110 protein-coding genes and 2 pseudogenes (2 of these 112 cut by a window edge) are annotated in these 115,343 nt (G+C 45.3%); 29 read left to right on the top strand and 83 right to left on the bottom strand.

All coding sequences use genetic code 11. The features are described from left to right. The 11 genes from pcaF to QMA41_RS19250 all read right to left on the bottom strand — a co-directional run. On the bottom strand, positions 1-1,146 hold the 5' portion of the coding sequence (pcaF, locus tag QMA41_RS19300; RefSeq protein ID WP_152472780.1) for a 3-oxoadipyl-CoA thiolase. Its footprint begins 57 nt before the window's first position; 1,146 of the gene's 1,203 nt are visible here — the first part of the coding sequence; its start codon is at positions 1,144-1,146; its stop codon lies beyond the left edge, outside the window. Further along, positions 1,139-1,699, bottom strand: coding sequence for a dienelactone hydrolase family protein (locus QMA41_RS19295; RefSeq protein WP_281630385.1), 561 nt, complete (start codon positions 1,697-1,699; stop codon positions 1,139-1,141). The genes pcaF and QMA41_RS19295 overlap by 8 nt, the downstream gene beginning before the upstream one ends. A 142-nt stretch (positions 1,700-1,841) precedes the next feature. Then, a complete protein-coding gene (locus QMA41_RS19290; RefSeq protein ID WP_052126644.1) occupies positions 1,842-2,705 on the bottom strand; it encodes a 3-keto-5-aminohexanoate cleavage protein in 864 nt (287 codons plus the stop codon). A gap of 387 nt (positions 2,706-3,092) precedes the next feature. Then, positions 3,093-3,665 (bottom strand): MepB family protein, encoded by a 573-nt coding sequence (locus tag QMA41_RS19285; protein ID WP_235676621.1) that lies wholly within the window; start codon positions 3,663-3,665, stop codon positions 3,093-3,095. 156 nt (positions 3,666-3,821) lie between these two features. Then, on the bottom strand, positions 3,822-4,757 hold the full coding sequence (locus tag QMA41_RS19280) for a bile acid:sodium symporter family protein (protein ID WP_235676620.1): 936 nt from the start codon (positions 4,755-4,757) through the stop codon (positions 3,822-3,824). A gap of 537 nt (positions 4,758-5,294) precedes the next feature. After that, positions 5,295-5,819 carry a winged helix-turn-helix domain-containing protein gene (locus QMA41_RS19275; RefSeq protein WP_235676619.1) on the bottom strand — a complete coding sequence of 175 codons (525 nt, stop codon included), beginning with the start codon at positions 5,817-5,819 and terminating at the stop codon, positions 5,295-5,297. 137 nt (positions 5,820-5,956) lie between these two features. After that, positions 5,957-6,964, bottom strand: a complete 1,008-nt coding sequence (locus QMA41_RS19270) for a porin (protein WP_235676618.1) — start codon at positions 6,962-6,964, stop codon at positions 5,957-5,959. Between the two features lie 87 nt (positions 6,965-7,051). Next, the gene (locus QMA41_RS19265) at positions 7,052-7,903 is read right to left on the bottom strand and encodes a helix-turn-helix domain-containing protein (protein WP_235676617.1); all 852 of its coding nucleotides are present in this window, start codon (positions 7,901-7,903) and stop codon (positions 7,052-7,054) included. Between the two features lie 213 nt (positions 7,904-8,116). Next, positions 8,117-8,779, bottom strand: a complete 663-nt coding sequence (locus QMA41_RS19260) for a glutathione S-transferase family protein (protein WP_235676616.1) — start codon at positions 8,777-8,779, stop codon at positions 8,117-8,119. 42 nt (positions 8,780-8,821) lie between these two features. Beyond that, positions 8,822-9,739, bottom strand: coding sequence for a DMT family transporter (locus QMA41_RS19255; RefSeq protein ID WP_235676615.1), 918 nt, complete (start codon positions 9,737-9,739; stop codon positions 8,822-8,824). A 253-nt stretch (positions 9,740-9,992) separates the two neighbouring features. Then, entirely contained in the window at positions 9,993-10,613 is a 621-nt protein-coding gene (locus tag QMA41_RS19250) for a TetR/AcrR family transcriptional regulator (protein WP_235676614.1), read from the bottom strand. 237 nt (positions 10,614-10,850) lie between these two features. Here QMA41_RS19250 and QMA41_RS19245 point away from each other — a divergent pair, with 237 nt between their 5' ends. The 3 genes from QMA41_RS19245 (at position 10,851) to QMA41_RS19235 (ending at position 17,194) form a co-directional block, all read left to right on the top strand. Then, positions 10,851-11,963, top strand: coding sequence for an efflux RND transporter periplasmic adaptor subunit (locus QMA41_RS19245; RefSeq protein ID WP_281630376.1), 1,113 nt, complete (start codon positions 10,851-10,853; stop codon positions 11,961-11,963). A 2-nt stretch (positions 11,964-11,965) separates the two neighbouring features. Then, positions 11,966-15,016, top strand: a complete 3,051-nt coding sequence (locus QMA41_RS19240; protein ID WP_235676612.1) for an efflux RND transporter permease subunit — start codon at positions 11,966-11,968, stop codon at positions 15,014-15,016. Positions 15,017-15,277: 261 nt separating this feature from the next. Then, positions 15,278-17,194, top strand: coding sequence for a TonB-dependent receptor (locus QMA41_RS19235; RefSeq protein WP_281630375.1), 1,917 nt, complete (start codon positions 15,278-15,280; stop codon positions 17,192-17,194). 52 nt (positions 17,195-17,246) lie between these two features. Here the strand turns inward: QMA41_RS19235 and QMA41_RS19230 are convergent, their stop codons facing one another. Both QMA41_RS19230 and QMA41_RS19225 read right to left on the bottom strand, forming a co-directional pair. Continuing rightward, on the bottom strand, positions 17,247-18,098 hold the full coding sequence (locus QMA41_RS19230; protein ID WP_281630374.1) for a TetR/AcrR family transcriptional regulator: 852 nt from the start codon (positions 18,096-18,098) through the stop codon (positions 17,247-17,249). Between the two features lie 3 nt (positions 18,099-18,101). Next, positions 18,102-19,430 carry an MATE family efflux transporter gene (locus QMA41_RS19225; protein ID WP_261345483.1) on the bottom strand — a complete coding sequence of 443 codons (1,329 nt, stop codon included), beginning with the start codon at positions 19,428-19,430 and terminating at the stop codon, positions 18,102-18,104. Between the two features lie 662 nt (positions 19,431-20,092). On the opposite strand from QMA41_RS19225, the gene QMA41_RS19220 reads away from it, so the two are divergent. The 3 genes from QMA41_RS19220 to QMA41_RS19210 all read left to right on the top strand — a co-directional run bounded on the left by QMA41_RS19220 (position 20,093) and on the right by QMA41_RS19210 (position 23,529). Next, positions 20,093-20,566, top strand: coding sequence for an SAM-dependent methyltransferase (locus QMA41_RS19220; protein WP_317987128.1), 474 nt, complete (start codon positions 20,093-20,095; stop codon positions 20,564-20,566). Positions 20,567-20,627: 61 nt separating this feature from the next. Next, complete coding sequence (locus QMA41_RS19215) at positions 20,628-21,266, top strand: class I SAM-dependent methyltransferase (RefSeq protein WP_235676608.1); 639 nt, start codon at positions 20,628-20,630, stop codon at positions 21,264-21,266. Positions 21,267-21,591: 325 nt separating this feature from the next. Continuing rightward, a complete protein-coding gene (locus tag QMA41_RS19210) occupies positions 21,592-23,529 on the top strand; it encodes a TonB-dependent receptor (RefSeq protein ID WP_281630373.1) in 1,938 nt (645 codons plus the stop codon). A gap of 603 nt (positions 23,530-24,132) precedes the next feature. Here QMA41_RS19210 and QMA41_RS19205 read toward each other — a convergent pair. The 3 genes from QMA41_RS19205 to QMA41_RS19195 form a co-directional block, all read right to left on the bottom strand. Next, a complete protein-coding gene (locus tag QMA41_RS19205; RefSeq protein ID WP_235676606.1) occupies positions 24,133-25,368 on the bottom strand; it encodes a type II toxin-antitoxin system HipA family toxin in 1,236 nt (411 codons plus the stop codon). Further along, a complete protein-coding gene (locus tag QMA41_RS19200) occupies positions 25,361-25,636 on the bottom strand; it encodes a helix-turn-helix transcriptional regulator (RefSeq protein WP_235676605.1) in 276 nt (91 codons plus the stop codon). The genes QMA41_RS19205 and QMA41_RS19200 overlap by 8 nt, the downstream gene beginning before the upstream one ends. Before the next feature lie 506 nt (positions 25,637-26,142). Next, a complete protein-coding gene (locus QMA41_RS19195; RefSeq protein WP_235676604.1) occupies positions 26,143-26,742 on the bottom strand; it encodes a TetR family transcriptional regulator C-terminal domain-containing protein in 600 nt (199 codons plus the stop codon). Between the two features lie 88 nt (positions 26,743-26,830). On the opposite strand from QMA41_RS19195, the gene QMA41_RS19190 reads away from it, so the two are divergent. Then, complete coding sequence (locus QMA41_RS19190) at positions 26,831-28,192, top strand: MATE family efflux transporter (protein WP_281630372.1); 1,362 nt, start codon at positions 26,831-26,833, stop codon at positions 28,190-28,192. Between the two features lie 214 nt (positions 28,193-28,406). After that, entirely contained in the window at positions 28,407-28,745 is a 339-nt protein-coding gene (locus tag QMA41_RS19185) for a DnaJ family domain-containing protein (RefSeq protein ID WP_281630371.1), read from the top strand. A 229-nt stretch (positions 28,746-28,974) separates the two neighbouring features. Here QMA41_RS19185 and QMA41_RS19180 read toward each other — a convergent pair whose 3' ends face one another. Beyond that, the gene (locus QMA41_RS19180; protein ID WP_235676601.1) at positions 28,975-29,886 is read right to left on the bottom strand and encodes a LysR family transcriptional regulator; all 912 of its coding nucleotides are present in this window, start codon (positions 29,884-29,886) and stop codon (positions 28,975-28,977) included. A 107-nt stretch (positions 29,887-29,993) separates the two neighbouring features. On the opposite strand from QMA41_RS19180, the gene QMA41_RS19175 reads away from it, so the two are divergent. Beyond that, positions 29,994-30,746: an SDR family oxidoreductase gene (locus QMA41_RS19175; RefSeq protein ID WP_019274892.1), complete on the top strand. Its 753-nt coding sequence runs from the start codon at positions 29,994-29,996 to the stop codon at positions 30,744-30,746. Positions 30,747-30,782: 36 nt separating this feature from the next. Here the strand turns inward: QMA41_RS19175 and QMA41_RS19170 are convergent, their stop codons facing one another. Further along, positions 30,783-31,682, bottom strand: coding sequence for a LysR family transcriptional regulator (locus QMA41_RS19170; RefSeq protein WP_235676643.1), 900 nt, complete (start codon positions 31,680-31,682; stop codon positions 30,783-30,785). Positions 31,683-31,776: 94 nt separating this feature from the next. On the opposite strand from QMA41_RS19170, the gene QMA41_RS19165 reads away from it, so the two are divergent. Then, positions 31,777-32,499 carry an NAD(P)-binding oxidoreductase gene (locus QMA41_RS19165; protein ID WP_235676600.1) on the top strand — a complete coding sequence of 241 codons (723 nt, stop codon included), beginning with the start codon at positions 31,777-31,779 and terminating at the stop codon, positions 32,497-32,499. A gap of 14 nt (positions 32,500-32,513) precedes the next feature. Here QMA41_RS19165 and QMA41_RS19160 read toward each other — a convergent pair whose 3' ends face one another. From QMA41_RS19160 to QMA41_RS19150, 3 genes are all read right to left on the bottom strand, one after another. Next, complete coding sequence (locus QMA41_RS19160; RefSeq protein ID WP_019274889.1) at positions 32,514-32,828, bottom strand: DUF6678 family protein; 315 nt, start codon at positions 32,826-32,828, stop codon at positions 32,514-32,516. Positions 32,829-32,966: 138 nt separating this feature from the next. Further along, positions 32,967-33,374 (bottom strand): GFA family protein, encoded by a 408-nt coding sequence (locus tag QMA41_RS19155; protein WP_235676599.1) that lies wholly within the window; start codon positions 33,372-33,374, stop codon positions 32,967-32,969. Positions 33,375-33,571: 197 nt separating this feature from the next. Next, the gene (locus QMA41_RS19150) at positions 33,572-34,900 is read right to left on the bottom strand and encodes an ATP-binding protein (RefSeq protein ID WP_235676598.1); all 1,329 of its coding nucleotides are present in this window, start codon (positions 34,898-34,900) and stop codon (positions 33,572-33,574) included. Between the two features lie 203 nt (positions 34,901-35,103). On the opposite strand from QMA41_RS19150, the gene QMA41_RS19145 reads away from it, so the two are divergent. Further along, positions 35,104-35,319 (top strand): hypothetical protein, encoded by a 216-nt coding sequence (locus QMA41_RS19145; protein ID WP_095664924.1) that lies wholly within the window; start codon positions 35,104-35,106, stop codon positions 35,317-35,319. Positions 35,320-35,506: 187 nt separating this feature from the next. Here QMA41_RS19145 and QMA41_RS19140 read toward each other — a convergent pair whose 3' ends face one another. From QMA41_RS19140 to QMA41_RS19060, 17 genes are all read right to left on the bottom strand, one after another. Beyond that, entirely contained in the window at positions 35,507-35,857 is a 351-nt protein-coding gene (locus QMA41_RS19140) for a cupin domain-containing protein (RefSeq protein WP_019274885.1), read from the bottom strand. Positions 35,858-36,062: 205 nt separating this feature from the next. Then, on the bottom strand, positions 36,063-36,293 hold the full coding sequence (locus tag QMA41_RS19135) for a hypothetical protein (protein WP_029236019.1): 231 nt from the start codon (positions 36,291-36,293) through the stop codon (positions 36,063-36,065). A gap of 111 nt (positions 36,294-36,404) precedes the next feature. Then, positions 36,405-36,953, bottom strand: a complete 549-nt coding sequence (cyaB, locus tag QMA41_RS19130) for a class IV adenylate cyclase (RefSeq protein ID WP_235676642.1) — start codon at positions 36,951-36,953, stop codon at positions 36,405-36,407. Positions 36,954-37,147: 194 nt separating this feature from the next. Then, the gene (locus tag QMA41_RS19125) at positions 37,148-37,360 is read right to left on the bottom strand and encodes a hypothetical protein (RefSeq protein ID WP_235676641.1); all 213 of its coding nucleotides are present in this window, start codon (positions 37,358-37,360) and stop codon (positions 37,148-37,150) included. 53 nt (positions 37,361-37,413) lie between these two features. Further along, on the bottom strand, positions 37,414-37,866 hold the full coding sequence (locus QMA41_RS19120; RefSeq protein WP_235676597.1) for a hypothetical protein: 453 nt from the start codon (positions 37,864-37,866) through the stop codon (positions 37,414-37,416). A gap of 144 nt (positions 37,867-38,010) precedes the next feature. Then, positions 38,011-38,262 (bottom strand): TIGR03643 family protein, encoded by a 252-nt coding sequence (locus QMA41_RS19115; protein WP_019274880.1) that lies wholly within the window; start codon positions 38,260-38,262, stop codon positions 38,011-38,013. Positions 38,263-38,397: 135 nt separating this feature from the next. Next, the gene (locus tag QMA41_RS19110) at positions 38,398-39,159 is read right to left on the bottom strand and encodes a PhzF family phenazine biosynthesis protein (RefSeq protein ID WP_261345485.1); all 762 of its coding nucleotides are present in this window, start codon (positions 39,157-39,159) and stop codon (positions 38,398-38,400) included. 27 nt (positions 39,160-39,186) lie between these two features. Beyond that, positions 39,187-39,531 carry a 5-carboxymethyl-2-hydroxymuconate Delta-isomerase gene (locus QMA41_RS19105; RefSeq protein WP_019274878.1) on the bottom strand — a complete coding sequence of 115 codons (345 nt, stop codon included), beginning with the start codon at positions 39,529-39,531 and terminating at the stop codon, positions 39,187-39,189. Between the two features lie 93 nt (positions 39,532-39,624). Next, complete coding sequence (locus tag QMA41_RS19100; RefSeq protein ID WP_039951518.1) at positions 39,625-39,984, bottom strand: nucleotide pyrophosphohydrolase; 360 nt, start codon at positions 39,982-39,984, stop codon at positions 39,625-39,627. Between the two features lie 148 nt (positions 39,985-40,132). Continuing rightward, positions 40,133-40,690, bottom strand: coding sequence for a nucleotidyltransferase family protein (locus tag QMA41_RS19095; protein WP_043011698.1), 558 nt, complete (start codon positions 40,688-40,690; stop codon positions 40,133-40,135). Further along, positions 40,683-41,210: a GNAT family N-acetyltransferase gene (locus tag QMA41_RS19090; protein ID WP_235676594.1), complete on the bottom strand. Its 528-nt coding sequence runs from the start codon at positions 41,208-41,210 to the stop codon at positions 40,683-40,685. Before QMA41_RS19090 ends, QMA41_RS19095 begins: the two co-directional genes overlap by 8 nt. 88 nt (positions 41,211-41,298) lie before the next feature. After that, positions 41,299-41,757: a YiiD C-terminal domain-containing protein gene (locus QMA41_RS19085; protein WP_043011700.1), complete on the bottom strand. Its 459-nt coding sequence runs from the start codon at positions 41,755-41,757 to the stop codon at positions 41,299-41,301. A gap of 109 nt (positions 41,758-41,866) precedes the next feature. Next, positions 41,867-43,141, bottom strand: coding sequence for an ATP-grasp domain-containing protein (locus QMA41_RS19080; protein WP_043011704.1), 1,275 nt, complete (start codon positions 43,139-43,141; stop codon positions 41,867-41,869). Positions 43,142-43,149: 8 nt separating this feature from the next. Continuing rightward, positions 43,150-44,592 (bottom strand): hypothetical protein, encoded by a 1,443-nt coding sequence (locus QMA41_RS19075; protein WP_235676593.1) that lies wholly within the window; start codon positions 44,590-44,592, stop codon positions 43,150-43,152. Between the two features lie 50 nt (positions 44,593-44,642). Continuing rightward, positions 44,643-45,536, bottom strand: a complete 894-nt coding sequence (locus QMA41_RS19070; RefSeq protein WP_065814267.1) for an iron-containing redox enzyme family protein — start codon at positions 45,534-45,536, stop codon at positions 44,643-44,645. Positions 45,537-45,557: 21 nt separating this feature from the next. Then, positions 45,558-46,823 carry an MFS transporter gene (locus QMA41_RS19065; protein ID WP_235676592.1) on the bottom strand — a complete coding sequence of 422 codons (1,266 nt, stop codon included), beginning with the start codon at positions 46,821-46,823 and terminating at the stop codon, positions 45,558-45,560. Between the two features lie 336 nt (positions 46,824-47,159). Next, complete coding sequence (locus tag QMA41_RS19060) at positions 47,160-48,500, bottom strand: PLP-dependent aminotransferase family protein (protein ID WP_235676591.1); 1,341 nt, start codon at positions 48,498-48,500, stop codon at positions 47,160-47,162. 170 nt (positions 48,501-48,670) lie between these two features. On the opposite strand from QMA41_RS19060, the gene QMA41_RS19055 reads away from it, so the two are divergent. Genes QMA41_RS19055 through QMA41_RS19045 form a run of 3 tightly spaced genes read left to right on the top strand, consistent with a single transcriptional unit; the run spans position 48,671 to position 51,371 of the window. Continuing rightward, positions 48,671-49,687, top strand: coding sequence for a TauD/TfdA family dioxygenase (locus tag QMA41_RS19055; RefSeq protein ID WP_171348619.1), 1,017 nt, complete (start codon positions 48,671-48,673; stop codon positions 49,685-49,687). Between the two features lie 10 nt (positions 49,688-49,697). Next, positions 49,698-50,573: an NAD(P)-dependent oxidoreductase gene (locus QMA41_RS19050; protein WP_095572738.1), complete on the top strand. Its 876-nt coding sequence runs from the start codon at positions 49,698-49,700 to the stop codon at positions 50,571-50,573. A gap of 15 nt (positions 50,574-50,588) precedes the next feature. Next, positions 50,589-51,371 (top strand): TSUP family transporter, encoded by a 783-nt coding sequence (locus QMA41_RS19045; RefSeq protein ID WP_040122433.1) that lies wholly within the window; start codon positions 50,589-50,591, stop codon positions 51,369-51,371. Between the two features lie 387 nt (positions 51,372-51,758). Here QMA41_RS19045 and QMA41_RS19040 read toward each other — a convergent pair whose 3' ends face one another. Beyond that, positions 51,759-52,445 (bottom strand): DJ-1/PfpI family protein, encoded by a 687-nt coding sequence (locus QMA41_RS19040; RefSeq protein ID WP_172854925.1) that lies wholly within the window; start codon positions 52,443-52,445, stop codon positions 51,759-51,761. 121 nt (positions 52,446-52,566) lie between these two features. Here QMA41_RS19040 and QMA41_RS19035 point away from each other — a divergent pair, with 121 nt between their 5' ends. Further along, positions 52,567-53,520, top strand: a complete 954-nt coding sequence (locus tag QMA41_RS19035; protein ID WP_165579942.1) for a LysR family transcriptional regulator — start codon at positions 52,567-52,569, stop codon at positions 53,518-53,520. Between the two features lie 147 nt (positions 53,521-53,667). On the opposite strand, the gene QMA41_RS19030 is transcribed toward QMA41_RS19035, so the two are convergent. After that, entirely contained in the window at positions 53,668-54,636 is a 969-nt protein-coding gene (locus QMA41_RS19030; protein ID WP_235676589.1) for a hypothetical protein, read from the bottom strand. Between the two features lie 451 nt (positions 54,637-55,087). Between QMA41_RS19030 and QMA41_RS19025 the strand changes: the two genes are divergently transcribed. After that, positions 55,088-57,835, top strand: coding sequence for a hypothetical protein (locus QMA41_RS19025; protein ID WP_235676587.1), 2,748 nt, complete (start codon positions 55,088-55,090; stop codon positions 57,833-57,835). A gap of 1,225 nt (positions 57,836-59,060) precedes the next feature. Here the strand turns inward: QMA41_RS19025 and QMA41_RS19010 are convergent. Continuing rightward, positions 59,061-60,497: a hypothetical protein gene (locus tag QMA41_RS19010; RefSeq protein WP_172854921.1), complete on the bottom strand. Its 1,437-nt coding sequence runs from the start codon at positions 60,495-60,497 to the stop codon at positions 59,061-59,063. 330 nt (positions 60,498-60,827) lie between these two features. Here QMA41_RS19010 and QMA41_RS19005 point away from each other — a divergent pair, with 330 nt between their 5' ends. Together QMA41_RS19005 and QMA41_RS19000 are read left to right on the top strand one after the other, a co-directional pair. Further along, on the top strand, positions 60,828-61,148 hold the full coding sequence (locus tag QMA41_RS19005) for a regulator (RefSeq protein ID WP_235676586.1): 321 nt from the start codon (positions 60,828-60,830) through the stop codon (positions 61,146-61,148). A gap of 49 nt (positions 61,149-61,197) precedes the next feature. Next, a complete protein-coding gene (locus QMA41_RS19000; RefSeq protein ID WP_235676585.1) occupies positions 61,198-62,214 on the top strand; it encodes a DUF4238 domain-containing protein in 1,017 nt (338 codons plus the stop codon). Between the two features lie 45 nt (positions 62,215-62,259). Here the strand turns inward: QMA41_RS19000 and QMA41_RS18995 are convergent, their stop codons facing one another. Then, a complete protein-coding gene (locus tag QMA41_RS18995) occupies positions 62,260-63,144 on the bottom strand; it encodes a hypothetical protein (RefSeq protein WP_235676584.1) in 885 nt (294 codons plus the stop codon). 543 nt (positions 63,145-63,687) lie between these two features. On the opposite strand from QMA41_RS18995, the gene QMA41_RS18990 reads away from it, so the two are divergent. Then, a complete protein-coding gene (locus QMA41_RS18990) occupies positions 63,688-64,167 on the top strand; it encodes a hypothetical protein (RefSeq protein WP_235676583.1) in 480 nt (159 codons plus the stop codon). Positions 64,168-64,182: 15 nt separating this feature from the next. Here QMA41_RS18990 and QMA41_RS18985 read toward each other — a convergent pair. Next, positions 64,183-64,445: pseudogene (locus tag QMA41_RS18985) on the bottom strand (GNAT family N-acetyltransferase); the annotation flags it as partial. Continuing rightward, a pseudogene (locus QMA41_RS25665) lies at positions 64,444-64,613 on the bottom strand (DUF1778 domain-containing protein); the annotation flags it as partial. The pseudogenes QMA41_RS25665 and QMA41_RS18985, both read right to left, overlap by 2 nt. Positions 64,614-65,050: 437 nt before the next feature. Here QMA41_RS25665 and QMA41_RS18975 point away from each other — a divergent pair. Next, positions 65,051-66,007, top strand: a complete 957-nt coding sequence (locus QMA41_RS18975) for an IS110 family transposase (RefSeq protein ID WP_235676582.1) — start codon at positions 65,051-65,053, stop codon at positions 66,005-66,007. Positions 66,008-66,029: 22 nt separating this feature from the next. Here the strand turns inward: QMA41_RS18975 and QMA41_RS18970 are convergent, their stop codons facing one another. From QMA41_RS18970 to QMA41_RS18840, 26 genes are all read right to left on the bottom strand, one after another. Next, positions 66,030-66,509 carry a hypothetical protein gene (locus tag QMA41_RS18970; RefSeq protein ID WP_235676581.1) on the bottom strand — a complete coding sequence of 160 codons (480 nt, stop codon included), beginning with the start codon at positions 66,507-66,509 and terminating at the stop codon, positions 66,030-66,032. A gap of 26 nt (positions 66,510-66,535) precedes the next feature. Continuing rightward, entirely contained in the window at positions 66,536-66,961 is a 426-nt protein-coding gene (locus tag QMA41_RS18965) for a hypothetical protein (RefSeq protein WP_235676580.1), read from the bottom strand. A gap of 141 nt (positions 66,962-67,102) precedes the next feature. Continuing rightward, positions 67,103-67,525 (bottom strand): GNAT family N-acetyltransferase, encoded by a 423-nt coding sequence (locus tag QMA41_RS18960; protein ID WP_235676579.1) that lies wholly within the window; start codon positions 67,523-67,525, stop codon positions 67,103-67,105. 130 nt (positions 67,526-67,655) lie between these two features. Further along, a complete protein-coding gene (locus tag QMA41_RS18955; protein WP_021457277.1) occupies positions 67,656-68,060 on the bottom strand; it encodes an NUDIX domain-containing protein in 405 nt (134 codons plus the stop codon). A gap of 161 nt (positions 68,061-68,221) precedes the next feature. After that, positions 68,222-68,647 carry a hypothetical protein gene (locus QMA41_RS18950; protein WP_019274862.1) on the bottom strand — a complete coding sequence of 142 codons (426 nt, stop codon included), beginning with the start codon at positions 68,645-68,647 and terminating at the stop codon, positions 68,222-68,224. Between the two features lie 51 nt (positions 68,648-68,698). Beyond that, a complete protein-coding gene (locus QMA41_RS18945) occupies positions 68,699-69,469 on the bottom strand; it encodes a GNAT family N-acetyltransferase (protein WP_235676578.1) in 771 nt (256 codons plus the stop codon). Positions 69,470-69,571: 102 nt separating this feature from the next. Then, positions 69,572-69,886, bottom strand: coding sequence for a hypothetical protein (locus QMA41_RS18940; RefSeq protein WP_281630370.1), 315 nt, complete (start codon positions 69,884-69,886; stop codon positions 69,572-69,574). A 116-nt stretch (positions 69,887-70,002) separates the two neighbouring features. Continuing rightward, entirely contained in the window at positions 70,003-70,524 is a 522-nt protein-coding gene (locus QMA41_RS18935; protein WP_235676576.1) for a hypothetical protein, read from the bottom strand. A gap of 101 nt (positions 70,525-70,625) precedes the next feature. Then, positions 70,626-71,012 (bottom strand): DUF6228 family protein, encoded by a 387-nt coding sequence (locus QMA41_RS18930; protein WP_235676575.1) that lies wholly within the window; start codon positions 71,010-71,012, stop codon positions 70,626-70,628. 18 nt (positions 71,013-71,030) lie between these two features. Then, on the bottom strand, positions 71,031-71,501 hold the full coding sequence (locus tag QMA41_RS18925) for a hypothetical protein (protein ID WP_043011740.1): 471 nt from the start codon (positions 71,499-71,501) through the stop codon (positions 71,031-71,033). A 746-nt stretch (positions 71,502-72,247) separates the two neighbouring features. Next, positions 72,248-72,565 (bottom strand): CPCC family cysteine-rich protein, encoded by a 318-nt coding sequence (locus QMA41_RS18920; protein WP_235676574.1) that lies wholly within the window; start codon positions 72,563-72,565, stop codon positions 72,248-72,250. 143 nt (positions 72,566-72,708) lie between these two features. Beyond that, on the bottom strand, positions 72,709-73,305 hold the full coding sequence (locus QMA41_RS18915) for a hypothetical protein (RefSeq protein ID WP_052126651.1): 597 nt from the start codon (positions 73,303-73,305) through the stop codon (positions 72,709-72,711). Positions 73,306-73,443: 138 nt separating this feature from the next. Further along, positions 73,444-73,869: a bifunctional diaminohydroxyphosphoribosylaminopyrimidine deaminase/5-amino-6-(5-phosphoribosylamino)uracil reductase RibD gene (locus tag QMA41_RS18910; RefSeq protein ID WP_235676573.1), complete on the bottom strand. Its 426-nt coding sequence runs from the start codon at positions 73,867-73,869 to the stop codon at positions 73,444-73,446. A gap of 126 nt (positions 73,870-73,995) precedes the next feature. After that, the gene (locus QMA41_RS18905) at positions 73,996-74,478 is read right to left on the bottom strand and encodes a YbaK/EbsC family protein (RefSeq protein ID WP_021457262.1); all 483 of its coding nucleotides are present in this window, start codon (positions 74,476-74,478) and stop codon (positions 73,996-73,998) included. Positions 74,479-74,648: 170 nt separating this feature from the next. Continuing rightward, entirely contained in the window at positions 74,649-75,170 is a 522-nt protein-coding gene (locus QMA41_RS18900; protein ID WP_235676572.1) for a GNAT family N-acetyltransferase, read from the bottom strand. Positions 75,171-75,318: 148 nt separating this feature from the next. Beyond that, positions 75,319-75,735: a GFA family protein gene (locus QMA41_RS18895; RefSeq protein WP_019274854.1), complete on the bottom strand. Its 417-nt coding sequence runs from the start codon at positions 75,733-75,735 to the stop codon at positions 75,319-75,321. A 157-nt stretch (positions 75,736-75,892) separates the two neighbouring features. Continuing rightward, positions 75,893-76,393 (bottom strand): hypothetical protein, encoded by a 501-nt coding sequence (locus QMA41_RS18885; protein ID WP_235676571.1) that lies wholly within the window; start codon positions 76,391-76,393, stop codon positions 75,893-75,895. A gap of 12 nt (positions 76,394-76,405) precedes the next feature. Beyond that, positions 76,406-76,903: a GNAT family N-acetyltransferase gene (locus tag QMA41_RS18880; protein ID WP_040122464.1), complete on the bottom strand. Its 498-nt coding sequence runs from the start codon at positions 76,901-76,903 to the stop codon at positions 76,406-76,408. A gap of 140 nt (positions 76,904-77,043) precedes the next feature. Further along, positions 77,044-77,370 carry a hypothetical protein gene (locus tag QMA41_RS18875; protein ID WP_045985554.1) on the bottom strand — a complete coding sequence of 109 codons (327 nt, stop codon included), beginning with the start codon at positions 77,368-77,370 and terminating at the stop codon, positions 77,044-77,046. Between the two features lie 87 nt (positions 77,371-77,457). Then, a complete protein-coding gene (locus QMA41_RS18870; RefSeq protein WP_281630369.1) occupies positions 77,458-77,976 on the bottom strand; it encodes a hypothetical protein in 519 nt (172 codons plus the stop codon). Between the two features lie 126 nt (positions 77,977-78,102). Next, entirely contained in the window at positions 78,103-78,723 is a 621-nt protein-coding gene (locus QMA41_RS18865; RefSeq protein ID WP_235676569.1) for a hypothetical protein, read from the bottom strand. A gap of 135 nt (positions 78,724-78,858) precedes the next feature. Next, complete coding sequence (locus tag QMA41_RS18860; protein WP_235676568.1) at positions 78,859-79,503, bottom strand: hypothetical protein; 645 nt, start codon at positions 79,501-79,503, stop codon at positions 78,859-78,861. A gap of 122 nt (positions 79,504-79,625) precedes the next feature. Further along, positions 79,626-80,096 carry a GNAT family N-acetyltransferase gene (locus tag QMA41_RS18855; RefSeq protein WP_235676567.1) on the bottom strand — a complete coding sequence of 157 codons (471 nt, stop codon included), beginning with the start codon at positions 80,094-80,096 and terminating at the stop codon, positions 79,626-79,628. A gap of 31 nt (positions 80,097-80,127) precedes the next feature. Then, entirely contained in the window at positions 80,128-80,478 is a 351-nt protein-coding gene (locus QMA41_RS18850) for a hypothetical protein (protein WP_235676566.1), read from the bottom strand. A gap of 137 nt (positions 80,479-80,615) precedes the next feature. After that, positions 80,616-81,638, bottom strand: coding sequence for a hypothetical protein (locus QMA41_RS18845; protein ID WP_235676565.1), 1,023 nt, complete (start codon positions 81,636-81,638; stop codon positions 80,616-80,618). A 171-nt stretch (positions 81,639-81,809) separates the two neighbouring features. Continuing rightward, positions 81,810-82,511 carry a toll/interleukin-1 receptor domain-containing protein gene (locus QMA41_RS18840; protein ID WP_281630368.1) on the bottom strand — a complete coding sequence of 234 codons (702 nt, stop codon included), beginning with the start codon at positions 82,509-82,511 and terminating at the stop codon, positions 81,810-81,812. 506 nt (positions 82,512-83,017) lie between these two features. Between QMA41_RS18840 and QMA41_RS18835 the strand changes: the two genes are divergently transcribed. The 4 genes from QMA41_RS18835 (at position 83,018) to QMA41_RS18820 (ending at position 87,223) form a co-directional block, all read left to right on the top strand. Beyond that, entirely contained in the window at positions 83,018-83,875 is an 858-nt protein-coding gene (locus tag QMA41_RS18835) for a hypothetical protein (protein WP_235676563.1), read from the top strand. A 267-nt stretch (positions 83,876-84,142) separates the two neighbouring features. Further along, entirely contained in the window at positions 84,143-85,090 is a 948-nt protein-coding gene (locus QMA41_RS18830; RefSeq protein WP_281630367.1) for a hypothetical protein, read from the top strand. Between the two features lie 932 nt (positions 85,091-86,022). Beyond that, on the top strand, positions 86,023-86,910 hold the full coding sequence (locus QMA41_RS18825) for an EamA family transporter (RefSeq protein WP_235676560.1): 888 nt from the start codon (positions 86,023-86,025) through the stop codon (positions 86,908-86,910). A 124-nt stretch (positions 86,911-87,034) separates the two neighbouring features. After that, the gene (locus tag QMA41_RS18820; RefSeq protein WP_281630366.1) at positions 87,035-87,223 is read left to right on the top strand and encodes a hypothetical protein; all 189 of its coding nucleotides are present in this window, start codon (positions 87,035-87,037) and stop codon (positions 87,221-87,223) included. A gap of 122 nt (positions 87,224-87,345) precedes the next feature. Here QMA41_RS18820 and QMA41_RS18815 read toward each other — a convergent pair whose 3' ends face one another. The 10 genes from QMA41_RS18815 to QMA41_RS18770 all read right to left on the bottom strand — a co-directional run bounded on the left by QMA41_RS18815 (position 87,346) and on the right by QMA41_RS18770 (position 101,636). After that, on the bottom strand, positions 87,346-89,325 hold the full coding sequence (locus tag QMA41_RS18815) for a starch-binding protein (RefSeq protein ID WP_235676558.1): 1,980 nt from the start codon (positions 89,323-89,325) through the stop codon (positions 87,346-87,348). 596 nt (positions 89,326-89,921) lie between these two features. Further along, a complete protein-coding gene (locus QMA41_RS18810; RefSeq protein WP_019276733.1) occupies positions 89,922-90,332 on the bottom strand; it encodes a DUF2000 family protein in 411 nt (136 codons plus the stop codon). 15 nt (positions 90,333-90,347) lie between these two features. Then, complete coding sequence (locus QMA41_RS18805) at positions 90,348-90,944, bottom strand: LysE family transporter (RefSeq protein ID WP_235676557.1); 597 nt, start codon at positions 90,942-90,944, stop codon at positions 90,348-90,350. A gap of 34 nt (positions 90,945-90,978) precedes the next feature. Continuing rightward, a complete protein-coding gene (locus QMA41_RS18800; RefSeq protein WP_152472696.1) occupies positions 90,979-91,803 on the bottom strand; it encodes an AraC family transcriptional regulator in 825 nt (274 codons plus the stop codon). 626 nt (positions 91,804-92,429) lie between these two features. Then, a complete protein-coding gene (locus QMA41_RS18795; RefSeq protein ID WP_235676556.1) occupies positions 92,430-95,861 on the bottom strand; it encodes a hypothetical protein in 3,432 nt (1,143 codons plus the stop codon). 122 nt (positions 95,862-95,983) lie between these two features. Then, positions 95,984-96,976 carry an ABC transporter ATP-binding protein gene (locus QMA41_RS18790; RefSeq protein WP_021456980.1) on the bottom strand — a complete coding sequence of 331 codons (993 nt, stop codon included), beginning with the start codon at positions 96,974-96,976 and terminating at the stop codon, positions 95,984-95,986. A gap of 12 nt (positions 96,977-96,988) precedes the next feature. After that, on the bottom strand, positions 96,989-97,942 hold the full coding sequence (locus QMA41_RS18785; RefSeq protein WP_152472693.1) for an ABC transporter ATP-binding protein: 954 nt from the start codon (positions 97,940-97,942) through the stop codon (positions 96,989-96,991). Next, complete coding sequence (locus QMA41_RS18780) at positions 97,939-98,928, bottom strand: ABC transporter permease (protein WP_021456978.1); 990 nt, start codon at positions 98,926-98,928, stop codon at positions 97,939-97,941. The genes QMA41_RS18785 and QMA41_RS18780 overlap by 4 nt, the downstream gene beginning before the upstream one ends. An 8-nt stretch (positions 98,929-98,936) precedes the next feature. Next, the gene (locus QMA41_RS18775; RefSeq protein ID WP_021456977.1) at positions 98,937-99,911 is read right to left on the bottom strand and encodes an ABC transporter permease; all 975 of its coding nucleotides are present in this window, start codon (positions 99,909-99,911) and stop codon (positions 98,937-98,939) included. A 90-nt stretch (positions 99,912-100,001) separates the two neighbouring features. Then, positions 100,002-101,636, bottom strand: coding sequence for an ABC transporter substrate-binding protein (locus QMA41_RS18770; RefSeq protein WP_235676555.1), 1,635 nt, complete (start codon positions 101,634-101,636; stop codon positions 100,002-100,004). 420 nt (positions 101,637-102,056) lie between these two features. On the opposite strand from QMA41_RS18770, the gene QMA41_RS18765 reads away from it, so the two are divergent. Next, the gene (locus QMA41_RS18765; protein ID WP_235676554.1) at positions 102,057-102,806 is read left to right on the top strand and encodes a transporter substrate-binding domain-containing protein; all 750 of its coding nucleotides are present in this window, start codon (positions 102,057-102,059) and stop codon (positions 102,804-102,806) included. 59 nt (positions 102,807-102,865) lie between these two features. On the opposite strand, the gene QMA41_RS18760 is transcribed toward QMA41_RS18765, so the two are convergent. Beyond that, positions 102,866-103,864 carry a LacI family DNA-binding transcriptional regulator gene (locus tag QMA41_RS18760; protein ID WP_021456974.1) on the bottom strand — a complete coding sequence of 333 codons (999 nt, stop codon included), beginning with the start codon at positions 103,862-103,864 and terminating at the stop codon, positions 102,866-102,868. A gap of 360 nt (positions 103,865-104,224) precedes the next feature. Between QMA41_RS18760 and QMA41_RS18755 the strand changes: the two genes are divergently transcribed. Then, complete coding sequence (locus QMA41_RS18755; protein WP_043011799.1) at positions 104,225-105,784, top strand: glycoside hydrolase family 16 protein; 1,560 nt, start codon at positions 104,225-104,227, stop codon at positions 105,782-105,784. A 320-nt stretch (positions 105,785-106,104) separates the two neighbouring features. Beyond that, a complete protein-coding gene (locus QMA41_RS18750; protein ID WP_235676553.1) occupies positions 106,105-107,418 on the top strand; it encodes a carbohydrate porin in 1,314 nt (437 codons plus the stop codon). Positions 107,419-107,623: 205 nt separating this feature from the next. Here the strand turns inward: QMA41_RS18750 and QMA41_RS18745 are convergent, their stop codons facing one another. Beyond that, positions 107,624-108,505, bottom strand: coding sequence for a helix-turn-helix domain-containing protein (locus tag QMA41_RS18745; RefSeq protein WP_235676552.1), 882 nt, complete (start codon positions 108,503-108,505; stop codon positions 107,624-107,626). A gap of 133 nt (positions 108,506-108,638) precedes the next feature. Between QMA41_RS18745 and QMA41_RS18740 the strand changes: the two genes are divergently transcribed. Both QMA41_RS18740 and QMA41_RS18735 read left to right on the top strand, forming a co-directional pair. Next, on the top strand, positions 108,639-111,218 hold the full coding sequence (locus tag QMA41_RS18740) for a glycoside hydrolase family 3 protein (protein ID WP_021456970.1): 2,580 nt from the start codon (positions 108,639-108,641) through the stop codon (positions 111,216-111,218). 971 nt (positions 111,219-112,189) lie between these two features. Then, positions 112,190-113,641, top strand: coding sequence for a phospholipase D-like domain-containing protein (locus QMA41_RS18735; RefSeq protein ID WP_235676551.1), 1,452 nt, complete (start codon positions 112,190-112,192; stop codon positions 113,639-113,641). A gap of 534 nt (positions 113,642-114,175) precedes the next feature. Here the strand turns inward: QMA41_RS18735 and QMA41_RS18730 are convergent. Beyond that, positions 114,176-115,343 carry the 3' portion of a solute:sodium symporter family transporter gene (locus QMA41_RS18730; protein WP_019276727.1) on the bottom strand. It continues 602 nt past the right edge of the window, so 1,168 of the gene's 1,770 nt are visible here — the last part of the coding sequence; its start codon lies off the right edge, out of view; it ends in the stop codon at positions 114,176-114,178.

Here is a 115,343-nt window from a genome sequence, read left to right as displayed (position 1 = left end):
CAAGGCATACCTTCCCTGTTGTAAGGTCAACTGATTCATCGCGGTTCCGATCACCCGGGCCCCACTCATGCCTAGAGGGTGCCCGAGCGCAATCGCGCCACCATTGGGATTAAGGCGCGGGTCGTCGGGGACAATGCCTAAGTGGTTGACCACGGAGAGCACTTGAGAGGCGAAGGCTTCATTGAGCTCAATCACGTCCATCTGATCCAGTGACAGTCGAGTCAGTTCCAGCACCTTTTTTATCGCGGGTGTGGGACCAAACCCCATGAGGCTGGGCTCAACGCCCGCGCAGGCTGTCGCGACGATACGCGCTTTCGGCACCAATTGGTGATCGCCCAATGCCGACTCTGATGCTAATAAGAGTGCCGCTGCCCCGTCGTTAATGCCCGATGCGTTGCCCGCTGTGACCGTACCTTGCGGCTGTACCACAGGCTTCAATTTGGCCAAGGTCTCGAGACTTGATAGCCTAGGATGTTCGTCAGTGTCGACCACCAATGGGTCCTGACGCCGACGCGCCACCTCGACTGGAACGATTTCATGGCGGAAAAAGCCGCGCTCTTGCGCCGCCACGTATTTGGTCTGGCTCCAGCGGGCAAACACATCCTGATCGTGTCGGCTGATACCAAATTTGACCGCTAGGTTTTCTGCCGTTTCAGGCATTGAACAGGCCCCGTATTGCGACTCCAGACTCGCGTTGATAAACCGCCAGCCCATAGTGGTGTCATAGAGTTCCGTATTGCGAGCAAACGGAGCGTCGGGTTTGCCCATCACGTAAGGCGCTCGTGACATCGACTCGACGCCTCCAGCAATGATCAGGTTGGCTTCGCCCGTTTTGATGGTACGAGCGGCAATGGACACGGCTTCCATGCCAGAGGCACACAGCCGGTTGACGGTGGAGCCCGGTACGTCAGTATCCAGTCCGGCGAGCAGCAAACTCATCCGTGCCACGTTGCGGTTGTCTTCGCCCGCTTGATTGGCACAGCCTAAAATGACATCGTCGACGCGACGCCAATCGACCGTGGTATGACGCTCTGTCAGAGCTTTTAACGGAATCGCCGCCAGATCATCCGCTCGGATCGAAGAGAGGGCACCAGCATATCGGCCAATGGGGGTTCTGACGAAGTCACACAGGTAGGCGTTAGACATGGGCGGCCTCCTCATGTGTAGGGGCGTAGCAAGCGGTGATCAAGGCTCTGGCCTGTTCGATTTCCGATTGACTCACGTGATGCGCGCGCTCGGCAGCAATCTCCAGATGGACGTGTGCCCCGAGTTGGTCAAAGTAGGCGGCCGTTTGCGTGATGCGCTTGGCCGGCACCCAGGTATCAGTGTGACTCCCTGATAGCCACAAAGGCATGCCTTCAAACACCGGCTTTTGAACGGGGGCCTCTGGGCACTGAGGACCGAACAGGCCGCCGGTGAACACAATGACACCGCCCAGTGGTTGCAATGCGCGTCGGACAAACTCCGCGGCCATACACCCACCTTGAGAAAAGCCCATGAGCCAGATCCGCTGGCGGTTGACTCCTTGTGAGAGGAGGGCTTGAAGGATCTGGTCGATGACTTTCAGCCCCTGATCCAACTGGGGTTGGTTGTCGTCCAGCTCGCGAGTGAATCCACGTGGATACCAGGTTGCTTCTGGGGCTCTTGGCAGGCAGTAGGTGGCCTCTGGGATAGCCAGTTTGTCAATCAAGCTCGCCATGTCGTCGGCGGTTTGTCGGCGACCATGTAAAAGGATCACCACAGGGTTGTCGTCACTCAGCGGTGCGCCTTCTATGCACATTGTATACGGGTGAATGTCAGTTTGAAGAGGTAACACAGTCGTTATTCCTTGTCTTGAGGGGTTATATTGTCGCCGCTGCGATAGGGTTGGTTTGGGGTTGGGAGCGGCTGAGGCCTAACAGGGCTCTGGCTTCGTTCACGGTGGCTACGTCTCTGCCCAGCTCATGAGACAGTCGGACGACACGATCGACTAACTGGGCATTGCTGGTGGCGAGCTCACCTTTTCGGTAATAGATGTTGTCCTCGAGTCCGGTGCGCACATGCCCCCCGAGTAAAATCGAGTAAGTGTTGAGCGGCAATTGCGCCTGACCGATGCCGATGGCTGACCACAAACTGTTGGTGGGCAGACTGTCCACCAGGTGCAGCAGATCTTTGCAGGTTGGGCGGACCCCACCGTGAATGCCCATCGCAAAGGCAAACACCAGCCTTTCACCAAGGTAGCCTTGTTGCTGGAGCGTGACGGCTTCGTGAATGACACCGGAATGGTAGATCTCAATCTCCGGCATGACCTGATTGGCTTTAAGTGCCTGCGCGAGTTTTTTGGCGAGCGCGGGGCTGTTGATGAAGGGCTTATCACCGTGATTGACCGAGCCACAGTTGAAAGAGGCGATTTCTGGACGGTACTCGAGGTGGTTCCAAGCCTCCTCTTCCGGGCTATTTTTTGGCAGGTTTAGGCCCGAAGTGCTGAGGTTAAGAAGGATGTCGGAACGTTCGCGGATTCGCTCTATGATCTCGCGCCACACAGCTTGGTCATAGGAGGGCCGACCAGCGTCATCCCGAGCGTGAATGTGGGCGACGCTTGCACCAGCTTGGCTGCACTGGATGACGGCGTCAGCAATCTCTTTCGGTGTGTGTGGTATTGCCGGTTGCTTACTTCTTGGGGTGATCCCGCCGTTGACGGCGGCGGTGATAATTAATTTGTCCATAGGTTTCAATTGTTTATATTATTCAATCACCTTCATAATAAATGTATAAAATTAAAGTAATGTCCCCAAAAAATGGTGACGCAGAAGGGTTTATTGAATGAAAGCGGCAAGGCACGGCGATTCGAAGCGCCTGAGGCAGGGGAAGCGCAAAATGTTACGAGGAGAATGAAGACAATCCGTGTATGAGCGACGAAGCGGGCACAAGCGAGCCTTTTACGTCCGTGTTAATTGGAAGGGCAACAAGGTCATCAATAACTCGAGGGCCAATGTCGAGGATATGATTGTTCTGGATGAGCCATTCATAGATGGCCTGAGGTATGGCAAGGGAGCGAGCGCGGTGATACCTAGGCGCTCACCAACAACCCTGAGTGAAAGGCACTTGGCACCCTAGTTTAAAGGCGCGCCAAAGAGATGGGCAAATTTTTCGACATCGGTGATCACATTGTTTTCCATCCAGACAAAGTACTCACATTGCCAACGCTGTGTTCGCTTGGCCGACTCAGAAAACACTTGAGACTTCTCCTCACCCCGACTCGAAGTCCAAGGAGGGAAGACTCGCACGGCCATTTTCCCTTTCGCTTTCTCTGACCTGACCACCCCTTTCTGTAGCAGCACCGATAAGGGAAAGATAAACATCCCTTGTTTGGAGGTTTGGTGATCATGGACCTCCACAAACAGGTAATCCAAATCCGGTTTCTCAAAAGGCCTCGTCTTTTTCGAGTCGGGACCCTCCCCATCAGAGCGCTTCCAGATGGTGAGAAAGTGCCCTGGCCTATCGGGCGTAACATGGCCCTTTCTATACAGGATTTGTTGACCATCAATGGAGAACGCGAGCGCGTCATACTGACTATTCTGAGGGTAAGGGTCTAACGCGATGGGGCGGGTTAAGGTGTAGCCATTCGCCAAGACGTTGTGACGCAAAAACCAATCCAACGCCTGGACATACGAATTCTGTGACAAAAGTATTTCCCCTTGAAACACGCCCGTGGCGCACATTCATGATCAAAGGCGTACAGGGCAAAGTGAATGGTAGAGCGCCCGCGAAAAGCGTGAGTTGGGGCGCTCAGTATGGTGACGTGACGGTCAACGTATTGACCTCATCTCCCTTTCCGTGTTCTAAGACACGGAGAGATCGCGCGAACGCTTGCGTTTATCTCGTGACCAATAATGCGCGAGTATCGAGCCTGACAAGTTGTGCCAGATAGAAAAAAGCGCCGCAGGCAGTGCCGAGATGGGAGAGAAAAATTTGAGCGCTAATGCCGTGGCCAATCCAGAATTTTGTAAACCAACCTCGATCGCAATCGTCTTACAGGTCACATAGTCAAACTTGAGCGCTCTGCAAACCCAGTAACCCAAAACAAGCCCCATGGCATTGTGCAAGATGACCGCCAGCGCGACCCCCAATCCGACGATGGCAATCTTATCATGGTTAAGGGCGACGATAATGGCGATGGCCATGACAATCGAGAGCATCGAGACAAGCGGCAACACGGGGGCTATTGTCATCACTGGACGACGAAAGAAGTGGTTGAGGGTGATCCCAAGGGTGATCGGGATAATGACGATTTTCACCAGATTGAGCACCATTGGTCCAACGGGGACGTCGACGTTCACGCCCAGAAGGGCATCGACTAAAAACGGGGTCATCATCACGCCTATCAAGGTGGAAAAAGCGGTCATGGTGATGGATAAGGCGACATTGCCCTTAGCCAGATAACAGATCACATTTGAGGCGGTGCCTCCCGCGACACTGCCAACCAACACCATACCAATGGTGAGTGCCATATCCATGTCAAAGGCGTGAGCGACAAACAGCGCACTCAGTGGCATGACGGAGAACTGAAGAATGAGCCCGACTGTCACCGCCTTCACACTGGATGTGACACGTTTAAAGTCATCGAGTGTGAGCGTTAAGCCCATGGACAACATGATGAGCATCAGCAAAGGGACGATTTGGGGTTTGAGGGGAGCAAATATCGCAGGTTGCAGATAAGCGACAACGGAACCCAATACCACCCACAGCGGAAAGGCATTGATTATAATTCTAAGCATAAGTGATTCAGTCTGTTCAACTTTCGGCTCTCAATAGTACATCGATTGTGTGTGATAACTAAGCAATAATTAGCATAGTGAAAACAGGCGATTAATAAATAAATGATAGGCTCAGCGTGTTGTATAGCGCTTAATCAACCATTCTCTGTTTCACTTACAACCTGACTGTGGCGGTCATACCCTCATGTTTATCCATAAAGTCAATGAAGCCAGATGTGTACAACATCCGATTTCTCTTATTCTTTGGCTCGTTCCGGAATGTGTCTTTAAGGGGAGACAAAAAACGATATCTTGTAGTCACGATAAATGGTCTCGCTACCACAGCGCGCCAAACCTTTTCTCGTACAATGTTTTGTTTTGGGGGACTGAAGTCGGTTTGGTTCGTTACTCTTAACTCTAAAACCCGGCTTGAAGCGCTGTTGGTTGTTAGCTCTTGGTCTCAACCTGCAGTAAAGTGTAGTAATACCAAGAGTGTTGATTGTAGGCAGTTATGCGAGAGCGGTATTGGGTTTAGCCAATTCCATAGGAATCGGTGTTTTACTTGATATTATTTATGAACCCAATTATATGGTCTTTGATAATAATAATGAAGACGATTAACATTATATAGTAGTCGTGTCTTAGTAACTTTTTGTTGAACATCTCTAATTGAGGGACTAAGGCCCCATTAAAAATACCTTCTTTATAGTCGATTTTTTTATTGTTAGATATTTTCTCTCGATTACCTTCATCTGTTTTTGTTACTTTTGATATAAAAATATAACCATGTTTGGGTATGGTTTTTATGAATTTCGGTGCGCTAGCATTGTCTTTTAAAATTCGCCTTAATGTAGACACTGATTGGGTCAGGCTTGAGTCTTCGACTAATGAATTTTTCTTTTTCCAGAGTGTGTGTATTAAGGTTTCTCGTTCCAAAACTTTACCTTTATTATTAATTAAAAATAACAAAAGTTGACACTCATTTGAACCAAGTCTCATTGTTCTATTATTTTTTAGATATTCTATACTATAGTCTTCCGGAGAAAATAAAATATCATCTTCTAATATGTATACAATTTTCATTATGTTAAATGGCAGTATTTAATTAGTTTTAAAGTAAAAACTAATGAAAGGTTAAGCTTTTATTAGTTAAAAAAAACGCTTATCGAATATAGATAAGCGTCAACACAATATGTGTTAGGGCAGTAGTCTACTTTTCCTTACAGATAATATCTCACACCGATTGACCATTTATCGTCATCTTCGGTTAAAGCGTTATCGTCACCTAGATCTAGTTGATAGGCGGCGTAGCCTCTTAGTTTAGGTGCAAGGTTGTATTCGGCCTGAAACGCACTGTGACTGTATTGAGTCTTGTTCGTTTTTTCATCTTCGACTTCTTCATAGTTGATACTCAGTGTTAGGCTGTTATCAAATCCATAAGCAAGAACGGCTTCATATTGTGAAGAGTCGGCTAAAGCACTACTTAAGCCACTTGGAGTATAGAAGTTTTCGTTGTCTCCGTAGACAAGCCCAACGTAGATGCCTTTACCAAAGTTACCGTAACTCAGTGAGTAGATGCTTGACTCAGCTTTCTGTTGATCGATATCCCCGCCGTTGTACGCATAGCCGAATGTCAGTTCATCAATCGAAGCACTCAGCGCTACTTGTCCACGAGCACTGTACTCAGCCGTTGATTCCTGATGCTTGCCCTGCCAGCCTGCTCCTAGGCCAATAGAGATTGATTCGTTAATCGAAAACTTGTTTCGGTAGCTCACCATTTTTTCTGCTCTACCAGTGCCCAAAGTGCCATGGTTACTGTAGATAAAATCGTTACCAAACATCAGAGGCATATCCGCTACCCCTGCTACGTCGTAGTACGGTGACCACTGTGTGCCGACAACAAGGCGCCCGTAAGTGTCATGTGTTGCACCAATGTAACCCAAACGAGTTTTGAATGACTCTTCGCCACCATCTAGGTAATTCAGAGCCCATTCCCCTTTTGCGTCAATGATAATGTCGTTACCAATATCTCTTTTACCTTCAATATTAATACGCGGAGAAACCTGATGAACTTCAACATCTTTATTCGAACCAGTTTCACCAACACCGACGGTTAGGTGCCCTCCAATAGAAAGAGTCTCGGCATCACTTTTGTAAATCTCAGCTGCAATGACATTATTACCACATGCTGCTATTGAAACAACGATAGCTATTTTTTTAAATTTCATATTAATTCCATTTTATTTATTAGTTCTAGATTGATAAGAACGAATAAATAATACATATAAGGTAATCACTCGTCACTGGACTATTTTCTAATTCAATTGGATTATTTGGAATTGTTGGCTGTTCCAGTTATCTCTAAACTTTTTTGGTGACTCGCCTGTATGCTTCTTATAAAATCGGCAGAAATAACCAAGGTCTTTAAACCCCATGTCGATCGAAATGGCTTTTACTGGGGCGTTGGTAAACGCAAGTTTTCGTTTGGTCTCCGTTATAATTTTCTCGTGAATTATTTGAGTAACAGTTTTATTTAAATGTTCCTTGGTGACTTGATTTAATCTTTTAGATCCGATGGATAGCTTTTCAGAGTAAAAATCTACGTCTTTATGCTCAGACATATGTTGTTCTATTAAGGAGTATAGTGAGACGATTCTATCGTCTTTTACACTGATTGGTAGTCGGCTTGGCATATATCTGTAAATGAACTTTAATGATCCGATAAATAAATCACTGATGATATCGTAATCAATGACATTTCTTGATAGTTCATCTCTAATAATTTCAAGTATATTACTAATGATGTTTAGCCCCGACGAGTCTATAGAGATATAAGGTTGATTCGAGTGGTGTTGAAAAAACAAACTATTCAAAATAGATTGACTTCTGTAGTCAACGTTGATGGCTTCTGACTTGAAGGATATAGCATACATTTTTGTCGGTTTTTTTGTAATACTGTGTATCTGACCGGGCTGAATAAAGTAGACTTTAAACTTACTTAATAAGTGGTCTTCGAAATCAATACAATGATATCCCTTACCGTCCAATACGACAAAAATTTTGTAGTACTCATTTCGATGGTGTCCGATAGTTTGTAATTCTGTATTAGACTCGATAATATCAACATCTAAAATCTTTCCATTTGAAAGTTTCTCTATCGTCAACATGACAATAACCTTGTGTTTTTATTTGTCCTACTTATTTTCATTTTTATTTTTAATGAAAATAATCAACGAAAATACTAGGACTATTGTCATTAGATGAGAATAGCCCTATGTTGCCTTTGCCTAGACGTAAAACTATGAAGTGTTTTTGTGATGAGAACAGCGTTTTATATTAAAGGTGTATATTGCTAGTGTCGCTGTTACAAATCGGTTGGTTTAATTGGCTTTGTCATTATTTAGTATAGAACTACTGAATTTAATTCTTTCTATCGAAATATCATTAAAATTCTCTGAAATGGATTTTTTTACCGATTCTCTATTCAATAGATTCTCCGACCACTTCATTAATCCAGGTGTTTGCTTTAATATCTTCGTGGAATAATGGTTATCTAAGAGTGCGATGCAGCGAAATACAGGAGCAAAGAACGTATCTACCAAGCAGAACTCGTCGCCATTGAAATAGTTTTTACCCTGAACCTCGGTCTCCAAATTTTTCAACAGATTGATCAGCTTATGTTTTTCCGCTTCGTACTGACTACGCGAATCAGCTATTTTTGTCTCATAGTATGCGTCCAGTATCTGATAACTGAATTTAATCCAAACTCGATTATTGGCTTTCCCATAAACGTCCTTAGGGTGCAAGCTGTTTGACGTAATTTCATCCAAGTATTCGTTGATCACGTATGATTCAGTCAGCACACTTTCATCAACAATCAAAGCAGGTGATTGGCCAGAAGGAACGCGATCAGTGAACCACTTTGGTTTGTTATCCAAGTCTAAGTAAGTGAGTTTAAACGGAATCTCTTTCTCCAATAATGTGATGATCGCTGGCTGAACAAAAGGACAAAATTCATAGCTCACAAGTTCTATAGCTTTCATTTCTTTTCTTCCTATTTCGTAGTGAAAAAATTCGTGGCCAGTTTAGCTAGAAGCTTTTTCTGACTTGAAGGCATCAATTGTGTAAAGAGCGATGGTAATGAAAATCAAGCAGCCACCGATCATGCTGTTTAACGCCGGTATTTCTCGGAAGAAGATGAACGCCCAAACTGGTGCGAGCACAGTCTCTAACATTAACGTCATCGTTACTTCTGGTGCAGATGCATAGCGCGTTGCGACTTTCGTTAACACGCGGCCTATTGGAGCTGAAAACATGCCCATGGCGGCCATAACAAACCATGTGTTGTTGGAATAGGTCGAAGGTTCGGCAAAGAACGACATAGTGATCGCAACAAACAAGCCACCCAAAGCCACACTGGCCATGCGATTTACATGTGGGTATTTACGCAAGAGCACAAACATTAACGACAAACAAATCACGGCGCCTGCTGCCATTAGATCTCCAGTCCAGTGCTCTGCGCCGGAACCACCGTGCCCAGAACCAATCGAGCCTGATACAACAATCAGAATACCGATGATCGTTGCACCTATGGCTAGCATTGTTTTTGGCGTTGTCTTCTCTTTCAGAAGGAACCAGCTAAAGACGGCGGCGATAGCCGGAGTACTGCTCAAAATCACAAATGTGTTGGCGACTGAGGTGTTCTTGACACTAAATACAAGGCCAGAAGCACTGCCGACCATCAGTAGGCCAGCGAAAAATAATGGCCACCCCCCTTCGATCATAATTCGAATCAAACCTTTCTTGTCGGTGACTTGAAGTAACACCGACATTGAAATCGCGGTAAACAGTCCGAATAAGAAAGCGGTGTCAAAACCACTAACGCCTGAGTAGCGGATGAATATTGGATCGAGACTCATTAACGCCGCTCCCACGACGGCAATTGCAATTCCTTGAGCACGCGAATAGGTATTTGACGGTTTCGTTAGTGTGGATGAAGACATATCTGCTCTCCTTTAAATTATAATACTGACCAGTATGATAATTGGTGCTCAAAATATGTCAATTAAAATCATACCAATTGGTATGATTATTTTTTATGTTGAAATTAAAAGGATTAAAAAACATGGTGTTAGTGTTATTTTATAGAAGAGACGCTTCTCAGGGATGGTTGTCAGTTGGGGTTATGAGCAAGAGTTCAAAGTGTGTTTGCCAGAAAGACTGGCGGAGCGCTGGGTATTTGAGAGCGGTGATCAACTATGTTATGGCACTTAGCAAAATGCTGTTTGCGATGATGGCGTGCCGGAATACTTGGTCGTCGGCAGGTTTTGGCATGCCCATAATCAAGTCTGATCTTAACGAGAGGAGCATAGCAAACCAGAGTTGTATTGCTTCTTCTGCCGTGGGTGATTCGGTTTGTCTCAACCCGAAGCGACGCTCTATAAACCGAAGGATGTGCTCTGTGATTTCTTTAGCCACAAGGTAATGGCAGCTTTGGTTAGACATATGAGCATATTCGCTGATCAAAAAACGGTAGGTAGCAAGGCTATCCTCCGAAATGGTGAACTGCACATACTTGTATGCGAATTGATCCAAGGCTTCCCGTGCGCTTCCTCCAAACAAGTGGTTCAATAGAGAGAAGTCAAATTGCATTTCCATCTCACAGATAACGCTCTGAAATAAATCTAACTTCGATGGAAAATATCTATATACGGTTTGTTTCGTCACTTTCGCCGCTTCGGCAATGTGATCCATGTTTGCATTAGAGTACCCCTCTGAGAGAAAAACTTGTCTCGCTCCGTCAATAATCATCTGTCGCTTTTTGTTTTTGTTTATTTGACCTTTCACTGCATTGCTCGTCATTTGTGATTTTTTCATACTATATAGTATGATTTATTGTTGACACAAACATTAAAATATAAAATCATACTAACCAGTATTGTGTTGTGGGTTTGATAGCATCACTTTGTGACCTGCCTTCGCCTTGTTGAAAACGTAAATGGCGCAGTAATTCATACCAAGCAAGACTGCGAATCGACGCATGCTTAACTTCTATCTGTTGAAACACTAATCAGCATAAAAATCACTTAGATCATTACTTAGAGGATGTTGACAATGACTCCTAATACCATCGTTAAGGTATTCCGACTCAGTTCTGTTGCTACTTTATCGCTTCTTACCATGGTTGGTTGTCAAGAGAGCGAACAGAGCGTCACAACTACCGATCGTATCCGGCCGGTTAAGCTGTATACCATTACTAATGATAATCAGCAGTTTTTGCGAACTTTTCCTGCAATTGTTGAGCCCCACCAAGAAGCGAATCTCTCTTTTAGACTAGCGGGAGAGCTTGTTAGATTGCCAGCCAGCGAAGGGGCATTTGTGGAGAAGGGAGACTCCCTCGCGGTACTGGATAATAGAGACGCTTTGAATGAACTCGAGGCTCGCGAGACGGAATACGACTTAGCGAAATCAGAGTTTTACCGAGTTGAGCGACTGCTGCAAAAAAAAATGGTATCTCCATCTGTTTTTGAAAATGCAGAAACGCGATTGAAAGCGGCTGAGGTAGCCGTACAACAAGCTAAAAACAACCTGATAGATACGACGTTAGTTGCTCCCTTTTCAGGGCGAATCGCGCAGACGTTAGTGGACAATTTTCAGTCTGTTGAAGCGCAACAACTCGTCGTCAAGTTACAAGATAACAGCAAATTAGACATTACCATTCAGTTGCCTGAGAGCTTGTTAGCTCAGCTCAAGGAGGAAGAGATTGATGAGAATTATCAACCGTATGTTTCTTTTTCTGAAAACAGCCATGTAGCGTATTCGGTGACCTATAAAAAGCATTCAACGCAAGTTACCCCCGGCACACAATCCTACGAAGTGACCTTCTCTTTGCCAGCACCGAAAGAATTTATCATTTATCCCGGGATGACTGGGACATTGACGTTAGACCTACATGCACTCAAAGGTAAAGAACGACGTGATGAGATATTCATTCTTCCAATCACCTCCGTGCAGAAAGAGCCGGCGAATGATGACTACCGTGTGTGGGTTTTCAACTCTGAAAGTCAAATGCTAAGTCCTCGTTTGGTCACCGTATCTGAAATCACTAACCATGGTGTTGTCGTGACTGGAGGCGTGCGAGAGGGAGAGCAGATCGTGAGTGCGGGTTTGAGTCGTGTGAAAGAAGGCGTGTTAGTGAAACCACTCCATCGAGAGCGAGGCTTGTAACAATGAACATTGCTGAATATTCCATTAAGAACCAAGTCGTGAGTTGGATCTTTGTGATTCTGTTACTCGTTGGAGGCGCGTTTTCCTTTAGTAGGCTGGGTCAATTAGAGTTTCCAGAATTCCCGATTCCCCAGGCTATGGTAAACACACAATATCCAGGTGCTTCACCCGAACAAGTTGAGGAAGAAGTAACGCTGCCGTTAGAGCGTGCCATACAAGAACTCGAATACATAAAAAACATCACCTCGGTCTCCAGTGCCGGCACTTCGCAGATCACGGTGGAGATCTCTGAGCAATTCACATCAGAACAATACCCTCAGATCTGGGATGAATTAAGGCGGAAAGTGGGCGATATTCAAAGCTCGATGCCCCCATCGGCCTTAACCTCCATTGTGAACGATGACTTTAGCGATGTGTATGGAATGCTGTACAGCATTAGTGGTTCGGATTACAGCTATCGAGAGCTTGAGGAGTACGCCAAAACGTTGCGTAGGGAACTCACTTTAGTGAAAGGCGTTAAAAAGGTGAGTATCGCTGGACAGGTTGAAGAGCAAATTATCGTCGAAATAGCGCTCGAAAAATTAGTCTCTTTAGGCGTTGACCCAGAATTAATCTATCAGCAGATAAACGACCAAAACACCGTGTCTAATGCAGGGCGTTTGTTGGTTGAAGGGCATTCCATTCGAATTCATCCTTCTGGAGAGTACCAAAACCTAGAAGATTTAAAACAATTAACAATCAATATTCCTGGACGCAGCGATGTAGTGCATTTAAGAGATATTGCCAATGTTTACAGGGATTATAACGATACACCACTGAACCTATATCATAGCAATGGAGATAAAGCATTATCATTAGGTATTTCCTTTTCTAAGGGAGTGAACGTTGTAGAGATAGGAGAAAGTGTCACTGCGCGTCTGGGGCAACTCGAGTCGGAACGCCCATTCGGCCTGATGCTGTCGCAAGTCTATAATCAGGCCGATATTGTTGACAAGGCTGTCAGCGACTTTCTCGTGAGTTTACTGCAAGCAATTGCCATCGTGATAGTGGTGCTACTTGCCGCAATGGGCGTCCGTTCAGGTCTTCTGATGGGAGCGATTCTTCTCCTTACCATTTCTGGGACCTTTATCGGTATGCATCTGTTCTCGATACAGTTACAGCTGATTTCGCTTGGTGCTCTAATCATCGCTTTAGGCATGTTGGTAGACAATGCGATTGTTGTTACTGAGGGCATACTTGTTGGGTTACAACGAGGGCTTTCAAAGCTTGAATCGATAAAATTGGTTGTACGGCAAAATACCTGGCCTTTGCTGGGAGCCACGGTAGTCGCCATTATCGCATTTGCGCCAATTGGTCTTTCTCCTGATACGACTGGTGAATTTCTAAATTCTCTTTTCAAAGTTCTGTTAATCTCACTCAGCGTAAGTTGGCTGCTGGCACTTACACTCACCCCATTTTTCTGTTTCCTGTTTTTCGATGAGCCAAAGCAGGCCATGGTAGGGGAACTCTCTGATCCATACAGAGGAGCACTATTTGGCTTGTATCGAAAAGTATTAAAGGTTGCTTTACGATTCCGCTGGTTATCATTGATGCTGACGATTTCAGCCATGGCAGCGGCTTTGTTTGGTTTCTCTCACATCAAGGAGTCTTTTTTTCCTCCTTCGAATACTCCGGTGTTTTTCGTAGACGTCTGGATGCAAGAAGGCACGGATATTCGAGAAAATCAAAGGCAAATGCATCAGTTGGAACAACAGCTCTTGAGTTTTGAAGAGATTGACAATGTCACGACCGTGATGGGAATGGGGGCCCAACGTTTTGTTCTGACGTACAGTCCTGAAAACGTCTATAGCAGCTATGGGCAACTGATCATTGAAGTGGACAGCTTAGATACCATACAGGATGTGCTGCCAAAAATTAAACAACGTTTTGAATCGACCTATCCAGAATTTGAATACAAGTTCAAACTACTGGAAAACGGCCCAAGCCCACTCGCTAGGATCGAGGCGAGGTTCTATGGCTCCGATCCGACGGTGCTTCGTCAACTCGGGCAACAGGCAATGGATGTCATGAAAAGTCACCCTGGGGCCGTGGATATTCGTAATAATTGGCGCCAGCCTGTCTATGTGATTCGCCCGAATATGGATGAAGCGGCTGCTCATCGGAGCGGTGTGTCCAAGGCGGCGCTAGACAACGCTTTGCTGGTCAACTTCACGGGTAAACAAGTCGGTATTTATCGAGAAGGCAGCTATACAACGCCTATCGTGACCCGAGCGCCAGAGGTGGAGCGTTTGGATGCAAACAGAATTCATGACGTACAAGTTTGGAGCCAAAGTCATCAAACGTTTGTACCGATCCAACAAGTGGTACAGGAGTTTGACGTTGAAATGGAAGACCCATTTATCATGCGCAGAAACTTAAAAAGGATGCTAAGTATTCTCGCAGATGTCGAGCCTTTTGGGGATGAGACTCCAGAGTCAATGCGTCAGAAAATGCGCGAAGAGATTGAGTCGATCCCTCTGCCTGATGGATATCACCTAGAGTGGGGTGGCGAGTTTGAAACGTCTACGGAAGCTCAGAGCAGTCTGTTTGGGTCTGTCCCATTTGGCTACTTGGCTATGTTTGTGATTACCGTTCTTTTGTTTGGAACATTACGCCAGCCAATTGCAATATGGGCCACTGTGCCATTGAGCCTCATCGGGATCGCTTCAGGGTTGTTGTTACTCAACGTGCCCTTTAGCTTCACAGCTTTGCTAGGAATGTTAAGTTTATCCGGTATGGTCATTAAGAACGGCATTGTCTTGGTAGAGCAGATCAACATTGAATCGTCTCGATCTTCAAAGATTCAAACGGCCATTGTGGATGCGTGTGTCAGCCGTGTACGTCCTGTGTGTATGGCGGCTATTACGACCATGTTAGGGATGTTGCCGTTGCTAGCAGATGCCTTCTTCCGCTCAATGGCTGTCACGATTATCTTCGGCCTAGGATTTGCGACGGTTCTGACTTTAGTGGTGTTACCCGTTATTTATTCGCTGCTCTATCGAATAAAGTATTAAAATAAAATGCAGTCCCAGCAAGGTCTATTTCTTGCTGGGTTATTATTTTGATATAAAGAAATTAAATCGATCATTCATCGGTTTAAATAATTAAAATTTATAGCTGCAAGAGATACATGTCGTGAAAAATTTGTGCATAAAATATAATGATATTTACTCTTGATGTGAAATTATTTCAATTGGACTAGCAGTTTTTGAAATTAAAAATGAAACTAGTAATGAGATAATGCCTATTTATAACAACGTTAAATAGGTTTAACTTTGCCAGATTCTATATTCAAGATTCCTTTTGGGACCATTTTATTATTAATGCACAATGTTGTTCATGCAGAATCTCATGACAATCATAGCGATATTGAAACAATGCAAGTCGTTGGGACGTACGATCTGTTTTCTGATGTTGATAACTTCAAAAACCGACAATCAGACGATATTGACGGTATTTTTTCTAATATGCCCGGTGTGTCGGTGAGTGGAAGCGCTAATGGAACCCAAAAAGTCTATTTGCGAGGCATTGAGGATATGAAAGCCAACATAACCCTGAATGGAGCGTCCCAGTCAGGACAAATTTTTCAAGCCCGCGGTCGTATCTTGGTCGAGCCAGAGCTGTTGAAGTCGGTTGACGTTGTTAGAGGTGCGGGGTCCGCTTTGGATGGATTCGGTGCCTTAGGCGGGGCAATTCGTCTTGAAACAAAAAACGCGGAAGACTTCCTACGTTCAAATCAGACCTATGGAGCCATGTTGTCAACACGCTACAACAGCAATAATGACGCGAAACGAATGAGTGCCACCGTGTATGGTCGATTGAACGACAACTGGAGCGCAATGTGGTCCATTGGTGGAGCCAAGAGTTCCAATTTGAAAGATGGCGCGGGGAATACGTACTCTGGGACTGCGAGTGAAAACGCATATAACTTGTTTAGTATGGTAGGTGAGTTATCAGACTCCTCGACGCTAGAAGTCTCTTATGAAACGATACGAGACAGCGGGGTAAGGCCGACTAGAGCAGTTCTCAGAGAACTGCCCTGGAACCCTCTAGGTTGGCAAGAAAGCGACAGGGATACCTTTACCATCGGGTACCATCTCTTGAATCCCACGAAGCGACTGGATCTTTCTGTTAATGCTTACCATAGCCACAGCTTTATGAACATTGCCGACGGTTCCATGAACCATGAGGGGTACGTCGATACCTATGGACTAGATCTCCGCAACCGCAATCATTTTGCCAACCATGATGTTGTCTACGGCTCCGAGTTTCGTTTTGACCAAGGTGTTTACGAAACGCACCAGGCAAAAGAGGACGGTAGTGTTGCCGGGCTTTACTATCAAGGTGATGTTTATGGAAACGAGGATCTGTTGGTAACCTACGGTGGACGATATGATTACTATCGCTTAAAGACCTACAGTGGAGAAACACTGACAGCGCAGGGGGCGAGCCCTAATATCGGTGTTGACTATTATCTAACAGATCATTGGAGTCTTAGGGCCAGCTATGCCCAAGCTTTCAGAGGGCCATCTTTGAAACAAGTTTTTGCGATTGTGAGCTCACCGAGTGAAGCGCTCAAAGAAGAGAGGGCGAGCAACAGAGAATTAAGCGTGGGTTATGAATATGAATCGTGGTCTTTGGAAGCAACGCTCTTTTCAACGCAAATTAAGGACGTCATCGGTTTTCTTGGGACCACGGGTCCACAGAATCGCGTGTATGAAAACCTAGGTTGTCTCACCACCGATGGTTTCAACGTGTCGATTCTCAAAGAGTTTGATAACGCACAGTGGAAGGCACACTACTCAAAAAGCAACCCTGAGTTAAACAATCGTCCTTTGGACGACAGCTATGTTGGGGTCGGCACCGACATTGGTGATAAGTTTGTGTTTGAGCTCACTCATCACTGGTGGGAGAAAAGTCTGCTGCTAGATTGGGAGTCAGTATTTGTTAGGACGTTGAATAATTCGGCTCTGTTTACTGGGAAAAAAGCAGGATATCAAGTCCATAGTGCGCATTTACTATGGTTCCCTAGTGGTCAGGATGATTTAGAGTTAGCATTTTCGATAGAGAACATTTTTGATCGATTTTATTACAATCATGCCAGTGTAAGGTATGATCCCAAAACTGGTGAAGAAATTGGGATACCCGCGTCGGGCCGAGATATTCGATTGTCCCTCCGTTGGTCCATATGAGAATGTAAGGGAGGTTGCAAACTTGCTTCCTCCCTGTGTCGACATTAACGTGTTAGATGGCTTGCTTTAGAGATAGCATGAGCAAGTCGTTTGCGGCAAGTACGTGCTGTTCGATTTGCTCCTTCGAGGGTTTGTCCATGCCAATCAAGAGCTCTGATCTGAACGATAAAAGCATACCGAACCAAAGTCTGAATAATGTGTCGCAATCTTCTACGCCAAAGCGCTCCAAGAAAAAGGCTTTGAGTACCGCTAGTAAATCTTCCTCTCCCGCTGATTGAAATATTTCGACTATCTCTGGAGCTTTAGCGCTTTCGGCAACTAACAATCTAAAGATCGAAAGATGTTTGTCTGATAGGTGGAAAGTAACGAATTCCATGGCGAAGTCATTCAAAGCTTGCTGGGTATCAGCCTTACTCAGATGCTGGATTAAACTCTTATCAAACTTTTTTCCCATTTCATAGAGTGATTGACGAAACAACTCGATTTTGGATGGGTAATAACGGTATACGGTCTGCTTGGTAACGTTAGCTTTTGAGGCGATTTTGTCCATGCTTGCAAGCACGTAACCTTCAGATAAAAATATACTTTGAGATGCCCTTAATATGTCTCTACGCTTCTGTTCTTTGTTTTGTTCACTCTTTCCCATGCTTCTTTTCTTCTGGCTTAAATCATGTTCTCGATTACTGGTTATATGATAAAGGATACAAGAAAGTAGACCAAGAGAAGCTTGCGAATACTGCAGCTTAGCTGCGCTACTTGGCCCAATTCGGGAGTGAGCGCCAGAAAGAGAAGTTGGGTCGAGTGGCGACATATCACTGAAGGCCAGAGGTGACAGTTCGAGCATGGAGGGTGTGATTGGAAAGGCGAAGGTAAGGAGAACCTGACGGTGCTTGCCTTCGCCCATCGTCTAGTTGGCAGCTGTAAAGTACCTTTTAAGTAACACGACACTAAGCGCGCACGTAATGAGTTCCGCATTTAACGTCAACAGCCAAATTCCGTGTGCTGGGAAGAGCGCCGGTAAGACTAAAAAGCCTAATAGGATAAACACAAAGCCCCGCGACAGCGACACGATTGTGGCCAAATTTGGGCGTTTGATGGCTTGGAAAAAAGTCGTACTCATCAAATTGATCCCAAGAGCCACCGCTGCCAAAAAGTAAAACTTGGTTGCGTCAAGGGCCAGATCTTTCACTTGTGTTTGCTGCTCGATGTACAATCCGACCAGTTTTGGCGCAAAGTAAAACACTAATAAGGTGGCTAATACACCCATAGTCATTGAGTAGATGAGTCCGAGTTTAAGGACTGCCCTTACTCGTGTTATCGATTTTTTTCCTAATGAAAAACTAAATATGGGCTGGCACGCCTGCCCAATGCTGCTCAGAAAAAGCATCAGCACCATACTGAGATTCACCGTTATTCCATAAGCCGCGAGATGATTTTCACTATACTCATTCAATAGAACATAGTTAAACACCAGCATGACAATGATGGTCGCTAGCTCTAAAAAGAAGGTAGGGGAGCCTATGTAGAGGATCTCCTTCAAACGATTAAATCGTAGCGGCACTAAGTTGAATGTGAGTCGCCCCTGCCTGAAAATGAAATGAATGGATAACACCAGTAGCATGACAATTTGTGCAACAACCGAGGCGTAAGCCGCCCCCTTGATCCCGAAAGACCAAGAAAAAATTAGCACGTAACCTAAGATGATGAACGCGACAGTCCCTAAAAACATCGCAAACATTGGCAAAAATGGGTTTTCATCATTGATGACGAAAATAGTCACCACAACGACTAAAACATGGAATATGTAAAATATGACCATGATTGATAAGTATTCGCCCGCAGCCTGCATCAGATTCCCTTCTGCACCAAAAAAAGCGAGGATCTCTTCACTGTAAGAATGAGTCAGAAGTGCGAGTGAACAAGTGACGATCAATATCATCACTAAAGACTGGTTAAAAACCTCTTGGCCTTCCTTAAATCTACCCTTGCCAAACTCTATTGACATGAGCGCTGCGCCGCCAATACCCACAATTAGTGACAAAGCCGTAAACATGGCCTGAAGTGGCATGGTTAAGCCAATGGACGCCAAACCGATGGGACCCACCCCTTGGCCAACGAACATTCCATCCGCCATAATTACGCCAGCCTTGATTAGAACGGTGATCAAAGCTGGCCAAAAGTACCGAAGAAACAAAAGTTTTATGTTTTCGGATTCAAGATTGATTTTATTATGCACGACAATTCCTTTTTGAAAACAGGGAGCTATAGACTCACTAATATTAAGCCCTGCTTAATTTCTAATTTTGTTAAATAGATATGGATAACTATTATCATTTAGTTTCGAAGTTAAGACGACCATGATGATGAATTATCGCCTGTACTATTGACTATTTCGTTTGTACTTTTATGACTTGCCATGAATTAGTGATACGGCCCCAGACCCGAATTTTTGGAGTAAGAATTCACATTTTATTATACTGTGAATAATCATCTAACTTTTAATAAACCCTCCCTGACTTATAAAGGAAAATATAAATAGATTTCATTATATTTTACTATTTGGGTTCGGGTTTTAATCCTTTTATAAGGCTATGAGTTTTATTTGGGGCTAGGTAAATAAATGATTAGGTATACAAGTTTTTAAAAGAATTGGATGTTAAAGCTAGGTCGTTTTTTCGCGTTAATAATGTATGCATCGACAATAGGTCGAGATTAAAAAGTGTTTAAACCAAGCAAGCTCGAAGTTTTGGTTGCAATTATCATACTTGTTGGTATGATTTTTTGTGAGATCATACTTGTTGGTGTGATTTCTTTCTGAGCCAGCAGGTGAGTCTTCGGATACTACGCCTAGCTGTTTGGTCAATCTCGACTGAGGCCATTTAACGTAAGGATAATAAAATGCAGAAACTAATTGATACCAATCTTACATTTATAGGAAAGATTCATACACCTTATGAGAGTGTTGATGACTGTCCTTGCAACATTCAGCAGGAAGGGCCACTGTGCAAGTTAAGTGTTGAGCCACAATACCAAGGAGAGCTAAGAGGGCTAAAAGCAGGCAGTGCAATCCTCATCCTCTATTGGTTGGGAAAACCAATAGATGGGGTTGGGTACGTAGCGTTAACAGATGAGAATGAACCAGGAACGTTTGCAATGCGCACTCCATTCAGACCGAATCCTATTGGTGTCGCGGTCGTTGCAATAGAAAAAATGGAAGGCAATCTTGTGTATGTCAAAGGGCTTGACTGCCTCAATGGGACCGAACTCTTAGACATTAAGCCCGCTATTCTTCATGAATATGACGCCTCAATACAGCGGAATGCCAGCTTAGAAGGATGCGATTGTGACAAGCCTGAAGTGTCCTGTAGCTGATCGTAACACGCGTAAGCCTCTAAATGTAAAAATTTAAACACAAGTGATTGAGGATGGTTGCATGTTTGAAAGTCGTAATAACGAAGTGCGAGAGCTGTATAAAGACGTTGACTGCTATTCTGACGCGATGGAATCAGAAATTCATACAGAGATATACACGCTTGGTTTAGAGAGCTTGTTCTCTAGTTTACAAAACGTAAATGGGGCTGTTATTGATGCATCGTGTGGTTCAGGTCATTTTTTGAAAAAATTTTCTGAACAATACAACCAAGAGGTGACTCTCATTGGTGTTGATCTCTCGCCGCTCATGATACAGAAATCAAAGAACTTGTTACAGGATTCCGCCACGCTCTATGTTGGGGACATGACGAACTTGTCAATGATTGAGGAAAAAAGCTGTGCGGCATTAGTGAGTTACTTTTCGATTCAGCATCTGACGCACGAGTCTCTATTATCTACGTTTGTTGAGTGGAAAAGGGTGTTGGTAGAGCAGGGGACAGTCATTCTCGCAGGCTGGGAAGGCTGTGGAACGATCGATTATGGTGAGAAAGAACGGCATCTCGCTTATAGATATTCTGTCGATACATTAAAAAATGCGCTCGCCATGGCAGGTTTTAGGGTCGATACGTCTGGTGTGATACCCGTTCGTTCCCCTGGTGAACCAATGGATGCTTTTTATCTTCAAGCAACCAATTGTTAATGAAAGTTCAGTGAGTGCTGCCAATATTTGGTGTCCTACGATTTCAGTTGTGAGGTTAATAGGTTGGAGGAATAATGAACAATTAGATAAAGGTTGATTCATTCTAATTCTTCAATCTATCCAAAATTAATCACGAGAACCGTCGCTTCAGTAGCGGTATAAATAATACATTAATACTGTATTTTTCTAGCGCCCTCTTTTGATTGATTATTTTGGTTATATGTTCAATCACATTAGCAAATAGTACATATTTACGTCCCTTATATAACTATTATCTCAATTTTATTTAAATGATAATTATTTTGATTTAATTGAGGAGTAGATAATGATTCGAAGGACATCCTTAGCTTTTTTTCTTATATTGAGTTTTACATCGTCAATATCGTTTGCAGTACAGGGAAAACAAGACGCTAATATTAGTACACCTGAAACCATGACGGTGGTTGGCACTTCGGTTACGGGCAACAACACCATTGATACCGATGATATACAGTATCGGCAAGCGAATGATTTGGAAGATATCTTTAGAAATCAACCTAATGTGACGGTTGGTGGCGGGTTTGGTGCTGCGCAAAAGATTTATGTGCGTGGTGTCGAAGACTTAAACCTGAACGTCAGCATTGATGGCGCTGTACAAAGCGGCCAATTGTTCCATCACCAAGGGCGGTTGGCTATTGAACCTGACCTCATCAAAACCGTAGAAATCAAACCCGGTGCTGGAACAGCGTTAGATGGAATAGGAGCGCTAGGCGGCTCTGTCCGATTTGAAACCAAATCTGCCGATGACTTATTGAGTTATGACGAGAACTTCGGTGCGCTTCTGAAAACGGGGTATTTCTCCAATTCCGATGGCACGAGAAACAGTGCCACCGTCTACGGTCGACTCAACAGGCAATGGTCAGGAATGTTGATCATCGGTAAGAATCACACGTCAGAATTTGAAGATGGTAATGGTAGAGAGCTGGAAAATACAGGAACAAATCAGGAATACGGTATTTTTAAGATAAATGGTGAGATTTTTACCGGGGATGAGTTGTCGTTCAGCTACGAAAAACGAGTGGATGACGGACAGAGGAATGTTCGTACGCACTTTATCTCGGCTCCTTGGAATCAATCTAGCCGACAGGAAAGCCAGCGCCAAACTGGCACATTTAACTATAAATATGATGCTCAAAATGAGGTTCTCGACGTCAATCTTTCTGCATATCTAACGGAAAACGAGTTTTCTTATTATCAAAGCGCTGAAAGCGATGCAGCTAGCATCAAAACAGTAGGGGCAGATCTACGAAATACCAGCATTTTCGGTTCTCATGAATTCACTTACGGTTTTGAATACAAGAAAGATAAAGCGCGTCACAGCAATGCTAATGCAGAAGAGCAAAGCCAAGTTTATGCAATATATGGCCAAGATACATATCGTTTACTGAGTGACTTCACACTGAGCTACGGTGCTCGGTTTGATTCATACCACCTAGACACTTTTGATGGGAAATCACTAACTGAGGCTGGATTGAGCCCAAATATAAATGCGCAGTATTCAGTCAATGGATCTTGGTCTTTGCGCGCTGGCTATTCTTCAGCAATACGTGGGCCTCAGATCCGCCAAGCCTTGTCGATCGGCACGGTTACTACTCACAGCGATCTTAAAAAAGAGCAAGCGAGTAACACCGAACTGACGGTGGAATACGCTCACGCTGGAGTATTTGGTCTTCTAACCGTGTTTAAAAGTGATATAGATAATGTGGTCTCAGCTGTTGGCTCACCAGGGCCAATGGGTGAAAGTTGGTACGATAATGTCGGTGAACTGGAGACGACGGGCTTCAATGTCACACTAGGTAAAGCGTGGGAAGACACCAAGCTGTCAGTGACGTACTCTCATACCGATCCTGAGCTTAATGGAAAGCCTCTTGATGACAGCAACTTTGGTTTAGGCACGTCGTTTGGTGATAGCGTGTTGGTTGATGCCTCGTATCACCTATACGATAATAAAATCGTTCTTGGTTGGAGTGGCAAATGGGTACAGGAGTTAGACGATGTGCCTACGGGGTATCCCTCCAAAGACGCTTATAACGTCCATGACATCTACGCTGATTGGTCTCCTTTACCAAGCGACAACTTAACTTTGAATTTAGCGGTCAATAATCTTTTCGATGAGTACTATTTCGACCACGGTACTTTTGGCTATGACCTTGGTTCTAACTCGATCATTGGTCTTCCCGAACCGGGTAGAGATATTCGATTATCTATAAGTTGGAGGATATGACCCGAGTCTTTGCCTCGAGAACCTTAGATTCGAGTCTTAAGGAATAGGTCAGTTTCGTGGGGCTTACAGTTAATACTTTGTAGGTTGTAAGCCCCATACCTAAAAAGCGGGTGTGTGATAACAGGTTCTTTCATGAGAGTGCCAATGGGGAGAAACGCCACAAGATCATGTTTTGAAACTCGTTCGTCCAGTCACTGTCCAGACAAGCCAAAAAACTGAACCAGGCTGCGCGTGCCACTTCGTTGAGCCAGAGAAAGCCACTACTTAACTAGGTTTTTATTTACGTTGTTGTCGGTGCTCGCAATAAGTCGAGGTTCACTGCTCGTCAAAGCACTATAAATATTGCCAGCGGACGTATTGGCAATCGAGCAGGGCATGAAAGCACTAGTGTAAAAATAATTACAGTCACTATTTTTACAGTAATCCAAATACCGAGAAACGGTCCTCAAAGTGGTTGATTTTACTTGCTGACAATCTGCAAAAGAAGGTTTTGGATAACACTGGGTTACGAATTTCATATGACAGAGTTTACTTAGATAACCGTAGCGGCGGTCAACCCTCAAATGGCCAACGGAGTCGCGGCGAATTTGATTCATCCAATATTCACAGAGCCTTATATTTTTCCACCATCCCCTTATCAATCTCCTTGATGAGATTTGGTGACAAGCCCAGGTGTTTGGCCTCATGGCTAAACGAGCGTGTTGTATCGAATATTTCCTCAGCCATCACCATGATCGCTTTCTTTGATGACAACCCAGATTGAGCTGCTAACTGGTCTAGTGCGTGCTTTGGCGTCCGACCATTCCCACCAAAGGCCGTCATGTGCTCTTTGTAAGGGTTAGGGCTGTATACAATGTCGTAGAAAGGTGACAGCGTCCAGTTATCGGCATCACTGGCAAGAAAACTAAAGTTCTTACTGTGGTCATCTTGATTAACCGTTAGATAATTAAACAGGCAGCGCTTTATGAGCTTCTGAGACTCTGTGATGCTGCACATGATGCGCGTCGCTTTCACTAAATCGACATAGTCCATCGAAGGCTCTCGAAACGGGGCATCCAACAACCCGCACGCAGAAATCATATGGAGCCGACCGCCCTGCTCGGTGCAATCAAATCGTTCCTGCTCTAGCCAAAATCGTCCATGACCCGCATCAATTAAATTAAAGTCAGGCACCGCTATACCGACATTACGCGCCATCTGCATATAGCAATATTCGACTAAGGACTCAGAGTGCTTCAAGTCAAACTTTTCAGATGTCAGCTTTACGATAAGCTTGGTTCCAAGTGCGTTATCTAATGTTGAATATTGCCCATTCGATAAACGCGTCACGTTCATTTTGGGCCTGGCTCCACCCGATCCACCAGTATTCATCAAGTGCTCAAGCAAAGCAGACTCGGTGCCTTCAAACTCTTCAATCGCCGCTCGGCCAAGGGTAATGATATCAATCGACTCCTTGGCCTCATCAAGAAGATCTAATTCGGGCTCGTAGCTCAAGGCGCCCATGCATCGGTCACCTAGGTAAGCCAATCTCTCCAGTGCAGTCACTTCCTTTGGGTTATGATCGTTCTGTCTAAATACACGATCCATAAGATAAAGGCCCCAACCATCAGGGAGACTATCTGCAAACACCCCATGGATACCGTAATGCGGCCTTTTAGGCGCCATTTGCAGGCTGGTATCTGGCTCTAAATTAAACGGAGCCAGAGAGGTTGAGTGAGCGTCTAAATACGTCTCATCAAATTGAAAGAAGCTTTGCTTACTATTTTCAACGAGCTTACCGACTAGGACTTTTTCACCGTTGCTCAGCGTTCGTTTTACCGTGAGAGGGGATTTAAGCATGTCGAAGTACATCCTCTATGGATTTAAATTCAGGCTCAGACGACTTTGTCAGGGCTTTCACTTTTTTCAAGTCACCGACGGTCTCATAAAGCATGAGAAACTGGCGCAATGAGATGTTGCCCGTTGACTCAAACTTTCTGATCGTCGCGTAAGGCACGCCAGAGAGATCGGCCATTTTCTGAACACTGAGTTTGTCTTTTTTCCGGGCGGACTTGATAAACTCTTTGAGTTCCATTTGCAAATCATAAGCGGTGTAAAGAGATAACATTCGTGCCTCTTAAATTGCTATTATTGTATTAATTTTAACACCAATAGTAGGATAATTGCTATTATTGTGACAAATAAGATGCCGTTAATCATGGCTTCATTATCACTAATCACAAAGCCACCATTGCAGCGGTTTTTAATTGCTACTATGGTGACAAATTAGTGGGTATTTTGTAATGATTTGCTATCATTATGACAAAGTGTAAAGATGAGCTGTCATTCTTCAGGTTAATCGATGAGCTGTGATGGTATTGGATTAGGTGAGAGAAAAGGGAGACTGCCTATCTTCTACTCCTAACGCCGTTTGGGACACAAGCGTGTTAGCTATTCATGACTAACGTGTTGTCTCCCAAACCCCTGAGAGACCAACGTTGTCAGCGGTGATCTCTCAGGGGTTTGCACGGTTAAGGACCATATCGTTCAGAAGGCCTTTCAGTAGATTTTTCTATGCTATATCATTGAAATATAATGCATTTAATCTATCACTTAGTTTGCTTTAGAGGCGCTCTATTTCTTCAGTTTATCAACGTGATAAAGAAACGACTCCATAGCACTTTCTACCATTTGTTGCCCTAGAAGTACCGCTGTACCAAGCCCATTGATTAACCCTAACAACAGAATGGCCTCGCTCTTTATATTAATATCACGGTTCAATTCCCCGTCTCGTATACCTTTAATCAGAACTTCCTCTATCCTGTTTTGTAATCGATTAGCTCCCTCCAGCAACGCTTGATCGTTAAATTCAAGTCGTGTTAGCGACAGCATGGCATAGGACATCGAGAGCTGATGAAATTGTTTACTTTTCTCATCTGTTGGCATCGCTTCTTCGAAGATTGCTGTGAACGTTTCAATTGCTCCTTTAGTTCCATCTGTTGCAGAGAGCCGCTGTGCAACACCTTGGTAACTGCTGTTTGTCAGATGGTCCAGTCCTGAGGTGACCAAAGCATTCTTGGAACCGAAATAATATTGTACCTGGCGTAGCGAGACATTGGCATGAGAGGCCACACCTCTGAGTGACACATTTTCTAGCCCCGTTTTGGTCGCCAAATCGAGAAAGGATTTAACCAGGTCGTCTTTACGTGCTTCATGATCAACGATTTTCGGCATAACACATCACCTTTATTGTAGGGGGTTGAATTTTTATTTGATACAACTGTATCATAAAAAGATGTCATAAGATACAGAAGCCCTAGATATGAAAAGTCTACTCCTAGAAGCCAAGATACTCATGCAAGTTGCGTGGCCCATTTTGATTGCTCAAATTTCTCAAACACTAATGGGATTCGTAGACACCGTGATGGCAGGTCAAGTTAGTGCGCAAGATGTTGCTGCTGTTGCTCTGGGAAACAGTATTTGGTTACCTACTGTTATTGTTGTTGGGGGAACTATTATGGCAGTGCCCGCAATGGTCGCTCAGATGTATGGAGCCAATAGAAGCACTGAGATTCGTCCGCTCATTCAGCAAACGATTTATATGTCATTATTCAGTGCTTTAGTAGTTATGCTGTTAATGAGTAATGCGACTCTCGTGCTAGAAAAAATGCAAATTGATACTGAACTGCTGTTTTTAACCTCAGGCTATCTTGATGCGTTAATGTGGGGGGCTCCTGCTTTTTTCCTTTTTCGTGCTTTACGCTGCTTTTCTGAAGGAATGTCGATAACAAAACCGTCTATGATTATTGGCTTCATTGGCTTTTTCATCAACATCCCTGCGAATTATATTTTTATTTACGGTCATTTTGGGATGCCAGCTCTTGGTGGTGTCGGTAGTGGAGTAGCCACAACCATTGTTAATTGGTCTATGACTATTTCGTTCGCGCTATATATTGTGTTTTTTAATCGTTTCAAAAACTTTCACTTGTTTCGTGGATTTGGAAGGATTGATTTTTCAATGCAACGGCAATTAATCATGTTAGGAATGCCTATCGCGCTGGCTGTATTTTTGGAAGTAGCTGTATTCGCTGTAATAGCAATCTTACTTTCTCCTCTTGGTTCAACGGTTGTGGCAAGCAATCAAATTGCCGTAAATTTCACGATGATAACTTTGATGGTCCCGCTTTCCATTGGCGCTGCAGTGACTGTTAGAGTCGGTTACTATTTGGGGCTTGGAGCGCCAATTCAAGCTAAAGTAGCCATTTCCGTTGGCGCCGTAATTGCGGTTTTTTTGGCGATAGTTGGAATGATTCTAATCCTGCTCTTTAACGAATCTATCGCCAACATATATAGCTCGCAGCAGGCAGTCATTAGCTATGCTTCTCAGTTGCTGTTTTTTGGCGCGATGTTTCAAATACCAAATGCCATTCAAACAATTTATGTTGCGGGGCTTCGTGGCTATAAAGATACGATGCCAACCCTGTTCGTTGCCTTTGTTTCTTATTGGCTTATTGGAATGAGTATCGGGTATGTACTAGCAAGAACAAACTGGGTTGTTCCTCAGATGGGGGCCAGCGGATTTTGGGTTGGCTTTATAGTTGGTCTAACTTTTGCGGGAGTGACTCTAAAATACCGGCTCACAGCTACCCAAGAGAATGACCATCGTGCCCTCGTCACTGATTAAATCTTAATTTGATACAGGAATGCCATTACGCTTGCAGCTAAAGAGATCAGAGGGTTAGAGATTTCTATATCTACATTTTAGCTATGTTTGAGGGTGACTCTCAGGATAAAGGATATAAAGATTGTCACTTTGCTCTGGTAAGTTTGTTGAAAATATTAATGTGCGTTAACTTCGGACTGAAAAAACCTGCAATAAAGAGGGGGGGGGGGAACTTATGCTGTCTAAAATATTAATAAATGTAGATAGGGCTTTGAATGAATGGGTCAAGCAAAAAGAGGAAAGTGGCGAATTAAAAAGGAACCCTTGCTATGGAAAGCCGATAGATAATAGAAAGTACTTCCAAACACCAGAAAAAAATAGAATGAGTATGACTGTTCTTAAGAATGCAGATGTTCTGCCAGAGCCAATCTTAGTGAGGAGAAAAATTGAAGAAAAAAAGAATCAACTGGGAAGAATTATAGAGACAAATGAGTATGAATCTATGAAAAAAGAAATTCATGACTTAGAGCTGGTATACAGATTATTGCTAGAAGAAGTGAATAAACAAACTTAATAAATGGGCAATTACAGTTAACGAAAAGTGCGCGTCGTACTTTAGCACATATTGTTCAGTCATAATCTCCTCCTTATTTCTAATTTGCGTAATAATGCCACGAAAACCAAATGATATATTGGCGTTTGTGAACTATAGACTTTTGATTACTACTCGTTAGCCCAAACTACGAGCTTTAGCCTTCGACGCGCTCCATCATTTTACTGGCTATTTGGAGCGGTCATGTTTTCTACTTTGGAGCGATGAGTAAGTGCTCGCTAAGCGCTTCCCATACACAGGTGACTGCGCGGCTACGCCCCTTCTTGCCCAAACACACCAAATGGATCGGCTGCTTATCTGGGTGCGTGTAGTCGGTTAAAACAGGGACTAATTCGTTTGAGCGTAGTTCTTGGTCGATGAAGGCAGGGTCGACCATGATGATCCCTCGTCCTAAGGTGGCAAGTTGCACGAGGCCTCTCGCGTCGTCACTGATCATCGCTGGGGTGACGTTGATCGTATTGACGCCACCACTGGGATGCACAAAGACCCAATTATCCAGCGTCACCGCCTTATTTTTAAACACTAGACAGCGATGGTGAAGCAGCGATTCAGGCGACTCCGGTGCGCCGTTTTGAGCCAGATACGCCGGACTGGCATACCAACCAAAGGTTTTTTCACCAATCTGTCGCGCCAGCAGCGAGGAGTCCGGTAAATGGCCAATACGAATAGCAATATCAACGTGGTTATCGATGAGATCAACGACTTCGTCAGTGAGATTGAAGTCAAAGCAGATATCGGGATAGGTATCGCTAAGCGCATGAATGTGCGGGATCAAGAGTCGATGGGCCATCAGCGTTGAGCAACCAATGCGGACTTTGCCCTGCGGCCGAGCATGAACTTGTTCGCTGAGCGTTTCCGTATGGTGCAGTACCTGTTGAAGCGGCTCGGTGCTTTTGAGCAGTTCATGTCCACTTTGTGTTAACGATAGCTTTCGCGTGCTGCGTTCAAGCAAGCGAAGGTTCAGCGTTTGCTCAAGCTTCGCAATGCGTTTGCTGACCGATGAGCGTGGCAGTCCGACTTTGTCCGCCGCCCCTTGAAAACTGCCACTCAACGCGACCAGATGAAAGAGGTATAAGTTTTCTAACTGTTTATGAAAGGCCACAGATTGTTTCTCTTTGGGAACATATAAAGTTCATTTTTGGTATCTAATTAGATTTAATACGAATTGGTATTCTGAAGCAACCAAATAAATAGAGGGTAAGGAATACCATGTCTTTTCAAACGATTTTAATCACAGGCGCAACCTCAGGTATTGGTTTTGAAGCGGCAAAACAGTACGTAAAACAAGGTTGGCGCGTGGTGTTTACCGGCCGTGATCAAGAGAGAATTGCCAGCGCCACCGCGAGGCTACGCGATGACGCCCATTCGCCGGATCAGATACTTGGCCTATTGTGTGACAATGCGAACGCCCAGCATTACCCGGCACTTGTGTCTGACATTCGCCACAACGTCGGCACACTCGACGCGGTGATTTTGAATGCGGGGGTGTTTCACCCCAGGCACTTTAGCGAAACCACACAGAGTGAGCTGATGACAACGATGTCGGTGAATTTCACCGGCCCAGCGATGCTTCTTCAAGCCTTACTGCCTGTCCTCAATGATCCCTGCAGCGTGGTCTATGTTTCAAGTATTGTCGTCGAGCGAGCCTTTCCAACCGCGTCGAGCTACAGCGCCAGTAAAGCGGCCTTCGAAGCGTACGCGAACGTTTTGAATCTGGAACTGGCTCCCCAAGGCGTCCGGATCAACTACCTCAGACCGGGCGTGACGGCCACCGAGATCCAAAGTAAGGCAGGCATGAGCGAGCATCAAATTGACGAGCTTAACGCAAGCTTAGCGAATTTGCCTTTAGGCCGAATGCTAGAGCCGACAGAGATGCTGTCCAGTCTTGAATTTCTCACCAGCTCAAGTTCACTCGCGCTGCGAGGGGCCCACATCACCGTTGACGGCGGTTATTGTTTGTAAATGGTGTGGTGCTGTCCATCCAGTGAGAGGGGACGGTCATTCGTCGAGGATGGTCAACTCCGCCGCTAAGAGATTAAACACGCGGCGAACCCGTCTGTTCGTTTTGAGTTCCTCATGACAGACGAGCCACAGTGGGAGCTGCATGGTTGGAAACAAACCGTCCGGCGCTCGCATCAACTGTGGCTCTTGTGCCGCAATGTCCTCTGGCAAATACATCACACCCAAATGTTGTTTGCACAGCGCGAGTTGTGCAGGCTGAAAGTCGGTAGAAAGCTTGAAGTTATCCTCGTTCAACGACCAGCCGTGATGGGAAAATTGCGTCATAATGGGCCCGTTGTGGCCAAAGCCGATGATTTGCAGTTCGGGGACATCCTCAATGGATTGGGCCTCGATGAACGGTGTCAGGTACGTTCTGGTGCCGTACAAAGACACCCGTTCATCGCCGAGCTTCTTTGCGATGAGACTTGGCTGAGTGGGTTGCGCGCTGCGGAGCGCGATATCGGCATCCCTGCGTTTGAGATCACTGACCTGGTTTGTGACGACTAGGTCAATGGACAGTTTGGGCTCGACACGTCTCAACTTGGCCAGGATCGGAGGCAGCCGATACATCGCATCAAGCTGACAGACGGATAGGGCCACCACTCCGTTCAGATCTTCTGATTGACCACTGGCCACCATCGAAAACTTGTGCGCCACATCGCCCATTTCGCGCGCGATATGAAGCAATTCTATACCACTGCGCGTGAGAGTTAATTTCTGCGCTGAGCGCTCAAAAAGTGCCACACCAAGCTCCTGCTCTAGGGCGGAAACCTGGCGGCTTAGGGTCGGTTGGGTCACATTCAAAGAGTGTGCGGCCGCCGACAAGCTGCCAAGCTCAGCTGTCGCCAAAAAGGCGCGGGTTCGGTTCCAATCGAACGAAATGGCTGTCCAGTTCATACAAATTTGTATGCCTTTATGCATTTTTCAGTAATTACTATTAACTATATGCATGGATATAGTGTCAGCACAATGGTTTTATTCGAGGCAGGTTATGGCAGTGTTGGTTTTAGGTGCAACCGGGGCAACCGGACGGCTCGTGGTCAGAGAGCTACTCTCGCGGGGTGACCGCGTTAAAGTCGTCGTGCGCGCGCTAGAGCGCGTGGACAGGGACCTGATCGCTTGTGAGTCGTTGGACATCGTGGTGTCCAACGTATTGGATTTGTCAGAGGCACAACTCATGGGCCATCTGCGCGAGTGTGAAGCGGTCATTTGCTGTTTGGGACACAATTTGACGTTGAACGGCATTTACGGCCAGCCTAGAAAACTGGTCTCAGACACGATCAAACGGATATGCCAAGCGGCGGCCCAACTCAAACCGTCGCAGCCGATCAAGTTGGTGTTGATGAGTACGACGGGCTTTCAAAATCGACGAAGAGGGGAGGTCGTGTCGTGGCGACATCGCATGGTGATCCAGCTCGTCAGGCAACTCCTCCCGCCCCATGTGGACAATGAAGAGGCCGCCCGATACCTGCAAGACCAGGTGGGCGATGCTTCCCCGTATTTGGAGTGGGTCGCCGTCAGGCCTGACAGCTTAGTGGATCACCCATTCAAGACCGAGTTTTCGGTTCATCCATCGCCCACGTGTGACCCGCTGTTTGCCCCGAGGAAGAGCAGCCGTATCAATGTTGCTCACTTTATGATCGAATTGGTTGGTTCGCCTCAAACGTGGAGCCGATGGAAACAGGACATGCCCGTCTTGTATAACAACCCGTAACGCAGACGAATCACTCAAAGATAGTCAACATACTTAGCATCAGGAATATACCCGTATATTTTAAAGCCACTGTCCAGCTCATCGGCAGGCACATGGATTTTGCGTAACACGGTTTTGACGGACTGGTGCTGAGAGGGGGTGTCTGTCGTGATTTCTACCCATTCAATGGTGCGAAAACTGGACGCCCTGAAATGGTAAAACCAGTCTCTGTCCCAGTCGGAAACATAACCACTGTCTACTTCACGCGTTCGCCATCGTGGACGCGGATGCAGGGTACACATCGCTGCCCATAGCTCATTCCATTTTGTCGTATTCATGACACCGTGCATCTTCGGGCTCCTGCTCGATAACGGACTGCTAAGTGGTGAGCAACGCCAGCCATAAGACTTGAGCATCCCTCTGTCACAAGCCCAACATAATAGGGCTGAATGTCCTTTTCAGTCGATGGTTAGGCCAAAACGCGGCCACTATTTTCTTGATGGTTCGTGCCCTTCATACCTTGGCAGCGTTGTGTCGAGCTCTTCCCAGTTGCCTTTTGAGGTGATGAAGTTGTGTGAAATGGGCCTTTCGGTGATGTCACTGTCGATAGCGCCGAGACGGATCCTCACTTTATCCGGGGTGGTCGAATTTGAGCTGTAGATTGGCGCACCGCATGTCGAACAAAAGTACTTCCGTTTTCCAACACTGCTCTCGTAATAGGTAAGCGTGCCTTTTTCATCAGTCAGTTGGAGTTCCGACGTATTCACATACCCATTAGTGGCAAAGGCGCTACCACTTGCTTTTCGGCATCGAGAGCAGTGGCAATAGATGGGGGCGGTAATTCCACCGTGTAGCTCGAATTGGATTGAGCCACATAAACAACTTCCTTTGTACATTTTAGTTCCATGATGTCTAAATCTAGATGTGGTTACAGCCGCATGCAGTTGAGAGCAACCATTGTGCCTTAAACATGGACGCCGATTCAAACGTTCAGTGCCCAAGGTGACGCATCGGTCTGAGTCGCTGGTCAGTCAGATTGGCCGTGGCGGCGGTGATTCCCCCTGCTCCCTACCATACAAAAAGGGGCGTAATCCTACTCATTGCTCCCCTTTAGGTGCTTAGGTAAGTATTCGGTGTAGTACAGAGGCATAACAATATGTTTGGTCTCAGTAGCTGGCGAGCCTTGAGTCCCCGTTAGCTTAATCGTTTTGTGAGGGCAGCACTTCTCGATATACGATTGCAATGATTTGGCTCGTGTGCGTTTGCCACTTTTAACTTCAACGGGAATGACGCGGCCGAGATCATCAGTAACGATGAACTCGATTTTTGCGCGGGCATCCCCCCAAGAGAAGCTAGGCTCAATACCGAGTGCTGTGATTTCTTGTTGAACATAATTTTCCGCGACATAGCCTTTATACTCATAACCTTGTTGCTTGATTTCACGATAACCAGTGCCCAGCATATGGTTAAGTAGCCCGACATCAAAGAGGAAGAGTTTGACCGTGTTTTCCTTCTGATAAGCCGCCATTGGAGTTCTTGGTTGCCCTTCTATTGGGTGGTTTTTTAAAGCAAGTCTGCATTTATGAAGCCAGGCGATGGCGCTTTCATATTCAGCATAACGCGATTTGCGTTCATGGACCCCTTTGAACTTAAAACGCTTCACGGAGTCGTCATAGACTGATGAAAGTTGGGCTGGAATACTTCGAAAAACGGACTCAATTAACTGTGCATCGATTTTTCCAGAGTATTTTCCAAAGTCACGCATGTAACCTTCGATTAAGTTTTTATGTACCTCCGAGACCGCTTCAAGACGCTCAATGACGCTAAGTTCAGAACGTTCGAACCAGGAGCGAACGGCTTCAGGCATACCACCGACGAAGTAGTAATCGGTAAGAAGATCGAACAGTTTGGTGTGTGCGGCTGGTGCGTTTAGCTGTCTTTCAAAGGCGTTCAGCAGTGCATTTTCACCTGATGCCCAGACAAATTCTTTAAAGGTCAAAGGCCTTAAGTTGTGCTGTTCGACTTTGCCCACAGGAAAAGACGTGAGTAAGCCGATGTTGAAGCCACTCGCTGCAACATAAGCTTCAGGGGCTTTTTCGGCAAAGTACTTAAGCGCCGTCACTGCTCTTGGACATTCTCCGATCTCATCAAGGATGAGCAGATCGGTGGAAGGATTGAAGACGTTTCCTGTGAGTAGTTCAATATTGGTGATAATGTCATCCGGAGATAGCGATCCGGAGAAAGCGTCCATGAACTCTGGGTTTTCCAAGAAGTCAATTCTTAGCACGTTTTCAAACGTTTTTCCGAGCAATTCTTGCAATAAGAACGTTTTCCCTGTTTGTCTAGCACCATCAATCAATAAAGGCTTTCTAATCTTCTTGCTCTTCCAAGCGAGCAGGTGGTCAAGCAGCGTACGTTTCATCCAATCACTCTTTCGGCAATGTATCGTCAATGTCACATTACTCTTTTATGCGCATTAAAAGGAAGATGAACCACTAAAGAGGTGCGAGTCGTCAGGTGAAAGGCTCATCACCATCAATGTGAAAGGGTCGTGTTCAAGCTAAAACGGTCTCTGATCTACTCTACAGATTTGGACACAGTATTCACAATCTCAAGGGACGTAATATGACTAACAATTGGTTCTCGTCAACTCATGACACTGCTCTTAAAGCGAGAATTTCGACAACAACAGTTACTTTGCATGGCCCTGTGCTACCAGAAATATTGACGACAAAGGTATTTGAGTCTTGGTTCAGTGTGGTTTCTACAGAAGCCACTTTGGCGTCTGGACGAGTGCGCCAGCAAAAACAGAATGGGAGCAAAGAATCGACGTCATTGTGATGAGTCTCTTCGTGCTAACTCTTATTTACGTTTGAATGGGATTCTATACTTATCGAAAGTAACCTATTCATTCAATTAATATTTTATGGTTATTGTGCAAAAGCTCAGGATGGATCTAACCGAGGCCACCGACACGGAGTCAGCACAGTACGCGCCGACTGACTTTGATACCGTGGGAATGGGTGATTTACTTGAGACTGGCTTGGATGATCAATAGCTCGATGTCATGGTTTGAGGTATTGACCAAACCATGGGTGCCAAAGCGTTGATTGACGATCATGTCCCCAGCGGACACCGGTCTTTTCTCACCTTCAATGATCATAGTGCCTTCGCCTTTCAAAATGATGTACATTTCTTCATCATCGCCATGAGTATGTTCGCCCATCGAGCTCCCCGGTGGCATCACGACACGAATCGCGAAATCCCAAGCACCATCGAAGTCTTTCCGCCTGAACGCACGATAGATGTCGATAGCCCCTTCTCCATCATGGCTATTTGTATCTACTTCTTTGTCGCAAGTGTAAAAGTTACGTATCACTTTCTCTGAATTCCTTTTTGATCATGGCCCCAAAGCGGTAAGGCCTCATCACGCCACATGTGAAGTGGTGAGTGACGCCAACCCACTGTATTGTGCCATAAACACCTCAGTGAAAGTAGGCCGAGAATGCCAAGCGTTGGGCGTCCGTTAACATGGCTGTTCCTGCACCACCAGAGGGAAGTGCGACCCTGGCAGGCGACGAATCTCAGCCTAAATGATCAGGGGTATGCAGGGAAGTGCCACACGCGGTACATTGATAATCGCCGGTAGCTTGCCCTTCCATCAGGGCACTCGCGATGGCCGCGAACAGGCCCGAGAAGAATCCGTTGACGCTCGTGTCCTTACGTTCGTGAGACGAAGAGAAGCCTTGATACTTGTGAAGCGTCACTTTTTTACAATGACAGCAGAAGGCTTTGGTTTCTTGAGAACCGTATATTTGAACCAATGTAATGAACTCCAAACTGTAGGGGCTCCCCTGATGCCGATTCAGCGCGGGGAGCGATGTTTCTGCCGAGTACGTGAAACCAAAGGCTAAGGGCCGTCATACTTATTGATTTTCCGCGTACATCTGTTTGTAGGATTTTGTCTGCAAGGCCGACTCTGTCAGTCCAAACTGGCAGGCGAGCGCTTCAAGCTGTGACTTATAAGTCACTAACATCGATTCCTCGTCTGTCATGATGGCAAACTCGGCAAAATCCCCAATGCCGTCTAACGTGTCGACCGTGATGTGAAACTGACCGACGAAATAAATGCTGCGAGTTTTGGTCGCCTTTAAGACGATTTCGTACCCCATGGTTTCAAGCATACTTCTTGCCTTGGTGGCATCGGTGATATTGGTGGCCTCGCATCGGTCTGCTTCTGGGCCTTTCACGATCCAAAGTTGGATGCCCGAGGGCTGCATGGTCCGAATACAGACACTTTTGTTCTGCTGGGACAAGGTTTGGTCTGGGGTATCAAAATACCAATCGGATTCTAGATTGTCCTCTACCATAACCTCATGGGGAATGTTTTCCAGGACGCCCAGGAAAGCTGCCTTCGACGCTAGGCGATACTTAAGCTCGACCTCGTATTGACCTTGAAAATGCTCATTGTTCATGTGGTGGTCCCCAAGCAAAATGAGAATGTTACCACAGGAGAGAAACAGGCGTTCAGGCAAAACAATGCATTAAGGTATGGATTAGGTTATCACGTCATCTCCATCTCTGCGTTGTAACGACGACACCCAAGATGGAATGCAGAGTGCCCGTCGTTGGGCATCGACCTGACACGCCTCGTGCCGGGAATAGGGGTTTAACGGTTGTACTTCACCTTGTTTAGTACTTCCTTGAGTTCATGAGTTTGCTCAAGATCCACCTCATAGATATTGGCCAACGCGCAAACATAATACAGGACATCATATAACTCTTCAGCAATGGAGCCCTTAAGCTCCTCTAAACTGGGTTGACCCCGTTTTCCATTAGCTGCGTCTAACGCCACGTTAAGATGCAAGAGAGGTGACTTCAATTCTAACAATGAATTGCAACCAACCAAACGTGTTACCGCTTGGTATGCACATTTCAGCGAAGGCGGACTTTGCCAATTTCATTGATACGGCTGTAACGGTATTTGGGGTAATACACCCAGAAGATATGCCTATTGTCGGAATCTTCGGCAACGAGTAACTCGATTTCACCATGTTTACCCGCGATCCTGACTTTGCGCTTAGACAAGGGCCGTGTTCTATTGGTGGTGATATACCTTTTGTGGGTGAGCGCATCCAGTAATTGAGTGTCGCCAATATCGGCATCGGACTCGATAACAAAACTGGATGGATGGAGCTCTTCGGCCAGTATCGTTCTGATTTGGTACGTCTGGGAGAAAAACAGTATCCCGCTTAAAAATGCCACCCCAGTCAGTCCGAATAAGGCGGTATTGCTTTTACCCCAGCACCCGATCCCCAGCGCCGATAGCACGCTAAGAACAAAAACCGCTGCGGTCACCAAAAACCAAATATCTATGTAGTTATCCATCTGTTCTCTTTGCATCACGTCAAATTAGGGTGTGCCTATGGCTGACGCTGTATCTAAACCGTTGGGCTACCCACACGAGACAGGCTAAGCAAAGGGTGCCCAACGCTGTGGAGCACACGGCCATGTCTTGTGGGGTGCTGGGTATTATCGCGGCTTATACTGGGTAGGACAATAACCTCTCATGACGTCTGAACGTCGCAATTTCTTGTGCTTGGTTTTACGACCCGACACACGCGCACGCCACAATTTAAAACTGCTCGGCTTGAGCCGTCCACGCATTAACAGAATCACTTTGGATTCATTCAAACCAAATTGCGATTCGATTGCCTCAAAGGGCGTGCGATCTTCCCAGGCCATTTCTATGATTCTGGACTCTATCTCCGAGCTCAGTTCCATGTTCAATCCCCTCTTGCTGAAAAGCCTTGTTTTACGAGGAAATAGGGGAGTGGGTTCAAATTGAGGCGCGGCTTAGGGCAGCAGCGTCGTCACACTGTCTAAAGACCAAGCGTTGAAGGCGCTTTTTAGTGTGGTTTAACGGGTGCTGCCGCGTAAGGTGACGTTTGCCGATAGCACAATGGCATCATCGGAGAAACGCGAGACTTCAAAATAACCACCCGACGATGAAAGCTGACAGACATGCAATGTGTCCAAATCCAGCTTCTTAAACCAGTATGGCGCCAGAGAGCACTGAGCCGAGCCTGTGGCCAAATCTTCAGCGATGCCAATTTTGGGCGCAAAGTATCTGAGGGCATACCCATTGGTGCCATAAGCGGCGGTCACAATCACAGCGTGATGTTCATGGAGCTGTCTAAAACGCCCCTCATCGGGCTGAAAACGCATGACGGATTCTATCGACGGCAACACTAAGATTAAGTCTCGAGTTGAAAATGCATCAACGGCTTCCGCCGCCAAATCCGATAGTTCGACTGGCACCTCACAGGGTTTGCCTTCCCAGCTCGGCAGTACAAGGGTGTAGAACCCTTCCTTTTTAGCAATGGAGACATCGCCGTATTGGCTACGAAGCTGCACGCTATCGAGTGAGTACTTCGAAAGGATGGCAGCCCCAGCCCCCAAGCTTCCATGCCCACAAAGGTTGATCTCTCCATCCATGGCAAACCAGCGAATGTGAAAGTGCTCTTGGACTTTAACCACAAACGAGGTGACGGGGAGCCCCGCTTCACATGTGATGTGCTGCAACTCTTCATCGGAAAGCCAACCATCGAGCTCGACCACGCCACAAGGGTTACCGGCGGCCGATTCGCCACCAAACACATCATAGATCGCTACTTTGATAGTCCACCCTCCTTGATTGGCAGTACGCTACAGCATGGTACGATTACAATACGTCGCTTTTTCAAAATCACTGATGTTCATCGCGATGTTGGGTACCTTCGGAAACAAGGTGACCAGTGTGGACACGACTTGCTGAGAGAGCCTCGCCTTCTCCTCCGTCGTTCTCCCTTGCATGATAGACGCAAACACATGAATAAACGCTTCTCGCTTATTACCCACTGAGTATTGTTGGAAAGGGTTGATTCTGATCTTGATGTCATTGGCATCAAACAACCCTGTCGCGTGCGTCACCAAAAACATCTGTTCGAGAATATACGCTTCATCGTGAACAGCTAAAATACTGTCTGAACAATCGAGAACAAAATGGGGCATCATTCCTCCTTACTAGGGTGGTATGGCTCATCTTCTCTGAGCCGCGTTAGGCAAGCCGCCGCCGGCCACCTTGATATGCTCAACGCCTGATCATCATGCCACGTGTTGTGGGTCTGTGTCGCCCAGTTCTGCAATGATGTCGTCGGGGGTAACGATCTTGTCCAACAAATGCGTAATATCAGGGTCTGAAATCGGCTCTAGCGCGTAGACTGGCTTTCCCAGCCCAAGTGCATAGCCTATGTCCATAGCAACACTTTTGCCAAGGTAACCGTTGAAATTTAGAATGTAGGTGACGTCAGCTTCACGGATGCGCTGCAAGCAACCGTCGATACCATTGTGTGGCGAAGGCTCTGACATCGTTGTTTGAATACCTGCGTCGAGTAGCGTGTCGCGTACCGCCTGCATTTGTTCCAGGCTCTTGAAGCTCCCGGCCACATAAACGGATTTTCTCATCATATTCCTCTCAATGTATCGAGTGTGATTGCAAATACTGACACCCGGTTAACGGGTAAGTACGGGCATGTCGACGCCGTCGAAGCCCAGTTCAATGGTCAACCTTCGGACAACAAAAAAGCCACCCGCTTGCATCGTTTGTTGTCGATCAACGCCAAGAGAGCACCTGTATTGTCTGCCACCTAGCCTTATAGCCAGCGGTCATTTTGTCGTAGTTCGCTTCGGTCATAGCTTGCTTGTTCGGCTTAATCAACATAGCAAAGGCGTCTTCCAATCCGTAGGGCGCAAACAAGCGAGGGTGGCCTGACTTATCAAGAGTAAAGCCAATCGCGAAAGCGGATAGCCAAGATTCGATACCTTGCTCGACACACTCATATGGCTCGATGGCGCAACCAAACTTCTTCGCATAACGCTCATGTATGATGGCTTGGTTTTTGACATCAATGTCGATGTTATGCGTTAACCGCGAACGAATACGACGTTTAAACGCCGCTTCAGAGGTGAGCGCAGAGCGATCAAAGTAGACAACATCAACGTCTTTCACTTGAGCGAGAAGCGGCTCATTGATGAGGCTATTCCAGATGACTTGAGTAATGGCACCGCCCGCGATGTAGAAATGTGGTAACCCGACGTCACGACACGCTTCGGCGGTTTCCATTAACTCAGGAACTTGCTGGATCAGATGCCGGAGCTTTTGTTTAAGCATCTTGACTTACTAAATAGTGTGGAGCGGTGTTCAACACCTTGATTTGGTATCGAGCGACGTCAAAACCATACATTTCTTGTCTATCGACAAACTCAAAACCAAATTGCTCATAAAAATGGCGCAGACGCACTCGGCCACCATGACAATCACACCGTAACCATTCGCAGTTCCATTGCTCCGCGAGTGACAAGATTTCAGATAACGCCAACGCTCCCAACCCTTGGGCGCTAGAAGCATCGATAAGCGCGAGTTTGTGAAAAAATAAACTGTTTGAATCGATGGGCAGCTCTTTCCAGAAGTCATCGGCGCCAAGGGAGAGAAATACACACCCCACATACTCGCCTCCATGTTTGAGAAAGTACAAGCTGTCTAACGAGTATGCGGCTTTTAAGGCGGTGATCTGCACTTGTTCGTGCGTCCACAGGGGGACTTGACGGGCATTACAGCGCTCGACAACTTCGAGCAACATATTCGAAGCCAATTCCCAATGTGCTTCATCTGAAGCTTTGTATAATTCCATTTATTCTCCATTCAGAAGGCGAACGACCGATTAAGGGGTGAGCAAGGGCAAGCCTTTCACCATAAACACCATACACCGGGGGGCGGCGTTAAGTGCCTTGTGCGTTGAACTCTTTATTAAACGCCACATAGGTACCTTGGAAAGTGGCCACGACCTCATCTCCACAAAGAATATCACTGCTGACGTTAATGCGTCCGCGGCCACGTCGAGCAAAAGCACGATGAAACGTCGACCAGTCCTTGCTGTCTTCATAAAAGCTGGTGGCCGTAAATGGGCCATGTGCTGGCTTCAAATAGGTCATGGCACTTTCCTGAATAACGATTTCATTGTGAACACCATTTAAGCGCATATAAACCAATGACCAACCGGCTAAGATGGCGATGACAGAAAGGCTTCCGCCAAAGGCCGTATTCTTATGGTTGATATTGGGCTCAAGAGGCGCCGACAGTTCTATCTTTTGTTGGCTGCAACTCGTAACCCCCATCTTTAATGCCTTGGAAGCGGGGATTTGTGCATGCAAATAGGATTCGAGTTCGTGTTCTTTCAAGTTATGATCTCCAGTTAAGGGACGAACAACACACTGCCGAAACTCCTGTATACCACCTTAAAGACAAAACGCAAAAGAGGAGGTCAATCGATGACCTCCAAAATGCATGTCATTCAGGCGTTTCAAGAGTGGAATGCTCTGAAAGGTTCCGCTCTTTAGGTTCCACGCCGGGGGCGCTGGTGATCTGACAGTCGAATAAATCGTAGAGTGCTAGGGCCTTCATTTCGAGGTTGTCTGGATCATTGTCAACCATGGCAAAAGTCGCGACAAAGTCCGTGTTGTGTCTCGGAGGCCTGTTTTGCTGACCGAGACAACGATTGATTTTCACGAACGGATAAACACTCGGGTTAAAATCCTCAATGGAGGATATCGATACAATCTCACCTTCGTCATGCGCAAACAAAGACACAACTTTTGCATACTCAAACGTACTCGTCGGTTGAGAAGGCGTCAAGCCTAAGCTGATTCGAACCATTTCACGGTTGAGATCGACGCCCAGTTGATATTTTATGGCTTCAACGATACCGCCCCCAGCTGGTCTCAAACCAATTTCACAGAAAACAACCGTGTCTTGGTAGTAAAAAAACTCAAAATGGAAAACTCCGCTTTCTAGGCCAAATGACGTCATGATGTCGCACAACGCGACGTTAGCTTTGTCGAAGAGCGCCCCTTTATGAATCAAATTGGTGGTTTGGCCAATACTCTCAGCAAAGTATACCGGGGGCTCGACATAACTACCCAGGCTCGAGAACACGAGCTCGTTATTGAAATACAAACCATCGAGGTGATAGATGTCTGCTGGGATGAATTCCTCAAAGATGAACTTGCCTAGGCGATTGTCTTCAACCAGTTGAGTGATGGTGTTGTCTAGGTCGGCCATTGAGCTGATGATAGTGGTCTCCTTAGACCCCATACCATCAAGTGGTTTGCAAACCACACGGGTGTGTTTGCTGAAGAAATGCCTAAGCGATTCAGGGTTCTCAGACGTCAGATAGTCCGGGCATCGAACCGAGCTTTTACGGGCCCATTCTTTCATTGTGTTTTTATTCCGCACCATTTCAGCGGCGTCCGGCTGTAAACCCGGTAATTGGAAGTACGCTCGCGCCAATGCGGCAGGGTAGATACATTGCTCATCCATCGCAATGACAGCGCTAACGCTATGCTTTAGGCTCAACGCTTCTAGCCACTGCTCAATAAAGGCCTCATTGTCGATCATCTCAATGATGTGCAATTCTTTATAGGCATCCGCTGGTGGTATTGACGTTGCACGAACCGACAAGGCGAAGATGATGTCCTTGTCGTGCAGCTCGTGAAAAAGCGCCTTGTTGTCGTCCAAAACAGAGGTATACCCATTGCGACTAAAAATCAGTACTGTTTCCTTCATAAATCCCTCTATTTTTTAAATGCTCTGTCGAGCCAATACAGTGTGAGTCCAAAGTAGAAGCGCCATTTCTCTTGGGATGTGACGACTTGATGGTATTTAAGCCACCCAAAAGTGGCATTCGCACAAAACACTCGGAGTTTCCGCACGAAGGTGCTGTCGTCAATGAGAGCCGGTAGCAACGCGTGTGCAGATTGTAATAGGTCCGATTCCAACTTTTCGATGACGTCAACCAAGTCAGCGCTGGCGGCAATCGTTCCATCGCGGTTTGTTGACATTTCCGTATGGTCTAACTTCTCTAAAACTGAACTGTGGAGCAGAGTGGCTAAGTCATAGGTTGGATCGAAGTGCCCATCAATCGAAAAACATCCGTCCCAGTGAAGCCGCGGATCAATCAACTTGATGGCGCCCTCTTGACTACCAAGCACATTTGGCCAGTGAACGTCACCATGTATACAACAGGTGAATGGACTCTGGAACGTTGGTAACGCGTCATTGAGGTCATCGAGCAGGCTTTTCATCGTTGATGTCTGTCGCTTACCCACCCACACGGTCTGCTCAAGGGCGCGCCCCTCGGTCATCGATAGTGAGGTCAATGTATGGGCAAAGCCTTCTGAGGCCAATATTTGAAAAAAGCGCTGGTAAAGGTGGTAATCAAGGTCGATAGGGGTATCGGTTCGAGTGGAGTGGTAGAAATGGGCTAATCGCGCGATAAGCTGGTGCGTGTTGTGCTCTGGCAATTCGCCTAGCTTTTCCATGACAACCCAACGTTCTGAGCCGAAAACGCTTTGTGCGTACATGACGGGAAAAATCGAATTGTCGTTCTTCTTCGATTGAAACATGTAATCCGTTTCAATGTCCGTACCCTCGGCGGGCATCCTTTTTAAAACATAGGGATGGGTCATGTCGAAGGACAGAACTCCCAGGGAATCCGCCCCGGTTGGTAAGGCAACAAGACGACATTGGGACAGGTCCTCTTCATTCATGCTGTCGTTCGTGACGGTATGAACAAATTGTCGGTAGGCGTGCTCGACCTTTCTAAACCCATCCTCGACCATTCGCGCCCCATCGGGATCAATCCAGCGCTCAACTTGACCATCTGGGTGGACCAGATACGCGGCACGCGCAAAGAAGTGCTGTTCCCCTTTGGTCACAAGGAGGTCTTTCGGGATCAACTCCGCAGAAACCGAACCAATCGGAAAGTAGGCTGAATGCAAAGATTCTACCGTCTCATCGACGGATGATAACGCCGCGATCTGGACGCCAAGTGTTTGTGCGCGCTCTTGTGTGGTGGCTAACTGACAAAGCTGTTGAGTGCATCCAGCTAGGTCTTCAAAGACTTTTCCAACGCCAATGCCTGGATAGACGAATAATAACGTAAAGGGCGTGTTAGAGAGATCCACAGAGAAGCTTGAATGGTCAAGCAGGTGATTGAGTTCTTTTTTATATGACATATCGGGCTCGGAAGAGTAAGTGGCAACACGATGGTTGCCACATGTCGAAGTTAGTGTTCTTTTTTAATGGCGGTGTACAAGCCATTCGCGTATTGGGTCGCCATCAAATAACGGATTGCGACGCCAATACAGATTTCTTTAAAGAGAATGTCGCTCTTATTGATCAGAGGGATAATGGCGTCATCGACCCACTCTTGCGCGTGCGCGGCGTCATATTCAATGTGAGCTTCTTGATAGAAGATGACTTCACTAGGGACTGACAGTCGCTTACAGCCCGCGACCACCTTTTCGAAGTGGACGGGAGCGATCGTTTCGATAAACGATAGGGCACCGATGATGCGCGGCGCATAGCGACGTCGAAAGCCCATACAGAAAAAAGAGTTGCTGTTTTGAAGGATTTCTACGTTATCGGTTAAATCATCATCCTGCAGTACGGCTTTCGCCCAAGCGACGGTTTTATCAAACAGCGTCGTATGCACTAATGCTGGGTCACCTTCCCCCATCTCATCCCAATAGTTATGGGCGATGGCCATTTTAGGCTTACCTTGAACGCCCAGTTGAGCGAGGGCTAAGAGATCATCGAAAACACCATCGACAGAGCGCTCATGCAAGATGTATTGCGCCATCTCTTTATCGGTCGCTTCCTCAGCCAAAAAGTCATAGAAGTGCTTGGTTGCTTCTTCATGCTGACGCTGAAGACGTGCTTGCCATTCAATAAATTCACTCGGTTGTGAAGGGAGCGGCACTTCCTTTTGGATTTGAGTTTCAAGGGTGGCCATCCATTGATCTTCAAGCGCGTAACGCCATTGGATATCTTCCACCGTATCCATGGTGTTGTAGCAATGCTCCGGTGTGTGCAGCAAACTTAAATAGTGATCTCTCAACAGAAACTGGGATTGATAGAGATTCGGGTGTAGCTCAAGACTTTGCGTTGTTGTGTCCAATGTTTTATACCTTTTCGGTTATTATTGTGGGTTAGATAACTTGCTGGCATACACGCAGATCGCTAATGCCAACAAGGAAGAAAAACAAGCGCTTGCCCAAAGTACGGATGGAGAATATTGGTCTAATAACCACCCTCCAACAGGCGGGGCGAGTACGAAGCCTAGTTTCTTAAAGCCAGCAGCGCCGTAGTAACTGCCTCTTTTGGACTCAGGAGCAGTGTCATCAGTTAAAATGGTGGTCATCGGGAACATAACGGATTCACCGGCACAGATGATGACGATGGCGAAAACGAACAGATGGTAACTGTCTGTCGGTAGGATAAGTACCGCGTATCCAGCAGACATTAAAAGGCCGCTTTTCAACAACTTGTTAAGGGTCGTATCATGTCGAAGTAAGTAGGTCATTGGGGCCTGAAAAAGAAGCACACTGATGGCGTTGACCACCAACAACAGCGTGAACAATTCAGCACCACTAAGGGTGTGATCCCAGTACCCCGTCCACATACCCAGTAACCCACTAGCACTCTCTGAAGTGCCGAATTGTTCGAGAAGCTGCAAGGATAAAGCAGAGCTGGTGAAGGCATAGGCAAACAGCACCAATGTAAATGCCACGACATAAAACGTGAACGTCTTATCGGCAAGGACAACCTTCAAAGTGTCAACAATACTCGGCGTCTTCTTCAGGCTCGCTGTGTGGGGCGCAACGTCAACCACCATGACGACAAAAAGCAAACAGAGGCTCAAGATGCCTGCGATGAAAAACACCATGCTTGGATTGTCACTGGTCGCAAAATAGCCCCCCACAAGTGGGGCAATCGCCGCAGAGACATTGATCGAGGTATAACGAAGCATCATGGCTCTTTGGATCTTGGCTTTCTCTCCTTTGTCTCGACACGCGGCCATAAGAACGGGTTCAAAGACCGCGGTCGCCATACCAAAAACTAAGTTGGTCAACGCAAAGTAGAGTGGGGAATGTAGGTAGAAAAACAACGCATAGGCAATAGTGACCAGTGACGCCGACAGGATGAGAACCAGTTTTCTTGGTAAATGGTCGGACAAAGCCCCGCCATAAAAACCCGCCATCACCCCTGCAAGCGGACCGCACGAGATGATCAATCCAATCGAGATATTGGACAATTCCGAGGTCGATGACAGGTACAACGCCAGAAAAGGTAACGACATAAACTGTCCAAACCTATTGAACCCAGAACCCAGCACGAGGATCCAGCCTTCACGGCCAATCGTGAACCAAGATTGTGAGTCTGTGAGGGTGTTTGCTTCTGACATAAAAAGTAACAATTATTAATTATTTGTTACACTTTTATTAAAGATATGAACCTCAGTCAATATAATTATTCTATCTATCGATAAACAAAAGCGCTTTTGCAACAGGACGTTAGATGGTAGGCCGGACGAAAAACCAGAAATTTAACAATACTCAGAATAAAAAAAGCCAAAGCGTCAAAGTTCACCGGAAAAAAAACTTCGCAAAGCAATTTTACTTAAAGTAAGTGATAACTTTGCGAATAGTCTTTTTTATCAATGTTCCATAGCGGTTGAGTGATAAACGGGATCTGAAACCGTTGAGTGGCTCAAAAAGCCCGCCTCTGACCCCTGCGCCAATCAGAAAGGCATAAAGGCATTCGGGCTTGCATTCAGGAGATCCCGTATTTGTTTGAGTCCTTCAATCAGTTTACCTTCTTGACTGATTGAGGTCAGTGAAAGCCGGATGTGCTGCGTGCTAGAGCCATCCACACAGAAATAACTGCCGCTGGTGACAATTAATCCGCGGTTCTTGGCTTCCATCGTAAACCTATCTTGTTGCCAATGTTCGGGTAAAGATAACCAAACATGGTAGCCAGTAGAATGGACACCATTCAATGAAAAAATCTCGCGAGCGATTTTTTGTCGGCTCGACGCCATGTCTCTTTGATTCGAGGCAAGGGTGAAGGCTTCACCTGACTCGATAAGTAACGTCGCGGCAATGTAGTTGATAGGCGATGACAGCCAGATATTGGCTCGTATGTGAGCGTTTAACAATGCAATCTGACTATCCGGTGCTTTAATGAACCCACACCGCATGGCCGGGCTAATGGCTTTAGACAACGCGGTGACATGAAAGGTGTAATCGGGTGCAAAGTTAGCAATGGGGGGAATGGGCCGTTCATCTAAGAAGCAATAGATGTCATCTTCCACCAACCAAACTTGATGCTGATTGATGATCTGAGCGATTTCTTTTTTTCTGACTTCGGGCATCGAAACTCCAGTGGGGTTCTGATGGCACGGAATGACAATGATGAGAGTCGGTGAGTATTGTTGAATCGCGCTGTCCAGCGCTGATGGACAGAGGCCATGTTCGTCTAAGTCAACGCCGACAACGTTGCGGTTAGATAAATTCGCAATGGCCAATATTCCTGGGTAAGTCAGGGATTCGACTAAAATGGTATCACCGGGCTCAGTTAACGTTTCTACGAGTAGAGAGAGGGCATGTTGAGCCCCATTGGTGAGTAGGGTGTTATCGATACTCCCGCCTTCCAACCCATACTGTTGGGCCCACTTTACGGCCGCTTCTCGGTGTTTTTCATGCCCCGAATCCTCACAGTACCCAATCAGCGTTTCAGTGAGGAGGTCAGACGCTTGTCGATAGGCGTTCTTTATCGCAGGAATGTTCTTGTGCAAACAAGGCTGTAGAAGAGAGAAATTGTAATTGGCGTCTTCATTGACCACTTGAATGGCTTCATTCAGATCAGAGTGAGCAGCCACAAACGTGCCTTTGCCAACAAACGATTCAAGCCTGCCTTTGTCACTAAGCAACTTATAGGCCTTCGCGACCGTCGCTGGGGTCGTGTTAAGCTCATCGGCTAGCTGTCGATGGGTCGGTAGTTTAGTGTTGGCCGCGTATTCGCCACTATCAATTTTTTCCTCAATAGTGTCAGCAATACGCACAAATTTGTGGTTATTCAATCTACTTCTCCTTAATTCTCCTCTTCAATTATAAAGCATAACGTATGTCTTTTCTCGATGAAATTAAGAAGCTTGTGATGTAATTTTAACATTGACATATGTCAATTTGGTAAATAACATGCGTCAAAATAATAAGGAAATTATATAACACACAGTAAAGGCTAAAAATAATGTTAAATCAGGAAGCTCAGATTCACTCATTACAAAGCGTACAGGAGATGCATGTTTCTTATGAATCTGCCCACAAAATAAAAAGTGCGATTCATCACTTAAGATTGTCTGAAGACCAGTCATGGTTGGACGCTAAAGATTGGCTAGGAAACGCCATTAAACACAGCCTTCCTCAAGAGCAGATAAAGACCATTACCTCGTTTTCACGCGATGATTCCAAAAGCGCTTTAATTATCCGAGGGTTTCCTGTTGACCACGACTTATGTGCCACGCCATACAAAGGGTATCTTTCGCCATCAAAAACGCCCTTGGTCAGTGGTATACATATTGGCATATATCAATTGGCGGGAATTGAACCAATATCTTATCAAAGTGAGAATAATGGGTTCCTATTTCGACATGTTGTGCCTGTTCAACATGCCCAAAACGAGAAGTCCTCACATGGCTCCATTCATACGTTTGGGCATCATGTGGATAATCCTGATTTGCCTCTGGTTTGCGAGGACATGATCGAACGCAGTGGTTGCCCTGAGTTCTTGTCATTGATGGCATTGCGCTCGGATCTCAGAGTGAATTCGAATTTTATTCTTGTAGATGAACTGCTTGCCAATGTGAGCTCAGGTGTGATCAGCGAACTATCAAAACCCAATTTTCTTATCAATCGGCCAGATTCCTTTGCTCAAGCCAAAGGCAGCCGGTTGCCAATATTGGCCACGGGTGACAATGGGGTCGTTTACTGTCGATATGATAAGGAAAACACGACCCCTCTGACGGAAAGTGCTGCGGCAGCCTTAGTTATGCTGGAAGCTCAGCTCGCCAATGAATCCCTTAAACGCCATCTGGTCTACCAACCCGGTGACTTGCTCATTATCAAAAATCAACGTGTGGTACACAGCAGAGAAGGGTTTTACCCACGTCAAGATGGCGCTGATCGCTGGTTGGTAAGACTCTTTGGGATGAGCTCGCTTGATCAAATAGTGCCGCACGGAAATTCAAAACATATAGGAAAGGACTAAGGAGAACGCGATGAAAAACAATGTTGCCTTTATTGGATTAGGTGTCATGGGCTACCCAATGGCAGGGCACCTCTCTCGCCACGGTTACCCAACCAAAGTGTACAATCGCACCACGAAAAAGGCTCATGATTGGGCGAAGGACTACCACGGTGAAGCGTGCTCCTCGCCTGGTGCTGCCGCTCAAGATTGCGATTTGGTCTTTGTGTGCGTTGGTAATGACGACGACGTTCGTAGCGTGGTTTATGGTGAAACGGGTCTTATCAACAATATGAAACCAGGAAGTATCTTGGTCGACCATACCACCACATCCGCTGAATTGGCGGTGGAACTCAGTGTGGCCTGCAAACAAAAAGGGATCGCATTCATTGACGCGCCGGTGTCTGGTGGGCAAGCGGGGGCTGAAAATGGTGCGCTGACGATCATGTGTGGTGGTCAAAGTGATGCGTTTGAGCAGGCAGCGCCTGTGATGAGCGCTTATGGCAAACAATCCAAGTTGATGGGAGAAAACGGTCAAGGTCAACGTTCGAAAATGGTCAATCAGATCTGTATTGCTGGCGTTTTGAAAGGCTTGAGTGAAGGACTGACGTTAGCAAAACGTTCTGGCTTAGATATCGATGATTTGGTGGAGGTCCTGAAGCATGGGGCGGCGGGCTCGTGGCAAATGGAGAATCGCTCCTCAACGATGTCGAGAGATGAATTTGATTTTGGTTTCGCGATTGACTGGATGCGTAAAGATTTAGGCATTTGCATCGATGAAAGTAAAAGGTTGGGGATAGATCTGCCCCTTACGACGAAAGTAGACGATGAATATCGTGAGCTACAGAACAGCGGTTACGGTCGTATGGATACGTCTGTACTCATCAAAACTTACCAAGAAGCCTCATAACCGGAGTAAGACAACATGGAATTTTTAGGAAGCGATATTACAGTGTGGATTCTCATTGCACTGATGGTGTCTGCATTTGCGGCGGGGTTTATCGATTCGGTTGCCGGTGGCGGGGGGCTGATCCTGGTGCCTTCTTTCATTCTTGCTGGTCTACCGCCACACATCGCGTTGGGGCAAGAGAAGATAGTCAGCACCATTGGCACAATTGCGGCGATCCGTAATTTCGTCAGAAATAAGTGCGTTATCTGGACTGCGGTGGCGACGGGCATTCCGGCAGGCTTAGTGGGGGCCTATGCAGGGGCGGAAGCGATACTGTATTTCGACCCTGATACGATTGGCAAGATCATACTCGCCATGCTGCCGTTTGGTATTGTGCTGTCGTTTATTCCCAAAAAGAGCAAAGCACACGATACGGATGCGCCCATCAATAGATACGTCATCTTGTTGGGTGTCCCTGCTGCCGTATTTGTGATTGGATTTTACGATGGTTTCTTCGGGCCGGGAACGGGCAGCTTTCTGATCCTCGCGCTGCATTACTTGTTAAAGTTCGATTTGGTTTCCGCTTCAGCGACGTCAAAGCTGTTTAATTTTGCCTCCAATATAGGCGCTCTGATCGCCTTCATGTTAGCAGGGAGTGTGATGTACGCGTTAGCGGTCCCATTAGTGATGATGAACTTATTAGGTAACCATGTCGGCAGCTCTTCAGCAATGAAGTATGGTCCAAAACTCATCCAACGAACGATCTCCATCTCTCTGAGCCTGTTGATGATCTCTTTGGGCTATAAGTTCATCTTTTAACGGGTACCCATATACCTTAGCCCTTTATGTCAATAGACGTCAGGGGCTTCTTAGGCGCATCAAGAAGTATCGACATTCGGGAAGGTCCTTTTTAACTTTTGACGTATGAGAGGTGGCGAACGGAGCGATCGCTTGTGGTGCTCAAGAGCGTTAAATCGCCCCTTGTTCGCGAGGGGCGCTGGCAAGGCGTGACGCCTGCCAGCCGGGTCTCAGTGGCGATATCGGCTGGCACGTCATTCCGCTTTGCCGCCACACCAGTGATAAAGTGGGCGATCTGCATAGTCAGATCTTGGCTCACATTGCCATGGGAGTGCCGCATTTGTGCACCCCCAACATCCCGCACCCACCGAGTTTCCCTTTTCTTAAAGGTCCGTTCACTTCTTATTATTAGAAAGCTTGGCTTGAAAAACGAGAGTATTGCAATGCATCAGCCACTTCTTCCGCTTTCGAGGGAGAGCTCATCAAATTTAATAATTTGAGAGCCGCTTGGTAGCTCACTAGACTGCCGTTTGACGTCAGTACCTTATCATCAATGACGTAGTTTTTGTCGCTCAGCACGTTAACTTGTGGGTAGTCACTTTGGAAATCACGCTCGCCCCCTGCCCATGTTGTGGCTTGTTTTCCATCCAATACGCCGGCTTCGGCCAACAGATAGGCACCAGAGCAATTGCTTGCCATCCATTCAGCCTGTTTTGCTGTGGAGGCGACGTATTCAATCAAGCTTCGATTGTTGATCAGGGGGTCCATGTCATAGCTTGATGTCAGTATCAGGACATCTAATGGGGGCGCTTCCCCGATCCAGGTATCTACACCGATTTTTAATCCTTCTTCGGTGGTGACGGTGTGCTTGTCCGTCACAGAAATCGTCACGACGTCATAATCACTAAACCAAGTTAATCGACTGGCGACGCCAAATACCTCGAGGGGAGCCGTCACATCGGAGGTAAGCACACCATCGTAAACCAGAATACCAATGGTCTTATCGGCAGCGGAGACGGTCGGCGTGAGAGTAACAAGCCCGAGAATAAGTGTTGATAGAGCAATAGTGCGGCGCTTCAGTTGACCATTAAACATTGTTTCACCTCGTGATTAGACTGAAAGAATTCGCTCTATCTTATCGAACCTGATTCGTGATTGAAGTGCTTTGCTGGCTCGTCTATAGTGATTTAAATTCATGAATAATGAGGGCGTAGGAATGGATAAGATACGTACTTTACGCTTTTTTGTTGCGACGTTAGAGCGAGGAAGCTTTGCGGCAGCCGCGAAAAAGTATGGCACTGATCCATCCACGGTGAGTAAGGCGCTGCATCGGTTAGAGTCAGAGCTAGGGATCCAGCTATTTCAACGCTCCACACGCCAGCTCAATCTAACCTCAGCAGGTCATCAATACGCTCGGACGGCGCGATTGGTGCTCGATGAACTCAGTGCCTGTGAAGAAGCATTGCAACAATCTAATCGCCTTCCATCAGGGACATTAAAGGTGAACCTACCGGTGTCTTATGGGCGAAGGTACATCCAGCCCTTACTCGCAACATTTCGTCAGTTGTACCCTAACATCGCCCTAGAGATTCAGTTTGATGACGCTTACCTAGATATGATCGAGCATGGCATTGATGTCTCGATTCGTTCAGGGTCAGTCCAAGACTCACAACTGATCGCGCGTCAACTGAGCCCTATCGACTATTTGATTTGTGCAAGTCACGACTACCTCAATCAACACGGAGCCCCAAGGGGACCACATGAATTTCATCACCATTCTTGGATACGCTTTCGCTTTAAACAAACAGGAAGATTGTTAGGACTGAAACTGGCCCCGAGCGACGAAGCAAAACTACCTGACATAGCCCAAAACATGGTGGTCAATGACGGGGAATCAATGGCAGAGCTTTGTGCTCAGGGCCTTGGCTTAACCCAAATTCCTCATTTCATCGCTCGTGACTGGATAAAAGCGGGGGAGATAACGCCCCTGTTTCCAAGCTTTCGTCCGCGAGATGAAGGTGTCTATATACTCTATCACCGCCGTGAACATGTGCCCCTCAGGGTTAAGCTGTTTGTCGATTTTGTCATCGAATCTATACAAGCTCAAGGCGAAAGCCCTCGTCGCACTTGGGTCAGCAATCTCGACGCGTTCGCTGCCCCCCAAACGTAATACATAGCAAAAATGCCAAGCGTTAAGGATCCTCCTGAAATGGCGAGGTTAGGCGATGTTGCTCCCTGACTCATACAGGTACTGTCATCCGACCTAGCCTAATACCTCCCGTTAATCTGAGGTCAACAACCCATGTCTTCGATCGCATTACAGCGTGATGTTGGTGTGTGGATTGCGTCTTAACGCCGCCTGATCATTCCACTTTTCCATGGCTTCGAGAAATTGCGGTGTCACCTTTCCGGGTTTAAAGGTGCCCAATTTGAGCGGCGAGATAACGCCCCGGACAATTTTGTATCCCCAGGTCAGTGAGCCAAGGTGGCGCATGGATATTTTGCCTTCTCGTTCACGAATTTCGATCGCGGCCGTTTCAAATTCATGGCTGATGGTGCCGTGAGCCGGCACATAACGACAAGGCATGTCGTTTAAACTTGCTAAGGCTTCGCCATAAGCGATCTCACACGCATTCGTGGAAAGTGAGGCCATCAATGTGGAGGTGTCATCAGCCAGATCTAGGGCGCCATAGATAGGGTTTTCCGCTGTACAGCGTCGGTCAAGATAATAGCCCATGGCCGTGTCTTGCGTCATACGGTTGAGTTGGCGTTCACCAGAGGACATGAAGGTGACTTTATTGTCTTCTATTCGGATAGGACGACTGGTTTGTACCAAAGCAATGCGGACCTGATCTTCATCGACAATGCTGTCGCGCTTGGGCGTAAAATTAATGGTCACTCTCAGTGACCCTCGTTTGATGTTTCGAGGGTTGATCTGTGGGGTGATGTCACCTTCTTCTGTGAGTTGGTCGATGGTTGCTTTTGATAGCACCGTAGCGCTCACGTCTTCCCCTTCGTCGGCCTGACGACAATCTTCAATATTGGCCTCGTATTCCGTGACCTCAAAGATGCCACTACCGACATCGAAACGGGTGGGGTCCCCGGCGAGCTGAGGCTCAGTTTGCAGCCGCAGCCGCCGGATCTCCGTTAATACCTGCGACAAGCCAGGGTTTGCGGATTTCTTACTAAAGGGTTTGTTGCTGATCAGATATTCATCCGCGGCGAGCTTCTTTATTTTGGTTGCGGTGATGGCCTGATCGCGGAACCAAACGAGGTTTCTATTCATCGACGTATTCTCCATGACGCAGCGACGTTAAGGGGGGCTCAATACCACAAACAATGAGCTGTAAATGGGAACTAGCGTAAGGGGTAACACGCGCAGAGGCTCGGTGAAAACCATGGAAAATGTGGGGCACCTTAGGGAAGGCATGCGCCGCCACAAAAAGTCGCGCTGGCAAGGGCACGCTGACTCATCACATCAGTATGGCCGGCCGAGAGTGCACGTAGGACGCTGCCGAAGGTCCAGGCCGCCCAGTGTGAGAAGCCGAGTTCTTTCAACCGAAGGGCTATTGCAGGAGTGGTGTTTATATAAACATGAGTGCATATATCACTTAAAGAAATTCTTACTCTCAATGATATGTTGCTAATGAATGTTGTTGAATATGATGCCCGCCATCCAATCGACATGGGTCTGTTGGCAAGCGAACAAACAACATAATGAGGCTTAAGAATTTAACATGAAAACATCACTGATAGCGGTCGCCGTCACATCCATCGTGACATCGCCAGCGTATGCACTCCAAACGGAGCAGGACTTTCTAAACCAGGTGGACCCTCAACTGGTGTCTGAACGTAAAGCGGATGGCAGCTACAACTTCGATCGAAAAGACATCTATACCATGGTTCATGACGACGGGACCGTCGAGTACCCGCTGTTAAACAGCGGCAAACTGCTTCGTACGAGAGATCGCGCCGCGCCGGACTCCACGCGATTTGCAGCGTACTCGGGCTCTGAAAGTACCGCTCAATCTGACCGCATCGTTCAAGAGCTGGCCATGCATCTGGATCACGATCCGACCCCGCTGGATATCTCGCAAAAGGGCGCGCCGGCAAACAGCGAATACCATCCGTTGATGGACCAAATGGTGAACGTCGATGGGAAAGAATATTTCAGAACCTCCGATACTGACGAGCTCTTGTTCAATCAAGGTAGCACACCTTACCTCTTTACGTCCGGAGAGCCGAATTCGGCACGATTGCCACATCGCTTCTCCGGGGCTCTGTCGACGACCGCGGTGGTGGACGTGAACGCCGATGGTGTCGAAGAGCCGCTCTCTGTGTCGCAGGTGGGCTCGTCACGATACATCGAGCATGGCGCTTCTTTGCACAGCTTCGGTGGGTTTGCCAATCCGAGCCGCACCTGGAATAAGAACAACTCGTTTGTGCAGGCCATCGGGGGGGATTTCAATGGAGACAATATCAAAGATGAGGTCATCGTCGCCTACAATGGCGCCATCGACCTCTACCGTTATGACGCGTCTACCCGCACGTGGACATGGGTCAATCAACACAACCCGTGGTCACCCGATGGTAGTGAGTACAATTTGAGATCGTGGAATCTATCGATGGATGCAAAAGACATCGATGGGGTGCCTGGTCTTGAAATCGTAGCCATGTACAGCGCTCAAGAATCCTACAATAACACCAATGAAAATGTGCGAGGGCGTTATGAGCTGTATCGGTACGACAATGACCACGTCGAGATGATCATCGGCAGCAATGAACTGTACGTCTATGACCCTTATTTTAACCCCACGGCGGAGCACAATCGTCATATTATTCCCACCGACGTCAAGCTGGCGCAGCTGCGACCTGGTGGCGCTTACGAAATTGCCGCGACCGGGCACTATTCGCACGCAAGTCGCTGGGAGTCCATGGTGCTGGAGTCCGCGGTCATCGACTTAGTGAACCCAAATGGGGCCACGCTCTCTCATTACACGCGCAATTATTGGGATTCGCCGATTTATGCGATGGATTACAGGCCCCAAATGACGGTGTGGAAGGCCTCCGAATCAGGCGAATGGGTGGTGGTCGACGGCCAGGTCTTTCAAAGAGAAGTGAATGACGAGGGGGTGCCGGTGCACACCACCAAAACAAGCCTCACGGATAGACCCCAAAATGCGGTCCTAAAAGCCGAAGCGGCGAACTTTCAGCATGAAAACGCAAAAGAAAACGACGCTCCCGAGCTCTATTATGTTTGGGTTGATAAACACAGTGGGCGCATTTTAGGTGACCGCTACCGCGCGTTGGCGTTCCATGACGACGCACAGTTCGTTTCGTCATCACACCCCATTTTTGACGACGAGTTGGTGGCGGGTGAGGCCTATCCGTATCTGGATTTGCAAGCGGTGAATTATCATTCGGATGAAGATCTTGCGGTGTATGAAGGGCATGAACTGCGTTACTCAGAGCCCACGGTATACGCCATGTTAGCCTCGGTGCCGTACTATACCGAGCAGACCAATCCGAGCTCGGCGTCAGGCACCACGTTAGAGCTAGGGAAGAACTCGGGAACGTCAGAGGAAATCGGCTCGGTGCAGGGATGGGGCAGTGACTTTGGATTCAATGTCTCGGCGGCAGGCGGATTCATTGGACAGGCAACCGTCGAAAGCAGTGTCACCACAAGCATTAGCCAGGAAAACGCGCAATCGTATTTGAAAGAAAGCGCCAAGGAGATTGGTATTGGTTTTAATGGCTCATTGGGCGAGGAAATTGTCGTTATTTCGGTCGCCGCCGCGGATCACTATTTCTATTCCGTGGTGAAAACGACCGAGATGGATAAGCCAATCTCTGGCGATGCGGATTTCGTCATTGATGTGCCAAGACCGTCGCGTTTTGCATCGGTCACCCTGGATTACTTGAAAAGCCAGGACCTCACCAACCAATACATTAATAGTGCGAAATTGGAGTCGGCCTTGGGCTACACCCGTGGCGAGCCGGGCAGCTATATGAATAAACACGATGCGCTGCAAACCATACAGGAAATGCAAGAGACGGGCGATGTGATCACCTACCAAGGGGAAGGAACGTATTTGGCAGAAGTGCACCAAGGACAAGGAACGGCGACCAATTTCATGAGCATTAACTACTCGGATGGCTCAGCCAATGTCCAAGGCTTCACTCAGACGGTCGGTAATTCAGTAGAGACTGGCTTTGGAAGTAAGGTGGGTGTGCCCTTGTTTGCTGAAGCCGAGTTTGGCACCTCAATGTCCTATGGGGGATGGGGCGCACTCTCAAGCAGTCAGACGGTGTCTGCGGGAGAAAGCTCAACGATTGTCGGCAATGTGCCTCAACTTAATACCTCGGATATCGAAAGTGGATTACGTCCGTTTACATGGGGAATATTGGGTTACACACTGGATCTCAGTGAAGAGGGAAGCGAGTTGGAAAACAAAGCACTCCTAGTGACTTATTGGGTCGAGTAGTCAGTATGTCTCGATAGTGGTGTAGGCCTAGTATCAATAACAAGCCGTGGTGTGTAGCGATGTGGTCGTCAATCGCTACACTGATGATCACTTTACCACCACGGCTAACCGCCTAGATGGACACAAGCAACCAGCGTGTTCTCACGCTTGTGAAGCCTTTAACGAACTTGGCTTAAGGTGGTAACAGCAGAATTATCGTTACTGATGATAAGTAGCTGATCTGATAGCTTGGTCATTCAATTGGTTAAGCGCTACGCCAACACCTCATGGAGATCATGCTTTTGAAATCAGCGCTCAAAAAACGTTACAGCTTCGGTGTACTAGGGTAGCCATTTAAATTTGGTGTTATTGTCGGCTCAGGTATGACTTTTCACAGTGCGTACTCTGCGGCCTTATATTAAAACATGTTGCATATCAGGCACTAAGTATTAACCAACCTTATCTAAGCAAAGCTCGATTGGAGGTGTGTAATGTACAAAAATCAGCTTTTTAGAGAACTAGAGTGCGGTTTTAGCGTCGAAACTACAGCGAAACTCTGTTTCAAAAGTGTGAGTACGGTCAAACGGTGGGATAGGGGTAATCCAATCCCACCAGAGTGTAAACGTTTGATGCGGTTGGTATCAGGTAGAGAACTTTCTCCAAACGAAGCTTGGAGAGGTTTTAGAATGAATCGTTTTAAGCTTGAACTACCGAACGGTCAACTAGTCAGCCCACAAGAGCTAGTAGTAGCTCAAGCTATATTAGAAATTGGTGGTGAGAAAGAGCATTACATATCTAGAAGACTACTGAAATATTCAAGGATGTTATACGTCATTAGAAATGCTAGTAAGGTTACCTAAATTTCTGACCCAAGCTATCCGGTCCTATACAAGAATTAGTACAAGTGTTCCCAACCAACCCCATGTCCCTACAGTATTTGCCCACATAAAAAGTCGGAACTTAGTGGATTGATTTCTTGTTCGATGATGTATGAAAGGATACTTAATGCAGTAACCTATAAAGCGACTGCCGATAGAGTATGACATTTGATAATCAGGGCGCATGAAGCCATTCTTGTCATAGTATTTGCCTAAGTCTTTAGCAAGATACTTATCAATAGTAATTATATACTTAAAGTCACCAAGTGAGACCGTTGCCAATACTATCGCAGCTGGTAGCGACCAAATTATTATGTATAACGAGATAAGACCTATGACAATAGTTTGTACTTCATCGAGGGTAGTGATCAAAATAGCTGCTCCAATGTGTCCTCTGACAATTCTTTGAGGTCCATAGTTTTATCATACAATACATCGCCAACTGCTTTACCTGCCGTCGCACCCGCAACACCTCCAGCAAAGCCCCCAGTTACATATCCTCCAATAGCAGCAATAGCTAGCACTGGCGCAGAGGCAGTCACTCCTAAAAGTAGTGCGATACCACTTACAGCCGCAACAGCTCCAGTAGCTAGCACACTGCCACCGATTGTTCCTCCACCTAAACTTCCCAGAAATCCAGAGGTCTCACGTGTTACGGTTTTACCACAATTACCTGAGCTATCAACCTGACAGGCATCATAAATATTATTCAAACCACTTGTCGCACCAACCATCACGCCAATGTAACCAATACCTCTGGCTGCAGACATACCCATAGAAATATTGGCGATGCGTTTTCCAAGATTTGGGACAACTCCAGACTTCAGTATCTCATCTGCATTATGCACTACCGATTTGGTCGAAAGTTTTAAGTTTCTTTTTACTTGCACATAGGCAGGTATTTGAACATTGCTTTTGGACAACATTGCAAATGAGCCATCTAGTTTTTTAAACAAAGCAGCTCTTTCAGACACAAATGATCCGTAGTTAATACCGCCCGTTCGGCTTGCCATTGCCACTTGTGTTGTATAGAGATCATTTATCTCAAAGAGGACACCTTGAATGTTTTTGAGATTTTGCTCCACCAAAGCACTCGTTGCTCCAACACCTGCGGATACTTGAGCATAATAATCTGAAGGTAATCCATCAGCTTTAACACGTTCCTCAAGTTTATAAGCAAGCAAATCAAAGTGACGGTTTAAGGCAGCAACTTCATTAGAAAGCAACTTTCCTAACTCGACACTTGCGGCTTTTGCTTCTTCCTTGAGAGCTTCTAGTTGCTTTATTTGGTCTTCTGTTTTGGGCTCAACTGTTGGAAGTACAACAATTTCGCCTTGATTAACATATGAATTCAAGTGTTTGTTGTGCTTTTTTAATAACCTGACGGTTTTTTTAGGCGTCTCTGGTGTTAGTAGTCCATCCCACATTAAATCGATAGCACCTGATTCTTTTACCTGATACCAACCCAACATAAACTCATCTACAGAACTATCGTCTTTAGTTAGTGGCGCTTCTTCCTCGGGTTCTGCTGTGGTATCCGATGAATTGCCACTTGAAGCCTTAGAGTTAGGTTCCGATGATGGAGGTTGAGAGGTCATGTGATTGTTAACTGAATCTGCAACCTCTGCCTCTGTTTGTTGATTTGAAGTAGACACCGTATTTGTAGTGCTGACAGGGTTACGCATCATTTTCTTGTCTAAGGTATTTTGCGCGTCAAACATGGCTACAGCATTATCATATGAGGTAGTTTTATTATCTATCCAGTATGCAGAACTTTTGGGAGGGAAAGGGAAGTCTTTAGCCATGTCTTGTTATCCATAAAAAGATGGCATCATATCTATAACTGATGGAGTTGTTTATTTGTATACGAAAATTTAGACAAAATACCTATAAAAAACATCACATTGTCATCTAAAAAGTTTAAGTATTTCTTTTGTGGTGCGCTATGAAACGTATAAGTTGGTTAATGATAGTCTGAGGTAGTATTGCGAGATACGCATTACGGGCGCTTATGTTCAATAATATTCATATCAATAAAATTAATGCATTAATAAACTCTCTCGCTTTTGAGAGAGTAAATCATGAAGTATCACGAAATGACTTAGAATTACATTTTTCGTGAATTTGAGTGCGGTATGACTGTTGAAGAAACAGCAGAACTTTGTTTTAAAACTGTGAGAACAGTCAAACAGTGGGATAAAGGAAAGGAGATTCCGAAAGAGTGCAAGAGGCTAATGCGAAAGCATAAAAGGCTCGAGCTTTCGCACAAAGATGAATGGTATGGATTTAAAATGAATAGTGGCCTTTTGGAGCTACCAACAGGTCATAGAGTAACTCCTCAAGAAATACTAACTGGTATTGCTTTGCTTAATATCAATTCGGAACTTGAGGTTACAATTTCTTCAAAGCTATTAAAGTACGCAGTCGCTATAGCGAGAATTAAAACTCTTCGCTGAATGTTACGGAAAAGTGCACCCAGTGATACTATAGTCATGGAGGTGCACAATGAAGCCAAAGAACAAGCAAATCAAAATCCGACACCATCATGTATGGGATTACTATTTAAAGCGATGGTCGTTAGATAAAAAGAACATTTGGTATACGAGCTCAAAGCACAATAAGATTTCATTTGATAGCACTAAGGGTCTGGCCAGAGAAGACTCTTTCTATAAGATTTCCTATATATCCAAAGAACAGGCACAGATCATCAAAAGGTTTTCTAGTAAAAGCTCTGAATCACTCCACAAACTGCACATGTCTTGGCTAGATGACTTCCTCTTCATACAGTTTCTAGAAGACACTTACAAAAGCTCAGGACGAAAAGTACCAGAGTTCGAAGAAGATATTGAAATTAGGCAACATAACATGCTCGAAAATCTTCATACAAAGCATGAATCTGATGCAAGATACATTATTGACGAACTAGCCAATCATAATCTGAATATACTCGAAGATAGAACGAATATGATTAAATTCATGATCTACTTTGGGCATCAGATAAGTAGAACAAAGACATTCAAAGAAACAGTAATGGCGGCAAACAGGAATGTAACTGAAGACGACGGCCTTGTAATTACAAACGTAATGAGGGATTGTTGGTGGTTCTTCAGTTATATGTTCGGAATGAGCTTTGGGCAGAACATTTATCTTGGAAAAGATAAAGGGAACCAATGCTTATTGATTAACAATACTGATGAGCCATTTATTACTTCGGATCAACCGATAGTAAACGTTCATAGTTGTACCTATTCACAAGATGAAGCGTTAATCCCACCAGAGTTTTCAGACTTCTTTTATCCAATTTCGCCAACAATAGGATATATGATAAATGACTCTAATGAGTTCGGGAAAGGCATACAAAATGTTTCTCTTGAGACAGTTCAAAAGCTAAATAGCAAAGTAGCATCTCATGCTAATCTTCACATATTTGGGTCGACAAACGAAGTTGTCAAACGATACAAAAATTTAGTGGGCGACAACCTTAAAAAGGTTTTGAAGCACACAGAGTCAGCGCCTCTATAAATCAGGAAAGCCCCAAAAGAAGGGCTTTAAATGACTTTAAGCTAGTTAGACTTTACTAGTAGAGAAACTAACTGGCTTCCCAGCGAACTTAGGAGTTTCTGCCTCCACTATTATTTCTTCATCCGTTTTGTCTCTAGACTTTAATATATCAGGGAGTATCCCTTCATAAACTCTTACTCGAGCTGTAAATTGGGATGCTGTTTCTACTGAACTAGAAGACTCACAGCAAGGATCAAATCCATCTTTAAAACTCAAAGACTTTATTGTTTCGATATGTTCATCTTCTAACCAATCTCCAAACTTAAGTACGCGAACCAAACCTTCTAATCGCTTAAATATGTAGGTATTCCTAGATTCACCCTCAACTAGTACTTCTCGTTGTTTTAGTAATTCAACTAGGTCTAATAACTCGCTACTTAAAGTGTAACCAATGAGTTTGCCGTCAATCATCAAGTCATCAGAATATGAGTCATAAATTGCTGGCCTTATATTGCTTTGGGTGATGTTATCGGAAATTGAGAGGTAGGAGTTTGTTTGAAGAAGAAGTCGATTTACATCCCAATCGATTGCAACTTCGTCGTCATCACCATAGTCAGCGAGAATTTTTTTAATTCCATAAGGGACAACAACCTTTTTATGTAAAAATACTTGTATCTGCTGCTCATACTGGTTTATGAGAGTATCTAAGCTCTCAACTTGTTGTTGAAGCGCAGTTTTTCTAGCTTGTTCTGTATTTTGAGTAATTGAGAAATAAAGAAATAGAACACTTAACGTTGTCACTATTGGCATTGATAAGTTCTGGAAGTTTTGCGTAAACATCAAAAAGTTTTCTACATTCTCTTTAGTACCCTTAAGGACTACAGTTAGTACTACAATCGCCAGCACTAATAGTAAAAAAATGAATAATAGAGCGACATTTCTCGCTTTCATTTCGATATTGCTCTCATGTGATAATGGGTGAATAGAATAATGTTGCTATGAACAAAATTAGTCAAATAGATACAGCGCTTTTTAAATCAATCTTAAGGTCACGTCTCAGGATTTCTCTTGAGCCCAAAAACATTTAGCAGAGACTTTCACCCCGTATTACATTACGGGGGCATCATACTGAAATCGAAAAATGAGCTAAGGTTCAAAAGAATCGCAGAGTGGGCGCGTTGACTCTGAGGGGGTGGCTGGTTAGCCTAATAAAGCACTGGCAAAATCCAGTGCCGGGATTGGACCCCCGTTGAATAGCACATAGCGCATCGATTCAGATTAACCCTCTGACAATGTGTGACTTAGGCACACCCGTAAGTCGTGAATGCATTCGAGATAATCACTTCACGCCCGTTTTATGGTGAGCTGGGCAGGGCAGCTCATTGTAGCTGGCCGTTACTATGTGGGCGGTAGGTCCAACCTTGTTCAGTTCACCACCCTTTATTGGGGGTTGAGGCCTCTGGGTGGTGTGGGTTCTTCCACTGGGAGGTTGCTATGCCCCATGCGCTACTCGAACACCTCGACCACGTTTGTCATCAAGCCTTGCAACACACATCCACTCAGCCGCGCCAACTGCGCGACATTTCCAATGCCTTTGATACCTTAAAGCGCCAAGAAAACACGCCGTGCCCCTGGCTAGAAACCGCGGTGGAGTATGGGGTGTTGTCCCGGTGGTTACAAAGGGATCTGCCGAGCGTCCCGACGAAGCGGCCCCCGGTTCGTGTGGGACTACTGCACGGTTTGTCGCGTCATGCCTACCAATTGTGCCTCAGTCGCGATATCGACCGGCGCATCATTCAGCTTCGCCGCCGCAGCGGGGAGAAGGTTGAGCTGGTGGCGGTCGGACAGGCAGGGGAAAGAGCCGATCCGCTCAGTCAGACTTTAGTGCACATCGTCACTCGAGGGGACAAATGGTTTTCATTGTCGAATCATGAACGTCAACAGCTTATTGAGGCGTTAAAACGGAGTCGGTGAGGCGGCTAGACACATCTTTTTCGCTAATTTAGCAGGTAAGGTTTCTCGATGGATTGAGCGAGGAGCAACACTATAAAAAGCGCAAACAGCATACTTTTGATTAAGCAGTGGTTGAGAGCTTGGTACAACCATCATTCGGCTGATACCTGTTTGCAGTTGTTTTGCTGCTTGCGTTTTAATAAACGCATGTAACTCTGACTCATCACAATCAAATGAGCTAGATCATGCTTGGGTTTACTTTGGTCACGAACTCTTCCCCCGAACTCACGTGATGCCACTCTCTCTGACTACGGTACTTTCATGCTGTTCAATTCCTGAGTTGCATCCTCATCCATGAGTCTTACTACGTACTCAGTAAGGCTTTTATGACCCAGCAAAGCCGATGCTTTTTCCGCTTTAGCCTTGATCTCTTTATCAAGGCGGATATCTAAACGTGCTATTGCCATAGAACCTCCTGTGAACGGCCCCATTTCGTAAGGATGAAGACACTCGTGCAAAATTTGGACTGACGCAATTTGAACTAAGAATGTGCGGAAGTGAAGAGAATAAAGCGCCGCATTAAGGGGGGGAGCAACGCAATTATAACGCTCCCGCATCACACCTTAAACACTCAAACCAACACATGCTGAAAATGCCACGCGTTACAAATCCTTATTAAACAGATCGTATAGGAAATTATCCCCATTCAGCGACCAGTTTCGGGTAATGTGAGATCTAGGTTTTAGCTGCAGCTAAAGCTTCCTATGTAATAGTTCGATTGAACGCTGGCTCCTCCGTTGAGAGACCGATAACAAACGAGAACGTTACATAGGACTTAAAGCTTTAACCTCGAATAGTAGACTGGGTCTCGAACCCGCATTATGCAAGCAAGAGTTCGCTTATTATGGATAGCAACATGAATCAAAGCACCACGATTGGAATTGATACAGGCAAAACACTATTGGATATTCACATCAGGCCTGTCGGGTTGTTTTTCTCTGTTAAAAATAGTGAAAAAGGGATAAAAGAAGCACTGAACATCATCAAGAAGTACAGCCCCACACGCATTGTGATTGAAGCTACGGGACGATTGGAAATGCCTTTTGTTTTAGCTTGCGCTGAAGACAACTTGCCGATTGTGAGAGCCAACCCCGTTCACATAAAACGCTTTGCAGGCGCAGTTGGGCGACGAGCTAAGAACGATCGACTTGATGCTGAACTGATCGCCCACTATGGCGAAGTCATTCAACCTAAAACCACCCAAGTTAAACCCAAAAATATGCGTTTAATGAGCGATTTAGTTGTTAGGCGGAATCAGCTACTCAGCATGCAAACGATGGAAAAGAATCGGATTCAAATCTTGCCGAAGTCACTTCACGCAACGATCAAACCGATATTAACCGCGATGAAAAATCAAATCGCTAAAATTGAAGAGAAGCTTGTAGCACTGATTGAAGAGTGCCAAGAGTATCAAAGCAAGAGCCTCATTCTAAAGAGTGTACCCGGTATTGGAAACATTGCCGCTGCATCTATCATTAGTAACGTTCCTGAGCTCGGTTACATCACCAACAAGCAGGCAGCTTCGCTCATCGGTGTGGCTCCAATAACCAAAGAAAGTGGCCGCTATAAAGGTAAGCGAACTACCCAAGGAGGGCGTGCACAAGTTCGAACTGTGTTGTATATGGCGATGATGTCTGCCATGCAGTGCAACCCCGTTTTCAAAGAAACTTACCAACGGTTGGTGAAAGCTGGAAAGCCCAAAAAAGTCGCCATCATTGCCTGTGTTCGCAAAATGGTCGTGATACTAAATTCAATGTTGAGAGATGGTGTCATTTGGAATGAAAACATGGCTAAAAACTAACTATTGACGCCATAGGCGTTTGTTATGTGCATTTTAACCCCAGTTCCATGATCTTATCTTCACTCAAGTCATCGAACTTTTCGCACTTAATAAACTTTTCCTCACAATACTTACCGATGAGTTCGTTCAGCTTTTCTATCTTTGGATTACTAGCCTTAAGCTCGCGAGTTAAAAGTGAACCAGTTAGGACAGTATCTAGGTTAACTTCTGATGTTTGTGTAGTTGATAAGCCCATATAGAATGAGTTCATTGAAAGCACGAGCGCAATAGCCTTACCTTCGTCTGCCCCAAGTTCACAAACACTATAGCGAGCTAACGTATTCGAGGCCTTGATCAATGGTTCTGCGTTCTGCGTATTTATAAACTTGGAAACAATAACTTTTTGAGCTAGAGCGGCCTCATGGTTTTCCTTTATATTTGTCACGTAATCCGAAAGGATATAAAGACTCACGTATCCCCCCAGACAAAACGCCACAATAAAAACCGCCAATAATCTTATCAACTTTGCCTCCTGTATATAACGCTTAGTTATGTACGTTTTCTCAATTTAACTCTCGACGCAGCCCTATTGGCTAAACGCAAGCTTTTCAATTGCTCTTTTCGGATTGCTTCTTCATCTGGGTATACTTCAAATATCCAGTGCCGAAATCCGATGCCACAAAGTAATCCCCCCAAAGCCGCAATTGCACCGCAAAGATAAGGAAAATATTTCCTATCTTTACTCACGACTTCAATCTTCTTATTTTCAATAGAAATACGGTCTTCCTTGATACTATCAGGTAACTCATCTTGAGCTTCAATAATTGAAATTTTCTCAGCCGCTTGAAACACGATATCGTTGTATGTGTAAGTTTGACTCAGTAAGAAATAGAGACTAAACACACAAATTACAGCACCAACAATTGCCATTAACTTGTAGGGATTGTCAGTTGGAACACTCAAAGATGAATTCATACTCAATAATCTCGTTTTATTGCTAGCACATAATGCTGCGTTAAGTCGTGACCAACGCAAGTATCGAAGCTCACGCAAACCACTTTAAACATTAACGCACAGCTAAAATGCCAAGCGTTGGAAACCACTCTTCAAAACCAGTTATGCCACTTTCTCACGGCGCATTGTGGTTATCGAATAACCCATTTCACGATACTTTTCACAACGTTGTTGGAGAAACTCAGGGTACTGATTTTCTTCAACTTCTTTGAATCCGATGTGTTTGTAGAAATCGGTTACGTGGGCGAGAGGCATACAATAGGCTGTGCGCGAGTTTAACACCGGCTCAATGTGCTTTAGAAACTTGAGCCCTAAGCCTTGACCCTGAAAATCACCGGCAATGTACATGCCTCTGAGTATGGTAACGTCGTTGATAAGCTCAACTTTGACAGAACCGATAATCGCTCCATCGTTAACACATATAAAGGCTCTTTCTGTCTGAGACCACGCACTGTGATAGCCTTGCTCTTTGTAGAATTGACCAACCGCTTCTTTCATAGCGCTATCGGCTTCAACTATTCTCATTTTAACTCCATTTTCATTCCCGTTCTGTTAAGGCATGAGCCGCGCCATCGCCTTACCCAAGTTATTGTACACATTCACTAAACGAATAATCAGTGAGGGGCGAGGGTTGTGAATCACGCTTAACTTATTGTTAGGTCAGTTGTTGATGATCACGCAAAGCGGCTTTTATTTCCTGCATGACTAGATAGGTGATTGGCGTACATTTTTCTGGTAACTCGTTGACATTAAACCAACGTAATTCTCCACACAAGTGAGGCTCTGCGTTCTCAATTTGGCCTATCCAATCAGTACAGAGGTAAAAGTAATGGCGGATCGGCAAGCTAGGGTCATCTAACTCTACCATTAAACTTAATGCTCTAGGGGCCACCGAAGTCTCCTCCAAAGCTTCACGCTCTGCCGCATTGATAGGAGACTCACCGTCTTCGATTCGTCCTGAAGGAAAGCCCCAATGCTGATCAAACGCTTCGGTGTTTTGCCGATAAGCCAGCAATAACTGATGTCCTGAAACAAAGACAATTTGAACGACGTTTTTCATTGATATGATAGTTCCTTTGGAGATTATAACGTCCTATTAAGTAGCAGATTTTGCTACCACCTAGCCGAATGCATGGCATCGTAAACACCAACACTCAACCCAGGACTCAAAATGCCAAGCGTTGAGGGTCCTGCTTTAATGGTGGTTGGTTACCAGTTTCCCTAACGCTTTTTACTTTCGACGTACACCTCTATCCCATTGTTATTCGATGCGATCAACGAAGGAGACACGGTACTCGGTATGCCAATGACAATTTCATTCGCATTACGCCATGAGATATCAATGACTTCATCAGAGTTGTACACTGACTCATAGAGGAGTTCGTACCGAGTGACGCCTACGTCCGGTTGAAGCCACACTTTCATGATGTTGTCACTATTCGGGCACTGTGAAAATTGTGCATGGATTGCCCGTTTTCCCTCTGGACTAAATTCTTTGTCGCTCTCTCCAGTAAGACACCCGTCTGGACGTTCGACAACGGTACGTTGTTTATTTAGCCCTAGGCTCGCAGATACAGACAAATACACGGTTGAAATTCCGATCACCGCGAGTAGATGGATAATGACCAGATACACTTTTTTCCACATTTTATATATCCCCTAAACCTTTACACTTGCAGCGAAATGCTCATTATATTTCTAATTTTTGTACCACACGCTTCGCACACCAATAACGCTGAAACCGACGGATTTACAGTTCTTACTACTGGTGGTGTTGGTCATTACATCGGTTAAGACCACCTGTACACCTAACGATAGGGCATCTTCGATTCGCGCCCTCAGTAAGGCCGTTTGACAGCCCTTGGAGCGATAGCGCTCTTGGGTATACGCATTCGCTAATATTGCGTATTCATTCTCGATAAAACTCGTTGCCCAAGCACACGGCTCACCATCTATTTTTGCCACATAAGCGCGAAAAGTCTCTGTACAATAAAGCGAGCGCTTCTTCTCCCATATCGAGTCTGAGCACTCCAAACCTGACGTTTTGAGTAACGCTAAAAATTCATCGACCTGCTCATGTGTCCATCGCTCAACCGCTACGTGACCGGATACGTCTGCAGGTGCAGCGTAGTCTGCCGACCTCAGTTGAAGAAACTCATGCTCGTAACCGGGTACAAACTCGTGGCGGGATAACCAGGCTATCAACTCATTGGTTTTTGCCTGTGGCTCGATTGCAATCTCAGGAGAAAAACCATGCTGATACAACGTCAGATGGCTGTCTAGGTCTGCAGTGCTACAAACACCATGGAGGATTATCTGATTGTCGTATTTGCGTGTTTTGTCCACGAAAACAGAGAAGCCTTTCGCTTCTGACGACCAAAGTGCGCTGGCTGCATCTGTTGAAAGTGTTCGCTCATTATTAAAGTGAAAGTAAGAGCGATAGACGTCTTTTATGCTTTTATCTTGCATCGTTCCCTCGATATTGATTGAAATGTCGCACTCTATTCAGGTGCGAAGCACGCTACTCCATAAAAGCGCACTGGATCACTTAGGCGCTTGTCATGTGTTTGGCTACCGTGTACAGAGTTTCTTGACTAGGGCTTGCTTAAGTTCTCTAGAGAAATACTCACCCGTTTCTGCGTTCGTCAAAACGATCGAAGTATAGAGTAAGCCGGTTCCCTGAACGGCTATTGTTGATGATTGACAGTCAACCTCAATCGTGGCTTCAAATGAACCCGACTTCCCTTCACGGTGAACGTCAATATTGTTCAACCGATTCAAATCGCCACTCACAAACCACTCGTCAACATACGGTCCGCCGACCACCTCTTGATACACAAACACCCCATCTAGACTGGAGGCGGCTTCCTTAGCAAAGGCTGGCATTTGCCCGCCGCAAAGAAGAAGGGCGGTGATGCCACCCCTCGCTATGTTGTGCATATGTCCTCTCTTACCTGACTGGCACATAACGCTGCGCATCGCGCCATGCCAAGTGTTGCGAATCATTGTTCACCACACTGGGATAAGTCAAAGCCTCTGGAGTGGAGCAGTGCTAAAACCTCCCCATGCCCGAGCAAGCAAGAAGATAAGCGGACCTGATTGCCAGATTCAAATTGGAACGTGTACCAGTGCATTGACGGGTTAAACTTCGCTGAAACAAGGTCATCCCAATTTTCTTTTTTTGTCCCCGTCCAAGGCGTCTGAAATTCGATCCCGTTGTCATTAAACCGGCCTCTCGTTTTAAAGTATTCAGCAAAAAATACGAACGAAAAGACACTAAAGCCAGAAAACAAACCTATAACCGCCACAAGTTCGCCCGCTTTTTCATGTACATCGTCATCGTAGACAAAAGACCAGGCAGCAAAAAGGGAAATTGTCATGCAAACCATAGCCAGCACTAAAATAAACACGCCATGCTTAAGTTCACCATGAGTTATTTTTCTCTGAGCGGATTTGATGATGAGGGTGCTGATGATTGCGGCGACTAGACCACCAATCAATCCGGAAGTAATGCCAGAGTCCAAAGTTTTCTCCTTGATTTATAACGTCGTATTAAGGTGTGAGTGAAGCGGAAACACCAAGCGTTGCGAATTACTCTTCAATGCTTTTTTATGCGTTCTGAAAGTTAGCTAAAAAACCTAACCATATCACTATGAAACGATTCCATTGCTACTGTAGTGGTCTTAAGTTCTGACTTGGCTTTCCAAGGTTCTGGGCCTTGATTTTCACATACAGAAACCAAAACGCTAACATGCCCGAGAAAGTCACAAGTAAAAGTTAAACTGAGATCTTGCTCAATTGACTGGATTAGAACTTTGCCATCCCAGCCCTTCCAATTTTCAGCCATAAATTGAATGCTTCCAATCCAATTAGCAGCATCCGAATAACCCCATATACGTTTGCTATAGCTAATGCATGGAGATTGATACGAGATATGGAAGTAATCACCGTCGCGGTCAAATAAACGAATTTCAGAAGAGGTTTCTGCCGATTTTAGAACTACACTTTTCATCTTGATTTCAATTGCTTGCTAACTGACTACTTGAGAGAATAAGCCGCACTTGTTCCCTAGTGTTTTGTAGCCAGAGTAATTAGTAGGAGAAAAATTTGCACCCTCAATATCAGCACCAGCGTTTAATGCATTGTTTACCGAATTGAACTCACTACTACGCGCTACAATGCAGTTGAATACCTCGGCTAACTGCGGCTCATTGTGGTAAATTTCCGATGCCATCTCAATACCAAGCTTATAGATGGGTTCTTCCTGAAATGAAAATTCACCTTCTTTTCCTTCAATACAATATGTATCCGAAAAGCCGAGATTAAACGTGTGACTAAGAGCAATTCGGCAAAATGCACTCGGGAAGAATGCCGAAACTCTTTCCGCGTCCTCAAGTTTTAGCCCCTGAGCCTTCAGTACTTCACTGATTTCAATGTCATCGCTTTCTTTCATTTCAAGAAAGACTGGCAAGACTTCTTTGATTTGTTCTCGATTTATCATATCCAGTTAACGCCCTGTTAAAGTGTGAGCAACGCAATACCGAAGCCGCCGCAAACCACCTTAATCACTTAAACTAACGCAAAGTAAAAATGCCACGCATTGCGAATCACTCTCAGTGAGTTAAATTCTTTCTAACGTATACATACCCAACTCTCTAATTTTTTGAAGAAGAGGCTCTGTAGACGCTCGGCACTTAAAGTAAAGCCAACAAGTATCGTCATAATCTTGTGTGAAAACAGCTTTGTATTCTGGAATAACGACACGAAGTGCTCCGGCAATCGAAGATCTAGATAACCGACTAACAAACAAAGAGCGGCTTCTTGGCTCCTTAAATATCAAACAACCAACAGATCTGTATTTGTATTGATAGCACGAGACGTCCTCAGCTAGAAACCTATAAAGCAATTGCCAACGTTGGTCGATATCAGTTTGTAGGTCTAACGAACGATGTGTAAAACAGTTCTCAAATTCTTCTCGTGTTAACCAATGATCGAATACGGTAATTGCAACACATTGCCAACCATCAATGCTCTCGCTCGTTTTATTGTCTAGCGCTGGATAAATTGCCTTTAAATGATCTTGCTGTTTTTTTGATATGTTTCGAAATGCTCTCATTGTCCCTTAAGAATTTAACGCCCTGCTAAGTGGCTAGCAAAGAATACCACGATATTAGTTCAACTACCTCAAACACTATGGCTGACCAGAACCAAAATAGCCGGGTGTTGAGAATCCCTTGTCAATACTTGTTATGTTTGGTTCCTTGAGACCACTCGATATTCTAGATAGTAGTTTCGTAAATTGGTATCGCTCTCACGAGGAGATCGGCAATGTCGCAAATCCTTTGGTTCAGCGGCTCCAAACACCAAGAAGTTAAATCTGGCTTCACTCAATGAAACACCGTTAGGCCCACCTAGATATTTTTCAGCATCTGGATCATCTTGCCCATCATCTTCCCAAAAGCAGATTTCACATATTTCATACTTCGCAGGCTCTCCAATAGTCGCGTATCCACAACAAGGGCATGCATACAAGGTATCCTTAGCTTGCTCTCGAGCTTTACCCATCTAGACCCCACAAATAAAACGCCCTGTTAAGAGGCGAGCAACGCAATACCGAAGTCACCGCATACCACCTTAAACACTACAACCTACGCCTCGTAACAATGCCACGCGTAGCGAATCCCTCGTAAGCAGTTTGTTTGCAATATTTATGCAATCTGCTCGATTCTGCACTTTTGACATAAAGGATAACTGCTAACTAAACCGGAAATTTGCGATTTCATTTTAGAAAAAGATGTACCGTACAAATAGAAAGCTGTTTCCTTTGGTCCTTGCCAGTAGCTATAGACTTTACCATTGCCATCAGTCAATCGATCTAATTCGCTGTAGACGTAGTTAGAGTCGCTTTGTGCATACACTTCGGGGTCTAGGTCTGTACCATTTAGGTAAATAGCTAAACCTTCCAAAGTACCGAACTCAATTTCCGAGTTAGTGGTTTCAATTTTGAGTTTAGAGCCTTTAGGTATTCCTATTTTTTCGAGTGAAGACCGGATGATCTCAACCGTTTCTCTGCTTGAATTGTTCACCTGAATTTCCACATCGCAATGCTCGATTTCACCAGACTGGGATTGAAGAGTACCACCTCCAGAAACTTCACCGATTGAATTTTTAGAGAGCACTTCATCAAGTGGGTCTTCGTATATTTCGCCTCTGTGTATTGGTTGTACTCGAGCATTTATAGTGACCACGATATATTCGGGCTCAGTTTTTGCGCTGCTTTCTTTTTTCTTGAACAATCCGAACATCAATCAATCTCTTTCTATGTCTCACGCCGCGGACGACGCTGCGAAATACTTAAGCCATTATGACGTAAACACTAACGCCAAGCTGTGAGTCAAAACCGCCAAGCATTGCTGTCCAATTGAACGCTTGGTTATCTGCTTTTACGACTTCCCCAAATACTGTGCTAAAAAGCCATTCACCTGCTGACTACACAGGCCAATATCGACCTTTATACCTGCCTGTTCAAGGATGGCGATACCCTTACCACTATTGCGCTTGTCTGGGTCGAGTAGGGCAACGACAACATGTTTAATCCCCGATCTCGCTAGCGTGTTTGCGCACGCGGGAGTACGTCCGACAAAGGAACAGGGCTCTAAAGTCACATAGGCGACTACTCCGCCCATCGAACCTTCATAAGCATTAAGAGCTTGCACTTCCGCATGGTTTCCACCAATAGCTTGGGTATGGCCCTCGGATACCACCCTATTACCTTTAACAAGAACACACCCTACAGGTGGATTGGGAATACAATGAGGCAAAGCACTTTTGGAGATTTCTAAAGCCCTTAGCATGTACTTTTCTGACACTATTTCGTATTCCTTGCTCTGGCAATCAACGCCGCGTTAAGGTGTGAGCAATGGCACCTCTGCACACCACCTTAATCACCCAATAAAGCAACGCACTGCGGAACTTAATTAAACAGATGGTGATGTTTATTTTGCCAAATCTACCCACTGGCCTTGTGTTAGTTCACCTAATTTCTGCGGATTCAGTTTAAACACTGAGTTAGGTGTGCCCGCTGCTGCCCAGATTTCAGAATACTGATTCAGATCGTTGTCCAAAATGGTGTGGACTGATGAGTGGTGAGCGACTGGGGGGACACCGCCTATCGCGTAACCCACTTTTTCACGGACAAAAGAAGCGTCTGCTTTGGTAAGAACAATTCCTGTCGCTTCTTTGACTTTGTCAGCGCACACCATATTAGCGCCAGACGCAACAACCAGCACTGGCTCACCGGTTTCTCCATGCTTAAAGATGACCGACTTCGCTATCTGAGAAACCGTACATCCGATAGATTCAGCGGCATCAGATGCGGTGCGAGTAGAGCTTGGCATTTCCTGCACGACAAAATCTTGGCCGTTTCGGGACAAAAACTCTTGTACTTTCAATGACGAAGACTTCAATTCCTTTGACATATATCCTCCTTAATCTCACCCATTCGAGGATGAACATAATGCCGCTTTAAGGTGTGAGTAACACCACCACAAAACGTAACCTTACCACCGTAAGCACTAAACTCAACGGTGGAATGAAAAATGCCAAGCGTTAGGGATCACTCTTAAATGCTTGTTAGCTCAGTGGTTGACTAGTACATATAACCTAGCCAATCAAAATGTCCAACGCCCCACGGTTTACTTCTGAGGGGTTTCACATACAGTTCATCAATATGCTCTACAGCGATACCAAAGTTAGTGTGCTCATGGAGCCTTAACCATGACTGCATGCACTGAACTTTGTCAAAACCGTTGGATGAGTAGAAATCATGCAACTCCGATATAAGGATGATGAAATCGACATCTTTAGTTTCCGCAAATGCCGATACTTCTGACAACATTAAAGAGCCAATACCTTGCCCTCGATAACGTTCGTCAACACAGAAGTCGATTACGCCCAGAACTTTATGTATTTCTTCACCGACGCTAACAACTCGATAGTCCAATCCAAGATAACCAATCAACTGTTCACCTTGAAAGTGAAGGGCCCGCATATGAGGTAACTGCTTAAAGTAAGAACGATTGACTTGGCTGTCTGGAAAAGCTTGGTTTCTTAATGCTTCGATTGCTTTATGGTGCAATTCTGAAACCTCAATTTCCTGCACGATTTCCATATCATTTCCTCGAAAAGGGCTAACGCCGAACTAATGGGCAGGCAACGCAACCACAAGCTTAAACTATTATGGCATAACCGTTTATGCCAAACAGTGAGTCAAAGTGCCAAGGGTTGAGTGTCCTTTTGAACACTTGTTATAGGTTTAGTTACCCCTTATCTGCAAAGTAAGACATAATTTCTTCTGTCGTCATTTCCTGGGTTTCATTGGCAAAACAATAATAACTTGGACGCATATCGCTAAAGTATTGCATGTCCATTTTCAGACCTTCCACGTTTGGGAACAAGCCCACAGGCATATTGTATTCACCTGTTTCTTTGAACTTGTAAAACAGATGGGTTCCACACTCCTTACAGAATCCACGAGAAGCCCAAGAGGATGACTTGTACATTTTTACTTTGTCTTCACCTTCTACTTTCACCTGAGTACCACATTTAACTGCGAAAAATGGCGCACCACCCCAAGTTCGACAGGACTGACAATGACAAACTGTGAAGTTAGGATTGAGGTTTTCTGCTGTGATTTTTACAGAGCCACACAGGCAACTGGCCTCTGAATAAGACATTAAATAACTCCTAAATTGATGAAAATATATAACGCCCTGTTAAGGTGTGAGCAACGCAATACAAAAGCTGCTGCATACCACCTTAAACACTAAAAGTAACGCACGGTAAAAAAGCCACGCGTTGGGAATCACTCCTAAACAGTTTGTTATGTGAAAATTAATTTGGGCAGAGAAAAGAACCTGCTAGCGGCTCATTCACAACCTCACACTCCAGCGTTCCATTGACTGCGAGTTTTAGAGGGTTCAAAGGTGTACAACATTCATTTTTAGGGACTATTGAGTTTTCGACTTGGTACTTAAAAATGTTGTCACTATCTTGCCGATAGGTAAATTCACATCCCGTAAACTCACCATTACTGTCGCCAAGCACGATACCATAGCGTGTAACTATCTGAAATCTATCTTTAAATTCAGTGAAAGTTTGAGAGACAATTTCAACGTTCCCCTCGTAGCACTCGAATATAGTCTCTGTAAATTCATATTCGTTCAAAGTACTAGTTACATTGATTGGGCGAAAATAAATATAAGGACGGCAAAGGACACTCTCGTTGTAGCGAAACACAACGCCAAGCTCATCTTCTTCTATGTACTCATAGTCATTTCTATTCAAAGTCACATGCTGCGTAAAGTACGCTAACTTGAGCATTGTATCTTCCAATATCTAATCCTCTTATTTTGTGCGCGCTAAACGGTAGCGCCTTACAGTACCTTCACTTGCGTCTGTGTAGTTGCCAAGATATTCACCACCACAGTTTTCAATAACCTTTTGAGATGCTGGATTATCAATTGAGCAAGTGACAATAACTGGATCAGTTAAAGCGTAGTCACGAACCCAAGCAAGGAGATATGAGGCGACACCTTTACCACGAGCTGAAGGCCTAGTTTCGTAGCCAATATGACCAATTACATTTTCTACGTTGGGATTGCTACCTTTACGAACTCGGATGGCACCTAAGATTTTAGAGTCTGATACGCAGTAATAAGTTGTGCTGGGTAAATACCCATTGGGTAACTCAGAAGTTGCCTTAGAGCGTTCAACCAAACTGGACAAATAAGCTTCTGGATTTTGCTCAACACCCGAATATTTAGGGATACCCGATCCCAAGCATTCCCTCGCGTAACTCGCTAACAATGGAGCTAAATCTGGACTTGCTTCTACTACTTCCATGTCAATTTTCCTTAAAAGTACATAACGCTGTATTAAGGTGTGAGCAACGCTATCACTAAACCTAACCATATCACCATAAACACAAAACCCAACGATGGAGTGAAAAATACCAAGCGTTGGAAGTTGCTGTTAAGTTATTGTTATATATAAATCTTATCATGAGTGGTGATTTCACTTAGCCACCAATTTAGTTTGCCGTCGAGTTGGGCATGATCTCGCAACTCATAGATTTCTGATATGGCATGCTGCTCTGATTCAATGTCAATGGCTTCTAAAACAAGGTTGCCCGTTTCCCACAAAGTTGCTCTAGATAACAAGCCGTTTCCTTCAATTTCAATGTACTGAGCTTTTATTTCTTCACCAAGTTTCTCTGATAACTCAACGATTAAACTTTCACCGCTAAATATCTTGGATTTTGATGATGCCCATGAAGCTAAATATTCGAGCATATCTACACCTGCAAACATAACGCCACATTAAGGTGTGAGCGGTACTTGGTTATACTTGAGCGAGGCGAGTAAGCCAAGTGTTGCGAATCCCTCTTGAGCAGTTTGTTATGTATCAATCTCATCAAGAATCACCATGCACTTTTCACTAACTTCCAAAGCTATTGTTTCAACGTGGTTAAGCTGTTCAAGAATGACGCTATTAAATCGCCCTAGTAACTCTAAGTTTATCCCTTCATTTAACAAGGCTATTTCTTCGTCAGTGAACTCTCTTTCTTCCCTAGTGTTCAAGTAAACTCTCACTTCTGAGCGTGTAAAGTGATCTTTTAATATTTGTAGTTCTCTTAAACTGATTCGGTTCGATAAAGAAGGGACCAAAGAGTCATAAACGCTAAACCGATTATTCCTCAAGCATACTATCAATTGCTCTGCGACTTCGGGAGGAAGGCTTGAGGAGCGAAGGGACTCTATAAGCTCTTTATTCGGGATTGATAATACAGGTTCCAGAGAGTCTAATAAACTATATACGCCATGTTCATATTCTTGTTCCGCGCTATAGGCAAAGCTAGGTACAAAAATTAGCATGATGTAAAGTAATTGTCTCACGATTTGATACTCTTTATACATAAGGCCCTGCTAAGGTGTGAGTAACGCTACCTCAAAACTCGAGTCATATAAACACCAATACTGACATTTCAAACCAAGCCCGCCAAGCGTTAGGAATCACCTTGAGCAGTTTGTTATGGCTGAAACTTAAGCTTTCTTAGCGATCATTAATATCCCTGGGACAATGTAACCATCACTATAAACGTGAGTCATATCTCTCTCGGGGTAACACCAAGAAAGTAAATCGTGCTCTATTGAACTTTGTACATTTTTTATTGCTTCATCTAGAGCCTTAATAATATTTGGAATCGACCTTTCTTTCATAAAGAAAACAATGAATGAAACGCCTACAGTAGATATACCATCATCACCTCTTGAGAACTCAGCATCTTCTACAGCATCAGTTAAAGACAACTCAATATGTTTAATATAATCTCCATTAATAGAGATTCTCTTAAATTTTGCTTCTACATACTCCTCGTCAGATTCTTCAGAGCAAAGCCACAAGTCAATTCGGCCATTTTTCTCACTATCGCCAGAACCTTTAATAGTTTGGAATTCCTCTAGCGCAATATTTCCACAACTCCAAGCAGCCCCTGCTAACAAACTAACATTAGCTCGTTCATTGTTATCGTAAGGTGCATCGCCAGATTCTGTAAGCCGTGTATAGCGCTCAATATTAAAGGCCCATGTATTGCACATTGGAACCCAGTGTTTCAGCTTTTCCTTTGCAACTACGCCTTTCACTGTACTTGATAATATTTTCATAAATCCTACTAATATTAACTGTTTCTTAAGCTATAACGCCGTAACAAGCGGTGAGTGAATATGAGCCATACTTGAGCGTTAGAGAGTTCTGTAAGAGTTTGAGAATCCGGCTTAATGCTTTGTTATGACGAGTTTCTAGTTGTTTACTTCTTTACAATATAACTGCATAAAATATTTCAATTCTTTGAACCTTTCCAGCTTGGTTGGAACCATGAGCAAAAAAAGCATGATCAGTAGACATAATGCTATTAACGAAGCCCCGACGTATATGAGTCCGCTACTATCAAGTTGTCTCCAAACAATGGCACAGAAACCAAGAAAAACACCAGCACTGAATGAAGCAAATCGTTTCAGAACGACACCAGAAGTAGAAGCTATATCAATTTGAGTATCTACCAAATCAAAGCAATCATGTACGTGGCTGGGTGTTATATGCTTAGACTTTAGGCTTTTCTTAAACAGCAGGTATCTAGATTCTTGGTGTGTATGGTCGTCATGTGGCAGAAAGCTGTTATCTTTATCGCCAAATTCAGCTTCAATTAAACCATTTTTCAAAGAAGGCAACCTGGCGAAAAGAATAATCTCACCAATGGCCACTGCCCAGATAGCATTAAACAAAGTAGAAGTAAAAACTAAGATCAAACTAACTACGACACTGACAAAAGCAAGTAATACAAGTACTCTATCAAACCAAGTTGCATACTTTATGACATCAAAGAACAATCCTCTTAATGTTGCATTATAGTGATAGCTTTCCCACATTAATTTCCAATGATTCATAAATTTCTCTGTCGTTATAACGCCTTGTTAAGGTGTGAGGCTCGCCATATAGATACTTCCGCATATTACCTTAACCACTAAAACCAGCGCTTAGCAACAATGCCCAACGCGGCGAATCACTCTTAAATGGCGTATTCTGATTTTAACCTTAAGCGTTTAGCCAACTGACTCAGAGGCGCCTCTAAGGTTAAGACCCCATTAGTACGACTTAACTCTTGAAAGCCAGCAGCATAATACAAACTTTCAGCAGGGTTATTTTCAAACACACAGCATCTAACATTTTTTACTTTAGATAGCGACTGAGTGTGTAGAAGCGAAGCTTTAAGTAAACGACCACCCAGAAGTCCATTTTGATGTTGTTTAGCCACTTGTAAGGAGTCGATGAAGTGGAAATCATCACTTTGATGGAAAGCAATGAAACCGAGAATATTGTGGTCTTGCTCTATAACGATAACGGACTTTCGTTTGTAGAAATTCAGGATGGCTTCTCGATCCCATTTCAGACCTAGCTCAAGCTGCATTTCGAGCATATTATCTTCCATGAGTTGATACACCTGATCCCAATCTGACTCATGAATATCTCGTATTTTCATTATCTCTCCAACAACATAACGCTTGGCTGCGTCACTTGATAGCAATGGTTTCTAACTCTTCTCCGGCAAGTGCAGTACTGTTTACATCTAAGCATTTCCCAGTTCCCCAAACCTGAACAGTTTTCCCACTCGCGTGAGCTGACAAAACCATTGATAGCCACTGAGCACCACCTGGATTAGACGTGTCAAAAACATAATGACCTCTATTCCCCATGTTGGAGCACGTAGGTTGAGAGCTAGGCGTGGACGCTACCTTAAAGGTAACAATTGTTCCATACCAAGGACCCGACCTCACCTCTATGATTTTGGTATTTTGGACTTCACTTGCTAAAACAGCACCAGATAACAAAACTCCCAGTGCCAATATTAATAGTTCCTTCATTATTATTTTCCTAAAGTCTTCTTTATGACATAACGCCACATTTAGGTGTGAGCAACGCAATGCCTCTGTAAACCACCTTAATCACTTCAAGCAAGGCATATTAAAAATGCCACACGTTGCGAATCACTCCGAAGTTGCTAGTGCATTTTTGGTAATGTAGTGCTCGTAAGAACAATTTGCTGATAGTAAATTGGTAAGCCAAAATCAGTTCTCAGTTTTTTAAGGTAATTTTTAGCTTCATTCGTTACTCCATGCTCTGAAACAATTACTATTTTGCACGGTACTACTTCCATACCCCAATAAGCATACTCAAGTAGCTGACCTATCGATTCTCGAATGCACAATTTCAGAGTAGATGCTGTTTTTATTTCATAAAATACATTACCACTTGATGTTTGGACAACAGCGTCCACCCTCGTACCAAATTTCGTTAAACATTCATCTCCTACATTTTCAGCCCCATAAATTTCCGAAAGCAAAGTACAAAGTTGTATTTGTAATTCATTATGTTTTAAATCTATCTCAAAGGACTTAGAACATGTTGTTCCGGCAGCCATAGATTTTTTGCTTGAAAACCCAGAGGTAAATTTAAAGCCATCGCTTACAGAGCTTATGGATTCATCTAGTGAAATATCACTTTCAACATACTCGTATAGCGGAAGTAGTTGATCAAAAACCTCTAAGATTTGAGTTGTCTCAACACCGTCTGGTGAACTTATTTTTCCGATAAAAATGAAATTTCCTTCTTCAAAGTATTCGCTACTAATTTCCGTAACTTTGAATGTTTCAGTACGTCCGCTATCGTGAGTATATACCCACATGTCAAAGTGTTTGAGCTCACTGTAATGTGCCAGCAGAAATTCATTAAATCTTTGAATTTTTATTTCAAATTCTGAGATATCAGGAAGAGTCTTACTAAGTTGTAGAGAAAGTGCTACGCCATATCGAAAGCCTCGACTTTCATAGCCGATATTAAATTGGAGCTCTGTGCGTCCACCAGAGTGAAAAGCCCACTCATCAGTGATTGTCTGGTCACTAAATAATTTAAGTGTTTTGGGCTTAGAAAGTCTTTTAATTTTCTTTCTGAGTCTTTGAAGTTGACCGATTTTATAATCTTTGGAAAGAGCATTCAGCTCTTCACAAATTGAACTAATATCCATCCAATATACTCTTTAAATGTACTAACGCCCTGTTAAGGGGGGAACGGCGCAATACCGACGAAGCTACTGCAAGCCGCCTTAATCACTCAAACTAACGCATAGTGGAAATGCCACGCGTTGCGATTCCCTATTAAACAGTTTGTCATGCGTACAGCCTCTACTCTGAACGCTCTATGCTTTTAGTTTGATTAACGTGTCAAGCTTACGCATATGAGCTTGATAGTCTTCATACTTAATAAAGACATTGCATAACCTAGAATCAGCACCACGTGTTTTAGCTAGTTCCCATGCGTTTTCTCGATCATCAATATCCCCTAATTTGACGTCTAACAAAGGCTGCATATCAAATGAGCTATAACAGTTCGATACAAGATAGCTGCCAACTGGAAACGACATGATTGCTTTTTTAGTCAGCTTTCCAGTATGTATCGGCTTACCAACTAACTCTTTTCTGCCCGATTGAAAGATAGCTCTAGAGATCTGTTCAGCCACATGTCCAAGGCCATCACTAGTACTTACTGCGAGTTTACCTGCAATAAGAGGAGAGAATTCACTTACCTCTTCGGCGCTAATATTATGCCAAACAGGTAAAATAACTTTCTGACCACCCATTTCCCTTGTGAACAAGCTATCTAACTCAGCCCTTGTCCAATTTTTTGCAAAAAAATTGTGGCTTATAACGACAACTCCAAACCGAGACTTAGCAAGTCCCTCATCTATTTTTTCTCGAATACTGTCACCTAAGAAAATCTCACCTTTATCTAGCCAAACTTTCATCCCATTACACAGCAACAGGTCAACTAAAGGCAGGACAACACTTTCTTTGTCCTCTGAAGCGTGGGAAACAAATACATCCCAGTTAACTTCACTCATTTCATTGCCTCTTTGGTGATCAATTTTAACAGCCAATAATATAACCTAAGATATTAATATAATCAGTTGGTTAGTTAGATTTAGCATGCTCAGGACGTATAACATTTGTAATCTGAGCATGCACACTTTCCCAGTTATGTGCGCATGAGCATTAACAATTTTATTCGGGATTTTAATCGATTGATATGGAAAGATTAATTATCAAAATCACAGAAAAAATGAGACAGTGCATTTTCTCGCCCATCATCGACTCCGGTTTAGTGAGACATCAACGGTCAATGTATGAAGCGTGTGCTGAGGAAGGTCGATGTTTGGCAGTCGAACGGCTTTTGGCTTTTCAACGTACCGATGGCCGCTTATTTAGGCGTTAAGACGGAGTGACGCCAATGGATAGGGGAGAGTAAGGAGGCCTGAGGGACTTGATCGACATCATTGAACAAAATTGACCGAAATGTATCATGTTGCATATGTGGTTGTATGTTCTGCGCTGACTGAAATGGAGTTTAATGATGCGTGTGGTCGAGTATGAAGTGGATGGACGGCAAGTCGATACGGAGACATTCGAGCGCCATCCTGACCAATACATAGGCTTGATCACATGCATCGAGTGCAAGAAAAAGGCCTGGTATACCAAATCCTATCAGTACAAAGACACGATTCGCGCTGCGTGTTTTAATGCCCACCATGTGGAAGGGTGTGAGAAAGCAACGTCTGTGTTAGTTGCCGACGGAGAGGCAGGGGAGCCCAGCGAAGAAGGCCCATCCGCAAAAAGCGCAGAGATCCTCATCAACCTCGATAAGACCAAACATAATTCCATGGAAGTCTCTAGCCCCGCGGATAAGCACGGCGGTGAAGCGCATACCTGGCCAGGCACTTCAGAGTCGCTTCCTTCGACTCAACGCCCCAGTGATTTTCCCGACACGCGCTCCTTGCGTCAGATTTTAAGCTACCTAGTGAAAAATGCGGCCTATGGTGCGGGCAAGCACATCCGCATCATCGCCGACAGTGGCCGAGAAGTCCTCAATGGCGATCTGCACGCCTACCTGACCAACATTGCGTCGATGACCGCTGACGATCTGCAAACCGAAAGACTGTTTTGGGGGGAAATCAACAACTATACCGAACAGAAGGATGGCTCGGTCTGGTTAAACGTGGGCTCTTACCAAGAGCCAAGTCTCTTGATCGACAAAGAACTCAAAGAGGGGATCATGCACGTCTATCACCTGAGCTCTCTGGAGCGCTTTAAAGGGGCGCATTTCATTATGGTCGGTTGGGCAGGGACCTCGAAAACAGGCAAGTACATTCTTAGAACGGCGCTGCCCAAGTATGTGAACTTTATAAACTACCGAGAGCGGATTCGCTAATACCAGCAGCGTCAGACTTTGCCACCGGTTACTGCTCTGGCCAGATCATGTAGACGAGAACGCCATTGCCCCATTGATGAACTATGTGCTGAACCCCTAGACGTGCGCCGTTTGTTTTGGCCCAGCCATAGGAATAATGACTATCGATTATTGAGATCTGAAAATGGGCGAGCCCCCTTTGATAGTGATTGTGTGCCTTTTGCTCTGCCTGTATTTCGTTCAGATAAAACTTTGTTATTATGTCGGTTTTTTCATAAGCGTATTAGAATGCGATATCAATCTCCTCCCGTTTTACCATCCAATAATCAAGATTCACCCCGAGAGCGTGCGGAGCGACACCGTCGAAATCAGCAGGAAGAGTTAAGAAGAACATCGGCCGATAATGATCGATGCGCTGAACAGCGGGCAAACGTGCTGTCAGAAAGAGCGAAATGCGGGGAGGCAAGGTCGACAGAAGCCGACATTCATCGCGCTGTGACGAATTGGCTCTTTCCTCGTTCAGCGGTAAATCAGCGGACAAAAACATCCCCTGAAAACGACATTGTGAGTAAGGGCGTCTTTGTTTGGGTGGAGACCATAGGTACAGGGCATACATTGCTTACCGTACATGACCCAGAGATCACCATGTTTTCTTATGGACGGTATGGTGACATATATGAAAATACATTGGGTACAGAAGGCGAGGGCGTTTTAATCAAGGCCACTGGCGACGATAGTTTAAAATATCTCAGAAGTCAGCTCTACAAGAACAATGCGAAGGTGTTTAAAATCATTGACGCGAACGCAAGCAAAGTTTTTGAAGAATTAGATAAACATTGGTCATCAAGTGAAAAGACCGTCGATTCGCAAGCCAGAGAGCTAGTCGCGAAACACGGTAGGGTTATTGACTCGTATAGTTTGCTAGGGAATAACTGTACAACAAAAATCGTTGATGCTCTGAAAGTGTCAGGCTCGAAGATTTTTGATTCTTCACTTTTTGGCGTTGAGTTTGAAGAGGATTTTATCATCCCCAGTTCTCTGAGTGAGCATTTAGAAGATTCGGCATCAACATTTGATATGATTTCCATTGAGGTGACGTCAGAGATGAAATTAAAAATCAAAAACGTCAATTCAATAGACAAAAAAGAGTTGAGTGATAGAGATAGGTCGTATCAGTCTGCAACGTCTTCATCAGGTGTGCTAGGAGAATCAAGTGGTCTATCTATTAATAAATAAGGTGTTTTAAGGTATGACGAAGTGGATTGCGGTTTTATTTGTTGTGATTTTATTCCCTGTAGCGATGTTTGCGTCATTTACAGAGATACTTCTTTATTTGAAATACACCATGTCCCTCGAGTGTGACCCAGAGAACTATTTATCGGACATTGTAACGAGAACACTAGCGATATCACTTATTGGATACTTTGTGTCTATTGCTACGACGGTGTTTTTTACCTTTAAGATGAGACCGTTGAAATCCAAAAAATAAATGGCTCTTCTCTTCATTACTCTGACAACCGGCGTTGTTAAGCAAATCAATTTGAGGCTTAACGATGCCACATACAATGGGCCATCGACTTCTGATGGGCATGCCTAGCGGCATGACTCTATTGATAGCCTAGGCATTCACTATGATTTCGCCCACTTGAGCGTTGCAACATTGCAAACATAGTTTACTGCTTGTTAGCTCTGTTTTGGTAGGCGTTAAAGTCTTAGATATTGACCCATGGTGATAACCAGATTAGGTTTCCCACTCCGCTGTTTTACCTCAGTGACAAAGTCGCTGGATAATTAAAGTGCTGCAGAGTCGCTTGGTGAGATCGGCTCTTGCTCATTTTTGGACAAAAAGCCATTTAGTGGGTTCACTCTAAGCTCCTTATGCCGGATAAGAAAAAGCATATTGAAACCATTGTCGTTTGTTATGAAGTAGAGACTGAGTTAGGCTAAAAATATCAAAGTAAAAGCAGTCAGAAATCGCAATGTTTTGCCTACCATTTGACTAGGTCAGGCAGTCCCCAGACTACGAGATCATTACTGGTTGTGCTCTGGGAAAACTTATAAAGTGATGCCTGAGGAGCATGTGTCTATAAAGACACGTGATGAGTTATTATAAATTGATGTTTTAACTTAATTGTAATAGGATTTTAATTTTTAAAAGGAAATTAATTTTGAAGTTAAATGGTATTTTTCTCGCTCTATTAGTTGTTATTATATGGGGCGTTAATTTTTCTATTATAAAAATTGGATTAGAAGAGCTTCCACCATTGTTATTTTCTGCATTGCGTTTTACCGTTGTAGCAATTCCAGCAGTATTTTTTATTCCATTTCCTAAGACATCAATATGGAATGTACTTGGTGTAGGTCTATTTCTTGGGGTTTTAAAGTTTGGTTTTCTATTTTTTGCCATGAAAGCCGATGCTTCAGCTGGCTTGTCCTCCCTAATCTTACAAGCTCAAGTTTTTTTTACCATAGGTCTAAGTGTCTTTATATTTAAAGAGAAAATCAATAAAGGTCAAATAATAGGTATTTTAGTGTCAAGCTTAGGATTTAGCTTGTTTTTTATTGAATCTGGTAAAAATATCACATTGCTTGGCTTAGCGTTAATTCTGATGGCAGCATTTTTTTGGGCGGTATCGAATGTCATTATGAAAAAAACAAAAGGAATCAATTTATTGCATTTTATGGTATGGGTATGCTTAATACCGCCTTTACCCTTATTGGTCCTCTCATACTATACAGAAACAAGCACACCTATCGAACTGGTTTTGTCTGCTAGCGTTAAAGCATGGAGTTCATTAATATATGTCAGTTATGCTTCTACATTAGTTGCTTTTGCCATTTGGGGCTGGCTATTAAGAAAGTATTCAGCAGTATCCGTTACCCCTTTTGCTTTATTGATCCCTGTCGTAGGTATCATCACTTCAAGTTTCATATTACAGGAAAGATTAAATAATATGGAATTAATAGGGACATTAATTATTATGTCTGGATTAGTCATTTGTGTTCTGCATAATAAGATTTCTAATTGGTTAAAGGCCAAATTAATTGCTTGTTAATGTGATTTTTATCCCTAAGCCGCTTTCTTCAGTAAGTGGTTATTATCCGTTTCGGCTTTGCCTTTAAAACTACTCATACTAAATGCATCTTTTTTACAGAAGTCAAATAGGGCAAATAACATGAGTGGATACAATCAAGCTAACCCAACATATTATGGCGGCGCCTTATGTTCAGCGAGGAGAACTACAAAAACTCGACGAGGATTTCTCAGCCATGACGTTTCCGCTGGCGGCCCTGTACCGCGGCGGCGAGTATCAACCCGAACGGGTCAGGGTCTTTATTGATTTTGTGGCGCAACAATTCGGGACGTGAGGAGGGGCCGCGTAACACTTCTGAGGAGCCAAGATTGAAACGGGGTGGTGCTTGCTTTTCCTGACTTCTTAGTGCGACAGCAAAGGCTTCCATCAGACGCTAGATAGAAGCCTTACAGTGAGTTAGTTCTGTTCGACAACGGTGATAGTTTTACTGGCGCTGTCGAAAGACACCCGATAAGTCTTGTAGTCACTGACTACATAGTCTGAGCTTGGATAAGCATCAGTCCAACTGCCATTGTCAATCTTAAAGCGTGCGGGACTCTCTTCACCATTAAATGACTGGATCGTAAAGTATTGTTTGGTTGCAGCGTCATAGCTTAGCTGAGTGAGACCCCATTGGTTAGGTGTGCCTCGGAAATACCATACTTCGTTACCTTCATTATTACACTGGCTGAGCGGAGCCCAAACACCAGCGAGGTAACAAAATGCCCCTTGAGAGGCGATAAGATCAGCTGTCTGATGACTACCATTGTCACTAAAGATAACTTGGGCACTACTTATCTTACTCCCGAAGTCATGGCAGTAAACGCCGTTCTTAAGCTCCATTTGAACACCTGGCCAAGTGGCATTATCGATATTCGATTCGCTGGCGACGTTCCAATAGTACAGGGTTGGAGAATGGAAGTTATGCTGATTATCAAAACAGATCTCTTGCTCGGTCGCTGGTTTTGGATCTGGGCCACAGTCTGTACAAGCATCACCCACCACCGCGCCAACATGAATGGCAGCAGCATGATCACCGGCAACAGAGAAATCCGCGTAGCCACCGCTGACGGTGATCGTCGATGGGCCTTGCGCTCCCGGCGCGCCAATACACTGCCCCGTCTGCTCATCATAGTTTGCCTCAATGATGTTGCAGTAGACATTATCTGGCATGCCAGTGTACAAACGTTGAGATAGAGCGCTACCATAGCGTTTGTTGATCACCACATAACCGAGACCACCGCGGCCGAACGCGATTTGATCGTTTCCGTTTTGCCACCAGTCGGTGACCGTCCACTCTGAGGCGGTATGGTTTCTGAATGAGACCATGTTGGCGATTCCGCGCCATTGGTGCTCACACACCCAACTGCCGCCGTCAAAACCACACGCATCACCTGTATGAACACCGTTGCTCGGTGGCCCTGCATCGAAGTCACCACCAAAGAAATAACCCGACATGATTTTTGGATATCCATATGGGTACGCTAGGGTAAAGATATTGGCGAGATTATAACCATTCCCTGAGACACCATGCCAGATGGGTCCATTAGGGTTGTGTCTCTCTTCGTCATGATTGGTCACGAACGTTACGGCATCGCTACTCGAAAGTTCGAGCTCGTGGCCGATGTTGCGAAGGCTCGCAATATCACTGTTTCTAAATGCAGGTCCCACACGTCGAGCGTAATCAAACTCGGTGACATCACCGATATGCTTGTACTCGGAAGGCTTGACCGGCTCTGAATAAGCCCCAATGACTTCTTGGAAGATATAAGGATTGCCGTTAAGTTTATTTTTGATCGCCTCAATATCGCCAGCAGGGATATGTTTGGCGGCATCAATACGGAAACCAGCGACCCCCATGCTGATCGCATCATTCATGTAGTCAGCGATCTTTTGGCGTACATACTCAGACTCAGTTTTTAGATCATTGAGCCCAACTAGGTCACAGTTTTGCACCTGCCAGCGGTTTCCATAATCAATCTCTTTACTGGTGCACGTGTGGAAGTCATTACTGCCATAAGGCACTTCAGGAAACGAACGGTTCCACGCCGCCATGTGGTTGATGACCGCATCAAGGTAGATGTCGACACCGGCTTCTTTACATCGCTGAACCATGCTTTGAAACTGGGCTCTATCACCACTTCGACTGTCAAACGCATAACTGACAGGTTGATAACGTGTCCACCACTGGTTGCCAGAGATGGTTTTATTCGGTGGCGAAACTTGTACTGCCGCGAAGCCTTTCGGCCCGAGAAAGGTTTCACATTCAGTCGCAATATCTTCCCACCCCCATTCAAATAGGTGTACAAAAGCCGTTTTTGGGGTGGCCGCTTGTGCGACAGTGCTGAAAGCTAGACCAGAGCTTACAGCGAGCGCAATTAACGTTGTTTTTTTCATCGATCTCTCATTCATAAAGTTAGACACAGGCTGTTGAATACACTGCACTTTGTAATATGGCCACTCCATCGGGGGTCGGTGTGCGCTTTGTTTGTTAGCGTTGCAGAGGTAAGGAACGTCAGACACAGAGGAGATGCCTCCTTATTCAACAGTGCACTTAATGTTGCACAAATAATAACCAACATGAATTTGTCTTGGTTATATCTTTAAGACTCATCACTAATGGTGTGGGTATTTGAGAGTGCGGTTAGATCCGGCTCACTTAATGTGGCGAAATAATGAGCACATTAAGTGCCTTAGTAGAGTGTTAAGCATGAACCGCGGAAAGTAATGGGATTAAGGCTTGGCTTTTGAGCAGTCACAAAAATAGACTCTCAAAGAGTGAATAGACTATTTGCAGTATCAGTTCGCATAAGGTTGCTGCGATAGTCTTAATATGTGAGCTCATCGACAATTTCTTTAGTTGTACAACGACTACACCAATACGACGTTAACTATCGCCATCGTAGTCGTCGTTAGGCCACGGCCTCTGGACAAAATTGAGCCAGACTTTTCTCTGGCTCGTTATCCTAGATTTGGGTTATTACAGGTCAACCCTAATCGTGAAGCTTTGCGCCTTTAACGATTTTATCCACGAGCTTTTTCTCTGCACATAGTGCAATCCCGACCAAGGGTAAGTGCTCCGTATCATAGGAACGAACGGTGCCTCGATTCGCTTCATCATGACCTGTTGCAAACATATCATCGATGAATATGGCCGTTTCTGTGCTTGCACGATGAGCGCGTTGGACAAAAGTTGGCAGTTTACTTCTCTTCACTTTAAGGACAATTGTTGGCTGAATACAAAGCGGTAGGTAGGTGTTGTCACTCCCATCCACATACCGTTCTCCAGTCTGAACCGCGGATGTTGAAGTGATGCCACCAGATAAAAAACTGACAACATTCAATTTCTGCCATACCGGTAAATCCTCCGCCACAACAATGACAAACTTAGAATTAAATTGCATATAACCTCTTATTAATCAGAACACTAAATCAATGACAGGCGACACGCCCATCTTTAAGCCAACAAACATTAACAACACGGCCATTAGCTTATTCATGACAACTAAGTAGTCAGTTTCGTTTATCTTTTTGCCAATAAGACGCCCTGCAATGTAGTAAACCGTAGGGGCACCAAACGCCAGTAGTGCCAAAACAGCGCACCACACAAAGATGTACCCGCCCGTAATCCCTGCGGAGGGAAATTGAACGGTTGCAATAGGTAATGCAACCGTAATGCCTTTCGGATTAAGCAGTTGAAGCATAAAACCGTCTCGCAAATTCATGTTTTGGCTAGGCTTGAATTCAACCTTACCCACTTGGCTTACGAATATTTTGTATGCCAACCAAAGAATGTAGAGAGCCCCCAATATTGCGGTCCATTGTAAGAAAGCATCATTCATTAATGTTTCGCCAATCAGCGAAACCGCGCTGAATAATGCAAACATGGCGATTGAGACACCAAGGCTAAAGCCAAATATTGAACTTTGTTTTTGTATGCCACTGTTTAAGCAGATAGCGTTGACTGGCCCCGGGGTGTACATGACCCCTAGAGCATAAATAATTATGTCCAGCATAGCGTTGATCTTTTGGTCGATGCTTTAGTTGAGGCTAAAGCGAGAGTTGTTTTTGGTATTGGGTTGGCGTGATGCCAAACGTATTTTTGAAGTTACGATTTAGATGACTCAAATCAGAAAAGCCGTACTTAAACGCAATATTCGCGGCATTATCACCTAGCTCTAACTCGTGTTTTACTCGGTTGATTTTATAGCTAAGTACATACTGGTGTGGCGTCATACCAAACTGTTTGTTAAACAGTCGAATGAAATGATATTTAGACATATTGGCAGCGTTTGAAATCTCTTCAATCCCTAGCTTTCGATTTAGGTTGAAGTGAATAAACTCCTTGGCTTGCTGCAATAGTTTGTCTGTTCGCCCATACGCCTTCTCAATGAACGAGCCATCGCCAAGGCGAACAATCGAGTGCGCAATGCCCAGCAAGAGGTGCTCTTCTTCTAGTGAAGAAAGCGGCTGTGCTAAGTTCATAGAGCGGGCAAGTGAGATGATCTGGCGTTGCAACACCGCATCGTGAAAGGATGACGCTTTCAATCGAGACTGATCCTTAGACACACTCCCTATGCTTTGCATCAAACTCATCATTGTTGATTCAGGGATGTAGAGCATTTCATACTCCATATCTTTTCCACCTCCAGCATGCCCATCATGAACCTGCTCTGGATTAAAAAAGACAACGTTTCCTGCCTGACTTTTGTGAAAAGCGCCATTGCTGAAAAAGTCCTGACGACCACGGCAAGTCACACCAATACTGAACTCTTCATGAGCATGTTTACTGTAACTAAAGTCTCTCATCTTTGCCGAAAATGAACACAATCCTAGAGTGTGCGCACTTTTTTGATAGCTAAACTGTTCTTGCATTCTGACAGACTCAATCTATTTGGTGGAAACATAAGGAAAGTATAGAGAGCAAGTGATGGTGAAGATAGAACAAAATTGCTCAATGCATAACCGTTACTTTTTCTTACCTAGCAAACGTTGGGGCAATTCTGAGTGACCAACTGTCAACGATAAAGCGTCTGGATCGTGGGAAGTGTTAAGTTGACTATTTATGAATGAAGTATGCGATGACGACTTTGGCAGTGTGGACGGGTGTGAAGAAGCAACCCTCTGTTGAATAGTTAGTGCTAAGCCTTAACTCGACTCTAAAGATTCAACAACAGAAATTGATTAAACCTGCCCGCCGCATCAGCTCAGGCTTTTCAAGCAAAGAGTGTTAGCGGCATTTGATCAGAGAACGTTGGTAAGTTAGACACCCATCAAATCTAAGTGGACTACCGCCTAACTCGATTCCCCAGTATTTCGATGTAACCAAAGGTGTCTGCGCGTGTTGTTTCACGTCATGGATAGAACAGACTTCTTGATTTTAAGGCGATGAATAAATGACTCGACGTCTAGGACTTTCACCGCCATCAAGCTCAGCACATTAAGAAAAACCCTCAATCGATGATTAAGGGCTTTCTCGTACTATGAATTGATAAAATGGCTTAACTTTGGCGTAACTGGGCTTTCGTCAGCGTCACATGCACCTTAGTGATATGACCATTTCGTGCAAAAATTGACTTTGAGACACTGTGAGGAATCGTTAGTTGATCATAGGTTTCGCTTGATCCTGTATTGCTAAAGCAAGTAATGCTTGCCTTATCGGCAATCCGATAGAAAAACGGGATCTGACAGTAGGTAAAGGCAAGTTGGCCTTTCTCAACGTTAAAGCTGCAGTTTTCACCTTGTATATTCTGACAATCAAACTGCGCCGCTTCTGTTAAGAACTCAGTGTGATTAAGGAGAGTCGGGTTGATGTGAATCGTTGCATCCTCAACCTCAAGACCCAGTTCAACAAAGCGTGTAATCACCTCTTCTTTTACCTGACCCGTCATCCCCGGTTGTTGCGCGCCTGCCTGTTTAGGCGTATGTGAATAAGGATCGGTTGGGAAAGCGCCGTAGTTCTGTGGAGTTTTGTTGAAGCCAATGCCTGCACGCACGCTATAGTAGTACTCAGCCAGCTTTAGGGTCTCTTCGCTTTGTGCGTCGAGTTTTCGAGCAACCAGATAGTTCTCTTGAACCGCTAGCAACAGCTTCGATACCATATGCCAGTAGATACAGCCAAGGCCTTCATAACCAAACATGGTGCCAGAGCGACCAGTAAAGGCTTTGTGATTAAATACCTCTTCATATAAAGCTTGGACCTGCTCTTTCACTTCAGCATTTATTGACTTAACGTCCTGTAAAGCCACGGCAAGGTAGCCTGCATTTTCAAAGTCCGGGTTAAAGTGAACGTTACCCTCTGCATCACTGTTGATAATGCGCTTATCACCTTGCTGCAACATCTCATTGAGCGCTGGGATGGCCTCGAGTTTGTCTTGAGGGATGTGGTTTTTATCTGCAAAGCGACTCAAGTCCCGGTCTGGGTAGAGCATAAAGCTGTGCTGATCCGGTCGGTACATGTCGCTGGCAAAGAGTTTGTCCAAAAGCCCAACCGCTTGTTTCGGCGATAACACGCCAGAGCTCAGTACCGCAACCTGACCTTCAAGCATTGGGTAGAGTTGTTCGATTTTGAGTGTTTCCGCCGAGTAAGTGACAATGTTGTATGCATTGTATAGACCGTCTTGGCGCAAGTTGCTGCCAATGCTTGAATCAAGCACCGCTAAGCTAGTAGTGAGCAATTGTTTGACTGTCGATAACTCGACATTGGTTTTACCAGAGAAGCCATTCATGCGGTAAACCTTAGCGCGGTATTGTTCAAATGCTTTCTCTAACTTAGTTAGAATGGCTTTGCGAGTCTGGCGAGTAACGGTTTCGTAGCGAATTTCTTTCTCGGCTTCACTCAGCGTCTTCTCAATCGCGAGCATCCACTCATACACTTCTTTAGAAATGGACACTGAGCTCGGAGCTGCATTGATGAGTTTTTGCATAAAGGCCACATAGCGGCGCATGTAGTACAAAGTCACCATCGACAATCCATTGCCGACAATCGCATTGTTCGCATCGTTCCATTCTGGACGTTGCGTATTGAGCCAGATACCGCCATCTAGCACTAGGTTGCTGAGCTTCGACAGTAGAGGAACCAACACTTTTTCCAGGAGGTTCACCGAGTAAACTTGATTTTCCCCTTCAATGAGCAGTCGGCCGTCGCTGCCTAGTCTGGCAACGCGTTGCTCGATAGTCGCTTGAAGCTCTTTGTCAAAAGCCACGGTGTCTTTTGGATTAGCAAATAACTGCTCAACATTGCACAGTTTGTAGGGCACGTTGGCATAGCTGTATACATCACTGACCAGCAGCGTTTTTAGCTCGTCACTTTGATACTTGTCAGCCAGCTCTAAGAACTTGAGTAGATAGATGATCTGATGATCGCCCCAGTAACCGATGTTGCTCCATGGATCGTCTGGTTCAAGCAGTTCCCAGTCAATTCCGTCTTTGGTAATGCGGTATGGGTTGTAGCCGTCAATGGTCGAAGCGTTAACAAACTTCGCAATAAATGAGGGGATAAACTCCGGGTAGCTCAGAGCAATGGCTTCCCAGTTTTGGAAGATATCGCGCCAGTTACCTTGATAAGAGAGCAAACGCTCACCATTCTCATCTTTAAGCTTAATTTCGTAGTGGTTCCAAGGACGGCTTGGATCACCGTGTCGGCGGCCAAACGTTAATGGTAGGTATTCATAGGCTAGGCGGATCAATTGAACGTCTTGAGTTGCTTTGGCTTGGCAAACTAGCTCTCGATGGGTAAAAGTTTCTGGCAGATCGGCAAAGAAAGAGTCATGTTTGTCTGCAACCACTTTGTTGGCGTTAATGATGGTCTTAATCACGTCAGCTTTGTCGAGATCATAGTTGTTCTCAATCACGCCGCCACGCATATTATTAAACAGTACATTTGCGTAGTGGTGGACACTGGTAGTTTCTTCGGCGGTCATTTGCCAAGCATCGGCACCAGACATCAGTGTGATCAGGTCGTTTTGATTGTCAGCGATGCTCTGATCGACTTGTTGGCGTAGTTCTAAAGGCTTGGTGAGTAACTGATTGAGCTCAACGACTTCACGGTGACCTTTGTCGATATCGGCGACGAGCATCCAACCCTGTTGACCATGGGCCTTCAGGGAAAGGGTTTTATGAATGAGGTAACTGCCGCGAACGCCTTTGGTTAGTGTCTCTGGCACTATCTCACGGCCTCGACGGAAAGCGTTCAGTTGCTCACTGGAGAGCAGGGTAGAACACGCTCCCTGACCAAGCGCAAACACGGTACTAGCAAGGAGCGATTCTGCAGGTTCAGCACGGTCACTCAGCTTTGCATACATAGTATAAAGCGCCAGAGGCGAGTTTTCGGAACGCTCATTCCACTTGTAAGCGTCGACCAATGCGCTACGTGTTTGCAGCGCGCTGAGCGGCGCGCCAGAAGGCAATAGATTTTGTAAACCATCAAGCACTTCTAACTCGCGACCCTGACCTGAAAGGTCGCTAAACTCACAATGTCTGATAAAGCCAAAACGCTCACTGCTACTCCAGCTGTAAGTGAATTTAAGCTTTAACGTGTGGTTAAGCTCTTCGAATACGATCTTATCGCCAATGGTATTTTTGTATAAGTTGCGTTTTGTATGGTACAGCCCATCATGGTGGCGGTTGAAAGGTTCCCAAAGTGTCGCACCGTTTTCACTTTTTACTCGAACGATGGTTTTAGAACCTGTGTTCTCGGCGTTTTCATGGATATGATCGACTGAACGATAAGGGAATAGCGCATTTTCAGGACGAATACGACCCGCAGAAAGACAGCCGGTTGATGAGATAAATAACCAATGATCGCTGGCTGATACAACACTGATAAAGAAAGGGCTCATTCGATCAACGTTAGAGATTTTGTAGAATCGCTCGCCCATCAGGTCAACAAACTGACCGCCGATCGCCTGGTTTGCTTGATAGTTAAAGTTCATAGATTTGTTCCTTTTTGAGCGCATTTGTATTTTTTGGCCGAGCGGGGGCCAAACCAAGCACCATCGGAGTATTTGATGGTCAGCTTGGCTGATAAAATGCACTATTTAGATTGTGTTAAATTCTATTGCTGTGGCTCAAGATGGTGGCAGCGTGCGTAATGATCTTCTCCGACCCTGGTTGGTTCGGGAATAGATTCAGTGCACGCTTCGGTCGCTTTTAAGCAGCGACTTGCGAACGGGCAACCAACACTATTGGGCTTCCAGAGTGGGATTTCCCCTTTTTTGGCTGACAGTTCACGTTTACCCGAGTTGCCCACCTCCGGAACCGCAGAAAGCAGTAGCTGCGAGTAAGGGTGTTGTGGATTTTGTGTCACGCTGTCGCTGTTACCCCATTCGACCATATGACCGACGTACATCACGGCGGTTTTTTCTGCGAAGTATCGAGCAGTGGCAATATCGTGAGTGATGTACATAAACGAAATGCCGTGCTTATCCTTTAAGTCAGACATTAGGTTCAAAATACCTAAGCGCACCGAGACATCGAGCATCGAGATGGGCTCATCGGCAAGAATCACTTCTGGAGAGACCGCGATGGCACGGGCAATGGCAACACGTTGACGTTGGCCACCACTAAGCTCATGCGGGTATTTCTCCGCGGTTTCTTTGACCGGAGAAAGCCCAACCATCTCTAGCAGCTCATACACAAGCTTTGGAATGGCATGCTTTCCTGCGCGATTGTGAATCATCAATGGGCGCGCAATATGGTGGTAGATAGTGTGAACAGGGTTGAGTGAACCAAACGGGTCTTGGAAGATCATCTGCACTTGGCGTGCATACTCTAACTCGCCATTTTCTTTGATGTACTCATCGAGCGGCTGGCCTTTAAACTCAACATCACCGGCGGTTTTGTCGTAGATACGTGTCAGTACGCGTGCGCCAGTACTTTTACCAGAGCCCGATTCGCCAACAATCGCCAGCGCTTCGCCTTTACGTAGGTCGAAGGACACGTCATTCACTGCGCGCATCATAGTGTCTTTGACTGACTGACCAATCGGGAAGTCTTTCACCAAGTTTTTGACTGAGAGAATGACCTCAGGATTTGTTGCATTTTCCATCTTTTTATCCTCTTAAACTAGGTGACAAGAAACGAGATTGCCGTTGTCGACTTTAACCAAAGTGGGCTCAACGTCTTTACACTTGTTGATACACTCAGTACAACGCGCTTGGAAATTACAACCTTGCGGGATCTGTAGCAGGTTAACGGGGTTGCCAGGGATGCCGTACAAGCGCTCTTTGGGACCATGGATGGTTGGGAACGACGAGATCAAACCTTTGGTGTATGGGTGTTGTGGGTTACCAAACACCTCTTTCGCATCCCCAAGTTCAATCAAGTTGCCTGCGTACATAACGCCGATACGGTCTGCGATCTCACCCATCAGGCTTAAGTCATGACTGATGAACAAGATAGAGAAGCCAAACTTGCTTTTCAGTTCATACAGCTCGTTGAGGATTTCACGCTCAACCACGACATCCAGTGCCGTGGTCGGTTCGTCCATGATGATCAATTGAGGCTCTAGCGCCAGCGCAACCGCGATAACCACACGCTGACGCATACCACCACTGAGCTGGTGCGGGAAGCTAGCCATACGATCACCGTGGATACCGACAATGTTAAGCAACTCGACTGCACGTTCATGGGCTTGCTTGTAATTGATTTTGCGGTGCGCAAGAATCACGTCAGTTAACTGCTCACCGATAGTAATTACCGGGTTGAGCGAGTTCATGGCACTTTGGAATACCACAGAGACATCATTCCAACGGAAATGACGCAATTGCTTGTCGTTCATCTTAAGCACGTCTTGGCCGTCGTAAATGATCTCACCCTCAGAGATAAGTGCAGGGGCTTTATGTAGACGAGAGATAGCAAAGGCCAGTGTACTCTTGCCACAGCCAGATTCGCCAGCGATGCCCAGTGTTTCCCCCGGAGCGATAGATAGACTCACGTTGTTTACCGCTCTTGCTACGCCGTTTGGCGATACGTAGTCAACACAAAGGTTGTTGATTTCTAATAGATTGCTCATCGTAGACCTCGGCGCTTATCTGCTTCTTTTTTAAGTTGATACCATAGTTTGATGTGTGGACCAGTACGTAGTTTAGGGTTGCTGACTTGGTCAATTGACATATTGATCAGGGCCAGTGCACCCCCCGTAATTGCGAGTGCCATCGCTGGTACCAGCATTTCCCACCATGCGCCTGTGTACAGTGATGAAGACGTTTGTGCCCAGTAGAGCATTGAGCCCCAGCTTACTTCTGTCGCATCGCCTAGACCAAGGATACCTAAGCCTGCTTCAGCGCCCATTGCGTAAATCACTGTGCCCAAGAAGCCTCCAAATACGATAGAGACAAGGTTTGGTAGAATCTCAACCAGAATGATACGAACCTTCGACTCGCCCATAACCTCTGCAGAGATGATGAATTCTTTGCTGCGAATCGCCATGGTTTGCGCGCGTATGACTCTTGCGCCCCAGGGCCATGAGGTTATTCCGAGTAACACGGTTATCACTAAGGAGCCCACTTGTCCTAAGAAGGCTGCGAGGACGATCAGCAAGGGTAACTGCGGAAAAACCAAGAATACGTTCGTCAAAAAGTTCAAGCGTTCATCAATTTTGCCACCGAAGTAACCTGCGGAAATACCGATGATGACCGCAATGCTCATCGCGATAATACCCGCAGAAATGGCGACGGTGAGCGACTTCTGTCCGCCGTGCAGCACTTGGCTGTAGACGTCACGACCGCTGCGAGTTGTGCCCAGGTAATGCTCAGCACTGATTGGTTGATGTGGACGAGCAACGCGCTTTTCTGGATCGTGTGTCGCTAATACTGGCGCAAAAAGGGCCCCCGCTAGAACGATGGTCAGTAGCAGTCCGCCGATGATCGCTGGAGGATTGCCGTAGAAAAATGCGTAGACTTTGCCTAGCGACTTTTTAATACGCTGCCAAGAAAATTGAGACTCACGAACCGTTAGCGCCGGGTCATTGGCTGGAGGCGTGGTGATTGATTTGTCCATGATGCACCTTAATTTGAGATTCGTGGGTCAAGCCAAACGTAAAGTAAGTCGGCGATAAAGTTTGCTGTCAGAACAGCAGTAACCAAAATAAGCAGAATGGCTTGAATAAGCGGGTAATCACGCGCAACGATACCCTTAAGCAGGATGTTGCCAAGGCCTTGGTAGTTAAAGACCACCTCTGTCATGATAGAGCCCGCGAATGAGAAGCCAATGGCCATGGCGATAGCGGTTGCAACAGGAAGAATAGCGTTACGGCCTGCATAGCGAGACATCACTCGATAGCTGCTGAGCCCTTTTGCTTCTGCCATGGTGACGTAGTCTTCACCGAGTACGTTAATCATGGCGTTACGCATGTTAAAAACCCAAGTAGAAATGCCGACGACCACCATTGACCCTACAGGTAGCACTGCGTGGAGGGCGACGCTTGAAATGAACTCCCAGGTAAATCCTGGCTCTAGTGACGGATCATAAGTGTAAGCAAGTGGCAGCAGCTCAAGCTTTAAGCCAAAGAAATAAAATAGTAACAGAGCGGTAACCACATAGGGGAAGTTACTGATGAACGCGAGTACAGGTGGTACCACCTGACCAAAAATGCCTTCGCGTCGGTAAGAGGCATAAGTACCAATACTCACACCGATAATGAGTGCCACAATCAGAGAGCCTAACGCGAGGAACATAGTCCAAGGTAGTGCCATTGCAATGACTTCAGATACGTTGACGGGGAACATCAACACTGATGGGCCCAAATCCAGAGTGAAGACACTCTTCATGTAAGCCAAGTATTGAACAAAGATGTTGCCATCGACAAATCCGTACATTTCACGAACCGCCTCCATTTGCGCAGGGTCCATGCGACCTTGAGCGGCAGCGAACAGGGCATCAACAGGGTCACCTGGCATTAAGCGAGGCAACATGAAATTGAACGAGATTGCGATGAGAAACGCGGTAAAATAAAAGCCAAATCGGCGAGCTAGAAACGACATAACGAACCTTTTTAATGAGGGAGCCATATTCAGCTCCCCTTTGTACATCTTGAATTGCTGGTAACTCACATATGAGCTACTAACGCAGCATTACTTCAGGTGTAGTTTGTTGAGGATGATGACGCGCTTACCACCGTCATACCATACAGGTTGCACGTATGGGTTGCTCTCACTTGGCCAACCGACAACGTTTTTAGTGCTGTACTGGAACCAAGTTGCATTGGAGAACAAAGGAATAAACGGCAAGTTTTTCGCTGTGTATTCCTGCAACTGAGAGATGATTTTTGCTTGTTCTGCTTCATCACCAATCCCACCAAAGCTATCAATCAGATCATCGATCTCCGCTGAGTTAACACCATGGCCAGCATGCCAGGTTTTACCAATACGAGAGGTATGGAAGTACTCTTGGTACGCCAAAATAGGGTGAGTGGCCACCAGTGACCAGTTGATTGACATGGTGTAGTCACCTTGTTTCAGATTGGCGTCATACACAGCCCAGTCAACGGTTTTAACGTTAGCCTTGATACCGACTTCGTCGAAGTACTCGGTGACCATCTGTACAACTTGAATCCAGTCTGTCCAACCGTTGACCACTTCGATATCAAAGCTGACGGTAGAGCCGTCTTCGTTGTCGCGGTAGCCATCGCCATTGCGATCTTTGATGCCAGCTTCATCAAGCAGTTGCTTGGCTTTTTCTGGGTTGTACTGCGCTAAATGACCGTATTTATCGTTCACGCCTTGGTCGATATGGGTTTTGTACAATTCAGCGATACCACCAACATTGTAGTTAGCGGTTGGGTAGCCATAGGCCGCAATATCGACGATCATGTCGCGATCCAGCGCCATAGAAAGCGCTTGGCGTACTCGGATTTCATCAAATGGTGCTTTCTTGGTGTTGACGTAGAGATGAATGGCGTCGTTCGCTGGGTACCAGAATTTGTGATTGGTTTTATCTGAAGCGACGAATGTCTCTTCAACGCTAGCAATAAAGTTTGAACCCCAATCGATCTCGCCTTTAATGAGTGCAGGCTGAATCTGAGAATTGTCGTTGTATGAACGGAAGTTCACGCAGTCTAGGTATGGACGTCCTTCAAGATAGTAGTTCGGGTTGCGACAGAGCTCCATTTGTTGCGGTTTCAGGAACTTAACTTCAGTCATCGGGCCGCTGCCAACGGGATTAGGATTGGTGAAGGTCGTCAAATCCTCCACTTTTGACCAAATATGCTTAGGTACAATGTGGTAACGCTCTAAGTTCCAAACAAAGGTTGAATCGGGTTCGTTAAGCTCGAAGACAATCGTTTTGGCATCCGGAGCGGTAATCGCTTTTAGGTTCTTACCTGACCAAATCCCTTTTTGGTCAAACGCAGGCGCTTCTTTGGTTAACATAAAACTAAACACAACGTCTTCGGCGGTTAATGGTATACCGTCAGACCATTTTAGATTGTCACGCATTTTTACCGTGATAGTTTTGAGATCATAAGAGTAAGAAAAAGACTCAGCCAAGCGGAAATCCGTTTTCCCCGTCATGTTATTGAATACAATCAAAGGCTCAAACATGATGCCATGGAGTAGGTCCTTGGTGGTGTAAGGGTTGTAGTTATCAACAAAACCCGTATTTACAATAGGGACGGTCAGTGTACCGCCTTGTTTGATGGTTTCGGCTTGAACAGCGCCAGAACACAGAATCCCAGTAGCGAGTGTAGCGATAAGAGTTTTATTCAGCATCTCAAGTTCCTTAGATAGCCATATTTTTAGTGTAGCGACAAAAAGAAAGCGCTTTCTTTGACACTATTGTTAGTGAATAAACTGTCAGCTTCAAACCCAAGTAGTAAAAATCATTCTTAGATCACAAATAGTGCAAAATCGAAGCTAGGCGATGATGGAAATGCTGATTCATTGTAACTACTTGTATATTAAGAATATTATTATAATTATGTGGGGCCGTTTTTAATATGTTGTTTTCATATGCTGCCCTACGTAATGCACAAATATAGTGCGTTGAAGTGTGTTTTTTTGAACAGGATCACCTCGTTTTACTGGATATTTTTGCTTAGTATCACAAAAACGTTAAACATATAAGAAAGCGCTTTCTTTGGCGAATTTGAAGAGTAAAGTAAGGCCGTTATTGGTAATCTCGGAGAAACCATGGATACGTTTTGGAATGGGAATAAGACGGCCGTCAGACAGCGCTATGAATGGGCACTCATCAATCTTTTGTTATCAAAATTCAACGAACACAAAAGCTTGAGTCGTGACCAAACCGATTACCCCAATGCCGAAGATGAAGGGAAGGTGCTCGAACGTGGAGCCAGTGCTCTGGTCACCGTTGCAGGCAATCGAAAGTTCGAAGGCCGCTCATTCATTGAAGTGAAAAAGCCATTATGTTTTGGCTTGTTGGGCCGCCGTGTATTGGTGGTTAAGGACAATCGGGTAAACGAATTTGAGCATTTAAATCAAGCCGCCCTTAAGAAAATGAAACTGGGCGTTCCTGCTACCTGGGTCGATGCAGAGTTGTTTCGTGCCAATGATTATCATGTTGTTGAGCAGGGCAGTTTGGAGCAAATGTTAGCATGGCTTAATGAAGAAAAAGTGGATTATTTATCGTTAGGGGTTGCTGAAGCGCAGGACGTATTAAATAGCTATCCTGAATACTCCCAAGATTTAACCATTGAAACTACTTTGCAGCTCAACTACCCGTTCCCGTTGGTTTTCTATGTCAATCAACGTCAACCTGAGTTGGCTGATATGCTGTCAAGAGCCATCGACGAGATACGACAAACAGGTGAGTTCGAAGCGCTTTACAAGCGCTATTTCGGCAAGGTGATTGAACAATTGGACTTGCCGAATCGGACGCAAATTCATTTACATAACCCGCTGGTACCAGAAGGTTACTGAGCAAGTGGATGTAACGATGTAATACAAAGCAAAGTAGCAATAGGAGAGCTGCACTGGCCTTATTTCATCGTGTATACCGAGTCACGCTCGACCATTTCTGGGTTGAGGATATGCTTGGCTTGGTATGCAGCGTCTTTGACCATAGCCAACACGTATTTCGCGGCTTCTCGCCCCATCTCTTGTACAGGAAAATTGACGGTAGTGAGGCGCGGTCTGATATGGGCGCTGTGATAGTCGTTATCAAAACCAACAATAGATAAGTCTTTACCGATTTCGATACTGCGCTCAGCGGCCACATCATAAACAGAAATCGCAATGTTGTCGTTTTGACAGAAAATAGCGGTCAACTCAGGGGCTCTATCTAAAAGGCGGCGAGCACGTTCGTGGTTACCATCGTGATCAAAACGTCCTTCTATGACATAGCTGGTGTTGTACTGAATACCAAACTCATCCAGTGCCATTCGATAGCCTTGTAAGCGGTCTCGGCTATCTCCTTTACTCAATTGACCCGTGATACAGCCGACTTTTGTATGACCGCGGTCAAGCAGGTACTTGGTTGCGATGTACCCACCCAGCTCGTTATTGATGTATATACAATTATCGGCAATGTCAGGAATGTAGCGGTTCAAGATAATCGTAGCTGGATTCTGTTTAACCACATTGATCAGTTCATCGTCAGAGAGCATATCAGAGTGAAGAATAAAGCCATCCACACGCTTAGAACGCAGAAAATCAATCGACTCTCGCTCCTTTTGCAAAGACTCCTGACCACTAGTGACTATCAGGTGGTTGTTGTTGGCACGCACTGTATCTTCGGTGTGGTGCATTAATGGACCGTAAAAGGGACCATCAAGTGACCCCACTAACATACCGATACTGTTAGAGCGACTGGAAGCTAGGGCTTGGGCAAAAGTATTGGGTTGGTAACCGAGTTGCTCAATAGCTTCGAAGACTTTTTGCCGATTACTCTCTTTGACCGTTGGATGGCCGTTGATCGCGCGAGATACGGTTGACTGAGAGACTTTTGCTAATTCTGCGACTTCTTTAATTGTGATCAAGATACTTATCTCTGAATGAATGAAATTATGACCAATACGCCCAGTGCGAAAAACACGAACTCAGAACGGCTTATCGTAATGGCAATCTAGGCGGCAATTCATTGGTCGAAGCGTTAGTTTTACATCTCGCACAATGCCTGTATTGCGGAGTTTAAAAGTATAACCAGTATCTGTGATATAAATCCAAAGAAAGCGCTTTCTTTGAGAGTTGGATCAAGTATTTTTGTGAGGAAAAATGAGTAATATCAAGCGGATTTTTCATACAACGTAATTCTCAGTAAAACCTTTTTGTGGAGTAGGGGGACATGAATCGGTCTGAACCAAGTGTTACGTGCTTTTAGCATTAACAAAGGATCTACAATGTTCAAAACTATCCATATCAAGCCGCTCTTATGTTCTTTAGCTAGTGTTGTCGTTCTTTCTAGCTGCTCTAGTGCGGCTATGGCTTCATCTCAACACGGGGGGAAGATCACGCCTCGAAGTGATTGGCAGTTGGTTTGGGAAGATCAATTCGAAGGCAGCACTATTAGCAAGCGCAACTGGTCATTTGAAGAAAACTGTTGGGGAGGCGGCAATAACGAACTTCAATGTTACACTGCTAGATCAAACAATGCGTTCGTCAGCGATGGCTATTTGCATATCGTTGCTAAGGAAGAAACGTATACCGGCTCCGCTGATCCCCAAGGAAAACTAGATGGTCCGTATAAGACTCTCCCATATACCAGCGCTCGATTGAGCACATTGGGCAAGCGTGATTTTAAGTATGGCCGTGTAGAAGTGCGAGCTAAACTTCCTGCTGGGCAAGGGACTTGGCCTGCCATCTGGATGTTACCTTCAGAAAACAAGTACGGAAATTGGGCGGCATCTGGCGAAATTGATATTGTCGAGGCAGTGAATCTAAAAGCGCAATCTGATGCGCCAGACGCAAAGGAAGGTGACTTAGAGCAGCGTATACACGGTACCCTTCATTACGGTGCTCAATGGCCCAACAATGTAAGCAGTGGAGCAGAGTTCTCATTACCCAATGGTGTCAATCCGGCCGATGACTTTCACACCTACGCAATAGAGTGGGAAAAAGGTGAGATTCGCTGGTATGTCGATAATATCCACTATGCTACGCAAACCCATCATGGCTGGTACTCTCAATACGAGCAAGATGGGAAGATAGTTAATGCCCCGAGTTTTGCTCCTTTCAACGAGAAGTTCCACCTTATCTTGAACCTAGCGATTGGCGGTAGTTGGTCCGGACAAACCAATGAGACGGGTGTTGATGAGAGTATCTTCCCTGCTACGATGCTGGTTGATTCTGTCAAAGTTTATCGCTGCTCTGTGGATCGCTGGAAAGGTAAAGGATGCGCTGCATCAGCACAAGAAGCGACGTTGGTAAAAGGCCATCAAGCACCAGAAATTCTTACACAAGACACAAGCTATGCCGATGGCCCAAACCTAAATGTCTTTATTGATGATTTGAATGCAGCCTTAGCCTTTGACAGTTACGATCCTACCAACGTAGTCGAGCACCAAGTGATAGAAGAGCCGGAAAGAGGACGCGTACTATCGATCATCAAAACCGGGGACGTTGGCAACCTTTATTTCCGCTCGCCGGAAATCGATATCACACACTGGTTAGAGTCTGGTGTGTTGAGCTTCGAAATCCAAGTTGAGTCTAAACAGGATGATACCGAACTATTGGTTAAGGTCGATAGTGGCTGGCCATTGACTAGTGATATTGCGGTTAAACTGGATCAATCGAATCAGTGGCAGACGGTCAAGGTTCCTCTATCTGAATTGGTGGCGCAAGGTAATCGATATCAAGCTGGGAGCTCTGTTGACCCAACCCGAGTGACCAATTTGTTGGTCTTTGAGCCAACGGGCCCTATGTCTTTCAAGCTTAACAATATTATGTGGCGTAAGCACTGAGCTTGAGCTGCTGATACAAGAGCCATGCACCTGCATGGCTCTTTGTTTTTCAGATAGATAAATAGTTCCTGCAAATGCATAATTGTGATCAATATATAAAGAAAGCGCTTTCTATGTGATCTGTGTAACTTTTTGTAGTGACAAAATATCGCTAATATTTCTGACAGAACAAGTAAAAGCGCTCCATTAGCTGGAATTTGTCGCATATATTGCGCATGCATCGAGTTAATAGCCCCCTATAGCGCTCATGCTTGTTCATTTTTTAAAATAAAAAGAAAGCGCTTTCTTTGTGAGCGTACCCTATCAATAATGGAGTTAATATGAAACTGTCAAAGCTTACTCTTGCATGTTTAGCCGTCTCTGCTGGATTCACTTCTTTACCTACTTTTGCAGAAAAATCCGATGGTTTTGAGTTCCATGGCTATTTTCGTGCTGGTGCACTATTTAGCAAGAACGATGATTACAAGCGCTCAAAGTTCCCTGGCTCTAAAGAGAGACTAGGTCGTCTTGGTCTCGAATCAGACAATCATTTTGAGTTGGCATTACAGAAAAATTTTGAAAATGACGATGGTCAGAAAGTTCGCATTAAAACTCGTGCTGGTGCCGATAACGCTCAATATGCGACTAACCAATTAGGTGCCAATGCCGACGCCGCTAACAGCGAGATTGGTATGATTGAGACTTTCGTCGAGTTTGAAGGCGTGAGTGAAACCGGTGTCGTTTGGGGGGGCAAGCGCTTCTACGGTAAAGACAACTATATTTTTATGACAGATTTTTTCTATACCGACATGTCAGGTACGGGGTTCGGTATTGAAGGCGTTGAACTTGGTGATCAGAAATGGGACTTTGCATATATAGCCAGTGATGATTCTGGTGACACAAGTTTTTACGGCGACAGTAACAACATCATGCATGCTTTGCATACTGGGGTGAACTTCGGTAGCGTTGAGTTACACGCCATGCTGAAATATATGCCAGACAACATCATTGAAGAAAATGGTGTTAATAATCAATACACAAGTAATGGTATGGACCTAACGGCGATTTACCACTCAGATAGTGTGTTCGGTCTTTCTGAAAAAGGCTTTACTAAATACATTGGACAAGTCGGTAAAGGTCTGGGGTCTGGTCAATTATTGGGTGGCACACTCACAACTTATAACACCTATAAACCGGGTAACAATGTCACGTCGTGGAAAATTACCAGTAGTGGATGTGGCAGCTCTTGTGTTAAAGCAGCCAATAATGGTGATGTTTCCGCCCGCGCATTGGTCTGGGGTGGGTATTTCTTTGAGAATGGCGTGAGTGTGTTCCACTCTATCCAAGGTCAATACAACGATATGGACGACGGTAGCACAGATAGCTGGGCATCGGCGATGGTTCGACCAACTTTCCCAATAAATCAGAACTTCTTCATCGCCACAGAAGCAGGTTACCAGTACAACCGGGGTGAAAGTGTCGCTGGCGTGACATCAACAAGTTATGATTACAAGTTTACGGTTGCGCCAACTATTAACGTCAACACAGGCTTCGGTCCTGTGCCAGAGCTACGGTTCTTAGCAACATACCTAGATGGCGATACTCGTGACAAGGCGGATCTTATCGTCGGTATTCAAGCCGATATGTGGTGGTAATTCTCCCACCTACATGGCCACACTTTGGAGCCTGATAGTGCGTCAGGCTCACCTCTTCGTTGAGCCTAAACAGTTTAGCTGACACAGGGATGTGATTTGCCGATGAACGTGGAAAGTGGGGGACGCTTCTTCGCGTTTATATTGCCGCTTATTTTAAGCGGCCTTTTTCTTTTTAGGTCCGCGCTTTATTAAAAGCTTTGCGCACTTAACCTGAGTTGTGCCGGTATTGGGCTCGAAACTGTTTTGGCGTGATGTCGAAAGTGTTTTTAAAACACTTAGAAAAATAGTTGCTATCGCCAAAACCACTCTGCTCGGCAATCGATTGGATCGAGCATTTATCTTCACTCAACAGCAAGGTTTGGGAAAAATTCAATTGTAGTGCTCTGACATACTTGGTCGGCGACGTGTTAAAGAACTGGCGAAACAGTCTTTCAAGCTGACGCTTGCTGATAAATGCGTGCTTGGCAATTTGTTCACTCGATATTTCAATGTTTTGAAAATTCAGCTCAATGTATGCAATGGCACGTCCTAAGGCTAAGGTGGTGGTGGGGAGAGCGCCTTGTTGGTTTTGATAGATTCTTGCCAAGTGAATGACCAATTGCTGCATCGCCCCACTGATCATAATCTCAAAGCCTGCCTCCGCGCGTTCATACTCGTTCCTGATTTGCTCTAACAAACGAATGATGGTCTTTAGCTCCTCTCTTTTGAGGGTGAGCTTGGCTTGATACTCTGAGGATTGACGTGCGAATGGCTCAATTTTGAATAAGGCTTGGTAACCTGCCAAACGTCGCATTGATGAAGACTCAAAAAAGGGGTTTTGGGCATCAAACATCAGATTGATCAGCTTTAACTCTTCTACATCTTGAAAGCCATGCTCAATATCGCCATTGATCACAAACACGTCGCCGGGTTGCAACGAATATTGATGTTTAGCAACGTTATGAATGCCTCTCCCACTGACGACGATGAATAGCTCAGAAAAATCGTGTCTGTGCATCGCAAAATCACTTTTATGATCGCCATCGACATAGGCAAAGCTAAGGTGAGGATGCTTTTGGTGTGTGGCAAGTTTATATTTCTCAATCATGTCGCGTTTTTACCAACTTATGTCGCATTTGTCGTCGTTTTGCGTAATTGGTGAGTTTACTATGGCTCTTATAGGTTGAAAACCACAACAACAACGCGATGTGCGTCTTAATCTACTCGAAATGGAGGGTCCCATGCACAACGAACACAAATCGCTTCCATATTACTCGGACTGGCCGCTATTGGTGTCTGACTTTACTTCGGATCCGGTAATCGAGTCAGCGATTGAAAAAATCGTACATCAAATGACACTGGAAGAAAAAATCGGTCAGATGATTCAGCCAGAAATTCGAGAAGTGACGATTGAAGAGTTTAAGCAGTATAAGTTTGGCTCGATCCTCAATGGTGGCGGGGCATGGCCGAACAACAATAAACGGGCGTCGGCGCAAGAATGGGCAGACAAAGCCGATGAGTTTTGGCACGCCACTCAAGAGATGTTTGCCGATCGCCCTTTTACTATTCCGTTTGTTTGGGCGACGGATGCCGTTCATGGGCACAACAACGCCTTTGGTGCGACTGTCTTCCCCCACAATATAGGCTTAGGCTGCGCTCGTGACCCTGAATTAATTGGTCGGATCGGGCGTATTACTGCGTTGGAAATTGTTGCGACAGGGCTAGACTGGACATTTGCTCCCACCGTGGCGACACCACGTGATTTACGTTGGGGTCGCGTGTACGAAGGCTACTCTGAAGATCCACATATTACTTATCAATATGCGCGAGAAATGGTCAAAGGCTTGCAAGGTACGCAAAATGAATTGAAAGGCCAAGCACACGTCATTTCCAATGTTAAGCACTGGGTCGGAGACGGTGGTACGGCAACTGGAGTGGATCGGGGGGTAAATAACTACAGCGAAGATCTACTACGTAACATTCATGCTGCAGGTTACTTCAGTGGCTTAGAAGCGGGGGCGCAGGTGGTGATGTCTTCGTTCAATAGTTGGGCCAACAAGGCGAACTATGACCATGACACTGAACAAGGAAACATCTACAACTATAAAGTGCATGGCAGTCAGTACTTACTTGATGATGTGCTCAAAGAAAAAATGGGTTTTGACGGTTTGGTGATCACGGATTGGCATGGTCATGCCGAGGTAAGTAAGTGCAGCGACGGGAACGCAAACTACGCGATCAACGCGGGTAATGACGTGTTGATGATTCCAGTTCGTGAGCATTGGCTAGCGGCCTATCACAACGCGCTGGAAGGGGTGAAAACGGGTGAGATCCCAATGGCACGTATCGACGATGCAGTAATGCGTATTTTGCGCGTGAAAATGCGTGCAGGTCTATGGGAAAAACCCGCACCGACTCAGCGCAAGTATGCGGGTCAACAATCAATCTTAGGCGCAACCTCGCACAGAGACACTGCACGCGAAGCGGTGAGAAAGTCGTTAGTGTTGTTGAAGAACAAAGCAAACCTACTTCCGCTTAACCGCTCACAGAAGGTGCTATTGACGGGTAGCGCTGCCAATGACATTCAAAAGCAATCGGGGGGTTGGAACCTGACTTGGCAAGGGGATGAAAACAGCTTAGAGGACTTTCCGGGGGCGACCACACTTAAGATGGCGCTGGAGCAAGAGCTAGGTCCAGACAAGGTGACCTACGATCCAGAGCTCAACTCAGATTATCAGGCAGGGGATGTTGCTGTTGTGGCGTTTGGTGAAGACCCTTATGCAGAAATGATGGGGGATATCAAAGCGTGGCAAAGCTTAGACTTCTCTACTTTAAAGCGTAGCTATGGTGAAGATTGTCAGCGCATTGAGCAGCTCAATCGTGCAGGCGTTAAAGTCATCAGCATTTTCTTCAGTGGCAGACCACTTTATGTCAATGAACAAATTGCTCAATCAGACGCCTTTGTCGCGGCTTTCTTGCCTGGTAGTGAAGGGGAAGGAATGGTCGACGTATTGGTGGGCGATAGTAAAGGGCAACCAAGATTCGATTTCAAAGGAAAGCTTTCTTTTAGTTGGCCAAACAAAAAACTTAGCGCGACGGTGAATGTGGTTCCTGAACACATTCCTGATTATGTGGTGCCAGAGATAGAGCAGTCCCCATTTGGTGAGCACGCGCCTCTGTTTGAGTACGGCTATGGTTTGAATTACAGCACTCAAACGCAGAGCAGAGATCTGGACAACCTTGATTTCGATACCGTCAGCGAAAAGGAAACGACTGAGGCAACCCATGCGCAGCATCTGTTTGGCATTCAAGCTTGTGTTGGTGATTATCAGTTAAAAATTGCGGATAGTGGTCATTGGATGGGATTAGATGTATCGCGCAACAATACGATGTCGCTCAGCCATATTCACAGTCAGCCCTATAACTATCAGCAGCAGCAAGATGCCGTTAAGATTGCCACTGATTCGTCGGGTGGAGTGGTTTATATTCAACCAGCGAATGGTCTGGCTGAAGATTTGTCTCATTTTGAGGCTAATGGTGCCGTGAGCTTTGAAATTAAACCAGTGCAGAGCTCTACTGCTAGTATTTATTTTGGCTTGCAAAAAGCTGTAGGCGAAACGCTTAGACCTCATGGGCCGTGTGTTGATCTAACCCAAGCATTCAATGCCTCTGTGGGTGAATTTACTAGGGTTACGGTTCCGTGTTCTGCTTTAGTTACCGACGGGCGTGACTTAAACTGCATTGATACGCCATTTTTACTCGCGATAGAAGGGGAAATAGATGTTGTGATTGCCAATATTTGCTGGGATATCTTGCAATAATTGTATGACGATAAGCGGCATGGAATCAGTTTTGAGTACCTTTTCCGACTCGGCTCACCTTACTCTCTATTTAAAAGGCAGATCAGAGAAACGCCGAGACAGTATAGGAAAAATAAAGGCTAGATACCTATTCAAGACCTTTGGTGATATTGATTACCCAGTACTCTTTTATTTGTCGTTTTTCAAAACTAAGCGTCACCCTACAAAGGTTATGAGTACATAGCTCCAAAGGAGAGGGTTGGAGTTATGCGGTATGGAAAGAGTTAACAATAACCTTTCAGGCTTCGGAGAACTTCTAGTATAAAATCGATCGACCACCACTAAAAAGCGATGGTCGATTGGCAAGGAAATCGACAGAATTCATCCGCGACACGCGAATTTGGCGGTGTATACATGAGTTCAGAGACATGGCAAATAGGTGTCTTATTCTACAGCTTAAACGCGAGCTTCATCACTAAGAGCAGATTACCTAATACTTGTTCCAGCAGGGGCATGTCATTCCATTTATTTAAGCTGCGTGTTTCCTTGCGACATAAGCTTTTAATTAATGAATACGTTTCATATTTTCTTTCATTAATTAACAGCTAAAAAATCATTAGAATAAAAAAGTAACGCACCTATTTGTTTCTATTCTTCATTGTGTTTTTGTTGTTATTCCTTTGTATACAAAAGAGACTTACACTACTGATGTCGACTAACGCACTGATTATTCAGTGTATGTTGGCAATGATATAGAGTTTTATTCCGGATAAACGCGTGCGAAAACATTTCTGTTGAAATGTTCGGAATAGTCACAAATCTGTAGCTCGAATAAAATCAGGGCTTTACATCCATTCCAATCAAAGTCAAATGTACACTTATTAATAACGAGCACAATAGGCTAGTTCGATCTCGCTATTAATTTAATCATCAACAATGTAATTATATTTTAATAATATTTCGTAAAATTGACCAAAAATAATGGATAATACATGTTTATAAGAAAACTGATTGCAACATCAATTCTTGCTTCTGCCTCTCTATCGGCTGCGTATGCTGGTGATATTGACGTTTATTTTAACCACCCAGTCAATGCGCCAGCGCAACAAGCGAACCTGGAAACAAAAATCATTGACTTCATTAATAGCGCTCAGACATCGGTTGATCTCGCTGTCTATGATCTCGATCTTCCGGGTATTGCAAACGTCCTGGTGGCGAAAAAAGCTCAGGGTTTAACGGTGCGCTTTATTACCGATGAAGACAATATCGCTGGGGAAAATGAGGAAGCCATTAATATCTTAAATGCAGGCAATGTTCCTTGGATAGACGATACCGAAAACGGAAGCGCAGGCTCTAAAATCCAGCACAATAAATTTATTGTTGTCGATAATGCAAGAGTCTTGGTTGCGTCAGCTAACTTCACCCAGAGTGGTATCCACGGCGATCTGGATGGAGAAGGAAACCTGATCAGTGACGGTAACGCTAACCACCTAGTTACTGTTGAATCCTCACAGCTCGCGAATATTTACACCACCCAATTTCTGCAAATGTGGGGGGACGGGCCTGGAGGTGCAAAAGACTCTCTGTTCGGCTTGGGCAAAGTAGACCACCAAATTGAGACCGCTTACACCGACAACGAGAACATTCGACTGGATGTGCAATTCACGCCGCAGTCACCCAGCCTGTACACCGGTTCAACTCTGGAAAACTTGGAAAATTATGTTACTGCGGCCAACACGCGTATTCATACTGCCCAGTTTGTCTTCAGTGCTCAGGATGTTGCGGATAAAATGAAACTTCGCCATGACGCTGGTGTTGAAGTTCAAGGGGTGGGGGACCCGAGCTTCTTCAGCCGCTACTACAGCGAGTTTATGGATATGGCCAACACCCCTAAGCTGAACCCGAATGGCGCCTATGAAACCGACAGCTATACCGGCGCGCCTGACAACCCTTGGAGTAACCCAGCTGACGTCCGAATTGCTAACCTGAACGGTGGTGACAAGTTCCACCACAAATACTGGATTATTGACGATCTTGTCATCACCGGCTCGCACAACGTGTCCGGCTCTGCAGCCTTTGGTAACGATGAGAATGTTCTGGTCATCCACAGCGCAGAGGTGGCAGCCCAGTTTGAAGGTGAATTCAGCCGCCGCTACTGCGAAGCGGGGGGATCTGAAAACTGCGGCTCGGAGTCTTTGCCTGAAGGGGGGACTTGGGAAGGCGTGAGCTTCACCGGTGCCGAAGTCACAACCGTGCTGGACATCGTCAACCAGGCAACACTTTCGGAGCTGGATGTTGAAGCAGCGATGAATGCCACGGCAGCCAACAACATCATCGCAGCGAGAACTATCGCGGATATGGATCAGCTCGCCGCCGTTCCTTACGTGGGTGCTGCTGCCATGCAGGATCTGAAGGACTACATTTCGACCTGGGAAGCAAAGTAACCAGCATGCGTAATGGAAGACGACAAGAACAGAGGATGAACGTCACTTTTTACATCAACTTTCCGCTCACCCGAGCGGAATGTCCCCTGTCTTAACTCGATAGTCAATGGAGAGGAGGAGTCCTTATGGTCTCTTCCTCTCACCTAACGGTGTGGGTGATATTTTATACTGGATAGCCGCCGATTGAATAGGCGTCAGGTGAGTATTCACCGAATTTGAAACAAGGCGCCACAAGTGGGTCAGCAACATCACCTTTTGCCCCATATCATTGTCACATTGAAACCGGTATTTCGGAGACGCGACCATGATTAACTCATCATACCCCAGCGTTTTAGCCATCATCGATGAGTCTTGCCAATCGCCACGTTAATCCCTTCTTTGATCAGAGCCGCCAGGTTTTCATCAAACTTGAGGTCCAAATCGATGTCCGGGTACGCGACCACACCTGCCGAGATAGCAAAGCAACACTATGAGTAGAGAACAGTAAAAGCATAAATAGCGAGTTTTACTTTTGCTGCTCTCTCCCGAAGAAAATTAGGCTTCTCGCACGTTAGTTTGCATTAACTTGGCTTGCTTTTTTTTAATGCGAGCAAAGAGGCCGCCAAGAATCACAATACCACACAGTGCATAAGTCACCATGAATGACGTGTCACCCGCAACCAAACCTAGGTCAGAGAAGGTAATATAAGCCCCCAATACCATGTAAAGAATGACCGCAGATGCTTCAAAACGGAACTCCCAAGGTTTGATGTCCATTGCTTCGTTAACCGGTAACACATAGTCAGTATCACGTGGACGCACCTTACCAATGGCCAGCATGATTAGACAACACGCTACAAACAACACCGCAAGCTGATGGAAGAAGTGGAGTTCTGCGAGTGGCTTAAGAGGACCTAAATAGTCATGCATTGATGCCGGTGTGAACTGGATAATGCCGTAAGCCGTCACGAAAACGGCAAGCGATATTTTCGCCGCCATCGCTGGTACACGTTTAGTCACGTAACCCATAAATACGATAGTGAAGATTGGCACACTGAATAGACCCGCTAAGCGTTGTAGCAAGTCGAACAGACCATTGGGTGCGAACATGATAAATGGTGCTATGCCAACAGATAGGATTGCGATGAACAAACCAAAAACACGGCCTTTATTGACGAGTTGTTGGTCAGAAAGCGTCCCGTCTTTATCAAAGAGTGGCTTATAAACATTAAGCGTAAACAGTGTTGTTGATGAGTTAAGCACGCCGTTAAACGTGGACAGGATCGCGCCAAACATGGCTGCTAAGAAGAAACCTACCAGTGGCTTCGGCAGAACGTCATTGACCAGGCGCGTGTACATGGTATCCGCTTCGTAGTTTTGACCTGCCGCATCAACGGTTCCAAACATATGGTAAGCAATAATACCTGGAATGATGAGGAACAGCGGTGTTAACACCTTGATCGCCCCCGCCAGAATGACCCCTTTTTGCCCTTCTTTTAGGTTTTTCGCCCCCAATGCACGCTGGATAATCGCCTGATCTGTCCCCCAGTAATATAGGTTGACCAATAGCAAACCCGTAAACATGGTCGAGAAAGGTACGTTAGGATCATCGGCTGCGCCCACAGCTTGTAGCTTGTCTGTCGCGTTAGTCGAGATAATATGCATACCTTCCATGAAGCTACCATCACCAAGCACAATTAAGCCGAAGATAGGGATCATCAAA

This window comes from Vibrio sp. St2, from assembly GCF_947311885.1.
GTDB classification, from domain to species: Bacteria; Pseudomonadota; Gammaproteobacteria; order Enterobacterales; family Vibrionaceae; genus Vibrio; species Vibrio coralliilyticus.
The sequence above is the reverse complement of the archived record's forward strand: the minus strand, read 5'-3'. Positions and strand labels throughout refer to the sequence as shown.

Coding starts and splice junctions, on each gene's coding strand:
- QMA41_RS19295 (WP_281630385.1), bottom strand. CDS start 1,699: ATGGCGAGCTTGATTGACAAACTGGCTATCCCAGAGGCCACCTACTGC.
- QMA41_RS19290 (WP_052126644.1), bottom strand. CDS start 2,705: ATGGACAAATTAATTATCACCGCCGCCGTCAACGGCGGGATCACCCCA.
- QMA41_RS19280 (WP_235676620.1), bottom strand. CDS start 4,757: ATGCTTAGAATTATAATCAATGCCTTTCCGCTGTGGGTGGTATTGGGT.
- QMA41_RS19275 (WP_235676619.1), bottom strand. CDS start 5,819: ATGAAAATTGTATACATATTAGAAGATGATATTTTATTTTCTCCGGAA.
- QMA41_RS19270 (WP_235676618.1), bottom strand. CDS start 6,964: ATGAAATTTAAAAAAATAGCTATCGTTGTTTCAATAGCAGCATGTGGT.
- QMA41_RS19265 (WP_235676617.1), bottom strand. CDS start 7,903: ATGTTGACGATAGAGAAACTTTCAAATGGAAAGATTTTAGATGTTGAT.
- QMA41_RS19260 (WP_235676616.1), bottom strand. CDS start 8,779: ATGAAAGCTATAGAACTTGTGAGCTATGAATTTTGTCCTTTTGTTCAG.
- QMA41_RS19255 (WP_235676615.1), bottom strand. CDS start 9,739: ATGTCTTCATCCACACTAACGAAACCGTCAAATACCTATTCGCGTGCT.
- QMA41_RS19250 (WP_235676614.1), bottom strand. CDS start 10,613: ATGAAAAAATCACAAATGACGAGCAATGCAGTGAAAGGTCAAATAAAC.
- QMA41_RS19245 (WP_281630376.1), top strand. CDS start 10,851: ATGACTCCTAATACCATCGTTAAGGTATTCCGACTCAGTTCTGTTGCT.
- QMA41_RS19240 (WP_235676612.1), top strand. CDS start 11,966: ATGAACATTGCTGAATATTCCATTAAGAACCAAGTCGTGAGTTGGATC.
- QMA41_RS19230 (WP_281630374.1), bottom strand. CDS start 18,098: ATGGGCGAAGGCAAGCACCGTCAGGTTCTCCTTACCTTCGCCTTTCCA.
- QMA41_RS19220 (WP_317987128.1), top strand. CDS start 20,093: ATGCAGAAACTAATTGATACCAATCTTACATTTATAGGAAAGATTCAT.
- QMA41_RS19215 (WP_235676608.1), top strand. CDS start 20,628: ATGTTTGAAAGTCGTAATAACGAAGTGCGAGAGCTGTATAAAGACGTT.
- QMA41_RS19210 (WP_281630373.1), top strand. CDS start 21,592: ATGATTCGAAGGACATCCTTAGCTTTTTTTCTTATATTGAGTTTTACA.
- QMA41_RS19205 (WP_235676606.1), bottom strand. CDS start 25,368: ATGCTTAAATCCCCTCTCACGGTAAAACGAACGCTGAGCAACGGTGAA.
- QMA41_RS19200 (WP_235676605.1), bottom strand. CDS start 25,636: ATGTTATCTCTTTACACCGCTTATGATTTGCAAATGGAACTCAAAGAG.
- QMA41_RS19195 (WP_235676604.1), bottom strand. CDS start 26,742: ATGCCGAAAATCGTTGATCATGAAGCACGTAAAGACGACCTGGTTAAA.
- QMA41_RS19190 (WP_281630372.1), top strand. CDS start 26,831: ATGAAAAGTCTACTCCTAGAAGCCAAGATACTCATGCAAGTTGCGTGG.
- QMA41_RS19185 (WP_281630371.1), top strand. CDS start 28,407: ATGCTGTCTAAAATATTAATAAATGTAGATAGGGCTTTGAATGAATGG.
- QMA41_RS19175 (WP_019274892.1), top strand. CDS start 29,994: ATGTCTTTTCAAACGATTTTAATCACAGGCGCAACCTCAGGTATTGGT.
- QMA41_RS19170 (WP_235676643.1), bottom strand. CDS start 31,682: ATGAACTGGACAGCCATTTCGTTCGATTGGAACCGAACCCGCGCCTTT.
- QMA41_RS19165 (WP_235676600.1), top strand. CDS start 31,777: ATGGCAGTGTTGGTTTTAGGTGCAACCGGGGCAACCGGACGGCTCGTG.
- QMA41_RS19160 (WP_019274889.1), bottom strand. CDS start 32,828: ATGCACGGTGTCATGAATACGACAAAATGGAATGAGCTATGGGCAGCG.
- QMA41_RS19155 (WP_235676599.1), bottom strand. CDS start 33,374: ATGTACAAAGGAAGTTGTTTATGTGGCTCAATCCAATTCGAGCTACAC.
- QMA41_RS19150 (WP_235676598.1), bottom strand. CDS start 34,900: ATGAAACGTACGCTGCTTGACCACCTGCTCGCTTGGAAGAGCAAGAAG.
- QMA41_RS19145 (WP_095664924.1), top strand. CDS start 35,104: ATGACTAACAATTGGTTCTCGTCAACTCATGACACTGCTCTTAAAGCG.
- cyaB (WP_235676642.1), bottom strand. CDS start 36,953: ATGAACAATGAGCATTTTCAAGGTCAATACGAGGTCGAGCTTAAGTAT.
- QMA41_RS19120 (WP_235676597.1), bottom strand. CDS start 37,866: ATGGATAACTACATAGATATTTGGTTTTTGGTGACCGCAGCGGTTTTT.
- QMA41_RS19115 (WP_019274880.1), bottom strand. CDS start 38,262: ATGGAACTGAGCTCGGAGATAGAGTCCAGAATCATAGAAATGGCCTGG.
- QMA41_RS19105 (WP_019274878.1), bottom strand. CDS start 39,531: ATGCCCCATTTTGTTCTCGATTGTTCAGACAGTATTTTAGCTGTTCAC.
- QMA41_RS19100 (WP_039951518.1), bottom strand. CDS start 39,984: ATGAGAAAATCCGTTTATGTGGCCGGGAGCTTCAAGAGCCTGGAACAA.
- QMA41_RS19095 (WP_043011698.1), bottom strand. CDS start 40,690: ATGCTTAAACAAAAGCTCCGGCATCTGATCCAGCAAGTTCCTGAGTTA.
- QMA41_RS19090 (WP_235676594.1), bottom strand. CDS start 41,210: ATGGAATTATACAAAGCTTCAGATGAAGCACATTGGGAATTGGCTTCG.
- QMA41_RS19080 (WP_043011704.1), bottom strand. CDS start 43,141: ATGAAGGAAACAGTACTGATTTTTAGTCGCAATGGGTATACCTCTGTT.
- QMA41_RS19075 (WP_235676593.1), bottom strand. CDS start 44,592: ATGTCATATAAAAAAGAACTCAATCACCTGCTTGACCATTCAAGCTTC.
- QMA41_RS19065 (WP_235676592.1), bottom strand. CDS start 46,823: ATGTCAGAAGCAAACACCCTCACAGACTCACAATCTTGGTTCACGATT.
- QMA41_RS19055 (WP_171348619.1), top strand. CDS start 48,671: ATGTTAAATCAGGAAGCTCAGATTCACTCATTACAAAGCGTACAGGAG.
- QMA41_RS19050 (WP_095572738.1), top strand. CDS start 49,698: ATGAAAAACAATGTTGCCTTTATTGGATTAGGTGTCATGGGCTACCCA.
- QMA41_RS19045 (WP_040122433.1), top strand. CDS start 50,589: ATGGAATTTTTAGGAAGCGATATTACAGTGTGGATTCTCATTGCACTG.
- QMA41_RS19040 (WP_172854925.1), bottom strand. CDS start 52,445: ATGTTTAATGGTCAACTGAAGCGCCGCACTATTGCTCTATCAACACTT.
- QMA41_RS19035 (WP_165579942.1), top strand. CDS start 52,567: ATGGATAAGATACGTACTTTACGCTTTTTTGTTGCGACGTTAGAGCGA.
- QMA41_RS19030 (WP_235676589.1), bottom strand. CDS start 54,636: ATGAATAGAAACCTCGTTTGGTTCCGCGATCAGGCCATCACCGCAACC.
- QMA41_RS19025 (WP_235676587.1), top strand. CDS start 55,088: ATGAAAACATCACTGATAGCGGTCGCCGTCACATCCATCGTGACATCG.
- QMA41_RS19010 (WP_172854921.1), bottom strand. CDS start 60,497: ATGGCTAAAGACTTCCCTTTCCCTCCCAAAAGTTCTGCATACTGGATA.
- QMA41_RS19005 (WP_235676586.1), top strand. CDS start 60,828: ATGACTGTTGAAGAAACAGCAGAACTTTGTTTTAAAACTGTGAGAACA.
- QMA41_RS19000 (WP_235676585.1), top strand. CDS start 61,198: ATGAAGCCAAAGAACAAGCAAATCAAAATCCGACACCATCATGTATGG.
- QMA41_RS18995 (WP_235676584.1), bottom strand. CDS start 63,144: ATGAAAGCGAGAAATGTCGCTCTATTATTCATTTTTTTACTATTAGTG.
- QMA41_RS18990 (WP_235676583.1), top strand. CDS start 63,688: ATGCCCCATGCGCTACTCGAACACCTCGACCACGTTTGTCATCAAGCC.
- QMA41_RS18975 (WP_235676582.1), top strand. CDS start 65,051: ATGGATAGCAACATGAATCAAAGCACCACGATTGGAATTGATACAGGC.
- QMA41_RS18965 (WP_235676580.1), bottom strand. CDS start 66,961: ATGAATTCATCTTTGAGTGTTCCAACTGACAATCCCTACAAGTTAATG.
- QMA41_RS18960 (WP_235676579.1), bottom strand. CDS start 67,525: ATGAGAATAGTTGAAGCCGATAGCGCTATGAAAGAAGCGGTTGGTCAA.
- QMA41_RS18955 (WP_021457277.1), bottom strand. CDS start 68,060: ATGAAAAACGTCGTTCAAATTGTCTTTGTTTCAGGACATCAGTTATTG.
- QMA41_RS18950 (WP_019274862.1), bottom strand. CDS start 68,647: ATGTGGAAAAAAGTGTATCTGGTCATTATCCATCTACTCGCGGTGATC.
- QMA41_RS18945 (WP_235676578.1), bottom strand. CDS start 69,469: ATGCAAGATAAAAGCATAAAAGACGTCTATCGCTCTTACTTTCACTTT.
- QMA41_RS18940 (WP_281630370.1), bottom strand. CDS start 69,886: ATGCCAGCCTTTGCTAAGGAAGCCGCCTCCAGTCTAGATGGGGTGTTT.
- QMA41_RS18930 (WP_235676575.1), bottom strand. CDS start 71,012: ATGAAAAGTGTAGTTCTAAAATCGGCAGAAACCTCTTCTGAAATTCGT.
- QMA41_RS18925 (WP_043011740.1), bottom strand. CDS start 71,501: ATGATAAATCGAGAACAAATCAAAGAAGTCTTGCCAGTCTTTCTTGAA.
- QMA41_RS18920 (WP_235676574.1), bottom strand. CDS start 72,565: ATGGGTAAAGCTCGAGAGCAAGCTAAGGATACCTTGTATGCATGCCCT.
- QMA41_RS18915 (WP_052126651.1), bottom strand. CDS start 73,305: ATGTTCGGATTGTTCAAGAAAAAAGAAAGCAGCGCAAAAACTGAGCCC.
- QMA41_RS18905 (WP_021457262.1), bottom strand. CDS start 74,478: ATGTCAAAGGAATTGAAGTCTTCGTCATTGAAAGTACAAGAGTTTTTG.
- QMA41_RS18900 (WP_235676572.1), bottom strand. CDS start 75,170: ATGGAAATCGTGCAGGAAATTGAGGTTTCAGAATTGCACCATAAAGCA.
- QMA41_RS18895 (WP_019274854.1), bottom strand. CDS start 75,735: ATGTCTTATTCAGAGGCCAGTTGCCTGTGTGGCTCTGTAAAAATCACA.
- QMA41_RS18880 (WP_040122464.1), bottom strand. CDS start 76,903: ATGGAAGTAGTAGAAGCAAGTCCAGATTTAGCTCCATTGTTAGCGAGT.
- QMA41_RS18875 (WP_045985554.1), bottom strand. CDS start 77,370: ATGTTTGCAGGTGTAGATATGCTCGAATATTTAGCTTCATGGGCATCA.
- QMA41_RS18870 (WP_281630369.1), bottom strand. CDS start 77,976: ATGTATAAAGAGTATCAAATCGTGAGACAATTACTTTACATCATGCTA.
- QMA41_RS18865 (WP_235676569.1), bottom strand. CDS start 78,723: ATGAAAATATTATCAAGTACAGTGAAAGGCGTAGTTGCAAAGGAAAAG.
- QMA41_RS18860 (WP_235676568.1), bottom strand. CDS start 79,503: ATGAATCATTGGAAATTAATGTGGGAAAGCTATCACTATAATGCAACA.
- QMA41_RS18855 (WP_235676567.1), bottom strand. CDS start 80,096: ATGAAAATACGAGATATTCATGAGTCAGATTGGGATCAGGTGTATCAA.
- QMA41_RS18850 (WP_235676566.1), bottom strand. CDS start 80,478: ATGAAGGAACTATTAATATTGGCACTGGGAGTTTTGTTATCTGGTGCT.
- QMA41_RS18845 (WP_235676565.1), bottom strand. CDS start 81,638: ATGGATATTAGTTCAATTTGTGAAGAGCTGAATGCTCTTTCCAAAGAT.
- QMA41_RS18840 (WP_281630368.1), bottom strand. CDS start 82,511: ATGAGTGAAGTTAACTGGGATGTATTTGTTTCCCACGCTTCAGAGGAC.
- QMA41_RS18835 (WP_235676563.1), top strand. CDS start 83,018: ATGATGCGTGTGGTCGAGTATGAAGTGGATGGACGGCAAGTCGATACG.
- QMA41_RS18830 (WP_281630367.1), top strand. CDS start 84,143: ATGCGATATCAATCTCCTCCCGTTTTACCATCCAATAATCAAGATTCA.
- QMA41_RS18815 (WP_235676558.1), bottom strand. CDS start 89,325: ATGAAAAAAACAACGTTAATTGCGCTCGCTGTAAGCTCTGGTCTAGCT.
- QMA41_RS18810 (WP_019276733.1), bottom strand. CDS start 90,332: ATGCAATTTAATTCTAAGTTTGTCATTGTTGTGGCGGAGGATTTACCG.
- QMA41_RS18805 (WP_235676557.1), bottom strand. CDS start 90,944: ATGCTGGACATAATTATTTATGCTCTAGGGGTCATGTACACCCCGGGG.
- QMA41_RS18800 (WP_152472696.1), bottom strand. CDS start 91,803: ATGCAAGAACAGTTTAGCTATCAAAAAAGTGCGCACACTCTAGGATTG.
- QMA41_RS18795 (WP_235676556.1), bottom strand. CDS start 95,861: ATGAACTTTAACTATCAAGCAAACCAGGCGATCGGCGGTCAGTTTGTT.
- QMA41_RS18790 (WP_021456980.1), bottom strand. CDS start 96,976: ATGGAAAATGCAACAAATCCTGAGGTCATTCTCTCAGTCAAAAACTTG.
- QMA41_RS18785 (WP_152472693.1), bottom strand. CDS start 97,942: ATGAGCAATCTATTAGAAATCAACAACCTTTGTGTTGACTACGTATCG.
- QMA41_RS18780 (WP_021456978.1), bottom strand. CDS start 98,928: ATGGACAAATCAATCACCACGCCTCCAGCCAATGACCCGGCGCTAACG.
- QMA41_RS18775 (WP_021456977.1), bottom strand. CDS start 99,911: ATGTCGTTTCTAGCTCGCCGATTTGGCTTTTATTTTACCGCGTTTCTC.
- QMA41_RS18770 (WP_235676555.1), bottom strand. CDS start 101,636: ATGCTGAATAAAACTCTTATCGCTACACTCGCTACTGGGATTCTGTGT.
- QMA41_RS18765 (WP_235676554.1), top strand. CDS start 102,057: ATGGATACGTTTTGGAATGGGAATAAGACGGCCGTCAGACAGCGCTAT.
- QMA41_RS18755 (WP_043011799.1), top strand. CDS start 104,225: ATGTTCAAAACTATCCATATCAAGCCGCTCTTATGTTCTTTAGCTAGT.
- QMA41_RS18750 (WP_235676553.1), top strand. CDS start 106,105: ATGAAACTGTCAAAGCTTACTCTTGCATGTTTAGCCGTCTCTGCTGGA.
- QMA41_RS18745 (WP_235676552.1), bottom strand. CDS start 108,505: ATGATTGAGAAATATAAACTTGCCACACACCAAAAGCATCCTCACCTT.
- QMA41_RS18740 (WP_021456970.1), top strand. CDS start 108,639: ATGCACAACGAACACAAATCGCTTCCATATTACTCGGACTGGCCGCTA.
- QMA41_RS18735 (WP_235676551.1), top strand. CDS start 112,190: ATGTTTATAAGAAAACTGATTGCAACATCAATTCTTGCTTCTGCCTCT.